The sequence below is a fragment of the Billgrantia endophytica genome, assembly GCF_002879615.1.
GTDB lineage: Bacteria > Pseudomonadota > Gammaproteobacteria > Pseudomonadales > Halomonadaceae > Halomonas > Halomonas endophytica.
The window spans coordinates 157,246-271,174 of sequence record NZ_PNRF01000028.1; the positions used below are offsets into that span (position 1 = coordinate 157,246).

General features: G+C 63.9%; 102 protein-coding genes, 1 tRNA gene and 1 pseudogene (1 of these 104 cut by a window edge). 53 read left to right on the plus strand and 51 right to left on the minus strand.

Going from position 1 to position 113,929, the window contains the following annotated elements:
- Positions 1-218: 218 nt before the first annotated feature.
- The 4 genes and pseudogenes from C1H69_RS24605 to C1H69_RS14005 all read left to right on the plus strand — a co-directional run.
- A pseudogene (locus C1H69_RS24605) lies at positions 219-341 on the plus strand (hypothetical protein); the annotation flags it as partial.
- Positions 342-431: 90 nt separating this feature from the next.
- The gene (locus C1H69_RS14000) at positions 432-7,856 is read left to right on the plus strand and encodes a hemagglutinin repeat-containing protein (protein ID WP_240609950.1); all 7,425 of its coding nucleotides are present in this window, start codon (positions 432-434) and stop codon (positions 7,854-7,856) included.
- The gene (locus C1H69_RS23280; protein WP_133154977.1) at positions 7,831-8,463 is read left to right on the plus strand and encodes a hypothetical protein; all 633 of its coding nucleotides are present in this window, start codon (positions 7,831-7,833) and stop codon (positions 8,461-8,463) included. The genes C1H69_RS14000 and C1H69_RS23280 overlap by 26 nt, the downstream gene beginning before the upstream one ends.
- A 377-nt stretch (positions 8,464-8,840) precedes the next feature.
- Positions 8,841-9,518, plus strand: a complete 678-nt coding sequence (locus C1H69_RS14005; RefSeq protein WP_133154978.1) for a hypothetical protein — start codon at positions 8,841-8,843, stop codon at positions 9,516-9,518.
- A gap of 281 nt (positions 9,519-9,799) precedes the next feature.
- Here the strand turns inward: C1H69_RS14005 and C1H69_RS24425 are convergent, their stop codons facing one another.
- Positions 9,800-10,750 carry a phytochrome family protein gene (locus tag C1H69_RS24425; protein ID WP_165789484.1) on the minus strand — a complete coding sequence of 317 codons (951 nt, stop codon included), beginning with the start codon at positions 10,748-10,750 and terminating at the stop codon, positions 9,800-9,802.
- 207 nt (positions 10,751-10,957) lie between these two features.
- Between C1H69_RS24425 and C1H69_RS14015 the strand changes: the two genes are divergently transcribed.
- On the plus strand, positions 10,958-11,386 hold the full coding sequence (locus tag C1H69_RS14015; protein WP_102654001.1) for a transcriptional regulator: 429 nt from the start codon (positions 10,958-10,960) through the stop codon (positions 11,384-11,386).
- A gap of 34 nt (positions 11,387-11,420) precedes the next feature.
- On the opposite strand, the gene C1H69_RS14020 is transcribed toward C1H69_RS14015, so the two are convergent.
- The 7 genes from C1H69_RS14020 to def all read right to left on the minus strand — a co-directional run bounded on the left by C1H69_RS14020 (position 11,421) and on the right by def (position 19,033).
- On the minus strand, positions 11,421-12,662 hold the full coding sequence (locus tag C1H69_RS14020; RefSeq protein ID WP_102654002.1) for a TraB/GumN family protein: 1,242 nt from the start codon (positions 12,660-12,662) through the stop codon (positions 11,421-11,423).
- Positions 12,663-12,801: 139 nt separating this feature from the next.
- On the minus strand, positions 12,802-14,250 hold the full coding sequence (locus tag C1H69_RS14025; protein WP_102654003.1) for a TrkH family potassium uptake protein: 1,449 nt from the start codon (positions 14,248-14,250) through the stop codon (positions 12,802-12,804).
- A 73-nt stretch (positions 14,251-14,323) separates the two neighbouring features.
- Positions 14,324-15,697, minus strand: coding sequence for a Trk system potassium transporter TrkA (trkA, locus tag C1H69_RS14030; RefSeq protein ID WP_102654004.1), 1,374 nt, complete (start codon positions 15,695-15,697; stop codon positions 14,324-14,326).
- A gap of 118 nt (positions 15,698-15,815) precedes the next feature.
- Positions 15,816-16,022 carry a dodecin gene (locus C1H69_RS14035; protein ID WP_102654005.1) on the minus strand — a complete coding sequence of 69 codons (207 nt, stop codon included), beginning with the start codon at positions 16,020-16,022 and terminating at the stop codon, positions 15,816-15,818.
- A gap of 47 nt (positions 16,023-16,069) precedes the next feature.
- Positions 16,070-17,419 carry a 16S rRNA (cytosine(967)-C(5))-methyltransferase RsmB gene (rsmB, locus tag C1H69_RS14040; RefSeq protein ID WP_102654006.1) on the minus strand — a complete coding sequence of 450 codons (1,350 nt, stop codon included), beginning with the start codon at positions 17,417-17,419 and terminating at the stop codon, positions 16,070-16,072.
- Positions 17,419-18,405 carry a methionyl-tRNA formyltransferase gene (gene fmt, locus C1H69_RS14045; RefSeq protein ID WP_102654007.1) on the minus strand — a complete coding sequence of 329 codons (987 nt, stop codon included), beginning with the start codon at positions 18,403-18,405 and terminating at the stop codon, positions 17,419-17,421. The genes rsmB and fmt overlap by 1 nt, the downstream gene beginning before the upstream one ends.
- Positions 18,406-18,520: 115 nt before the next feature.
- Positions 18,521-19,033, minus strand: a complete 513-nt coding sequence (def, locus tag C1H69_RS14050; protein ID WP_102654008.1) for a peptide deformylase — start codon at positions 19,031-19,033, stop codon at positions 18,521-18,523.
- A 185-nt stretch (positions 19,034-19,218) separates the two neighbouring features.
- Here def and C1H69_RS14055 point away from each other — a divergent pair, with 185 nt between their 5' ends.
- The 9 genes from C1H69_RS14055 to C1H69_RS14095 all read left to right on the plus strand — a co-directional run bounded on the left by C1H69_RS14055 (position 19,219) and on the right by C1H69_RS14095 (position 30,532).
- Positions 19,219-20,109, plus strand: coding sequence for a peptidoglycan-binding protein (locus C1H69_RS14055; RefSeq protein ID WP_240609951.1), 891 nt, complete (start codon positions 19,219-19,221; stop codon positions 20,107-20,109).
- 5 nt (positions 20,110-20,114) lie between these two features.
- Positions 20,115-21,236: a DNA-processing protein DprA gene (gene dprA, locus C1H69_RS14060; protein ID WP_102654009.1), complete on the plus strand. Its 1,122-nt coding sequence runs from the start codon at positions 20,115-20,117 to the stop codon at positions 21,234-21,236.
- A 110-nt stretch (positions 21,237-21,346) separates the two neighbouring features.
- Positions 21,347-21,904 (plus strand): L-threonylcarbamoyladenylate synthase type 1 TsaC, encoded by a 558-nt coding sequence (gene tsaC / locus C1H69_RS14065; RefSeq protein ID WP_102654010.1) that lies wholly within the window; start codon positions 21,347-21,349, stop codon positions 21,902-21,904.
- A 24-nt stretch (positions 21,905-21,928) separates the two neighbouring features.
- Positions 21,929-22,855, plus strand: a complete 927-nt coding sequence (gene hemF / locus C1H69_RS14070; RefSeq protein ID WP_102654011.1) for an oxygen-dependent coproporphyrinogen oxidase — start codon at positions 21,929-21,931, stop codon at positions 22,853-22,855.
- A complete protein-coding gene (gene aroE, locus C1H69_RS14075) occupies positions 22,852-23,664 on the plus strand; it encodes a shikimate dehydrogenase (RefSeq protein WP_102654012.1) in 813 nt (270 codons plus the stop codon). The genes hemF and aroE overlap by 4 nt, the downstream gene beginning before the upstream one ends.
- Before the next feature lie 123 nt (positions 23,665-23,787).
- The gene (locus C1H69_RS14080; protein ID WP_240609952.1) at positions 23,788-25,407 is read left to right on the plus strand and encodes an ABC transporter substrate-binding protein; all 1,620 of its coding nucleotides are present in this window, start codon (positions 23,788-23,790) and stop codon (positions 25,405-25,407) included.
- Positions 25,408-25,494: 87 nt separating this feature from the next.
- Complete coding sequence (locus C1H69_RS14085) at positions 25,495-26,475, plus strand: ABC transporter permease (protein WP_102654013.1); 981 nt, start codon at positions 25,495-25,497, stop codon at positions 26,473-26,475.
- A complete protein-coding gene (locus tag C1H69_RS14090) occupies positions 26,472-28,214 on the plus strand; it encodes an ABC transporter permease subunit (protein WP_102654014.1) in 1,743 nt (580 codons plus the stop codon). Before C1H69_RS14085 ends, C1H69_RS14090 begins: the two co-directional genes overlap by 4 nt.
- On the plus strand, positions 28,211-30,532 hold the full coding sequence (locus C1H69_RS14095) for a dipeptide ABC transporter ATP-binding protein (protein ID WP_102654015.1): 2,322 nt from the start codon (positions 28,211-28,213) through the stop codon (positions 30,530-30,532). The genes C1H69_RS14090 and C1H69_RS14095 overlap by 4 nt, the downstream gene beginning before the upstream one ends.
- Before the next feature lie 8 nt (positions 30,533-30,540).
- On the opposite strand, the gene C1H69_RS14100 is transcribed toward C1H69_RS14095, so the two are convergent.
- The 6 genes from C1H69_RS14100 to C1H69_RS14125 all read right to left on the minus strand — a co-directional run bounded on the left by C1H69_RS14100 (position 30,541) and on the right by C1H69_RS14125 (position 36,947).
- Positions 30,541-31,875 (minus strand): four-carbon acid sugar kinase family protein, encoded by a 1,335-nt coding sequence (locus tag C1H69_RS14100; protein ID WP_102654016.1) that lies wholly within the window; start codon positions 31,873-31,875, stop codon positions 30,541-30,543.
- Positions 31,875-33,140: a ribulose-bisphosphate carboxylase large subunit family protein gene (locus tag C1H69_RS14105; RefSeq protein ID WP_102654017.1), complete on the minus strand. Its 1,266-nt coding sequence runs from the start codon at positions 33,138-33,140 to the stop codon at positions 31,875-31,877. The genes C1H69_RS14100 and C1H69_RS14105 overlap by 1 nt, the downstream gene beginning before the upstream one ends.
- Before the next feature lie 32 nt (positions 33,141-33,172).
- On the minus strand, positions 33,173-34,447 hold the full coding sequence (locus C1H69_RS14110) for a TRAP transporter large permease (protein ID WP_102654018.1): 1,275 nt from the start codon (positions 34,445-34,447) through the stop codon (positions 33,173-33,175).
- Complete coding sequence (locus C1H69_RS14115; protein WP_102654019.1) at positions 34,444-34,974, minus strand: TRAP transporter small permease; 531 nt, start codon at positions 34,972-34,974, stop codon at positions 34,444-34,446. Before C1H69_RS14115 ends, C1H69_RS14110 begins: the two co-directional genes overlap by 4 nt.
- Before the next feature lie 107 nt (positions 34,975-35,081).
- Positions 35,082-36,068, minus strand: coding sequence for a TRAP transporter substrate-binding protein (locus C1H69_RS14120; RefSeq protein WP_102654020.1), 987 nt, complete (start codon positions 36,066-36,068; stop codon positions 35,082-35,084).
- Between the two features lie 51 nt (positions 36,069-36,119).
- The gene (locus C1H69_RS14125; protein WP_102654021.1) at positions 36,120-36,947 is read right to left on the minus strand and encodes a phosphogluconate dehydrogenase C-terminal domain-containing protein; all 828 of its coding nucleotides are present in this window, start codon (positions 36,945-36,947) and stop codon (positions 36,120-36,122) included.
- A 242-nt stretch (positions 36,948-37,189) separates the two neighbouring features.
- Between C1H69_RS14125 and nanR the strand changes: the two genes are divergently transcribed.
- On the plus strand, positions 37,190-37,906 hold the full coding sequence (nanR, locus tag C1H69_RS14130) for a transcriptional regulator NanR (RefSeq protein WP_102654022.1): 717 nt from the start codon (positions 37,190-37,192) through the stop codon (positions 37,904-37,906).
- A 42-nt stretch (positions 37,907-37,948) separates the two neighbouring features.
- On the opposite strand, the gene C1H69_RS14135 is transcribed toward nanR, so the two are convergent.
- Complete coding sequence (locus tag C1H69_RS14135) at positions 37,949-38,209, minus strand: hypothetical protein (protein ID WP_102654023.1); 261 nt, start codon at positions 38,207-38,209, stop codon at positions 37,949-37,951.
- A 39-nt stretch (positions 38,210-38,248) separates the two neighbouring features.
- Positions 38,249-39,046: a M48 family metallopeptidase gene (locus C1H69_RS14140; protein ID WP_102654024.1), complete on the minus strand. Its 798-nt coding sequence runs from the start codon at positions 39,044-39,046 to the stop codon at positions 38,249-38,251.
- Positions 39,047-39,173: 127 nt separating this feature from the next.
- On the opposite strand from C1H69_RS14140, the gene C1H69_RS14145 reads away from it, so the two are divergent.
- The 4 genes from C1H69_RS14145 to C1H69_RS14160 are packed head-to-tail and all read left to right on the plus strand — an operon-like array spanning position 39,174 to position 41,996.
- Positions 39,174-40,058 carry an ATP-binding protein gene (locus C1H69_RS14145; RefSeq protein ID WP_102654025.1) on the plus strand — a complete coding sequence of 295 codons (885 nt, stop codon included), beginning with the start codon at positions 39,174-39,176 and terminating at the stop codon, positions 40,056-40,058.
- Positions 40,059-40,061: 3 nt separating this feature from the next.
- A complete protein-coding gene (locus C1H69_RS14150; RefSeq protein ID WP_102654026.1) occupies positions 40,062-40,910 on the plus strand; it encodes an AraC family transcriptional regulator in 849 nt (282 codons plus the stop codon).
- Positions 40,911-40,941: 31 nt separating this feature from the next.
- Positions 40,942-41,673, plus strand: a complete 732-nt coding sequence (locus C1H69_RS14155; protein ID WP_102654027.1) for an AzlC family ABC transporter permease — start codon at positions 40,942-40,944, stop codon at positions 41,671-41,673.
- Complete coding sequence (locus C1H69_RS14160; protein WP_102654028.1) at positions 41,670-41,996, plus strand: AzlD domain-containing protein; 327 nt, start codon at positions 41,670-41,672, stop codon at positions 41,994-41,996. The genes C1H69_RS14155 and C1H69_RS14160 overlap by 4 nt, the downstream gene beginning before the upstream one ends.
- Before the next feature lie 6 nt (positions 41,997-42,002).
- On the opposite strand, the gene C1H69_RS14165 is transcribed toward C1H69_RS14160, so the two are convergent.
- From C1H69_RS14165 to trmJ, 15 genes are all read right to left on the minus strand, one after another.
- Complete coding sequence (locus C1H69_RS14165; protein WP_240609953.1) at positions 42,003-42,644, minus strand: hypothetical protein; 642 nt, start codon at positions 42,642-42,644, stop codon at positions 42,003-42,005.
- Positions 42,645-42,803: 159 nt separating this feature from the next.
- Positions 42,804-44,207, minus strand: coding sequence for a ribosome biogenesis GTPase Der (der, locus tag C1H69_RS14170; protein ID WP_102654029.1), 1,404 nt, complete (start codon positions 44,205-44,207; stop codon positions 42,804-42,806).
- A complete protein-coding gene (gene bamB / locus C1H69_RS14175; RefSeq protein WP_240609954.1) occupies positions 44,204-45,358 on the minus strand; it encodes an outer membrane protein assembly factor BamB in 1,155 nt (384 codons plus the stop codon). The genes der and bamB overlap by 4 nt, the downstream gene beginning before the upstream one ends.
- Before the next feature lie 8 nt (positions 45,359-45,366).
- The gene (locus C1H69_RS14180) at positions 45,367-46,026 is read right to left on the minus strand and encodes a YfgM family protein (RefSeq protein ID WP_102654031.1); all 660 of its coding nucleotides are present in this window, start codon (positions 46,024-46,026) and stop codon (positions 45,367-45,369) included.
- A 48-nt stretch (positions 46,027-46,074) separates the two neighbouring features.
- A complete protein-coding gene (gene hisS / locus C1H69_RS14185; protein ID WP_102654032.1) occupies positions 46,075-47,388 on the minus strand; it encodes a histidine--tRNA ligase in 1,314 nt (437 codons plus the stop codon).
- Positions 47,389-47,412: 24 nt separating this feature from the next.
- Positions 47,413-48,528 (minus strand): flavodoxin-dependent (E)-4-hydroxy-3-methylbut-2-enyl-diphosphate synthase, encoded by a 1,116-nt coding sequence (gene ispG, locus C1H69_RS14190; RefSeq protein ID WP_102654033.1) that lies wholly within the window; start codon positions 48,526-48,528, stop codon positions 47,413-47,415.
- Positions 48,529-48,538: 10 nt separating this feature from the next.
- The gene (locus tag C1H69_RS14195; RefSeq protein ID WP_102654034.1) at positions 48,539-49,510 is read right to left on the minus strand and encodes a RodZ domain-containing protein; all 972 of its coding nucleotides are present in this window, start codon (positions 49,508-49,510) and stop codon (positions 48,539-48,541) included.
- 30 nt (positions 49,511-49,540) lie between these two features.
- A complete protein-coding gene (gene pilW, locus C1H69_RS14200; RefSeq protein ID WP_102654035.1) occupies positions 49,541-50,281 on the minus strand; it encodes a type IV pilus biogenesis/stability protein PilW in 741 nt (246 codons plus the stop codon).
- 136 nt (positions 50,282-50,417) lie between these two features.
- Entirely contained in the window at positions 50,418-51,542 is a 1,125-nt protein-coding gene (gene rlmN / locus C1H69_RS14205) for a dual-specificity RNA methyltransferase RlmN (protein ID WP_102654036.1), read from the minus strand.
- 71 nt (positions 51,543-51,613) lie between these two features.
- Positions 51,614-52,039, minus strand: coding sequence for a nucleoside-diphosphate kinase (ndk, locus tag C1H69_RS14210; protein ID WP_102654037.1), 426 nt, complete (start codon positions 52,037-52,039; stop codon positions 51,614-51,616).
- A 208-nt stretch (positions 52,040-52,247) separates the two neighbouring features.
- Positions 52,248-52,574, minus strand: a complete 327-nt coding sequence (locus C1H69_RS14215; RefSeq protein WP_102654038.1) for a HesB/IscA family protein — start codon at positions 52,572-52,574, stop codon at positions 52,248-52,250.
- A gap of 39 nt (positions 52,575-52,613) precedes the next feature.
- Positions 52,614-53,762, minus strand: a complete 1,149-nt coding sequence (locus C1H69_RS14220; protein ID WP_102654039.1) for an aminotransferase class V-fold PLP-dependent enzyme — start codon at positions 53,760-53,762, stop codon at positions 52,614-52,616.
- Between the two features lie 87 nt (positions 53,763-53,849).
- Positions 53,850-54,320 carry a Fe-S cluster assembly transcription factor gene (locus tag C1H69_RS14225; RefSeq protein ID WP_102654040.1) on the minus strand — a complete coding sequence of 157 codons (471 nt, stop codon included), beginning with the start codon at positions 54,318-54,320 and terminating at the stop codon, positions 53,850-53,852.
- A gap of 131 nt (positions 54,321-54,451) precedes the next feature.
- Positions 54,452-55,351, minus strand: coding sequence for a serine O-acetyltransferase (gene cysE, locus C1H69_RS14230; RefSeq protein ID WP_102654041.1), 900 nt, complete (start codon positions 55,349-55,351; stop codon positions 54,452-54,454).
- Between the two features lie 87 nt (positions 55,352-55,438).
- Positions 55,439-56,197, minus strand: coding sequence for a tRNA (cytosine(32)/uridine(32)-2'-O)-methyltransferase TrmJ (trmJ, locus tag C1H69_RS14235; RefSeq protein ID WP_102654042.1), 759 nt, complete (start codon positions 56,195-56,197; stop codon positions 55,439-55,441).
- A gap of 172 nt (positions 56,198-56,369) precedes the next feature.
- On the opposite strand from trmJ, the gene C1H69_RS14240 reads away from it, so the two are divergent.
- The 7 genes from C1H69_RS14240 (at position 56,370) to mnhG (ending at position 63,537) form a co-directional block, all read left to right on the plus strand.
- On the plus strand, positions 56,370-57,164 hold the full coding sequence (locus C1H69_RS14240; protein ID WP_102654043.1) for an inositol monophosphatase family protein: 795 nt from the start codon (positions 56,370-56,372) through the stop codon (positions 57,162-57,164).
- A 351-nt stretch (positions 57,165-57,515) separates the two neighbouring features.
- The gene (locus tag C1H69_RS14245; RefSeq protein ID WP_102654044.1) at positions 57,516-60,422 is read left to right on the plus strand and encodes a monovalent cation/H+ antiporter subunit A; all 2,907 of its coding nucleotides are present in this window, start codon (positions 57,516-57,518) and stop codon (positions 60,420-60,422) included.
- A complete protein-coding gene (locus tag C1H69_RS14250) occupies positions 60,422-60,766 on the plus strand; it encodes a Na+/H+ antiporter subunit C (protein ID WP_102654045.1) in 345 nt (114 codons plus the stop codon). The genes C1H69_RS14245 and C1H69_RS14250 overlap by 1 nt, the downstream gene beginning before the upstream one ends.
- Positions 60,763-62,382, plus strand: a complete 1,620-nt coding sequence (locus C1H69_RS14255) for a monovalent cation/H+ antiporter subunit D (RefSeq protein WP_102654046.1) — start codon at positions 60,763-60,765, stop codon at positions 62,380-62,382. Before C1H69_RS14250 ends, C1H69_RS14255 begins: the two co-directional genes overlap by 4 nt.
- Positions 62,379-62,873 carry a Na+/H+ antiporter subunit E gene (locus C1H69_RS14260; RefSeq protein WP_102654047.1) on the plus strand — a complete coding sequence of 165 codons (495 nt, stop codon included), beginning with the start codon at positions 62,379-62,381 and terminating at the stop codon, positions 62,871-62,873. Before C1H69_RS14255 ends, C1H69_RS14260 begins: the two co-directional genes overlap by 4 nt.
- Positions 62,874-62,884: 11 nt before the next feature.
- Complete coding sequence (locus C1H69_RS14265; RefSeq protein WP_102654048.1) at positions 62,885-63,163, plus strand: K+/H+ antiporter subunit F; 279 nt, start codon at positions 62,885-62,887, stop codon at positions 63,161-63,163.
- Positions 63,160-63,537 carry a monovalent cation/H(+) antiporter subunit G gene (gene mnhG / locus C1H69_RS14270; RefSeq protein WP_102654049.1) on the plus strand — a complete coding sequence of 126 codons (378 nt, stop codon included), beginning with the start codon at positions 63,160-63,162 and terminating at the stop codon, positions 63,535-63,537. Before C1H69_RS14265 ends, mnhG begins: the two co-directional genes overlap by 4 nt.
- Positions 63,538-63,621: 84 nt before the next feature.
- Here the strand turns inward: mnhG and secF are convergent, their stop codons facing one another.
- The 5 genes from secF to queA form a co-directional block, all read right to left on the minus strand.
- On the minus strand, positions 63,622-64,554 hold the full coding sequence (gene secF, locus C1H69_RS14275; RefSeq protein WP_102654050.1) for a protein translocase subunit SecF: 933 nt from the start codon (positions 64,552-64,554) through the stop codon (positions 63,622-63,624).
- 22 nt (positions 64,555-64,576) lie between these two features.
- Positions 64,577-66,427, minus strand: a complete 1,851-nt coding sequence (gene secD / locus C1H69_RS14280) for a protein translocase subunit SecD (protein ID WP_102654051.1) — start codon at positions 66,425-66,427, stop codon at positions 64,577-64,579.
- 185 nt (positions 66,428-66,612) lie between these two features.
- Positions 66,613-66,942, minus strand: coding sequence for a preprotein translocase subunit YajC (gene yajC / locus C1H69_RS14285; protein ID WP_102654052.1), 330 nt, complete (start codon positions 66,940-66,942; stop codon positions 66,613-66,615).
- Between the two features lie 97 nt (positions 66,943-67,039).
- Positions 67,040-68,158: a tRNA guanosine(34) transglycosylase Tgt gene (gene tgt / locus C1H69_RS14290; protein ID WP_205738497.1), complete on the minus strand. Its 1,119-nt coding sequence runs from the start codon at positions 68,156-68,158 to the stop codon at positions 67,040-67,042.
- 61 nt (positions 68,159-68,219) lie between these two features.
- Positions 68,220-69,257, minus strand: coding sequence for a tRNA preQ1(34) S-adenosylmethionine ribosyltransferase-isomerase QueA (gene queA / locus C1H69_RS14295; protein WP_102654054.1), 1,038 nt, complete (start codon positions 69,255-69,257; stop codon positions 68,220-68,222).
- Between the two features lie 138 nt (positions 69,258-69,395).
- On the opposite strand from queA, the gene C1H69_RS14300 reads away from it, so the two are divergent.
- The 5 genes from C1H69_RS14300 to C1H69_RS14315 all read left to right on the plus strand — a co-directional run bounded on the left by C1H69_RS14300 (position 69,396) and on the right by C1H69_RS14315 (position 72,635).
- Positions 69,396-69,482 (plus strand) — tRNA-Leu (locus C1H69_RS14300).
- A 475-nt stretch (positions 69,483-69,957) separates the two neighbouring features.
- Positions 69,958-70,113 (plus strand): hypothetical protein, encoded by a 156-nt coding sequence (locus C1H69_RS23610; RefSeq protein ID WP_165789485.1) that lies wholly within the window; start codon positions 69,958-69,960, stop codon positions 70,111-70,113.
- 135 nt (positions 70,114-70,248) lie between these two features.
- Positions 70,249-70,662 carry a nucleoside diphosphate kinase regulator gene (gene rnk / locus C1H69_RS14305; protein ID WP_102654055.1) on the plus strand — a complete coding sequence of 138 codons (414 nt, stop codon included), beginning with the start codon at positions 70,249-70,251 and terminating at the stop codon, positions 70,660-70,662.
- 46 nt (positions 70,663-70,708) lie between these two features.
- The gene (locus C1H69_RS14310) at positions 70,709-71,326 is read left to right on the plus strand and encodes a LysE family translocator (protein WP_102654056.1); all 618 of its coding nucleotides are present in this window, start codon (positions 70,709-70,711) and stop codon (positions 71,324-71,326) included.
- 76 nt (positions 71,327-71,402) lie between these two features.
- The gene (locus C1H69_RS14315) at positions 71,403-72,635 is read left to right on the plus strand and encodes an EAL domain-containing response regulator (protein ID WP_165789486.1); all 1,233 of its coding nucleotides are present in this window, start codon (positions 71,403-71,405) and stop codon (positions 72,633-72,635) included.
- On the opposite strand, the gene C1H69_RS14320 is transcribed toward C1H69_RS14315, so the two are convergent.
- Positions 72,575-74,227, minus strand: a complete 1,653-nt coding sequence (locus C1H69_RS14320) for an isovaleryl-CoA dehydrogenase (protein WP_102654058.1) — start codon at positions 74,225-74,227, stop codon at positions 72,575-72,577. The genes C1H69_RS14315 and C1H69_RS14320 overlap by 61 nt on opposite strands.
- 154 nt (positions 74,228-74,381) lie before the next feature.
- Here C1H69_RS14320 and C1H69_RS14325 point away from each other — a divergent pair, with 154 nt between their 5' ends.
- Together C1H69_RS14325 and C1H69_RS14330 are read left to right on the plus strand one after the other, a co-directional pair.
- The gene (locus C1H69_RS14325) at positions 74,382-74,930 is read left to right on the plus strand and encodes an NUDIX hydrolase (protein WP_240609955.1); all 549 of its coding nucleotides are present in this window, start codon (positions 74,382-74,384) and stop codon (positions 74,928-74,930) included.
- 139 nt (positions 74,931-75,069) lie between these two features.
- On the plus strand, positions 75,070-75,555 hold the full coding sequence (locus C1H69_RS14330; RefSeq protein ID WP_102654059.1) for a glutathione peroxidase: 486 nt from the start codon (positions 75,070-75,072) through the stop codon (positions 75,553-75,555).
- A 30-nt stretch (positions 75,556-75,585) separates the two neighbouring features.
- Here C1H69_RS14330 and C1H69_RS14335 read toward each other — a convergent pair whose 3' ends face one another.
- Positions 75,586-75,978 (minus strand): DUF7079 family protein, encoded by a 393-nt coding sequence (locus tag C1H69_RS14335; protein ID WP_102654060.1) that lies wholly within the window; start codon positions 75,976-75,978, stop codon positions 75,586-75,588.
- Between the two features lie 169 nt (positions 75,979-76,147).
- On the opposite strand from C1H69_RS14335, the gene fabV reads away from it, so the two are divergent.
- The 9 genes from fabV to zapE all read left to right on the plus strand — a co-directional run bounded on the left by fabV (position 76,148) and on the right by zapE (position 86,249).
- The gene (gene fabV / locus C1H69_RS14340; RefSeq protein WP_102654061.1) at positions 76,148-77,344 is read left to right on the plus strand and encodes an enoyl-ACP reductase FabV; all 1,197 of its coding nucleotides are present in this window, start codon (positions 76,148-76,150) and stop codon (positions 77,342-77,344) included.
- A gap of 67 nt (positions 77,345-77,411) precedes the next feature.
- Positions 77,412-77,621 (plus strand): hypothetical protein, encoded by a 210-nt coding sequence (locus tag C1H69_RS14345; RefSeq protein ID WP_102654062.1) that lies wholly within the window; start codon positions 77,412-77,414, stop codon positions 77,619-77,621.
- A 149-nt stretch (positions 77,622-77,770) separates the two neighbouring features.
- Positions 77,771-78,748: a GlxA family transcriptional regulator gene (locus C1H69_RS14350; RefSeq protein WP_205738489.1), complete on the plus strand. Its 978-nt coding sequence runs from the start codon at positions 77,771-77,773 to the stop codon at positions 78,746-78,748.
- Positions 78,749-78,876: 128 nt separating this feature from the next.
- Entirely contained in the window at positions 78,877-80,091 is a 1,215-nt protein-coding gene (locus C1H69_RS14355; RefSeq protein ID WP_102654063.1) for an aspartate aminotransferase family protein, read from the plus strand.
- Between the two features lie 53 nt (positions 80,092-80,144).
- Positions 80,145-81,218 (plus strand): arginine N-succinyltransferase, encoded by a 1,074-nt coding sequence (locus C1H69_RS14360; RefSeq protein WP_102654064.1) that lies wholly within the window; start codon positions 80,145-80,147, stop codon positions 81,216-81,218.
- Complete coding sequence (gene astA, locus C1H69_RS14365; protein WP_102654065.1) at positions 81,219-82,265, plus strand: arginine N-succinyltransferase; 1,047 nt, start codon at positions 81,219-81,221, stop codon at positions 82,263-82,265.
- Positions 82,262-83,731: a succinylglutamate-semialdehyde dehydrogenase gene (astD, locus tag C1H69_RS14370; protein ID WP_102654066.1), complete on the plus strand. Its 1,470-nt coding sequence runs from the start codon at positions 82,262-82,264 to the stop codon at positions 83,729-83,731. The genes astA and astD overlap by 4 nt, the downstream gene beginning before the upstream one ends.
- A gap of 8 nt (positions 83,732-83,739) precedes the next feature.
- Positions 83,740-85,092: an N-succinylarginine dihydrolase gene (gene astB, locus C1H69_RS14375; RefSeq protein ID WP_240609956.1), complete on the plus strand. Its 1,353-nt coding sequence runs from the start codon at positions 83,740-83,742 to the stop codon at positions 85,090-85,092.
- A gap of 2 nt (positions 85,093-85,094) precedes the next feature.
- Positions 85,095-86,249, plus strand: coding sequence for a cell division protein ZapE (gene zapE, locus C1H69_RS14380; RefSeq protein ID WP_102654068.1), 1,155 nt, complete (start codon positions 85,095-85,097; stop codon positions 86,247-86,249).
- Between the two features lie 63 nt (positions 86,250-86,312).
- Here the strand turns inward: zapE and C1H69_RS14385 are convergent, their stop codons facing one another.
- The gene (locus tag C1H69_RS14385; RefSeq protein WP_102654069.1) at positions 86,313-87,362 is read right to left on the minus strand and encodes an SPFH domain-containing protein; all 1,050 of its coding nucleotides are present in this window, start codon (positions 87,360-87,362) and stop codon (positions 86,313-86,315) included.
- A 58-nt stretch (positions 87,363-87,420) separates the two neighbouring features.
- Positions 87,421-87,873, minus strand: coding sequence for an NfeD family protein (locus C1H69_RS14390; RefSeq protein ID WP_102654070.1), 453 nt, complete (start codon positions 87,871-87,873; stop codon positions 87,421-87,423).
- Positions 87,874-87,979: 106 nt separating this feature from the next.
- On the opposite strand from C1H69_RS14390, the gene copM reads away from it, so the two are divergent.
- Entirely contained in the window at positions 87,980-88,402 is a 423-nt protein-coding gene (gene copM, locus C1H69_RS14395; protein WP_102654071.1) for a CopM family metallochaperone, read from the plus strand.
- Between the two features lie 160 nt (positions 88,403-88,562).
- Here copM and kbl read toward each other — a convergent pair whose 3' ends face one another.
- Both kbl and tdh read right to left on the minus strand, forming a co-directional pair.
- Positions 88,563-89,753, minus strand: a complete 1,191-nt coding sequence (gene kbl / locus C1H69_RS14400) for a glycine C-acetyltransferase (protein ID WP_102654072.1) — start codon at positions 89,751-89,753, stop codon at positions 88,563-88,565.
- 1 nt (position 89,754) lies between these two features.
- The gene (tdh, locus tag C1H69_RS14405) at positions 89,755-90,783 is read right to left on the minus strand and encodes an L-threonine 3-dehydrogenase (protein ID WP_102654073.1); all 1,029 of its coding nucleotides are present in this window, start codon (positions 90,781-90,783) and stop codon (positions 89,755-89,757) included.
- A gap of 260 nt (positions 90,784-91,043) precedes the next feature.
- On the opposite strand from tdh, the gene C1H69_RS14410 reads away from it, so the two are divergent.
- From C1H69_RS14410 to C1H69_RS14420, 3 genes are all read left to right on the plus strand, one after another.
- Positions 91,044-91,634 (plus strand): helix-turn-helix domain-containing protein, encoded by a 591-nt coding sequence (locus C1H69_RS14410; RefSeq protein ID WP_240609957.1) that lies wholly within the window; start codon positions 91,044-91,046, stop codon positions 91,632-91,634.
- Positions 91,635-91,730: 96 nt separating this feature from the next.
- Positions 91,731-92,477 (plus strand): trimeric intracellular cation channel family protein, encoded by a 747-nt coding sequence (locus C1H69_RS14415; RefSeq protein ID WP_102654074.1) that lies wholly within the window; start codon positions 91,731-91,733, stop codon positions 92,475-92,477.
- A complete protein-coding gene (locus tag C1H69_RS14420) occupies positions 92,470-93,549 on the plus strand; it encodes a DUF3541 domain-containing protein (RefSeq protein WP_240609958.1) in 1,080 nt (359 codons plus the stop codon). The genes C1H69_RS14415 and C1H69_RS14420 overlap by 8 nt, the downstream gene beginning before the upstream one ends.
- On the opposite strand, the gene C1H69_RS14425 is transcribed toward C1H69_RS14420, so the two are convergent.
- From C1H69_RS14425 to C1H69_RS14440, 4 genes are read right to left on the minus strand one after another with little or no spacing between them, the layout of a single operon-like run.
- Entirely contained in the window at positions 93,513-94,412 is a 900-nt protein-coding gene (locus C1H69_RS14425) for a PEP-CTERM/exosortase system-associated acyltransferase (RefSeq protein WP_102654076.1), read from the minus strand. The genes C1H69_RS14420 and C1H69_RS14425 overlap by 37 nt on opposite strands.
- 44 nt (positions 94,413-94,456) lie before the next feature.
- A complete protein-coding gene (locus C1H69_RS14430) occupies positions 94,457-97,282 on the minus strand; it encodes a bifunctional diguanylate cyclase/phosphodiesterase (protein ID WP_102654077.1) in 2,826 nt (941 codons plus the stop codon).
- Positions 97,283-97,327: 45 nt separating this feature from the next.
- Positions 97,328-98,527: a hypothetical protein gene (locus C1H69_RS14435; protein ID WP_205738490.1), complete on the minus strand. Its 1,200-nt coding sequence runs from the start codon at positions 98,525-98,527 to the stop codon at positions 97,328-97,330.
- On the minus strand, positions 98,496-98,918 hold the full coding sequence (locus tag C1H69_RS14440) for a hypothetical protein (RefSeq protein ID WP_102654079.1): 423 nt from the start codon (positions 98,916-98,918) through the stop codon (positions 98,496-98,498). The genes C1H69_RS14435 and C1H69_RS14440 overlap by 32 nt, the downstream gene beginning before the upstream one ends.
- Before the next feature lie 533 nt (positions 98,919-99,451).
- Between C1H69_RS14440 and C1H69_RS14445 the strand changes: the two genes are divergently transcribed.
- Positions 99,452-100,168, plus strand: coding sequence for a DUF3581 domain-containing protein (locus tag C1H69_RS14445; RefSeq protein WP_102654080.1), 717 nt, complete (start codon positions 99,452-99,454; stop codon positions 100,166-100,168).
- A 12-nt stretch (positions 100,169-100,180) separates the two neighbouring features.
- On the opposite strand, the gene C1H69_RS14450 is transcribed toward C1H69_RS14445, so the two are convergent.
- The gene (locus C1H69_RS14450; protein ID WP_102654081.1) at positions 100,181-101,074 is read right to left on the minus strand and encodes a universal stress protein; all 894 of its coding nucleotides are present in this window, start codon (positions 101,072-101,074) and stop codon (positions 100,181-100,183) included.
- 45 nt (positions 101,075-101,119) lie between these two features.
- On the minus strand, positions 101,120-102,181 hold the full coding sequence (locus C1H69_RS14455; protein WP_102654153.1) for an acyltransferase family protein: 1,062 nt from the start codon (positions 102,179-102,181) through the stop codon (positions 101,120-101,122).
- Positions 102,182-102,304: 123 nt separating this feature from the next.
- On the opposite strand from C1H69_RS14455, the gene C1H69_RS14460 reads away from it, so the two are divergent.
- Both C1H69_RS14460 and C1H69_RS14465 read left to right on the plus strand, forming a co-directional pair.
- Entirely contained in the window at positions 102,305-103,240 is a 936-nt protein-coding gene (locus tag C1H69_RS14460; protein ID WP_102654082.1) for an alpha/beta hydrolase, read from the plus strand.
- Positions 103,241-103,304: 64 nt separating this feature from the next.
- A complete protein-coding gene (locus C1H69_RS14465; RefSeq protein WP_102654083.1) occupies positions 103,305-104,051 on the plus strand; it encodes an SDR family oxidoreductase in 747 nt (248 codons plus the stop codon).
- Positions 104,052-104,102: 51 nt separating this feature from the next.
- Here the strand turns inward: C1H69_RS14465 and C1H69_RS24430 are convergent, their stop codons facing one another.
- Entirely contained in the window at positions 104,103-107,690 is a 3,588-nt protein-coding gene (locus C1H69_RS24430) for a S41 family peptidase (protein WP_276308766.1), read from the minus strand.
- A 214-nt stretch (positions 107,691-107,904) separates the two neighbouring features.
- Here C1H69_RS24430 and C1H69_RS14475 point away from each other — a divergent pair, with 214 nt between their 5' ends.
- Positions 107,905-109,182 carry an acyltransferase family protein gene (locus C1H69_RS14475; RefSeq protein WP_165789487.1) on the plus strand — a complete coding sequence of 426 codons (1,278 nt, stop codon included), beginning with the start codon at positions 107,905-107,907 and terminating at the stop codon, positions 109,180-109,182.
- Between the two features lie 68 nt (positions 109,183-109,250).
- Here C1H69_RS14475 and C1H69_RS14480 read toward each other — a convergent pair whose 3' ends face one another.
- Positions 109,251-110,123 carry a diacylglycerol/lipid kinase family protein gene (locus C1H69_RS14480; RefSeq protein ID WP_165789488.1) on the minus strand — a complete coding sequence of 291 codons (873 nt, stop codon included), beginning with the start codon at positions 110,121-110,123 and terminating at the stop codon, positions 109,251-109,253.
- Between the two features lie 449 nt (positions 110,124-110,572).
- On the opposite strand from C1H69_RS14480, the gene C1H69_RS14485 reads away from it, so the two are divergent.
- Both C1H69_RS14485 and C1H69_RS14490 read left to right on the plus strand, forming a co-directional pair.
- A complete protein-coding gene (locus C1H69_RS14485) occupies positions 110,573-111,709 on the plus strand; it encodes an alcohol dehydrogenase catalytic domain-containing protein (protein ID WP_102654154.1) in 1,137 nt (378 codons plus the stop codon).
- On the plus strand, positions 111,706-112,746 hold the full coding sequence (locus tag C1H69_RS14490) for a proline racemase family protein (RefSeq protein ID WP_102654087.1): 1,041 nt from the start codon (positions 111,706-111,708) through the stop codon (positions 112,744-112,746). Before C1H69_RS14485 ends, C1H69_RS14490 begins: the two co-directional genes overlap by 4 nt.
- Before the next feature lie 95 nt (positions 112,747-112,841).
- On the opposite strand, the gene C1H69_RS14495 is transcribed toward C1H69_RS14490, so the two are convergent.
- Positions 112,842-113,606, minus strand: coding sequence for a DUF1499 domain-containing protein (locus C1H69_RS14495; protein ID WP_102654088.1), 765 nt, complete (start codon positions 113,604-113,606; stop codon positions 112,842-112,844).
- Positions 113,607-113,852: 246 nt separating this feature from the next.
- Here C1H69_RS14495 and C1H69_RS14500 point away from each other — a divergent pair, with 246 nt between their 5' ends.
- Positions 113,853-113,929, plus strand: the 5' end (the start) of a protein-coding gene (locus C1H69_RS14500; RefSeq protein ID WP_102654089.1) for a PRC-barrel domain-containing protein. 607 nt of this gene lie beyond the right edge of the window; 77 of the gene's 684 nt are visible here — the first part of the coding sequence; the start codon lies at positions 113,853-113,855; the stop codon falls past the right edge of the window.

Below are 113,929 nucleotides of genomic sequence, written 5' to 3' on the forward strand. Positions count from 1 at the left end.
GCGCCCGCCAACTGCAAGGCGACGAAGGCTTGATCGTCAGCCAGGGCGAGCTGGCGATACGTGGCGAGGAACTCGTACTGAGCCAGGCCCTGACTCAGGCCGAGCGCATCGCAATACAGGCCGGCCAGCTTGACCACCGGGGCGGCGAGCTGCGCCAATTGCACGACGCTAGTCCGCTGACGCTCGCTATCGACAGCAAGCTGGACAACCGCGAAGGCATGATCCTCAGTGCCGCCGATCTTTCCCTTGATGCCGGCGAGTTGAACAACGCGGATGGACTGCTGCACGCCGAGGGCGATTTGGCCGTTGGGGCGGATAGCGTAACCAACCAGCGCGGCGAGCTTGCCGCCGCCGGTGCCCTGCACCTCGACGTCGTGGATGGACTCGACAACACCCAAGGCCGCATTCTCGCCGAGCAAGATGTCGAGATCATGGCAGACAACCTGGACAACACCGCCGGGCTGATCGGCGCGGTGCACGGCGAACTCACGATTGCCGCCGACACCCTCGACAACACCCAGGGCCGCCTGGAGGCGGAGCGTGATTTGACGCTCGACGTTGCCGGTACCCTGCGCAACGCCGGCGGCGAGATCGTCCAGTTGGGCGAGGGCGATATGCAACTGAGCGCCCGCCAACTGCAAGGCGACGAAGGCTTGATCGTCAGCCAGGGCGAGCTGGCAATACAGGGGGAGGTCATTCACCTTGCGGGCGCCTTGACCCAAGCTGGTCATATCGATATCCAGGCCGGTCATCTCGATCACCGGGGTGGAGAGATGCGCCACCTGGGCGAAGCCAGTCCGCTGGCGCTTGATATCAATGGCGAGCTGGACAACCGCGAAGGCGTGATCCTCAGTGCCGCCGATCTCTCCCTCAATGCCGGTGAGCTGAACAACGCGGACGGTCTGCTGCACGCCGAGGGCGGCCTGACCGTTGAGGCAGGCAGCATCGGCAACCGCCAGGGCGAGCTGTTCGCCGCTGGCGATGTGGGGTTGCGGGTACGCGAGCGGCTCGACAACACACTTGGCCACTTGATCGCGAGAGAGGCTCTGCATATCGAAGCGGGCGGCGTCGACAACCGGGCCGGGCTGATGGGTGCCCTGCGTGGCGGGCTCATCCTTGACGCCGATGAAATCGACAACACCCAGGGCCGTCTGGAGGCGGAACGCGACCTGACACTCGACGTTGCCGGCACGCTCATCAATCGTGTGGGCGAGCTGCTGCAATTCGATGACGGGGAGATCCGCCTCATCGCCCAACACCTGGCCGGTAGCGACGGGGTTATTCTCGGCCAGGGTGAACTGACCCTCACCGTCGAAGAGGCCCAGCTCGATGGCGCCACTACCCAGGCCGAGCGCATCACCCTGGTGGCTGACCGTCTCGACCATCGCGGCGGCGAAATGCTGCACTTCGGTCACTCGCCCCTGGCCCTGCGGGTGCGTGACGAGTTCGACAACAGTGCCGGCCTGATCGTCAGCCAGAGCGCACTCGAATTGGATGCCGGCATGCTGCACAACGCCGGGGGTATTCTGCATGGCGAAGGTGATGTCACCCTCCATGCCGATGAACTCGACAACCGCCAGGGCGAACTCTTCGCCGGGCGCGACCTGAGGCTGAACCTCACCGGCACGCTGGATAACCGCCAAGGCCAGATGATCGCGGTGAACGACCTCGCCATCGAGGCCGACCAGGTGCGCAGCCACGCCGGCCTGATCGCCGCCCTGGATGGGGCCTTGCAAGCCGGTGCCCATACGCTTGACAACACCCAGGGGCGGTTGGAAGCGCAAGGCGACCTGACGCTCGCTGTCACCGGCGCTTTGATCAACGACACCGGCGACATCCTGCAACTGGGCCAGGGCGATCTTCACATCGACGCCCGGGAACTGGCGGGCCAGGCAGGCATCATCGCCAGCCAGGGCGGTCTCCGGCTGTGGGGCGAAACGCTGGACCTGAGCCACGCCCTGACCCAGGCCGAGCATATCGACCTGAGCGCGGATGCGCTTGACCACCGGGGCGGCGACGTGCGCCACCTGAGCGCGGCCACGCCGCTGCGCCTCGTGGTCGAAGGCGATCTCAACAACCAGGGCGGCCTGATCTCCAGCGAAGCGGGGCTCGATCTGCGTGCCGGGGCATTGAACAACGCCTCCGGGCTGATCCACGCCCGTCAGACCCTCGCCCTTGATGCCGACAGCCTCGACAACCAGAGTGGCGAACTGTTCAGTGGGGATGCGCTGCGCCTCGATGTGGTCAACAACATCGACAATACCCAAGGCCAACTGCTGGCCCAGCACGACGCCGAGGTCCGGGCAGGCGCGCTGAACAACGCCGATGGCACCCTCGCTGCGGTGGCAGGCGACTTGAACCTCACCAGTCAGGCGGCCATCGACAACCAGGGTGGCACCCTCGATGCCGGCGGGCAACTCGACCTCGACACTCAAGGCCTCGACAACCGCGACGGCCAGATCATCGCCGAGCGCATCACGTTGAATACCCATGGCCAGGCCCTGGACAACAGCACCGGCCTGATCGCCGCCTTCGGCGGACTGGAGCTGGCCAGCGGTGCGCTGAACAACCACCGGGGCACCCTGCAAGCCGGCGGCGATCTCCATCTCGACACCCAGGGCCAGGTGCTGATCAACACCGACAGCGGCAGCCAGGGCGGCATTCTTGCCGGAGGCGAACTGCGTATCGACAGCGGCACACTGAACAACGCCGCCGGTGTGATCGGTGGCGCCTCCCTGCGGCTCCTGGCCAGGGCCATCGACAACACCCTTGGTACCCTGCTCAGTGAGGGCGATCTGAGCCTCGACGCCGACAGCCTCGACAACCGCGAGGGTCAGCTTCAAGCCCTGAACGATGCCCAGCTCAGGGTGGTGCAGTTCCTGGACAACACCCGGGGCCTGCTGCGCGCCGGCGACGAACTCGACATCGCTGCCGAGCGGCTGCGCAACACCGACACCTCGGGCAACGGCCAGGGGGTGGAGGGCCCGCAGGTGCGCATCGCCGCCGCCCAGGTGGAGAACGACCAGGGCGCCATCCGCGCCAACGAGTACCTGGCCATCGATACCCAAGCTCTGACCAACCAGGCCGGGCTGCTCTCTTCGCTGCACACGCTCGTGCTGGAGAGCGAGCGCCTCGATAACCGCAAAGGCACCCTGATCGCCAACCAGGCGCTGAACGTGACGAGCGGCGACCTGCAGGGTAACGGACGCATGCTCTCGCTGGGCGACATGGCGCTGCGGCTAAGCGGCGACATCACCCTGGACGCGGCGGACCAATGGCAGGCCCAGGGAGATTTCTCCCTCACCACCGATGGCGTTATCGCCAACCATGGCCTGCTCGCCGCGGGCGGCCAGCTCGATCTTGAGGCCCAGGCGCTCACCAACGCTCGGGAGGCCGAGCTGACCGCCACCCGGTTGCGGGTCGACACCGACCGACTGACCAACCACGGGCTGATAGACGGCATCGACGTGCGCCTTGATGCCGACATCCTCGACAACCTCGGCGGCGGGCGCATCTACGGTGACCAGTTGAGCCTGCAAGCAGGCATCCTCACCAACGCCGCCAAGGACGGTCAGGCCCCGGTCATCGCCGCTCGGGATCGCCTGGATATCGGCGCTCAGCGCCTCGCCAATCGCGACGACGCGCTGATCTTCAGTATCGGCGACATGGCCATCGCCGGCCGGCTCGACGCTAATGGCCATGCCACCGGCCAGGCACAGCGTATCGACAACAACAGCGCCACCATCGAGGCGCTGGGGAATCTGCATCTGGCGACGGGAGAGCTCTATAACACCAATGAATATTTTGAAACCACGGAAGTGGAAGCCGCTATAGAGGAAAAGACGTATTTCAAGCCTCTAAGGAGGGATGGAACATATCACATGTACTCTGGAGTGCCATATGTTCATGTTATATGGGGCGATAAAAAAATTCCTGAAAGTGAGTTTGCATGGCGACTTTACGATTATCCTTCTTATGGTCATCCGATTGAGGCCTTGGTGCATTGGCCGACACAGCAGGCAATAGAACTCTGGGAAGTTTACGATATTGAGCGTACCGAGTTAAGAAATGAAGTCGTCAAATCGCTGCCAGGAAAAATTTTAGCGGGCAGCAGCATGGAGTTGATAGGTAATGAGCTCATCAATGACAAAAGTCAAATTCTGGCTGGTGGGCATCTCGCAGGGGATTTGGATAATCTGGAGAACCGCAGAGCGGAAGGGGGGATTCATGTCATAGAACGAGGGGTGAAATGGATCAACTATAACTGGGAGTATACAATACCTAATGTGACAGCGGAGTTCCTCGCAAGCATTGAGCCGTACGAGGCATATTATACATTGGATGATACCGAAACCCTTCCCATCGGCGAAGTCCGCGGCAATAGCGGCCACACCGGCACCTCGCTCGACCTGAGCGCGCCCAGCAATATTACGGTGGCAGGCAGCGCCCAGGGCGCGGGCAATGCCCAGGCCGAGTTCCGCTTCAACCAGACCAGCGGCATCATCGAAGTGCCGGTGATGGCCTCTTCCGGCGAAGCCTTCAGCGGCAACGCCCATCGCAGCGAACGGCAAGTCGACGGCACCACGGCACAGCGCCAGGCCTCGTCCAGCGAGCGCAATCTGCAAGGCGAGGCGGTCGATGGCGGCGCCAGCCTTGGCGAGCAGACGCTTGGCGGTATCACGGCGGAGCGCCAGGCATTCTCCAGCGGTCGCCACCCGCAAGGCGAGGCGGTACATGCAGGCGCCGCCGAGGTCATCCGCACCGTGATGCCCAGCGTCAATCCGCCCAACAACAGCCTGTTCCAGATACGCCCCGAAGCCACGGCCCCCGTACTGATCGAGACCGACCCACGCTTCACCGATCGCCAGCAGTGGGTCGGTTCCGACTACATGCTTCAGGCACTGCAACAAGATCCCACCCAGGTCCACAAGCGCCTCGGCGACGGCTTCTACGAGCAGCGCCTGGTGCGGGAGCAAATCGCCCAGCTCACCGGCCAGCGATTCCTCGAAGGTCACAACGACGATCAGGCGCAATTCACCGCCCTGATGAACGCCGGCATCACCTTCGCTGAGGAGCACGACCTGCGCCCCGGAGTGGCCTTGACCGCCGAACAGATGGCGCAACTCACCAGCGATATCGTCTGGCTGGTGGAGCAGGAAGTCGAACTCGACGATGGTTCCACCGTCACCGTCCTGGTGCCCCAGGTCTACGTGCGGGTGCGCGAAGGCGACCTCACCGGCGACGGCACCCTGATCGCCGGCAACTCGCTACAACTGGATATCGCCGGCGACCTGCTCAACTCCGGCACCCTGGCCGGGCGTGAGGTGATGGACATCTCGGCGAAGAATATTGCCAACCTCGGTGGGCGCATCAGCGGTAATCGGGTCAACCTCGAAGCCAACCGCGACATCACCAACATCGAGGGCCGCATCGACGGTGCCCAGGTTCACCTCGATGCCGGGCGGGACATCGCTAACCTGGGAGGTGACATGTCCGCCCGCGAGCGGCTCGACCTGCAGGCCGGGCGGGACATCGCCAACCTGGGCGGTGACATGTCCGCTCGCGAGCGGCTCGAACTGCAAGCCGGGCGGGATATCACCATCGCCAGCACCGAACGCCTGGCGGGGCTCTACGTCTCGGACGGCGCCGGCCAACTGCTCGCCAGCGCCGGGCGCGATATCGCCATTCTCGGCGCCGAGGTGAATTCCGCCGGCGACCTGCAACTCACCGCCGGTCGCGATCTTGAGATTGCCAGCACGTTGAACCATGAGCAGCGCTGGGGCGGTATCAGCGAACGCAGCGAGATCGAGCACGGCGCCACCTTGCATGCCGGCGGTGACCTGATACTCGGCGCCGGTCGCGATCTGAGCCTGACGGCGGCAGAAGTGAGTGCCCAGGGCAGCGGCCTGCTCAGCGCCGGGCGCGACCTGTCGCTGAATGCCCTGGAAGTGGGTTCGAGCGTAAATTTGGGCCGCTCTCTCACCTCGGTCAACAGCAGTGAGACCGGCACCCGGCTCGACGTCGGCGGCAGCGCCGCCCTGGTGGCCGGGCAGGACATCACCGCCCGCGCCGCCGAGATCACCAGCGGTGACGACCTCGCCCTGGCCGCTGGGGGCGATATCACCCTCGAATCGGGCCTCTCCCAGCAATACCAGGAGAGCCGCCGTGGGCGCACCCACACCATCGAGCGCCACAGTCAGGTACAGCGCACCGCGCTCGATGCCGGTGGCAACCTTGCCCTGGAAGCGGGCAACGACCTCACCCTCTCTGCCGCCCAGCTACGCGCCGGCAGCGACGCCTCGCTGTTTGCCGGCAACCGGATCGAACTGCTCACCGCCCAGGAGGAAGACTACGCCTTCTATGAGTCGAGCCGCTCTGGTGGCCTGTTCCGCAGCCGCCGCCACCAACGCGATGAAACGCATGACGTGCGGGAGATCGGCAGCGAGATGATGGCGGAAGGCGATATCGCCCTCGTCAGCGGCGGCGACCAGACCTATCGCGGCGCGCGCCTGGAAAGCGGCCAGGATCTCAGCCTGATCGGCGGCGGGGAGATCACCTTCGACACCGCCAGCGATATCCGCACCGAGTCCCACGAACGCAGCCGCAGCAATGCCCTCAGCCAATCGGCGCGGGGCCATGGCAGTACCCGCGAGACACTGCGCCAGAACGAACTGATGGCACAGGGCGATATTCGGATTCATGCGGAGCAAGGCATTCATGCCCTCTACGAAGCCCGGGACGGTGAAAGCCTGGATGCCGCCATCGAGCGAGTCGTGGCGAACGACCCCGACCTCGCTTGGCTGCAAACCCTGCAAGGTCGCGATGACGTCACCTGGGAAAGCATCGAAGCCTTCCGCGACGAATGGCGTTACAGCCAAAGCGGGCTGAGCCCTATCGCCACCACCATCTTGACTGCCGTGGTCAGCTACTACACCGCCGGGGCCGTCAGCGGCATGGTCGGTAACCTCTCCGGGGCCGCCGCCGGGTCGCAAGCGACCTTTGCCGCAGGCGCCACCACGGCAAGTGGAACGACGATTGCCGCAGGCTCGGGCAACGCCATCCTCTCCGGCATGGCGGGAGGTGCTGCTGGTGGTGGTATTGGCGCGTTCAGCCAGGGGGGGGATTGGCGAGAAGCCGCTTGGCGAGGTGGCATGACTGGGGGCTTTACCGGCTATCTGAGCGGGGGAACCTTCTACGATAACCCTATCACGCTGACACAAGATGCAGGTAAATTCCTGGCGGAAGCCAACTTCATGGACTTCGCCAAAACAGCCATGTATGTCGGTATGCAGCCTGTGATCTCGGATGCCCAGAAAAAGATGGCGGAAGAACTGGGGATGAATCCTGATGAATTGAATTGGTTGTTGATGGCGAGTTCTATTGCAGGGGACTCTATTCTTGATGAAAATAAAGTTAGATATAAACGGGAGGATGATCAGTTTTCACAAAGCGACTCTATAGGAGGGAGAGGGTGGCTGCACCGTGGGTTTAGGCATACTGTTTTTGATGCGGTTGATACAGCTTTGACATATCAAGGCCTACCGACTAATACCGTCAGAAACTATCTTTACGATACAGCACGTCCCGCAGAGTATAACAGTTTTACTGGCCATAGTCTGGGAACAGGCGATGCTGCTTACCTTGCACGTTATGGCCATGTGGAGCAGGCATACTTGCACTCCTTGCCGCTTGGCATCGTAGCGCCTCCAAATGCGGAAGTAACTCTAGGAAGCTGGGATGTGATCAATGGGGGACGACTGGGCTTATTATTGAATTGGGATGCTAATGTAGTGCCTGCGTGGCCTTGGCAACATCCATTTGGACATTATTATGAATTTATTGAAACTAGTGATTAGTCTGTCTATAGCTATGGGGCTGGCGGCGTGCGTACCATTCTCTGTCTATCAAGCCGCTCAGTTTGGACAAGGAACATTTTCTGCTCGACCGGATAGATTTTTAGTCGATCCGGAAAACTACCCAAAGTTTAAACTAGTGGGTGAGAGTAGAGAAGGCCCCGTAATGGGGGCTTATAATTCTCTTGGACGTTCTTCTCCTGCGCTTGAGGAAGATGATGCTTGGTTTGTTAGATATCGTATCGGGAATAGGTTTCTAATGGACTCGGTTGATTTTTCAGAAAGGCACAAGCAAATGAGGTGCGATACCTATATTGGAAGAACATCGCAGCGAACGATTGATCGGTGCCGACAAAGAGATGAAAGTGATTTTTTGTTGATGATGTATGTAAAAAGTTCTGGAGAGGCCTATGGCTGGCAGCATATTCAAAACTACGAAAGATCGGTAGATAAGACCTCATTTTTTCATATTGATGATACTGGCGACTGGTCTGGCCAGCCTTGGTTCGAGTGTATCGCCCGCTGCGAGAAGCTGGAACGAATGCGGCGTGAGGAACAGGAATACCCTGACCCGTTTGGTGGGCCGGGACAAGGGCGGATTCGCTTTTGAAGACTTACTGCTCTTCGCATTGCAACGAGTCGCAGCGGTGGCCTGTTCCGCAGCCGCCGCCACCAACGCGATGAAACGCATGAAGTGCGGGAGATCGGCAGCGAGATGATGGCGGAAGGCGATATCGCCACCGTCAGCGGCGTAAGTGGAATCCTACAACCGGCAGTTGCATACCCGGAAACGGGAACCGGCCCGTGACCTCATGGCTGGATACGAGCGGAGAGTGCTCAGGCACTTAGAGACTCCGGTAAGGCTGTTTCTGCTGCAATGATTCACCCAGCTGGGTTATTGGGAAGCGGTCAAGCAGTAGTGAAGTCCGAATGGTGAAAGAAAGTGGATTGATGAAGGGAAGGGTGATGAAACGGGTTAGTGAGTCCATGAAAAAAGTAATCGTTGGGGTTTTGGTGTTATCCATGACTGGGTGCTTTTCTTATCAGGTGACACCGCCCAAAAACTATAATGAAAGCGATAGATTGCTTCTTTCCAATCAGTGGATTAGAGAGAATAAGGATTCCTTGGCGGAACAGCTGGTTGACTCTATCAAGGAGAATCATCCCAGAACGGCGGATTGGTTTCCGAACGTCAATATCCTCTCTATTGATGTAGAGGAAGAGCCTCGGCATTGGAGCAGGGCGGATGAGTTAAAGGAACACCTGAATGATATTTTCGAGATGGTGATAAGCGATCTATATGGCGATATCCACGAGGCGCAGGAAGTCGACGTGGCTCTCAGGATTCGCGAGGCTTCTCCTGATATCAATCCAGCTTTATATGCGGTGCTTATTCCTTACGGGGTCGCCTGCATGGGTACGTTAATGATGATCTGTCCACTCACGGGAAGGCAGGTCATGGTGGCGGAGGGTACCTTTAGCCAGGATGGAGAGGAGATTATCACCCTTTCCGGTGCAGGGGCATCCCGAAGATTTATGCTCAGCCCCTATGCGGATGATTCCCCGCAGTGGCATAGCGAGGCGGAAACGAAAGCCTTGATCGCCGCGCTGGTGCAACTGACGGATAATTTCGTCGAGCATATCGAGCGGCAGCATGACCTATGAGGCTCAAAGGTGACTTTCAGATTAATTTACACGGTTTAAATGGCGGGGAGAGAAGTATTAATAATTTTAGCAGAGCCTGTGCTTTGGTTAAATTTTACGAGAATGGAGGGTGTTATCTGAGAGTCAGTGAAAAAACTATATAGCCTCGTTCAGGTGTCGCCGGCCATGACGCGAACGCAGGCGCGGCCTGTCTGCTTGGCCTGGTACATGGCGCGATCCGCACGGCGCACCAGGCGCCTGGGCGTGTCCCCACCAGTTCCCGGCACAGCCGTGCGGCGAGCTCATGGGCCTGGGGCAGCCCGCAACCATTGGCGACGATCACGAACTCCTCCCGTGCCTAGAAAGTGTCTGTGATGCCTTGCTTCGCGCCGCTCATGGAGCAGGGCGTGGCGCTGGGCGGCCGTCTGTGCGAGCTGCTGCAGGAGATGGCGCAGGGGTGGGGCGAGATGACGGGGCCGACGGTCCTGGCAAAGGATCACCCCCCAGTGGCGATCCGCCTCGGACAGGCCCAGTGCGAGGGCGGTGCGCGCCTGACGCTGACCGAGCCAAGCCCGTATCGTCAAGGGGGCGAGGCGCAAGGCACAGCACGACAGGTCGGGCGCCGCGCCTTGCGTGCCTATCAGGCCTGCCGGTTCTGCCAGGCTGTCGATCATCAGCAGGGGAACTGCCGCGGTGTTGTCGATGGGAAATCCATCGGCTGGGGCGATGGGGTCTTCGGCCTCGTCCCGGGTCTGTCGTTCGATCCGGCCATCGCGGCCGGGCCCGTACATGGCCACCGATTCGAATCCTGTCAATACTCGAAATGCCCGTAACAGCCGGGCAAGGACCGCCTGCTCGCTGTTGGCCTGAGCGATGCGGGCGCTCCATATGGCGCCGAGTCCCGGCAGGTCGTCGAAATGACCCTCCAACGGTTCCACTTCAAGGATGACGTACTGGGCAGTCGTATGGGCGGTGGCGTAGAGGCGCGACGGGGCGGAGTCGGGTCGCCCGCTGACGATGGCGACCCCCGGTGCCCCGAGGGTCAGTGCCTTGGCCAGCGCGGCAACGGTAGCCGAGCCCAGCACTCGCTCGGGAGGCTGGCCGAGAGCCTCGGCGGGCGACAGGCTGAAGAAGTGGGACAGGTTGGCGCTGGCCAGCCGCACGCTGTGCCAGTTCGTGTCGATGGCGATCAGGCAGCCATGCGGCTGTATCGCACCGATGGTGTCTGCTGGCCCCGGCGGGCATATGCTCACATCGGGTTCCCCTTTGCGGCGAGCGGGCATGGGAGGTCCTGTGATGTCATAGCGGCTACGAGTTGCCACAAGGCGCCAGGCCATGCCGCTGCGATGGTGGACATGGCACGAACGGACACTCCGATATGAGGGAAGTAAACCATTGGTTGCCATTATATATCAACCGAAGTTTAACTTTGAGCTCGACAGGTGCGGCACATTCGCCGCATGAATGAAAAGTCCGCCTTTGCCGAGCGGCTGGCTCGCGCCATGCGCGAAGCCGGCTACGAACCGCGTCCTGCCGTACTGGAGCGGGAATTCAATCTGCGCTACTGGGGCAAGGCGGTGACGCTGCAAGGCGTGCGCCGCTGGCTCTGTGGCGAAACGCTTCCCAAGCAGGAAAAGGTCCAGGTGCTGGCCGAGTGGCTGGGTATCGAGCCCCAGACGCTGCGCTATGGGGAAGACGCCGGACTGCGTATCCGCGAGGCCCGGGGCAGGTGGGAAATGTCAATCAGCGGGGAGGAACGCCAGGTGCTGCAACGCTACCTTGCGCTGCCGGTTGCGCAGCGCAAGGTGGTGGCTCAGGTCATCGAGGCGTTTTCACAGGCCTACGGCACGGCCCCGGATGAGACCGGGGACACGTCGGAAGACGAGTGATACCACGCGGCGGCGATGCCGGTGATGCCCATCGTCACGAGCTTCCGAACAGGGCGCCGGCAATGCGAAAGCCGGCGACCCAGGTGCCGATAGCGGAGCCCAGGGTGGCCAGCAGGAAGACAAGCAAGGTGCGCGAGACCCGGTTGCGCCACCAACCCTTCAGTTCGGTGACGTCATGACGCAGGGTCGAGAAGTCCTGCACCTTGGGCTTGCGCATGAACAGTTCCACCCCGGCGGCGACGAAGCCGGCCCCGATGGTGGGGTTGAGCGAGGTGATCGGGGAGGCCAAGGCAGCGGAGGCCACCGTGACAGGGTGTGCCAGGGCGGCGATCGTGGCCAGCCCCGTGAACACGGCATTGATCAGGAACCATTCGCCGACCAGTTGCCAGCCCAGTTCGGTGTTGCGCGAGAAGCCGATCACGAAGCCGGTGAGCACCAGGGCGGTAATCAGCCAGGGCAGCATGCGCCATATCTTCGACGGTGGCGGGGTGATTTCCAGTTTCTCCCGTTCTTCACGAGGCGAGGCGGGCAGGGGGTCATGGAGCCGTTCGGCCATGCCCTTCATGTGGCCGGCGCCGATCACCACCAGCACGTGGCGGTAGCGTCCGGGAGGCGCCTCTTCCGCCAGGCGCATCACCATGTAACGGTCGCGTTCGGTAATCAGAGGAATAAACAGCGACTCGGATTCGGCGGCGAACTCACTGAAGGTGGATTCCAGTACGTCACCTTCCTTGAGGCGCTCGATATCCTCGGGCTTGACCTCCTGGCGTGACAGCACGCTGCCGAGCAGGCCGGAGAACAGTGACATGCGCTGCCACCAGGGCACATTGTGATAAATGCGCTTGAGCGTGATACCGACATCCCGGTCGATCAGCAGCAGGGGCAGCTCATGTCGGCGGGTTTCTTCCAGTGCGGCACGCATCTCGGCACCTGGCTCGATGCCGGACTGTTCGGCGACCCGCTGCTGGAAGGCGCCCAGGGCAAGGCTGGCAGCCACCATGCCGGCCTTGCCCTGGCGGAAGATCTGGAACAGATCCTGCTTGCCCAGGGCATCCGGGTCATTGAGGTTCTGGTGTCGGGAGTCGCACAGCTCGATGGCCACGGCATCGAAGTCGCCGGAGCCGATCAAGCGTCTCACGTCATCGGCACTCTGGGCCGACACGTGGGCAGTACCCAGCAGGGTATAGCGAGTCCCGCCCACTTCGACGACTTGACGTGGACCGCTGAAGTCGCCTTCCTGGCGAGGGTCGATTACGGGTTCCTGAGAATCGGTCATGAACGCTCGGACTTAGAAGGGGTGGAGGAACGATTATCCACGAAGCCGGCCGGCGGGCCAAACGTGGAAAAGCACCGATTCACGTTGCGAGCACCGCCGACGGCCAGGGTATCGGGCGCAGCAGCGAATCCGTGTTTTTCTAGCGCCGCCAGAAAGCCGGGGTGAACAGCACCAGTACGGTAAAGATTTCCAGGCGGCCCAGCAGCATGGCCATCACCAGAATCCACTTGGAAAGTTCCGGCATGTCACCGTAGTGGTTGCTGGCCTCGCCCAGTGCCGGACCCAGATTGTTGAGCGCCGACGCCACCGCGGACCAGGCGGTGACCTGATCGACGCCGGTCGCCATCACGCCCACCAGCATCAGGAAGAACAGCATCACGTAGACCGAGAAGAAGCCCCAAACCGCCTGGGCGATGTCGTCGGGTACGCTCACCTTGCCGACCTTGACGGAAATGATGGCGTTGGGATGGATCAGTCGCATGATCTCGCGCATGCCCTGCTTGAGGATCAGGATGATACGGATCACCTTCATGCCGCCGCCGGTGGAGCCGGAACAGCCGCCGACGAAAGCCGCCATGAACAGCAGGAAGGGCAGTGCTCCCGGCCAGGCAGAGAAATCCGTTACCCCCAGGCCGGAGGTCGTAGCGACCGACACCGCCTGGAACAGGCCGTGACGCAGGCCGCGTTCCGCTCCGTAGGTACCGGTGAGCCACAGCGAGGCTACCGTGATCACCGCCAGGCCGCCCAGAAACAGCAGCAGGAAACGGGCCTCCGGGTCCTGAAAATAGTGCCGGAGCTGTCGGCCGCGCCAGGCCAGGAAATGCAGGCTGAAGCTCATCGCCGAGATGATCAGAAACACCACGCAGATCAGCTCGATGGTGGCGCTGTCGAAGTGCCCGATGCTGGCGTCGTAGGTGGAGAAGCCGCCGATGGCCACCGTGGAGAAGCTGTGTCCCAGGGCATCGAACCAGTTCATGCCGGCGGCCATGTAGGCAAGGAAGCAGGTGGCGGTCAGGGCGGCATAGATGTACCACAGGGCCTTGGCCGTCTCGGTGATACGTGGGGTGAGCTTGGAATCCTTGAGCGGGCCCGGGATCTCGGTGCGATACAGTGCCATGCCGCCGACGCCCAGGGTCGGCAGAATCGCCACCGCCAGTACCACGATCCCCATGCCGCCCAGCCACTGGAGCTGCTGGCGATAGTAGAGGATCGACTCCGGCAGGAACTCGATGCCTGTGATCACCGAGGCCCCCGTGGTGGTCAGCCCTGAAAATGATTCGAATACCGCGTCGGTGACCGACAGGGCGGCGTCTCCGGTCAACATGAGTGGCAGGGAGCCGAATAGTCCCAGGACGCTCCAGAACAGCGCGGCGATCAGGAAGCCGTCGCGGGTGCGCAATTCCTTGCGGGCGCGCCGATTGGGCAGGTACATCAGCAGCCCCGTCGCCACGGTAATGATGATCGCGATGGCGAAGGCGTCCCACTGGGCGTCGCCGAACAGCAGGGAAATCAGGATCGGCGGCACCATGGTCAGGCTGAACATCATCAGTAGCATGCCCAGGATGCGCAGGATGATGCGCAGGCTCATGCGGCTTCCCCCGTATCGGGCCGGACGGGGGTCACGCGGAAGCGTCTTGACATCGCAAGGTGCCCTGGTTGCATCAGAAGAAGGTCAGGCCGACCTGGAACAGGCGTTCCACGTCGCGGATGCGTCGCTTGTCGATCACGAACAGGATCAGGTGATCGCCGGACTCCACCACCACGTCGTCATGGGCGATCAGTACCTCCTTGCCGCGCACCAGAGCGCCGATGGTGGTGCCCTTGGGCAGGTTGATCTCGACGATGGCGCGCCCCACCACCTTGGAGGACTGCATGTCGCCGTGGGCAATGGCCTCGATCGCCTCGGCGGCGCCGCGGCGCAGCGAGTGCACGTTGACGATGTCGCCGCGCCGCACATGGGTCAGCAGGCTGCCGATGGTGGCCTGCTGGGGCGAAATGGCGATGTCGATCTCGCCGCCCTGGACCAGGTCCACGTAGGCGGCGTTGTTGATCAGCGTCAGCACCTTCTTGGCCCCCATGCGCTTGGCCAGCATAGACGACATGATATTGACCTCGTCATCGTTGGTCAGCGCGCAGAAAATATCGCAGTCCTCGATGTTCTCCTCTTCCAGCAGCCGTTTGTTGGTGGCGCTACCGTGCAGCACCACGGTGCGGTCGAGGCGCTCGGAGAGCACCGTGCAGCGCTCGATGCCGTGCTCGATGATCTTCACCTGGTGGCTATGCTCCAACTGCTCGGCCAGGCGCTCGCCGATGTTGCCGCCACCGGCGATCATCACCCGACGGAAGTCGCGGTCGACCCGGCGCAGCTCACTCATCACCGCGCGGATGTCGCGGCGGGCGGCGATGAAGAACACTTCGTCATCGGCTTCGATCACGGTGTCGCCACGGGGAATGATCGGCCGGTTGCGGCGGTAAATGGCCGCCACCCGGGTATCCACGCTGGGCATGTGGCGACGCAGGAAGCCCAGGTCCTGGCCCACCAGGGGGCCGCCGTAGAAGGCCTTGACCGCCACCAGTTGCACGAGCCCGCCGGCGAACTCCAGTACCTGCAGGGCGCCGGGATGCTCGATCAGGCGGCGGATATGGTCGGTGACCACCTGCTCGGGGCTGATCAGCACGTCGATGGGTACCGCTTCGTGGGCGAAGAGCCCCTTGCGGGTGAGATAGGCCATGGCACGAACACGGGCGATCTTGGTGGGGGTGCGAAACAGGGTATGGGCGACCTGACAGGCGATCATATTGACCTCGTCGGCGCTGGTCACCGCGATCAGCATGTCGGCATCCTCGCAGCCGGCCTGACGCAGCACGACGGGATAGGAGCCCGGGCCCACCACGGTACGAATGTCGAGACGTGTATGCAGCTCGCGCAGCCGTTCACCGTCGGTATCCACCACCGTGATGTCGTTCTCTTCGCGGGCCAGGTGCTCGGCCAGGGTACCGCCGACCTGGCCGGCGCCAAGAATGATGATCTTCATTGCTGTCGGGCCCGTGAAACGAGTCTGCGACGCCGTTGTGGCGCCGCAGCATAGTGGCTAGCATAAACCAGCCGCTGGATGGGTAACAGGTTCGGTTCCTGAACGGCTGTCGCAGCGCTCAGTCCAGGGTGAAGCCGACCTTGATCGTAACCTGCCAGTGGCCGACGCGGCCATTCTCGATGTGCCCGCGGGTGTCGGTCACTTCGAACCAGCGCATCCCGTGGAGGGAGTTCGAGGCCTTGGCGAGCGCGCGGTCGATAGCGTCCTCGATCCCCTTTTCCGAAGAGCCGGTCAGCTCGATGTGCTTGTAGACGTGATCGCTCATGAGTGCTCCTTACTCGTTGATATGGCTTGGGATCGTAGGGCCTTTCGTCAGCCCTGCCGCTTCAGTCTGGCATAAAAGAAGCCGTCGTGACTGTCCGGTTCCGGCAGCAGCTGGCGGCCGGCCCCCGTCGCCCGGCCCCAGCTCACCTCCTTTGGCGTCGTGACCACGGCATCCTCCGTGCGGGCCAGAAACGCCTGGATCTGCTCCTCGTTCTCTTCCGGCAGCACCGAACAGGTGGCATACACCAGGGAACCGCCCGGGCGCAGCAGTGGCCAGAGGTTATCCAGCAGGCGTGCCTGCAGCTCGGCCAGCTTGGCAATATCGGATGGTCGGCGCAGGCGCTTGATGTCGGGGTGGCGGCGGATCACCCCGGTACCCGAACAGGGGGCATCGAGCAGGATGGCGTCGAAGGGCGTACCGTTCCACCAGTCGCGTCGTGTCGCGTCGGCATGGACCAGGGTGGCCGACAGGCCCAGACGGGCCAAGGTATCCTCGACCCGGGCCAGGCGCGTGGCATCGCTATCCAGTGCCATCAGCTCGATACTGAACAGTTCCAGCAGGTGAGCGGCCTTGCCGCCGGGCGCGCAGCAGGCGTCGAGCACCCGGCCGCCAGGGCGGGGCGCCAGAACGGGGCCGAGCAGTTCGGCCGTCAACTGGGGGGCTTCGTCCTGCACGCTGACGTCGCCCTCGGCAAATCCGGGCAGTGCCTGGACATCGCAAGGGGTTTCCAGTAACAGGCCATCCGGAGAGTGCGTACAGAGCCGCGCCTCGAAGCCGGACTCGATCAGCCGTGCCAGATACGCTTCACGATCGCCGTGACGGCGATTGATGCGCAGCGTCATCGGCCCCGGTTCGTTGTTGGCATCGGCAATGGCCCGCCAGTCATCGGGCCACGCCTGACGCAGAGCCTTGAGCAACCAGCGTGGATGCAGCAGCGCCACGCCGGGGTCCTTGTCGACTTCGGCCTGCAGCGCCGTGGACTCCCGCTGTAACCGGCGCAGGCAGCCGTTGAGCACCCGTGTGGCCCACTCCTTGTTCAGCAGGCGAGCCGCGCCGGCGGTTTCGCCCACGGCGGCGTGCGCCGGAATGCGAAGGTAGAGCAGCTGGTGGATGCCCAGCAGCAGCAGGGCTTGTACATCGGCATCGCGGGCCTTGAAGGGGGTCTTGAGCAGTTGCCCGGCCAGGGCTTCCAGCCGGGGCAGCGTGCGGCAGACCCCATAGCACATCGCCTTGAACAGGGCGCGGTCACGGGTGACGACCTGATGGTCGTCAAGGTCGGCCAGTGATCCCTTGCCGGTGATGACGGGTACCAGGGCTCGGGCGGCGCTGGCGCGCACCGCCTGCCCACCGTCCTGCACGGTCTTTCCGGAACGGGATGCGGGAGTGGAACGATGCATCAGGACGTCTCCTCGGCGGAGTTTCCAAGGCGTGAGCCGGGAGCCAGGCGCTCGCCCCGGGCATTGAGCAGGTCGCGAACCGGCAACGGCTTGCCACCGGGCAGTTGGGCGCGGGTCACGTGTAGTACCTCGTCACCTTGTGGGCCGCAGGCGATGCGCAGGGCCTCCGGGTCGTGTTCGAGCAGGGTGCCGGGCGGCTGGGGGGAGTCGCCAACGCGGCGGGTCGACGCCGTTGCCATCAGCAGACGCAGACGCTCTTTGCCCAGTGCGCACCAGGTGACAGGCCAGGGATTGAAGGCGCGCACCTTGGCGGCAAGCGATTCGGCCGGCTGATGGAAATCCAGCTCGGCTTCGGCCTTGGAAAGCTTGGCGGCGTAGGTAACGCCCTCTTCGGGCTGGGGGGTGGCGGTCAGCCTGTCCTCGGACAGGGCGTCCAGCGCCTCGACCATGGCGTCGCCACCGAGCGCAGCCAGGGTGTCGTGTAGTTCCCCGCCCGTGGTGGTGGCGCTGATCGGAGTGCGTCTCACCAGCAGCATGTCACCGGTATCCAGGCCGGCGTCCATCCGCATGATGGTCACGCCGCTTTCCCTGTCGCCGGCCTCGATGGCCCGCTGGATGGGCGCCGCGCCGCGCCAGCGGGGCAACAGCGAGGCGTGTACGTTGAGGCAGCCCCGCGGCGGGATGTCCAATACCGCCTGGGGCAGGATCAAGCCATAGGCGACGACGACCATGATGTCCGCCTCGAACCCGGCCAATTCGGCCTGAACATCGGAAGGCTTGAGTGTTTCCGGCTGAAGGACCGGCAGGCCGTGTTCGAGGGCGAGTGCCTTGACCGGGCTGGCGGTGAGCCTGCGGCCGCGGCCGGCGGGTCGGTCGGGCTGGGTATACACGGCCACGACGGAGTGGCGGCTTTCCAGCAGCGCCGCCAGGCTGGACGCGGCGAAGTCGGGGGTGCCGGCGAAAACGACACGCAGGGGTCGGGACATGATGTTCGGGGCCTTGCCAGTGGGCGATAGCCTCATGATAACGGAGCTGGCCCGAAACAACGAAGGCCGGCACTGCATAAGGAGCAGGGCCGGCCTTCAGGGCAAGCAGGCAGCATCAGGCGGGCTGGGAGAGCCGGTGACGCTTCTGCATCTTCTTGAGCACTCGTTCGCGCTTCAGCGGCGAGAGATAGTCGACGAACAGTATGCCTTCCAGGTGATCGTATTCGTGCTGGATGCAGTGTGCCAACAGCCCCTCGGCATCAAGCTCGTAGGGGGTGCCGTCCCGGTCCAGCGCCTTGAGGTGTACCTTCAACGCGCGCGGCACTTCGGCGTAGTATTCGGGAATCGACAGGCAGCCTTCGGACATGAGGTCGCGCTCGTCGCCGATGGGCGTGTACTCGGGGTTGATCAGCACCAGCGGCTTTGAGCGATCGTCACTGACGTCCATGACGATGACGCGGCGATGGACATCCACCTGGGTGGCGGCAAGCCCGATACCGGCAGCGTGATACATGGTCTCGAGCATGTCGTCGATCAGCTGGCGCACCTCGTCGTCGACCGTCTCGACCGGCGCCGCCTTGTTGCGCAGCCGCTCGTCTGGAAATTCGAGGATAGGTAATTTGGCCATGGCGTTGGAACCACCGTTATGCTGTCGTCAGGAGATACCCTTATTCTAAGGGGCTGCGACTCATGGCGAAACCGTTCGAGCGCATATCTTCACGATAGAATCCGACTATATCACGACGCTTTGGTTCCCCTGGGGGTGGCGCCAAAAGGGTTTGAGCCGGGATATGGCGAGCAAGGGATGGTGGGATGACCGGTAGAGCGAACAGCGGCGGGCTGGGCAGGTGGCTCCGGCATGCCTTGATAAGCGGCGCATGTGTCGCGTTGCTGGCGGGTGTCTCCCAGGCCCAGGCCCAGGGCCTTTCCTGGCAGCGCGAGGTTCGCCTGTCGCCGGAAGTCAGGCGTATTCCTGCTCGCGAAACCATCGGGCCGATCCCGCTTGAGGCGGTGCGGCACTTCCTTCGTGACTACCGGGTGGTCGATGACCCGGAAGCGCTGGACGAGTTGGCCTATGTGGTGGCCGGTGACGACCGGCGCATCATCAGTGGGGCGGGCGACCGGCTCTATGCCCGTGGAGAGCTGGAACGTGGAATGCGTTACGGGATCTATCGCCTCGGTGAGCGGTACACCGGCGCGGCTTCCGGCGAGCTGCTGGGGCTGGAGCTGGAGGGTATCGGCCGGGCGCGGGTCGAGCGTCTGGAAGGAGACATTGCCGTGCTCCAGGTGCTGTCTTCGGTCCAGGAAGTGCGAAGCGACGACATTGTGCTGCCATTGGAGAGCCGAGGCCTGGACAGCGAATTCATTCCTCGGGCCCCCGGCGGGGATGTCGATGGAAGGATCCTGGCGGTGCCGGGCGGTGTTCGCTTTGCCGGCCGGCTGCAGGTGGTGGCGCTGGACCGGGGACGGCGTGACGGCCTGGAAACCGGTCATGTGCTGCAGGTCGAACAGCAGGGCGAACTGGCCAACGACCCGCGCACGGGAGAGGCGTTGCGCCTGCCTGGTACGGCAGCTGGCCTGGTCATGGTTTTCCGGCCCTACGAGAAGATGAGCTATGGACTGGTCATGCGGGCCACTCGAATCTTGGAAGTTGGCGATCGGGTGCATAGCCCCCGGCAGGCACTGGGAACGGCATTGCGATGAGTGGGATGGCATTATCATCATCGGTACCGGGAGCGCGGGAATGGCTGGCGCTGATGCGGCTGCCCGGCATGGGACCCGCACGGCTGGCCGAGATGATGGCGTCGTCGCCGGCCTGGCCCGATGGCTGGCTGGCACGGCTGCCCCGGGGGACTGCGACGTCACTGCGGCTATGGCTCGACCATCCGGCGCGCAGCCCCCTGAATGAGACGGTCGAGGCGGACCTGGCCTGGCTGGCGGCCGCACCCGATCGACACCTCCTGTATCCCGGGCATGCCGCCTGGCCGGCGCTGCTGGGGCAGATAGCCGACCCGCCACCGGTGCTCTGGGCTCGGGGAGACCTCGATGCCCTCCTGCCGCTTTCACTGGCAATCGTCGGTTCACGCCGGCCTACCCGTGAGGGGCTGACGAATGCGGCGGCTTTCGGCCGTGAACTGGCGTCGCGGGACTGGTGTGTCGTCAGCGGCCTGGCGCTGGGCGTCGACGGTGCCGCCCAGCATGCCGCCCTCGAGGCGGGAGGACGCAGTGTGGCGGTGCTGGGCTGTGGTGTGGACATCATCTATCCACCACGCCATGCAGGGCTTTACCATCAGCTCCTCGAGCGCGGTGGCCTGGTGCTTTCCGAACATCCCCCCGGCACCCGTGCGCGGCCAGGTTTCTTTCCCCGGCGAAACCGCATCGTCACCGGCCTCTCCCTGGGCGTGCTGGTCGTGGAAGCGGCCGAGAAGAGCGGCTCCCTGGTCAGTGCACGACTGGCCATGGAGCAGAACCGGGAGGTCTTTGCCTTGCCCGGATCGATTCACAATCCCCAGGCCCGGGGCTGCCTGGACCTGATCCGTCAAGGCGCGGTGCTGGTACGCCGGGTCGACGACATCCTCGAGGAATTGACCCAATGGACAGCGGCGGTGCCGCGTTCCCTTGCGCCGCCCCCGCATGCGCTACCCACGGGCAGGGCGTTCAGTGAAGACCCCTTGCTGCGCTGGCTCAGCGACACGCCGTCTCCCCTCGACTCCCTGGTTTCCCTGACCGGCCTGGCGGTGCCCGATTGCCAGCGGCGCCTGTTGGAACTCGAACTGGAGGGGCTCGCGGCACAGGCTCCCGGTGGCTGGGTTCGCCTGCCGCGGTCGTGAATGGGCGTGTTAGCATGGTCCCCCTCTTTTGCTGGATGCATCGACAGTCGCTTCCAGTGGTATTGCTGCGCCTTGCCCTGCGAGGTGCGCCCCGCTCAGTGAGGAGAGTCATGACCGAGGCCCGTTCACTGGATGCTGCCGTGGCCGCGCTGCGTGCTGGTGGCGCCATTGCCTATCCCACCGAGGCCGTGTGGGGGATCGGCTGTGATCCCGATAACGATGAGGCCGTGGTGCGCCTGCTGCGGCTCAAGCAACGCGACCCGGCCAAGGGGCTGATCCTGGTAGCCGCCAGCATCACCCAGTTCGAGCCCTGGCTCGAGGGCCTGCCCCTGGCGCTGCATGCGCCGTTGGCTGCGACCTGGCCGGGGCCCAATACCTGGCTGGTGCCGGATAACGGCCGCACCCATGCGCTGGTGCGCGGAGCCCATGACTGCGTGGCCCTTCGGGTCAGCGACCACCCCGGCGTCGTGGCGCTGTGCGAGGCCTTCGGTGGGCCGGTGGTGTCCACCTCCGCCAATCGGGCGGGCGAGCCGGCGGCGCTGAGCGCCGAGGCAGTCCGCACTGCTTTCGGCGACGCACTGGATGCCATCCTCGAAGGCGACCTGGGGGGGCTGGGGCGACCCAGCACCATTCGCGACCTGATCAGCGGCCGAGTGCTACGCGCCTGAACCGAACCTGCCCAAGGAGGCACCATGGCACGCGCCAATCTCGATGACGTCAAGACCTATCTGCTCGATCTCCAGGAGAGGCTCTGTGCGGCGCTTGCCGCCGAGGATGGCGGGGCTGCCTTTCGCGAGGATGCCTGGCAGCGCGAAGCGGGCGGCGGTGGCCGTTCGCGGGTCATCGAGCATGGCCGGGTCTTCGAGAAGGGTGGGGTGAACTTCTCCCACGTCTACGGTGACCTGCTGCCGCCATCGGCGACCGCTGCACGCCCCGAACTGGCCGGGCGCGGCTTTCAGGCCGTTGGTGTCTCCTGGGTGTTGCATCCCGAGAACCCGCATGTGCCGACCAGCCATGGCAACGTGCGCTTCTTTATCGCCGAGAAGGAGGGGGAGGCCCCGGTGTGGTGGTTCGGCGGCGGCTTCGACCTCACGCCCTTCTACCCGGTACAGGCGGACGTGCTGCACTGGCACGGGGTCGCCCGCGATGCCTGCGCCCCCTTCGGTGATGGCGTCTATCCGCGTTTCAAGGCCTGGTGTGACGACTATTTCACTCTCAAGCATCGCGGCGAGACCCGTGGCGTGGGCGGGCTCTTCTTCGATGACTTCAACGAGTGGGGCTTCGACCGCAGCTTTGCCTTTCAGCGTGCCGTCGGCGATGCTTTTCTCGATGCCTACCTGCCTATCGTCAGGCGCCGCCGCGAGACGCCCTGGAGCGAGCGGGAACGGGATTTCCAGCTCTATCGGCGCGGTCGCTACGTGGAGTTCAATCTGGTGTGGGACCGCGGTACCCTGTTCGGTCTGCAGAGCGGCGGGCGCACCGAGTCGATCCTGATGTCGATGCCGCCCCTGGCCCGCTGGGAATACGACTGGCGGCCTGAACCTGGCAGCGCCGAGGAAATTCTCTACCGAGACTACCTGCACCCCCGCGACTGGCTGGGGGAAGAAGAGACCCCATGACCGACCGCTACTGTGTCTTCGGCAACCCCGTTGCCCATTCGAAATCCCCGATGATTCACGCAGCCTTTGCCGAGCAGACCGGAGAGGACATCGACTACACCGCCATCGAGGCGCCGCTGGACGACTTTGCCAACACCTGGCGTGCCTTCGCGGCCCAGGGCGGCCGGGGGGCGAACGTTACCGTGCCGTTCAAGGAGGAGGCGTTCCGCCTTTGTGACGAGCTGAGTCCACGTGCCCGGCGGGCCGGGGCGGTGAATACCCTGGTTCTCGGCGACGATGGCCGCACCCGTGGCGACACGACCGACGGGGTGGGCCTGGTAAGGGACCTGGCGCATCATGGGGTGCGCCTCGGGGGGGCAAGGGTGCTGGTGCTGGGAGCCGGCGGTGCGGTGCGTGGGGTGCTGGAGCCGCTGCTGGTGGCAGGGCCGTCCAGTGTACTGGTGGCCAATCGCACCGCGGCCAAGGCCGAGGCCCTGGCGGCCGACTTCCGGGACCTGGGGGAGATCCGGGGCGGCGGATTCGATGCGGTGGAGGGGCCTTTCGATCTCGTGATCAACGGTACCAGCGCGAGCCTGGCTGGCGAGCTGCCACCGCTTCCGGACGACCTGTTCGCCGAAGATGCCTTTGCCTACGACATGATGTATGGCGCCGAGCCGACGGTATTTCTGCGCTGGGCGACCGAATCTGGGGCAATGGCGGTGGATGGGCTGGGCATGCTGGTGGAACAGGCCGCCGAGTCCTTCCTGTTGTGGCGCGGCAAATCTCCGGCCACAGGGCCGGTCAGGGAGACGTTGAGGCGCTCGCTGTAAGGGCCCGTCAACCGTTTAATTTGCCGTTTGACACCTTCAACGCTGCTTCATAGGGTAGGTGCGTGATATTCATGCAATGCACGAATTTGGCATGAAAAACCATTACAACCCGAGGTGGAAGCAGTGAAAACCATCAACAACAATCTTTTCGCGAGAAAGCTCCTCGCCGGTGCGGTGGGTCTGGGGCTGAGCACCCTGGCCGTTTCAGCCACGGCTCAGGAGCCGGTTGCCCCGATCAATCTGATGACCACCACCGAGTCCTATGACCCGATCCGCTATGAGGCCGCGTTCATCATTGCCGAACGCTGGCGTGAACTGGGCTTCGAGGTCAACGTTCAGCCCACCGAGTTCAGCACCGCGCTTGAGCGCTTCTACGATCAGCAGGATTTCGATGCCACCATTCTGGGCTGGACCGGACGCACCGACCGCCTCGATCCGCAATTCTTCCTGAGCACCCTGGACTCGCGCCAATCCAATCTGGGGGGCAACAATCCCGGCGGTTATGACAATCCCGAGTTCGATGCGCTGTTCGACGAGCAGTCCCGCGAGTTCGACCCCGACGCGCGCCAGCAACTGGTGCAGGAGATGCAGGAACTCTACAAGTCCGACGTGCCGCTGCTGATCCTGTTCTATCGCGACGAAGTGGTGGCCTACAACAACGAGGCCTTCGAGGGCTTCAATCCCATGGCGGGCGAAGGGCTCTACAGCGAATGGGGCCCGATGGAGGCGGTGCCGCTGGGCGAGCGCAGCGTGCTGCGCATCGGTGGGCCGCAGGAACCGGACAACCTCAATCCGCTGGCGTCCACCTCGGTGTGGGGCTGGAAGTGGATGCGCCTCTACTACGATCGCCTGGTGCGCCTCTCCGCCGACGTGGAGCCGCTACCCTGGGCCGCCGAGTCGGTGGATCAGGTCGACGACACCACCATTGCCGTGACCCTGCGCGAGGGCATGACCTTCCATGATGGCGAGCCGGTCACGGCCGAGGACGTGGCCTTCACCTTCAACTACTATCTCGACCAGGACTACAGCTACTTCAACTCTTATCTGGCCGCCCTGGACAGCATCGAGCAGATCGACGATCTCACCGTGCACTTCCATCTCGGCGAGCCCTCGGCGTCGTTCGCCAGCATCACGCTGTCGCAGATTCCGATCCTGCCCAAGCACATCTGGGAAGAGATCGAGGATGCCTCGACCCTGTCGCCCTCCGACACGCCCACCGTCGGCTCCGGCCCGTTCGTGCATGAGCGCTTCGATCGCGGCGAGTTCATGGCCCTGAGCAAGTTCGAGGACCACTTCCATGCCGACGAGATCGCCGTGGACGGCGTCGAGTTCATCATCTATGCGGACATGGAAGGCGTCTACACCGGCCTGCAGACCGGCCAGATCGACGTCACCGCCTGGCGCATGGAGCCCGGCCAGATCGGCCTGGCCGAGGCCGAGGAGCATCTCAACGTGGTCAACGTGCCGGATTTCGGCTACTACCACCTGACCTTCAACCTGCGCCGCGAACCCTTCGACGACCGCGCCGTGCGCCGCGCGCTGGCCATGGCCAGCGATCGCGAGCGCATGGTCAACGTGCTGCTCGATGGCCGTGGCGAGGTTGGCGCCAGCGTGATCGCACCGGTCAACACCTTCTGGAACGATCCGTTCGTCGAGCGTTTCCCGTTCGACATGGATGCCGCCCGCGCGGAGCTGGAAGAGGCGGGTTACTCGTGGGATAGCGACGGCCGCCTGGTCAAGTAACTCTCTTCGTTCCGATACGCGTACGTCACCACTCCCCACCGCTCACAAGGCGGTGGGGAGTGCACAGTCGTCAACAGCGAGCAAGCCATGTCGTCACGCAGAAGCTACCTGATACGCCGTGTCCTTCACGGCTTCATGGCGTTGTTCATCATCGCCACGTTGCTGTTCTTCCTGTTCCGCCTGGGATTGCCGGACCCCACCGCGGCGCTGATCACGGAAGGCTTGAGCCCCGAGGAGCGCGAGCGGGTGCGCGCCAGCTTCGGCCTCGACCGGCCGATCTGGGAGCAGTATTTCCTCTACCTGGTCAACATCCTCCAGGGCGATTTCGGTTATTCCTTCCACTATCGCGCCCCGGTGGCCGACATCATCTGGGAGCGGCTGGGCAACACCATGATCCTGATGTTGCCCGCCATCGTGCTGGCCTATGCCGTCGGTGCCCCGCTGGGCGCATGGCTCTCCTGGCGCCGCGGGAGCCGCACGGACACCACCGGCATCTTCGTGGGGCTGATGTTCCGCTCGGCGCCGATGTTCTGGACCGGCATGATCGCCATCCTGGTATTCGGGATCGGGCTTGGCTGGCTGCCCACGAGTGGCATGCGAACCCTGCCCTACGAGGCCTCGGGTTTCTTCGACAAGATCTTCACGCTGGATTTCCTGCATCACCTGATCCTGCCGGCACTGGTGGTGGCGCTCTACTACCTGGGCTCGCCGCTGCTGATCATGCGCAACACCATGCTCGAGGTGTACGGCGAGGATTTCATCGAGATGGCCCGCGCCAAGGGGCTGCCGGAGCGGCGTATTCTTTACGCCCACGCGGCTCGCAATGCGCTGCTGCCGGTGGTGACGCAACTGGCGGTGACCATCGGGCTTGCCGCCGGTGGTCAGGTGGTCGTCGAAGTGGTGTTCTCCTGGCCCGGGCTGGGGCGCGAGATACTCAACTCGGTGCGCACCTCGGACTTCCCCCTCGCCCAGGCCAGTTTCCTGGTGATGGCGGCCTTCGTGATCACCCTCAACCTGCTGGTGGACATTCTCTACACCTTGCTTGATCCGAGGGTGAGTTTCAAATGATGCGATCCGGATTCCTCAAGAGCGCGCAGGAACCGCTGCGCGCCATCGTCGGCGACCGCCTGGCCATGGTCGGCCTGGTGGTCCTGCTGTCGATCATCGCCATGGCGCTGTTCGCGCCTTTCCTTTCCACCCATGAGCCGCTGTCGGTGAACGAGCGGGAAGAAGGCTCGCTGTTGGCACGCACGGTGGAGAATGGCCAGGTACGCTGGGTTCAGGAGCCAGCCCTGGGTGATCGAACCCTCAACGCGGCGGATTACCGTGACGGTATCGGCATGGCGGTGGGTCGCGACGGCGCGGTATGGCGTTTCGCCGACGGCGAGTGGCAGGCGCTCGAGACACCGCTGGACGCCACCCTCCACGACGTCTCCATCAGCCCGGCCGGCTCGGCGCTGGCCGTGGGGCAGGGTGGTGCCGTGGCGCTGTTGGCCGATGCCGGCCGGGGCAGCGACTGGCAGCGCTTCGAGGCGCCCGAAACGATCAACCTGAGCGGCGTGGCCTGGCGCGACGAGACCACGGCCCTGATGGTTGGCGCCAGCGAGACCATCTGGCGGCTCGACATTACCTCGGGCACCTTCGAGGCGCTGGAGAGCCCGCTGGGACGGGGCATGGCGCTCAGTTCCGTGGCGACCGACGTCGACGGCAGCGCCTGGATCGTGGGTGAGCGCGGCCTGACCCTGCGGCTGGAACCGGAGGATGACAGCCTCACCCTCGAACGCATGCCCACCAACCGCAACCTGAACCATATCCACCTGGCCGAGAACGGCGAGGGGCTGATCGTCGGTGAACGGGGCACCCTGCTGTCGCGCAGTTCTCTCGGCGAGCAGTGGCAAAGCCAGGACGCTCCCGATTCCCGCGCCATGCGGGCCGGCTGGGTCACCGAGGAGGGGCACGCCTTCGCCGTGGGCCGCAGCAGCATCATCTTCGAGCGCGACGGCGACACCTGGCGGTTGATGCCCAGTGATGAGGAGCGCCACCTTCGCGCCCTGATGGTGACGGAAGACGCCTTCTATGCCCTGGGCTCCGACCGTTTCGTCAACCGCCTGGCGCCCCCTTCCGGAGAGCACTGGTTCGGTACCGACCACCTGGGTCGCGACCTCTACAGCCAGAACGTGCACGGTTCGCGGATCGCCCTGCTGGTGGGTTTCATTGGCGCCGCCCTGGTGGTACTGATCGGCGCCAACGTGGGCCTGGTCGCCGGCTATTTCCGCGGGCGTACCGAGACGGTGCTGATGCGTACCGTGGATGTGATGTACGGCATCCCCTTCGAGCCCTTCGCGCTGATCCTGGTGCTGCTGTTCGAGCCCAGCCTGTTCATCGTGATACTGGCGGTATCGCTGCTCACCTGGCGTACCGTGGCGCGCCTGATCCGCTCCCAGGTGCTGTCGCTGCGCGAGCGGCCCTTCGTCAAGGCCGCCCGTGTCGCCGGTGCCTCGGACCTGCGCATCATGTACCTGCATATCTTCCCCAACGTGATGCCGCTGGTCTTCCTCGAGCTGGCCATCATCGTCGGAGTGTCGATCATCGCCGAGGCAACGCTCTCGTTCCTGGGCCTGGGGCCACCCCAGTCGATCTCCTGGGGGGGCATCCTGCACAACGCCCGGCTCTCCGGCGCCTGGCGCGACGCCTGGTGGTGGAACTTGCCCCCGGGGCTGTTCATCATGATCACGGTGCTCTCCGTGTTCTTCATCTCCCGCTCGCTGGAGCTGGTTGCCAATCCGCGACTGAGGGCACGCCGATGACCGAACAACGACTGCTGACCGTCAGCGACCTGGCCATTCACTACCGCACCGGTGCCGGCCCTGTGCAGGCCGTGGATGGCATCGACTTCGACCTGCGGCCCGGCGAGGCGCTGGGCCTGGTGGGCGAGTCCGGCTGTGGCAAGACCACCGCCGCCAAGGCCATGCTGCGCTTGCTGCCGCCCAACGGCGAGGTACCCCGCGGGCGCATCGACTTCGACGGGCGCAATCTGGTTGAGCTGGACCCGGAGGCGATGCGCAAGGTGCGCTGGAAGGAGATAGCCTGGATCTCCCAGGCGGCGATGAACGCCCTGGACCCGGTTTATACCGTTGGCGACCAGATCCTCGAGGCGATGAACGCCCACGTGAAGATCAAGCGGAGCGAGGCCTGGGCCCATGCCGAAGACCTGTTCCGCGCCGTGGGCATCGATCCGGGCCGGCTGTCCGCCTATCCCCATGAAATGAGTGGTGGCATGAAACAGCGCGCGGTGATCGCCATGGCCCTGGCGCTCGACCCCAAGCTGATCATTGCCGACGAGCCGACCACGGCGCTGGACGTGGTGACCCAGGCGCAGATCCTGGCCCGGCTCTCCAAGCTGCGCCGTGAGCGCGGCATGGGGCTGTTGTTCATTACGCATGACATTTCGGTGGTGGTGCAGACCTGTGATCGCGTCGCGGTGATGTACGGCGGTCAGATCATGGAGACCGGGCCGGTGCGTGACGTGTTCGGCACGCCGTTCCATCCCTACACCATGGGGCTGACCAACGCCTTTCCGACCCTGGAGGGAGCCCAGCGCGAGCTGATCTCGATACCGGGCAGTCCGCCGGACCTGCTCGACCCGCCGGCCGGCTGTCGCTTCGCCGAGCGCTGCCCCTTCGCCACCGAGCGTTGCACCGGCGAGACGCCGCCGCTGCTCAGCGTGGGCGAGGACCGCCGTTCGGCCTGTCACTACCCGGAGCAGGCCGAAGCCTTCCGCGTGAAGGCCGCCAGGAACGACACCTGGGCGGTGGTGGGTGAGCGCCTGAACGAGCCGGTGCAGGGTGCGGGCTCCATCGAGCATGTCGATGCCGAGACGCCGCTGCTGCTGGAAGTGGAGGCGCTCAGGAAGCACTTCCCGGTCGAGCAGGGTTTCCTTGACGGCCTGCGCGGCAGGCACAAGGATCGCAAGGTGCATGCGGTCGACGATATCTCCTTCGACCTGCGCGAGGGCGAGATCCTGGGGCTGGCCGGTGAATCCGGCTCGGGAAAGACCACTACCGGCGAGATGCTGGTGCGCCTGCAGGACATCACCGCCGGTGAGATCCGTTTCGACGGTGTCGATATCGCCAAGCTTGCCGGGCGCGATCTCAAGGCATTCCGCCGCAGCGCCCAGATGATCTTCCAGGACCCTTACCAGACCCTGAATCCGCGTTTCACCATCTTCGATATCGTCGGTGAACCGCTGGTCATCCATCGCCTGGCCGAGGGCGAGGCGCTGGAGCGCAAGGTGGTCGAATCGCTGGAGCGTGCCGGACTCAAGCCGGCCGAGATCTACCGTGACCGCTTCCCCCACGAACTGTCCGGTGGACAGCGACAGCGGGTGGCCATTGCCCGGGCCATCGTACTGGAGCCGCGCCTCATCGTCGCCGACGAGCCGGTGTCGATGCTCGACGTCTCGATCCGTGCCGGTGTGCTCAACCTGATGCACCGCTTCCGCAACGAACTGGGTATCTCGTTCGTCTACGTCAGCCATGACCTGCCGACGATTCGCTACGTGGCCGACCGGGTGGCGATCATGTACCTGGGCGAGATCGTCGAGGTGGGGCCCACCGAGAAGGTGATCCACGAGCGCAAGCATCCCTATACCCAGCTACTGCTCGATGCCAGCCCGGAGCCCGACCCGACGGTGGTCAAGCCGCCGCTGGAGAGTGCCGGGGAGATACCCAGCGCCGTGGACCCGCCCAATGGATGCCACTTCCATACCCGCTGCCCCAGGGCCATGTCGCACTGCGGCTGGGAAGGGCGGGATGTGGTCACGGCCATGAGCGAATGGCGCATCGCCGGCAAGGAGGTTCGGCACCTGGGGGCGCCGGAGGTGGCGGGGCTGGACGTCTACCTGCCGGTACGTGGCGGAGACCTCGATGCCGCCAGGCAGGAGCTCACGGCGATTCTCACCGCCAAGCACCCCTCACTGGCCGAGGCCGCGGAGGTGTCGTCCGATGGTTCCGTGGCCCTGGCGGTGCATTTCACCTCCCAGGTGTCTCCCCAACGCCGGCTGATCGCCCGGGAGCACTCGGTGGCGTGTTATCTCTATGAAAGGGAGGGCAGCCTTGGGTCCTGATAGGGCGGTCATCCTCGTCCATCCCGTATGGTCCCGAAATAGCCCTCGGAGCCGATCTGCCCCCCCTTGAGGGCCACTTCGAGCCCGTCGAAGGTCGGATCGTCGCTGTAGGCACGACACAGCGGTGAGCCGGGTGTCTCCGGCAGTGGCAGGCGGGTGGTCAGGGCGTGGACTCGCAGCTCACGTAGGGCGTGGCTCGAGGTATCCCCGCCGGCGATGGCGACCCGGCGCAGCCGGTGGATCTCGACCAGGCGGCGCAGCAGTTGCCCCAGCGAGCGGCCAATACGGTGGCGTGCCTGCGGCCCCCCTTGTTCCACCGCCGAGGCATTCGTCTCGGGCCCCATGGCCGTATGCAGGATCACGCTCATGCCAGCGGCCAGGGCGTCATTGGCCGCTGACAGTGCGGCCTGCATGACGCCTTCGCCGCGTTCGTCACTGATCAGCCCGGCCACCTCCAGGTCGATGGCGCGAAAGCCGTTGGCTTCGGCCCAGCGGATCTGGCGTGCGGTAACCTCCGAACAGCTTCCCGACACCACGGCGAGCCGCTCCACTGCACCCGGCGGGGTGAAGGAGGGGGGCGTCTCTGGAATCCGCTGCTGCCGGCGCCAGACCTCGAGCAGCGCGTATTCGACACCGGATGAGCCCACCACGTAGCTGCCCCGAGGCTGGCGGGTGCGCCACAGCTGGTGTCCGACCTCGGCCTGATGTCGCGTGTCGAGTACATCGTAGAGCAGCGCCTGATGGCCAGCGCTCAGTCGGTCGATGCGCTCGTCGACATCCGGCAGGGTGAGACACAGCACGTCTGCCAGGCCGATGGAGAGTGAGGTCTGATTGGCCAGGTGGCGACGCAGGTCGGCCTCGGCCATGGGGGTGACCGGATGACAACTCATCACCGGGTGACGGTCGAGGCGATGCACGTCTCCCAGGAGCATGGCGAAGTGCTGACCGAAGACGGTGTAGCGCTTCAGTTGCGGTGCCCCCGCCACCAGCGGCACGCACGTCTGGCCGAACAGCGCCCGGCCGATCTCCAGGGCGCGGCCGATGTTTCCCACGTCTGGTGCGCTGTCGAAGGTCGAGCAGACCTTGTAGTGACAGAAATCGGCCCCGAGCGAGCGCAGCCAAGCGAGGGCGTGATGCAGGTGGGCGTCCATCCACTCGGACGTCTCGCTGCGGCTGGTGCCGGCCAGCCCGATGACTTGGCAATCGTCGAAGCGTGCCAACTGCTCGTCGCTGGGCGGGTCGAGGAACAGCACGGTGGTAATGCCACCGAGGCTCAAGGCCTCCATGACGTCGGTGGAGCCGGTCAGGTCATCGCCGTAGTACGACAGCAGCAGGGACGACATCAGCGGAAGGTCTCCATGGCCTGGGCAAGTTCGATGTGATCGCGTGAATAGACCTCCGGGGCGATGCCGGCCGCGGCCGCTTCCCAGGCCTGGCGCAGGCTGGCCACGCCGTCGGCGATGCCGCCGGGGTGGGCCATGATGCCGCCGCCGCAGCAATAGATCAGGTCGCTGTTGCCCAGGGCGGCATGGGTATCCGCCACCTGGGTGGCGCTCTGCCCCGACGAGAAGACCGGCATCACCGTGTAGTCTGGTGCGGACGCTCCGAACAGCGGAACCTGGCACGCTCGGGCACTGGCGATGACGCTGTCATCCGCTTCGCTGAACTTGTTGCGCAGGCCGTTGACGTGGATGTGGTCGACGCCGGCCAGGCGCCACAACTTGTGATAGGCAGCGAAACCGATGCCGATATGCGGTGAGCGGCTGTAGAGCCCCCAGCCGGCCCGGTGGCCATGCAAGGCGACCTGGCAGTGGCGGCGCAGGTGGGTGACGCCGGCCAGGCCGATGCTGTTGATCGCCACCATGACGCAGGTGCCGCCGGCGGCGACCACGTAGTCGTGATGCTCGCGCATCTCGTCGATGTCGCCGCTGATGTTGAAGGCGTACATCACTTTTTTCCCGGTGCGTTCGGCGTGGGCGTTGACCAGCGGCATGATCGCATCGACGCGTGCCTTGAGCGGGCTGTGGGGGCCGTTGGCCTGGAGCTCGTCGTCCTTGATGAAGTCGATGCCTCCGTCGAGCAACTGGCAAACCATCTCGGCGGTTTGGGCGGGAGTCAGGCCGACGCTTGGCTTGACGATGGTGCCGATCAGCGGCCCCTGGCCTACGCCACTGAGCCGCCGGGTCCCCGCAGTGCCGAACCGGGGGCCCGGATAGGCGTCGGCGAAGGCCGGGGGAAGCTCGAGATCGAGCAGCCTCAGCCCCGAGAACTCCTTCAGCTCGAAGAGATTGCCGGCCACCGTCGACACCAAGTTGGGCAGCGAAGGGCCGAAGTTTACGAGGGACCAGGAGAGTTCGACGAGGGCGCGCTGGTAACCGTGTCGGGCTGTTGGCGCCAGGTCGGCACGCAGGGGTAGCGAGGGGTGATCGACGACTTCCAGGTGTTGGATGGACTCGACCCTGGCACCGTGCGCTTCGCGCAGGGCATCGGTCTCGCTGGCCAGGCGGGTAAAGGTGCCCGAAGACTGTTCACCGGCCATTACCTGGGTGGCATGCTCGAGGTCATAGGGGGTTTCGACGAAATAGTGGGCGTGGATTCTGTCACTCATCCTGGCGGCTCCGGGGGCATTTGGGGCGCGGCTCAATAGAGCAGGTCGCGCAGCAGCAGGGAAATAGATGGCACGTAGGTGATCAGCATCAGGCAGGTAATGATGGTCAGTACCGGTGGCAGCAGGTAGCGGAAGAGTTGTTCCACTGGCAGTTTGGCGACCTGGGCGGCGGCGAACAGATTGACGCCTAGCGGTGGAGTGAACATACCCAGGGCCAGGTTGACCACGATGATGATGCCGAAGTGCACCGGGTCAATGCCGAAGCCGATGGCGATGGGTGCCAGGATCGGCGCCAGAATCAGGATGGCGGCTGAGGTCTCGATGAACATCCCCACCACCAGCAGCAGCATGTTGATCGCCAGCAGGAAGGTATAGCGGTTATCGAAGGCACTCTGGGCCCAGGCGCCGATGTCCGAGGCCAGTCCCGAGCGCCCGATGACGAAGCTCAGGGCCGAGGCCGCGGCAATGATCAGCATCACGGCACCGGCTGACATGGCGCTCTCGCGGAAGATCCTCGGCAGGTCCTGCAGGGAGATGGTGCGGTAAACCGCCATGCCCAGGAACAGCCCATAGGCCACTGCCACGGCGGAGGCTTCGGTGGGCGTGAAGACACCGCCATAGATCCCCCCGATAATGATCACCGGCATCAACAGGGCAAGAAAGGCGCGGCGGAAGGCGGGCCAGATCGGGCTGCGCAACTCGCCGTCCCGAGTGCCGTAACCCTTGACGCGGCACCAGATCGCGATCATCAGGATCAGCGCAGCGCCGATCAGCAGCCCAGGGCCGAAGCCGGCCATGAACAGCTGAGTAATCGAGGTCTCGGTACTGACGCCATACAGAATCAGTGGTACCGAGGGGGGAATGATGATGCCGAGCTCCGCCGAGGAGGCCTGGACCGAGGCGGCCATGGGAGGCGGGTAGCCGCGCTGCACCATGGCGGGAATCAGGATGGCGCCGATGGCGAACGTCGTGGCCACGCTGGAACCGGATATCGCCGCGAAGAGCATGCAGGTGACCACACAGGTGCAGGCCAGCCCACCCTGGATGCCTCCGACCAGGGAGCGGGCGAACTCTACCATGCGTGCGGCGATGCCACCGTTGCTCATGATGTTACCGGCGAGAATGAAGAAGGGCACGGCCATCAATGGAAAGCTGTCTAGCCCGACGAACATCCTCTGTGGTACCACCTGAAGCGGGACGCTGGTGAAGAAGTAGAGGCCCGCGGCGGCCGCCAGGGCGATGGCGACGGCGATGGGAATCGACAGGGCGAAGAGCCCGACCAGCACGGAGCCGATGGCGAAGTTCATGGGTGTTCTCCTGCCTGCCGGTCATTGATAGCCGGGGCGTGACGGGCGCGACGGTGTTCCTGCTCCCGCGTGAGCTGGCGTGCGATGACGGCAATGGCGGCGGCGGCACAGCCCACGGGGATGGCGGCGTAGAACCACGACATGGAAACCTCGAGCATGGCGATCTGCTGGCGGGAGACCCTCGCCGTGATCAGATAGCCCTGCCAGACCAGCAGGCTCAGTAGGGTAAGTACCGCGGTACATACCAGGCGGTGGCCATGGATGCGCAGAGGCTTGGGAAGGCGCGAGATGAACAGGCCGATGGCGATCATGGCGCCGTGCCAGAAGGCCGCGGCACTGACCAGGAATACGCTCCAGATGATCAGGCCGCGGGCGAGGATTTCCGACCAGGACGCGGGGCTGCCGAGAATGAAGCGAGTGAAGACCTGGTAGAAGACCAGGGCTACGGCAATGGCCAGCAGGAGAGCGGCAAGATTATGGGTGAGCTTGACCAATCCCTGTGTCAGGGCGCTGAAGAGAGAGATCATGAGGGGCGCTCCTTGTCATCCAGAAGAAGGCGCCTCCTGGGAGCCTGTCGGACTTAACGCTGACTGTCGAATCCGGCAGGCTCCAGGAGGAGGCGCGTGGTCGGGCGTCACTGGGTATTGCGGATGCGCTCCAGCAGGTCACCGTTGAACTCGCTGGCGAAACGGTCGTAGACGGGTTGCACGGCATTGCGGAATTGCTCGTAGTCGATCTCGTCGACCACCTGCATGCCGTTCCCGCGTAGCAGCTCGACGCCCTCGGCCTCGATGCGCGCGACCGACTCGCGGGAGGCCTGTGCCGCCGCCTGGGCAGCCTCGCGGAACCAGCCCTGCTGCTCCTCGGTGAGACCATCCCAATAGATCTGCGACATCACCACGGCGGTCGGCGAGTAGACATGGCCGGTCAGGGTCAGGTGGTCCTGGATCTCCCAGATGCTGTTGACGGTCAGAATCGGAGTCGGATTCTCCTGTCCGTCGATGGTGCCCTGCTGCAGGGCGGTGATCACCTCCGTCCAGGAGAGCGGGGCCGGCGCGGCACCCAGCTCGCGGAAGGTCTCCAGGTGCACCCGGTTCTCCATGGTGCGGATCTTCATGCCGCGCAAGTCGTCCGGCGTCTCGACAGGACGCAGGCTGTTGGTCAGGTGCCGGAAGCCGTTCTCGGCCCAGGCGAGGCCGATCAGCCCCTCGCTCTCGAACTCGGCCAGCAACTCCTGACCGATCTCGCCATCGAGCACGGCATGGGCGTGCTCGTAGTCGCGGAACAGGAAGGGAAAATCCAGGGCATAGATCGAGGGAATGAAGTTGCCGATGGGGCCAGTCGAGGTCAGCGTCAGTTCCACCGAACCGATCTGCAATCCTTCCAGCACGTCGCGCTCGCCCCCCATGGCACTGGCAGGCTGCAGGGTGATCTTGAATTCGCCATCGCTGAGACGTTCGATCTCCTCGGCGAAGGCGCGACCGGCATCGCCATAGTGGGAGTTCAGTGGCGGGGTGAAGGCCAGGTTCATCTCCTGGGCGGCGAGGGCCATGCCGCCGGGTAGCAGTGGTAGCGCAAACGCCATGGAGATGGCGGTCTTCTTGAGGCTGTGAGTCATCATGGTCGGCTCCTGATTGTTGTCATTGTGTGGGTGGTGTCCCGAGGGATGGCCTCAGGTGATGCGGCGGATGCTCTCGGCGATCTCATCGGGCTCGAAGACCCGTTTCCAGTCGTCGCGCATCAGCTGTGGCTTGGCATTCTCGATGGCCTTGTTGCAGGCATCCGAGAACACGCCGGGCTGCTCCTCGAAGGTCACGGCAGCGAGGATGTTCAGGTGGCCGAGCAGGAAGTCCCGTGCACACTGCTTGTCCACGCCGCGCGCCACGACTTCGTCCATGGCCTCGCGCATCACCGCCAGCAACGTGGCGCAGACGGTTTCCGACAGGCCCGGTTCGAGCAGTGCCATCTGCTCCACGGAGACCTTGTGCGAACGCACCACGGGGGCGTAGATGGCCTTCGCGATGTCCTCGCCGAGGGTGAACATTTCCTCTGGCCCCTGCATCAGGGCGCTGACGATATGCTGCTTGGCCAGGTGGCCGCCAAAGAAGTCGCGCTTGGCTTCTGGGTCAGTCTCGTCATTGAAGATCGGCGGGTGGCAGGGGTGGGTCACGAAGTAGACCAGGTCGTCGCGCTCCGGCAGGTGGCCAGCGAAGGGCGCGGCAGCATCGAGGGTGACCACCATGGTGCCCTTGGCCATCAGCGGCGAGAGATTCTCGGCGATGCGGCCGACCAGGTTGTCGGGTACTGCCAGGATCACCACGTCGGCGCCGGGCACGGCTTGATTGACGTCCACGCAGTGAATGCCCAGGCCTTGGGCGAGGCGTTCCTTCCCGGCGCTACTGACTTCTACGTGACTGACGTCATAGTCGGATCGTTGCAGGTTGCTGGAGAGGCGATAGCCCATCTTTCCGCCAGCACCGATCAGCGCAATTTTGGTCATGAGAGACTCCTGATCGAAGAGGTTCACCGCAAACCAGGCGGTGGTGTCGACGGGCCCGCAAATGAGGGGGAGGCGTTGCCCGATAACTGGTATGATGACATAATATCCATACCTGTTAGTCAAACGCTGCTTTAGTCGTATTTGAGCGCCAAGGGTAGAAGTCGATAGACTGCCAGCGCGTCTGGCACAGCTGGATTTCCTCTGGATTGGCCGTCGTCCAGAGACTTGCGAGGAGAAGAAGCATGCACCCGATACCCAAGATCACCCGGCGCAAGCTGTCCGACGAGGTCTTCGACCGGCTCTATGAGATGATCGAGTCTGGACAATACCATCCAGGCGACAGCCTGCCTTCGGAGCGGGAGTTGATGGATACCTATGGGGTGGGACGGCCGGCAATCCGCGAGGCGATGCAGTCACTAGAGAGGATCGGCCTGGTGGGGATCAACCATGGCCAACGACCAACGGTGCTGCAGCCCACGGCGATGGGGCTGATTTCCCAGATAGACCTGACCGCACGTCATATGCTGGCCAGTTCCTCACAGGCGCTGGAGCAGTTGAAAGAGGCGAGAGTCTTCTTCGAGCTGGGGATGGTCGAGAAGGCGGCCAGCCAGGCGACGGTCGAGGATGTGGCGCAATTGAAGGCGTTACTGGCGGAGCAGCGTAGCCATCTTAACGAGGATGCCGAAGCCTTCATCCGGGCAGACATGGCTTTTCACACGGCGATTGCCGCCATGACCCGTAACCCGATCTTTACCGCTACCAGCCAGGCGATGCTGGGCTGGCTGGCCCGCTTCCATGCCAGCATCCTGCACTGGGAGGGAAACGAAGAGATCACGCTCATGGAGCATGAGCGCATCATCGGTTGTATCGAAGCAGCAGAGCCAGAGCAGGCAGTCAGTGAAATGAGGAAGCACCTGGAACGGGCCCGGGCATTGTATGCCTTGGGCAAACCGACCTAGCCGAATGGTGGCCAGGTACGGCCAGCCAGGCAGATGCTGCCCTCACCGCCGCTTGACGTACAGCCCCACCATGCACAGCCCCACACCCAGCACCGAGAGCAGCATGCCTCCGTTGACCAACAGGGGATGTCGTTCCACCCAGGGCACGAAGGCCTGGGGTGTCTCACGGCAGACCCCCTCCAGATAGTTCCAATAGCCGCCCTCGACCAGGGTGCACTCGCGCACGTCGCCCAGCTCCCAGAAATAGACCCCCATCAGGGCCAGGGGCGGAACGATCAATAACAGCAGTCCAAGTTTCAGCATGCGTCACCAGGTAGCGGGTGAATCGACGTCGTTTCCGGCTCAGGGGCGCGGGCAGTTGGGTTGACGTCCCGCCTGGCGCGCCTGCTCATAGCGCGACATGGCGTCGTCCATCTGCGCCTGCAGGCCGGCGGTGCGCTGGCCATGGCTGGGGTGGGTCGACATCCATGCCGGCGGCTGGCCACCGTTGGCGCTCATGTTTTCCCACAGGGCCAGGCTGGCGCGCGGATCGAAGCCGGCATCGGCCATGAGCTGCAGGCCGATCACGTCGGCCTCGCTCTCGTGACGGCGTGAGAAGGGCAGCAGGATGCCGTACTGGGCGCCGAGGCCGAGCGCGCCCATCAGCTGCTCCCCGCCCGGGCCCCGCATGCCCGCGGCAGACGACAGTACCGACAGGGCCAACTGGGTGGAGGTTTGGGTCGAGACACGCTCATTGGCATGATTGGCCAGCACGTGGCCGATCTCATGGCCCACGACCGCGGCCAGCTGGTCCTGGTTCTCGGCGACCTGGAGCAGGCCGGTATTCACACCCATGTAGCCGCCGGGCAAGGCGAAGGCATTGGCCTGCTCGGATTCGAAGACGCGGATCTGCCAGTTCTTGTCCCGCTCGCGCTCCGGCAGGACGGCCACCAGAGCGTCGGCCACGCATTGGGCATAGCGCTGGGAAGCCGCGCCAGCGGCAGGAAGATCCCGCTCATACTGCTCGAAGGCCTCACGCCCCATCTCGTCGAGCTGTGCGTCGGAAACCAGCGTGAGTTGCTGGCGCCCGGTGGGAGAGGTGGTACAGGCAGTGAGCGTCAGGACCAGGGTGGTCACGGCAAGAGTGCGAATCCAGCGCATGTTCGAGTTCCTCGTATGTCCGGGACTGGTAAGACCCTGGACGGGGGATGACAGTTCGCCACAAGATACCCCTAACCGCGGGAAGGTCAACCATGACCGTGAATGCATTGTCGAGGAGAGGCTACCGATGGACGCCGAGTTGACGAGACGTCTGATGAGATTATTGGATCATGTGGAGCACTGGCTGCCGCCGGTGCCCGAGGAAATCGACTGGGAGCGCGACATTGCCGCCCTGTGGCAGCGTCACGCCCTGGGCGGTCGACTGCTGCCGGTGCCGCCCCGGGACGCCCTGTCGCTGGATGACTTGCTGGGTATCGAGCGCCAGAAGCTGGCACTGGTCGACAACACCCGCGCCTTTCTCCAGGAACTGCCGGCCAACCACGCGCTGCTGTGGGGCTCCCGTGGCAGCGGCAAGTCATCCCTGATCCGCGCCCTGCTCAACAGCCTGGCGCCGGAGGGGCTGCGGCTGGTGCAGGTCGATCGCCATGACCTGTCTGGCCTGCCAATGCTGGTGGAGCAGTTGCGCCACCAGCCGCACCGCTTCGTCGTCTACTGCGACGACCTCTCCTTCGAGGGTCACGATGATGCCTACAAGGCGCTCAAGAGCGTGCTCGACGGCGCCCTGACCGGGCCGCCACCCAACGTGCTGCTCTACGCCACTTCGAACCGTCGGCATCTGCTGCCCGAATCGCTGTCCGACAACGAGGCGTCGCAGCTGGTCGGAGACGAACTCCACCACGGTGATGCCGTGGAAGAGAAGATATCGCTCTCCGATCGTTTTGGCCTGTGGCTGGGCTTCTATCCCTTCAACCAGGACATCTACCTGGAAGCCTGCTGCCATTGGGTCACGCAATTGGGCAGTGCCCATGACTGGGGAGCCGACGCCCGCGCCGAGGCCATTCGCTTCGCGACGCTGCGCGGTGGGCGCAGCGGCCGAGGGGCCTGGCAGTTTGCCTGCCACTGGGTCGGTCAGCGGCGCCTGGAAGACGGCTCCCGCGCCGGGGGCCGGTGAGCCATGGCTTCCGGCCATGAACGGGTGCACTTCTGGCAGGCCCCCCAATTGGGGGGCGTGGAGCTGCTGCACGCGCGTTACGTGGAGCAGCGCTTCGCTCCCCACGTGCATTCCGGCTATGTCATCAACGTTATCGAAGAGGGCGGACAGCGCTTTCGTCACCGTGGCAGCGATCACCTTGCCACGGTGGGGAGCATGATACTGATCAACCCGGATGAGGTGCATACCGGTTCCAAGGCCTGTGAGACGGGCTGGCGTTATCGCGCCTGTTATCCTGAGGTCGAGCAGATCGGCGATGTGCTGAACGAGCTGGATTTGGCACGGGGAGGAACGCCGGCTTTTTCCATCAGCGTGCTGCACGATGCGGAGGTGGCGCGTGCCTTCCTGCGCCTGCATCGTTCGTTCGATGCCAGCGGCAGCGCGCTGGAGCAACAAACGCTGTGGCGCGAGGCGCTGTTGCTGCTGTTCCAGCGCCACGCTCGCCTGCCGGAGGCGTCCGTCGCAGGCCGCGCGCCAAAGGCTGTGGCGTTGGCCAAGGAATGCCTGGCCGAGCATCTGGTGGACCCTCCTTCGCTGGAAGAGCTGGCCGCCATGGTGACGTTGTCTCCCTTTCACTTCGCGCGTCTCTTCCGGCGCACCACTGGCTTACCGCCACATGCCTGGCTCAAGCAGCAACGCCTGGAGCGGGCCCGTGAGCTGCTCAAGCAGGGATGGCCGCCGGCCTGGGTCGCCGGCGAAGCGGGATTTGCCGACCAGAGCCATCTCTCCCGGCAGTTCAAGCAGGCCTATGGGATCGGCCCGGGCACCTACCGCAAGGCTTGCGCAAGAACGTTCAAGACCCTGCCTCACTGATCCGGCACGCTGGCGAGCAGGAGGTACTGTCATGTCCTGTTTGCCGGCTTCTCGCCTTCGGGAATTGTTCGACGGTGTTCGTCTGATCTTTCCCCTGCTGCTGGGAACCATCCCCTTCGCCATCCTGTATGGCAGCCTGGCAATCGATGCCGGGCTCACACCTGCACAGGCGCAGGGAATGTCGCTGCTGGTGTTTGCCGGTGCGGCTCAGTTCGTAGCCGTCACGCTGCTGACGGGTGGCGCCAGTGCGGCGGTTTTGCTATCGACGACGCTGGTGATCAATCTACGCCATCTCCTGTACAGTGCGGCGCTGCAGCCACACGTGCGGCACCTGAGGTCCCGCTGGCGCATGCTGCTGGCATTCTGGCTGACCGATGAAGCGTTTGCGGTGGCGCAGCAGCGCTATGCTCGTGTTGACGCCTCACCCTACAAGCACTGGTTTTTTATGGGCGCGGCCATGGCCATGTATCTTAACTGGCAGGCCTTCACGCTGGCCGGCATCCTGTTCGGCCAGCGCGTACCGAACCTGGCTGACTGGGGGCTGGACTTCGCCATGCTGGCGACTTTCATCGGCATCGTCGTGCCGATGTTGCGTAACCGGCCGAGCCTCGCCGCTGCGTTGGTAGCCGGCAGCGTGTCCCTGGCCTGCCAGGAACTCCCTTATCAACTGGGGTTGCTGGTAGCGGCCCTGGCGGGCATCGCCAGCGCCGTTCTGCTGGAGCGACATGGGGGGCAAAGGCTGAGCGGGGAGGGGGCTCAATGAACGCCTGGTGGCTGATCATCGGGATGTTGGCGATCACCTTCTCGATCCGCTATGGCCTGTTCGCCTGGCCGAATCTACGCTTTCCCCCATGGCTGGGGCGAGCGCTTCACTACGTGCCGGTGGCTGTGTTGACCGCCATCGTGGTTCCCGGCTTGCTGATGCCGGAAGATAGGCTGGCAATGGGCTGGGACAACGCCTATCTGTTGGCCGGCCTGGCCACCATCGCCATTGCCGCCATCAGCCGCCACTTGCTGGCCACCATCCTTGGCGGCCTCGTCACGTTCATGCTGCTGCGCGGGTTGCTGGGCCAACTCCCGCTTTGAGGCCGGTCAACGCTGCGGGGTCAGCTCACCGTCCTGATCCACGGCAAAGCGCAGGGTGGGCGTCCAGAGCCCGGCCGGCAGCGTCATACCCAGCCCGCGCAGGTCGCCAGGCGTGATCACCAGTTCGCTGCCGGCAGGCAGCTCGCCACGGCTGGCAAGCTGGGTGGCCAGTTCCACCATCGGCTCCATGCGGGCACGGTCGGTGGCCAGCACGTCGAAGGCCACCGGCAGGCGCAGCTTGGCATCGGCGGAGGAGGTCAGGGTGACGTCTTCCCGATACTGCCCGCTGATCGGTTCGGCGCCGGGCATGTCCAGGGACCAGCGGAAACCGGACATCTCCACCGCCGGCATGCCGACTGGCAGCGACAGCCCCATGGCCAGCGTGGCCTGGATGGGCAGGCTGCCCATGCCGAGACTGGAAGCAACCAGCGAGGCGATGTCGCTGGTATCCAGGCCCGCCTGAATGCTGTAGGGACCGATGCGTACGTCTTCCACTCCCAGCGAGGTCACTGCCAGGCGGAAGGCGAACAGGCCGGTTTGGGGGATGGCCAGGCAGCCGGTCAACAGCCCGGCCAGGCACAGTGACGCGAGCAGACGCCAGCGCCGACGATGCTGGGAGAGGTTCGGCAGTAAGCGGATCGGGAACATGCGGGGGTCTCCCTGCCGGGTAGGGCAGCAGCGGTTGGCAAACGAGCGTATTTCAGGTTCGGCAGGCCTTGCTGTCAAGCGGATTTACGCAACGGGACGCGCCGGACGCGATACCGCCGGGCCTGACAGCCGGGCGGCACCTACCGCGGGAGGAAGAATTCAACGGCGACTCTTGCGAGCCTCCTTGGTACGGCCCAGTTCACGCTTCTTGGCCTTTTCCCGGTCACTGGCACCGGCCATCGGGTCGAAGGGATTGTCGCCGGAACGGAACTCGAAGCGAATCGGCGTTCCGCGAACCTTGAGCACCTTGCGGAAAATGTTGATCAGGTAGCGCTTGTACGCCTCGGGAAGCGCTTCTGTCTGGTTGCCATGAACCACGATGATGGGCGGATTGCTGCCGCCCTGGTGGGCCATGCGCAGCTTGATGCGGCGTCCATGGACCAGCGGCGGTGGATGCTGGCTGACCGCATCCTGCAGCAGGGTGGTGAGCCGGTTGGTCGACCAGTGGCTGTTGGCCGAGGCGAAGGCCCGCTCGATGGAGGGGTAGAGATCGCCCACCGCGGTGCCATGCAGCGCCGAAATGAAGTGCAGCTCGGCGTAGTCGGCGAAGCCGAGCCGACGCTTGATCTCGGCACGCATCTTCTCCTTCGCCTCGCTCTCCAGGCCGTCCCACTTGTTCACCGCCAGCACCAGGGCGCGGCCGCTGGTCAGCACGTAGTCGAGCAGATGCATGTCCTGTTCCACCAGCCCGCTGCGTGCGTCCAGCACCATCACCGCCACGTGACACGCCTTGATGGCTTCCAGCGTCTTGATGATGGAAAACTTCTCGGCGATCTCGCGCACGTTCTTGCGCCGACGGACACCGGCGGTATCCACCAGCACGTAGGGCTTGCCGCGACGCTCGAAGGGAATCTCGATGGCGTCCCGGGTGGTGCCGGCCTCATCGAACACCACCACCCGTTCCTCGCCCAGCAGACGGTTGACCAGCGTCGACTTGCCCACGTTGGGTCGGCCGATCACGCCGATGCGAATACCCTTGGTGCCGGTATCGGCGGGAATGCTCTCGTCGCGCTCGGGGAAGGGTTCGAGAACCGCTTCGATCAGGGTGGTGACGTTGCGCCCATGGGCGGCGGCGATGGGGTGTGGGTCGCCAAGCCCCAACGACCAGAAGTCCGCCATGGCGGCGTGCTCTTCCAGCCCATCGGTCTTGTTGACCACCAGCCAGGTCTTCTTCTGATTGACCCGCAGGTGATTGGCGATGGCCTCGTCGGCGACGTTGAGGCCGGCTCGGGCATCGACCATGAACAGCACGATGTCGGCTTCGTCGATCGCCTGCAGCGACTGCTCGGCCATGGCCGCATCGATGCCTTCCTCGTCACCGCTGATGCCGCCGGTATCGATCACCGTATAGCTCTTGCCGCCGAGCAGACCGTTGCCGTACTTGCGGTCGCGGGTCAGGCCCGGAAAGTCAGCCACCAGGGCGTCCCGCGAACGGGTCAGGCGGTTGAACAGGGTCGACTTCCCCACGTTGGGGCGGCCGACCAGGGCAATTACAGGGGTCATCGGCGGATTTCCAGGGCTTCCAGACGGCCGTTGTTGGGTAGCACGTAGATGCGGCGGTAGTCGGTGATCGGCCGCACGCTGATGCCGGAACTGTCGATCCGGGTACGGGCAACGAAGTTGCCTTGCCGTGTATCGATCAGATGCAGATAGCCTTCGAAGTCACCCACCACCAGGTTGCCGTCGGCAAAGGCGGGGGCGGTGAGCCAACGTCCTTCGAGATCGCGGTTGCGCCATACTTCCTCGCCGCTGCGGGCGTTCAGCGCCATGACATGGCTGGCTTCGGTGACGACGAACAGCAGGTCGCCCACCAGTACCGGCGTCTGGTGGCTGGAGAGGTCGCGTTCCCAGAGGGTGTTGCCACTGGTGGCGTCCAGTGATACCAGGCGTCCGTTGTAGCTGGTCACGAACAGACGGCCGTCCGGGGTCAGTACCGGCTGGCCGCTCAGGTCGACCAGGCGGTCGATCTCGCTGCGGCCCTGGGGCACGGCGATGCGGCGTTCCCACAGTGGCTGGCCGCTGCGATTGTCCAGGGTCACCAGGCGGCCATTGGCAAAGCCGGCGAAGGTGACGGGATCGATCACCGATGGTGTGCCGGTACCGCGCAGGGTAAGGGCTGGTTCGGTCGCGGCATGGGCCCAGCGCTCCTGGCCGGTACGACGGTCCAGTGCGGTGATGACGCCGTCGACGCTCTGTACCACCAGCAGTTCGCGATTGGGTTGCGGAGCGGCCAGCACTTCGCTGGAAACGCGAGAGCTCCATAGCACGTCGCCATCGTCCTGGCTCAGTGCCAGCACATCGCCGTTGCGTGTGCCGAGATAGATCTGGCCCGCCACGGCGGTAAGCCCGCTGGAAACCCCAACCTCCAGGTCCTTCTGCCACAGGCGGTTGCCGCTGTCGGCATCGATCGCCATTACCCGGCCGCGTTCGTCGGCGGCATAGAGCACGCCGCTGTCCAGATACGGCGAGATGGGGTACTGGGCACGGCCGAGGCCTTGACCGACACGTTGGCGCCAGTCGGTGTTCAACTCGGCGGAGGCCTCGAAGCGCTGGAGTTCCTTGGGCGTATAGCGAGGCTCGACCTTGTTGGCACACCCGGCCAGAATGCCGAGAGTGAGCGTGGCAACAACGGCGAAGGACGCTTTGCGTAACATGGCAGGGTTCATAGTGTGGCCTCTTCGACGCCCAGGTCTTCGAGCTTGAGCTGAACGCCATAGATCGGTTGATCGCGTCGCTCGGCAATTTCCATGGCGGAACGCCAGGCATCCCGGGCTTCGTCATCCCGACCCAGGACCCGGTGGGCGTCACCGCGGATATCGGCCTGCTGAGCGGCGAGCGAATCGGGAACGCCGCTTGACAGGATTTCCAGGGCCGCTTCGGCATCGCCCTGGGCAATCTGAAGTCGGGCCAGGCGCAGTCGTGCCAGGCCCTGCAGGTAGTCGCGGCCACTGGCATCGATCACGGCGCGCAGGGCGGCCTGGGCCGCATCGTGTTCGTTCTGCTGCACGGCCAGGCGAGCGTCGATCAGTCGCGCCAGATCGGCATAGAGCGTACGCCCATGGTTGTCGGCGATCTCTCCGGCAAGCTGGCGCGCTTCAATGACAACGGCGTCATCGAGCGCATCGTCGGCGGTCATGTTCAGCAGTTGCTGGTAACGCTGCGAGGCGGCGTGGGCCTGATTCTCCTGGTAGTTCTGCCAGGCGTTCCAGCCCAACACACCGGCAGCGGCCAGGGCCACGCCGGCGATCAGCGAGGTGCCGTTCTCCTTCCACCATCGCTTGAGGGCATCCAGCTGCTCTTCTTCGTTTCTCAGCTCCGCCACGGGCGGTCTCCTTTACGGCAATTCGATTCGTACGGCGTGCGGCCCGCGTCAGGTGAGGGGGCCATTCGCAAGTCGCAGGGCCAGGCTGTTGGCCAACCCGTCACGGGCCAGGCTCTGCTGGTCGCGCTCCTCGCGCAGGAATTTCACGGTGACGCTGTTCCCGGCCAGCTCATCCTCGCCTAGCAGCAGCGCCAGCTGGGCACCACTCCTGTCGGCCTTCTTGATCCGGCTCTTGAAACTGCCACCCCCACAGTGAAGCTGCAGGCTTAGCCCGGGCAGCTCGGTGCGCAACTGTTCGGCCAGCAACATGGCATCGGCGGTGGCGCTATCATCCATGGGCAGCAGGTAGACGTCCAGTTCGGGCAGGGCGCCGTCGGGAATGAGCCCAAGCGTCTGTAGCAGCAGCACCAGCCGTTCGATACCCATGGCGAAGCCTACGGCAGGCGTGGGCTTGCCGCCGAGCTGTTCCACCAGGCCATCATAGCGGCCGCCGGCGCAGACGGTGCCTTGGCTGCCCAATGCCGTGGTCGTCCATTCGAAGACGGTGCGGCAGTAATAATCCAGCCCACGCACCAGGCGTGGGTTGATCGTGTAGTCGATGCCGGCCGCCTCGAGGGTGGCGGTGAGCCGCTCGAAGTGATGCCGTGACGCATCGTCGAGGTGATCCATGAGCCGCGGTGCATCGGCCAGCATGTCGGCCATGGCGGGGTTCTTGGAATCCAGGATACGCAGCGGATTGCTGGTCAGCCGGCGCAGCGAGTCCTCGTCGAGCTGGTCGCGGTGCTGCTCGAAATAGGTGACCAGAGTGTCACGATAGGCGGCGCGCGCCTCGTTGGAGCCCAGCGAATTGAGCTCCAGGGTGACGTGGTCGAGCAGGCCCAGGTCCTTCCACAGGCGCGCCGAGAGCAGGATCACCTCGGCATCGATGTCGGGGCCGTCCAGGCCGAAGGCTTCCACCCCTACCTGATGGAACTGCCGATAGCGGCCTTTCTGGGGGCGCTCGTGGCGGAACATCGGGCCCTGGTACCACAGCCGCTGGGTCTGGTTGTGCAGCAGGCCGTGCTCCATGGCGGCGCGCACGCAGCTCGCCGTGTTCTCGGGGCGCAGGGTCAGGCTGTCGCCGTTGCGATCCTCGAAGGTATACATCTCCTTCTCGACGATGTCGGTGACCTCGCCGATGGAACGGGCGAACAGGGCGGTCTGCTCGACGATGGGCGTGCGAATCTCGGCATAGCCGTAGCGTTGCATCAACGCCCTCACCTTGCCCTCGAAGTACTGCCACAGCGGTGACTGGTCCGGCAGCAGGTCGTTCATGCCACGAATGGCCTGGATTCTTTTCTTGCTTGCTTCGGGCTTGCTCAATGCGTGCTCCTTGTCGTCGCCGGCTCACTGGCTGCGGGCGATCACGTCCTGTTCGGCCTGTTGCTTCTCACGAACCTTGTCGCGGATCAGCCGCTCCAGGTCGTCGACCAGATGATCGTTGCGCAGCTTGGAAGCGGGTTTGCCGTCGATGTAGACGAGGTTGGCGGGGCTGCCGCCGGTCAGGCCGATATCGACCTCCTTCGCCTCGCCCGGGCCGTTGACCACGCAGCCAATGACGGAAACGTCCAGCGGCGTCATGATGTCTTCCAGGCGCTCTTCCAGGGCGTTCATGGTGCCGATGACATCGAAGTTCTGCCGCGAACAGCTGGGACAGGCGATGAAGTTGATACCCTTGCTGCGCAGGCGCAGGCTCTTGAGCATGTCGAAGCCGACCTTGATCTCCTCGACCGGGTCGGCGGCCAGCGACACGCGGATGGTGTCGCCGATGCCGTCCATCAGCAGCATGCCCAGGCCGATCGACGACTTGACGGTGCCCGAACGCAGCCCGCCCGCCTCGGTGATGCCCAGGTGCAGGGGCTGCTCGATGAGCGTGGCCAGTTGACGATAGGCCGCCACGGCCATGAAGACGTCGCTGGCCTTGACGCTGACCTTGTACGCCTGGAAGTCGAGGCGATCCAGATGGTCGATATGGCGCATGGCCGATTCCACCAGGGCTTGCGGGGTGGGCTCGCCATATTTCTTCTGCAGGTCCTTCTCCAGCGAGCCGGCGTTGACGCCGATGCGGATCGGGATGCCGTTGTCACGGGCGGCGCTGACCACGGCTCGGACCCGGTCCTCGCGTCCGATGTTGCCGGGATTGATGCGCAGGCAGTCGACGCCGAGCTCGGCGACGCGCAGGGCGATCTTGTAATCGAAGTGGATGTCGGCGACGAGCGGCACGCCCACTTCGCGCTTGATCTTGCCGAAGGCTTCGGCGGCGTCCATGTCGGGCACGGAGACGCGTACGATATCGGCCCCGGCGGTTTCCAGCTGGCGAATCTGGGCCACGGTGGCGGCCACGTCCAGGGTATCGGTGTTGGTCATGCTCTGTACGGCAATGGGGGCATCGCCCCCTACCGGTACCTGGCCAACGTGGATCTGGCGTGACTTGCGCCGAATGATGGGGGATTGGGCATGCATGATGACGAAATCATTCTCCCAGAGTGAAGCGGGCGACGTTGTTGGCGCCGGCACGGGCGCCGAGGTCGACGCTCTCGCCGCGCCAGATCAGCTCGACGCCGGTGGCGTTGCCCACGGTCAGGCGGAAGGGCGGATCACCTTCGACGCTTGCCGTGGTACCGGGTTCCTGGAGTCCGACGAAGACACGCTGGTTGTTGGCGTCGAAGATCTCGGTCCAGGACTGCTCGTTGAAGGTCAGCTCCATCATGCGCACGTCGGCAGCGGAAACGGCCTCGGCCGGCTCGGGCTCCTCTTCGACCACGATGTCGGTGGTTTCGGTCGGTGTCTCGGTCGTGCTCTCGCCGATCGCGGCGACAACCTGTTCGGCGGCGGTGGCATCGACCGTGACGGACAGGGACGGGGCCGCCGGCGCTTCGGTGCCGATCGGGTCGATGCCCTCTTCGGGCAGGGGCGGCAAGCCCTCGTCGACCTGGGGTCGGGGTTCTTCCTCCACGATGGTCGTGGTGCCGTCCAGCGTGTCTACCGAGACGGGGCTGCTGTCATCCACGTTGAGCGGCTCGTTGCCGTCGCGGCTTTGCCACCACAGCAGGGTCAGGCCGATCAGGCCCGCAATCACCAGCAGGGTGACGAGCTTGAACAGCCAGGCACCGATGCGTGAAGGGGGGCGGGTGACATGTACCGGTGTGACCCGCTGCTCCACTTCCTGGCTACCGAAGCGGCTGGCATAGGCTTCCAGCACGGGGCGGTCTTCCATGCCCAGCAGGCGGGCATAGGCACGCAGGTAGCCGCGGCGATAGGCCGCAATCGGCACCTGTTCGTAATTGTCTTCTTCCAGCCCAACCACGACGGCAGGCCGCAGGTTGAGCGCCGTGGCCACTTCTTCCCGGGCCAGGCCCTGTGATTCACGCTCGCGGCGCAGCAGCTCCCCTGGAGACTCCTGAGGCCCGAAGTCGACGACATCGGTGTTGTGGGTGTCGCTCATGGCTGAGCATCCTTCGTCAATAATTGTTGATCAAGGGGCATCACGCATGATGTCCGAGTCAGAAATGACGGCTGAGTTCTCGCCGCGGGCAACGGCAATGTCCTGAGCCAGCTCTTGGGCGTCCAGAGTCATGCCGGCCAGGCGTATAAAGACCTCGAGCTGCTGCTGGGCCTGATCGGGGTTGCCCTGTGACAGCTCCAGCTCAGCCAGAGTGAAATAGCTGCTCGGATTGCGCGGGTCGAGGCTCCGGGCGCGCGCGAGACTTTGACGCGCCGATGCCATATCGCCCAGTTCCCAGCGGCATCGGCCCAGGTTGGTGAACAACTGGGCACGGCTCGCGTATTGGATATCCCGGGAGGCCAGCTCGAGCTGCTCGCAGGCCTCGCGTATGCGGCCACGATCATAGAGAAACGCTGCATAGTTGTTGCGTGCTCGGGTAAAGCCAGGGTTCGTGTTCAGGGCCTGTCGAAAGGTGTCGTCGGCCAGTTCGTGCTCCCCCTGGCGTTGATAGACGATGGCCATGGCCTGCAGGGCCTCGGGGTCACGGGGCGCCATCTCCAGGGCGCGGTTCAGGGCCGCCATGGCCCGCGGCAGGTTGTCCCGTTCCAGATAGGCCATTCCTAGCCGGGTGTAGGCCTCGGCCGGTTCCGGAGGGCTGCCGTCATCCGGCTCGGGCTGAGTGGCGCAACCAGTGAGCCACACCGATCCCGCCAGCATCGCCACCAGCGGAAGTGGCTTGAATCGGAGTGGCAGGCGGCGGCAGCGCGTCATGGCATTCTCTTGAAAAGGGGCCCGATCGGCAGTGTTTCCCGACTCGTCATCCGGCAACTGTCACGCGACGTGGCCGGTAAAAAAAGCCTGTCCATCAAAGCGCCGTGACGTGTTGAAGTCAAGACGGGTGCCCGCTTCAGTCGGCATCGATCTGTATCGAGCGGATATAGCGCTCATGCCGTTTGGTTCGATCCTTCACCCGGCCCACCAGCTGACCGCAGGCAGCGTCGATATCGTCGCCCCGCGTGCTGCGGATCGGCGCCGTGTAGCCCAGCTCGTACAACCACTGCTGGAAGCGCATCGTCTGGTTGCGCGACGGCTTCTCGTAGCCCGAGTGGGGGAACGGGTTGAACGGAATCAGGTTGATCTTGCAGGGCAGCTCTCGCAGCAATTCAGCGAGTTGCTCGGCGTGCTCCTGTTGATCATTGACGTCCTTGATCAGAGTGTATTCGATCGTGACCATCCGCGTATCGTCGCACTTGGCGAGATAGCGCTGGCAGGCGTCCAGCAGGGCGCGGATGTTGTACTTGCGATTCAGTGGCACCAGCTTGGTGCGCAGCTCGTCGGTGGCGGCATGCAGTGAAATCGCCAGGCTCACGTCGAGCTCGTCGCCGAGCCTGTCGAGCATCGGGACCACGCCCGACGTGGAGAGCGTGACTCGGCGCTTCGACAATCCATAGCCGTTATCGTCCAGCATCAGCTTCATGGCTGGCACGACGTTGTCATAATTCAGCAGCGGCTCGCCCATGCCCATCATCACCACGTTGGTGACCGGACGATTGGCGGTATCCCGGCGCGGACCGAAGCTGTTGCTTGCCACCCATACCTGGCCGATGATCTCGGCGCTGGAAAGGTTGCGCTGAAAACCCTGCTTACCGGTGGAGCAGAAGCTGCAGTCCAGCGAGCAGCCCACCTGCGATGAGACGCACAGGGTGCGACGCTTGCCGCTCTCGGCGGGTATCAGCACGGTTTCCACGTAGCTGCCGTCCTCCACTTCCAGCACCCACTTGCGAGTGCCGTCACTGGACGTGCCTTCGTAGACCACGCCGGGCCCGCGAATTTCCGCCACCTCGGCCAGCCGTGTGCGCAGTGCCTTGGAGAGATTTGTCATGGCCGCGAAGTCGTCACAACCTTCGTGGTGAATCCATTTCATCATCTGGGCGGCACGGAATTTCTTCTCGCCGATGGAGAGGAAGAAGGCTTCCAGCTCCTCGCGGGTCATGCCGAGCAGGTTGGTGCGTTGGGCGATGGTGTCGGTCATGGTATCAGGCACATCGGAGGGGCAGGGGCGGGGGCGTCGAGGCCCCCGCGAGGCAAGTGGCGAGCCGGGCCTCAGCGCGGGCAGAGTTCGTCGGCGCTGAAGAAATAGGCCACTTCACGCTCGGCGGAAGCCGGGGAGTCGGAGCCGTGGACGGCATTGGCGTCGATGGTTTCGGCGAAGTCGGCGCGGATGGTGCCCGGTGCGGCATCCTTGGGGTTGGTGGCACCCATCAGGTCACGGTTCCTGGCGATGGCATCTTCACCTTCCAGCACCTGCACGACGACCGGGCCGGAGGTCATGAAGCCGACCAGATCCTTGAAGAAGGGACGCTCCTTGTGTTCGGCGTAGAAACCACCGGCCTTCTCCTCGGAGAGGTGCAGCATCTTGGCGGCCACGACCTTGAGGCCGGCCTTCTCGAAGCGGGCGATGATCTCGCCGATGGCATTCTTGGCGACGGCGTCGGGCTTGATGATGGACAGAGTGCGTTCAATTGCCATGGGGCCTGTCTCCGTTGGCAGTTCTTATGGGGATAGCGCCACGCAGCGCCGGTTCTCGGAAGGAGCCGGCGCAACGCGGCGCTACGAATATAAAAGGTACGTTCAGCGTCGTTCGCTGGATCAGCGCGACGCGTCGGCGCAAAGGCAGTGGGCGCAGAGTATAACGCCCCCGGTGGACGTTGAACAATCGTATGTCGTGCGGGCCTCGCTATACCGTGAAGCTCTCGCCGCAGCCACACTGATCCTTGACGTTGGGGTTGTTGAAACGGAAGAAGCGGTTGAGTCCCTCCGAGACGTAATCGACTTCACTGCCGTCGAGCATCTCGAGCGCGTCGGGGGCGACGAAGACCGTCACGCCGTGGTCCTCGAAGGCGATGTCGTCGTTGGCCGCCTCGTCGGCGAAGTCGAGCACGTAGCTATAGCCCGAGCAGCCGCTGGGCTTGACGGAAACCCTCAGGCCCAGCCCCTGGCCGCGCTCCTCGAGCACCCGTTGGATCTGCTCGGCGGCGGTGGTGGTGATCGAAAGATGCGCCATGATCGTTCTCCTGCTTGAGTGAGCGGGGCCGGCGTTCGTCTAGCGACGCAGCCCCGGGAGGGCATGGTGCAGGGCATCCAGCGCGCTGTCGATATCGGCCTCGGTGGTGAAGCGGCCGAAACTGAAACGCAACGAGGCCAATGCCAGGCGGCGAGGTACGCCAATACCCTTCAATACATAGGATGGCTCGACACTCGCCGAATTGCAGGCCGAGCCGGTCGAAAGCGCAATATTTCGTAGCGCCATCAACAGGGATTCTCCATCGACACCCTCGAAGGCCAGATTGAGAATGTTGGGAACTGCCACTTCGAGGGCGGTATTGCAGTGAATGCCATCAAGGTCCGACAGGCCATCGAGCAGACGGTTCCGTAGCGTCAGGACATGGGCCTGGTCGGACTCGCCCTCCTGGGCAACCAGGGCGAAGGCCTCTCCCATGCCGGCGATCTGGTGAGTCGCCAGGGTGCCGGAGCGCATGCCGCGTTCGTGTCCGCCGCCGTGAATCAGCGCTTCCAGGCGGATATCCGGGCTACGCTTGACGTACAGCACCCCGACGCCCTTGGGACCATAGGTCTTGTGGCCGGAGAGTGACATCAGGTCGATGCCGAGGCGTTTCACATCGAGCGGGATCCGTCCCACCGCCTGGGCGGCATCCACATGGAAGAGCGCGCCGCCGGCATGGGCGACCTCGGACAGGGCGGGCAGGTCATGGATGCAGCCCAGTTCGTTGTTGACCGCCATCAGCGACACCAGAACGGTATCGGCGCGCATGGCGTCACGCAACTGGCCGGGGGTGATTCGCCCATCGGCGCCAGGCGTCAGCCAGGTCACCTCGAAGCCCTCGGTTTCCAGGGCATGGGCGGTATCCACCACCGCCTTGTGTTCGATGATCGAGGTGATCAGATGACCGCCCTTGTTGCGGTTCGCACGCATGTAGCCGATCAGCGCCAGGTTGTCGGCTTCTGTGGCGCCACTGGTCCAGACGATCTCGCGCGGGTCGGCACCGATCAGGTCCGCCACCTGACGGCGCGCGCTCTCCACGGCCTGCTCCGCCTGCCAGCCGGGCATGTGGCTGCGCGAGGCGGGATTGGCGAAGATGCCGTCCATGGTGAGATAGCGCTGCATCACCTCGGCAACGCGTGGGTCGACCGGGGTGGTGGCGGCATAATCGAGATAGGCGAGGGCGCTCATGGGCTCTCCATCTGTGATCGGGGTCTGGCTTCGGCTCTCGATCCGGCCACGGGCCCGGCTATGGGGCCTGGCTCCAGGTATCGGCTATCAGGGCGATGAGGTCAGGATGGTATTTTCATCCTTTCGGCTGCGCTGACGCTCGGCGATACGACGCACATCGCTGTTCTCGACCAGCTGGCTGAGGGTGATGCCATCGAGAAAGCCGCGAATCTGTTCGGAAAGATCGCACCACAGGTGATGGGTCAGGCAGGTGTCCCCCCGCTGGCAATCCGAGAGCCCCTGGCAACGGGTGGCATCCACGGACTCGTCTACCGCGTCGATGACCCGGGAAATCGAGATATCATCGGGTGCCATTGCCAGCAGGTAGCCGCCACCGGGGCCGCGCACGCTCTTGACCAGGGCCGCGCGGCGCAGACGCGCGAACAACTGCTCCAGGTAGGGCAGCGAAATTTCCTGGCGGCGTGAAATGTCGGCCAGGCACGTCGGGCCTTTCTCGGTATTCAAGGCCAGGTCGAGCATGGCGGTGACGGCATAGCGTCCCTTCGTGGTCAAACGCATGGCGGGCTCGTCAAACGCATGGGGAGCGTACCTCGGCGCCGCGTGTCGAACCGGCGCTCAGTGTGCGGCGTGGCCGGTGCGGCGGGCCACGGGTATCAGGCTGACATTATGGTAAAGCCCTAGTGTTGCGGTCAACCATTGCCTTGGTCGTCAGTTCGCTCGCCGCTTCTCTTTTCGGAGCGCTGGTTTTCCGCGGGCTTGGCGGCGGCGTGGTCTGTCCCGGTGGCCGACTCCGCCGGGGCGCACTCCTCCACGTCAGAGAGCATATCAGCAAAGTCTTCATCGCGTAGCGCCGGCAGGCGTCCGTCCCGATAGCCGGCGTCGAGTTTGCGCAGTGTGCCGCACATCCTCTCGATGCGCTCGTCCACGGCATGCATATGGTCCAGCATGGCCTGGATGGAGCGTGCCACCGGGTCGGGCATGTCCTCGCTGACGCCATAGGCATCGAAGCCGAACTTCTGGCAGATCGCCTCCCGCCGCGCCGGATCCACGTCGAGTGTCGCGGCCTCGTCGGGCTCCTCGCGCTTGACGATCTTGCCGGGAATACCCACCACCGTGGCCCCGGCGGGCACTTCCTTGGTCACCACGGCATTGGAGCCCACCTTGGCGCCGGCACCCACGGTGAAGGGGCCGAGAATCTTGGCGCCGGCACCGACGATCACGCCCTGCTCCAGGGTCGGGTGGCGCTTGCCCTTGTGCCAACTGGTGCCGCCCAGGGTCACGCCCTGGTAGAGGGTGACGTCGTCACCGACATTGGCGGTTTCGCCGATTACCACGCCCATGCCGTGGTCGATGAAGAAGCGCCGGCCGATCGTGGCCCCGGGGTGGATCTCGATACCGGTCAGCCAGCGAGAGAAGGTGGACAGGGTGCGACCCAGCCACTTGAGGTTCTTCTTCCAGAGCCAGTGCGCTAGCCGGTGGAGCAGCAGGGCATGGAGGCCCGGATAGTTGGTCAGCACTTCCAGGAAGTTGCGTGCCGCCGGGTCGCGGGCGAATACGCTGTTGATGTCTTCGCGCAGACGTTGAAACATGCGGCGGTCCTTGGGTGGCTGTTGGACGGTGCTCGTGGCGGTAACGGTCGAGCTGGTCTTTCATATTGGGGGTGAGGGGAGACGGCTTCAAGGCGTTGCGTCATTGCCTCCGCCGGCCTGCTTCTCCGTGGCGGTGAGTATCCCACGCAGGATGTTGAGCTCCATGCGTTCGGGGCGGGCACGCAGGGTGAAGCGCCGTAGCCGTGCCATCAACTGCCGTGGCAGGGCCGGGTCGTGGAAGCCGATGGCGACCAGTGTCCGCTCGAGATGGGCAAAGTAGTGCTCGAGCTCCTCATGGGTGGCCAGCGGCTGGGGCGGCTCCGGATCGGCGCCAGGGGCGGATTCCTGCTGCGCCAGCCAGGCCAGCCGGCACTCGTAGGCCAGTACCTGTACCGCGGTGGCCAGGTTCAGCGAACTGAAGTCGGGATTGGCCGGGATATGCACGTGGGCATGACAGCGCTGCAGCTCGGCATTGGAGAGGCCGCTGTCCTCGCGGCCGAAGACCAGTGCGATTCGCGCATCCTCGCCGGCCAGCTCCCCGGGCAGGCGCTCGCCCAACGCCCGGGGGGTGATCATCGGCCAGGGCAGGGTGCGTGAGCGGGCGCTGGCGCCCACCACCAGGGTGCAGTTCGACACCGCCTGTTCCAGGGTCTCGACCGTTCGGGCACCCCGAACGAGATGATCGGCACCCGATGCCCGGGAAACGGTATCGCTGGTCAGCGGCTCGCAGCGAGGTGCCACCAGGGCCAGATCGGAAAGTCCCATATTGTGCATGGCGCGAGCCGTCCCACCGATGTTGCCGGGGTGGCTGGTGCCGATCAGTACGATACGGATGCGGTCTAGCATGGTGATCCTGCCTGTCGCGTCACGGAAAAGAGGGCGCAGAGTCTACCATGTTCATCCGCGACGATGGCGCAAGCGGGCCGACTCTGCTAGGATTCGCGCCGACACGTTCGACCCGCGTGACGCGTTCGAACTAGCCTGTTCTTTAACACCACCGACGCTCCAAGGCCCGATCATGCATCCGATGGTCCAATTTGCGTTGCGCGCCACGCGCAGCGCCGCCGAACAGTTCCTGCGCATTCGTGAGCGCATCGAGAACTCTCACGAGGAACACAGCCTCGAGCGCCTGCTCGAGGACACCGCCCGCAATGCCGAGACGCTGATCGTTCGTCAGCTCAGCCGCGGTTATCCGCAGCACGGCATTTCCGGCCGCTTCACGCCCCATGGCTCCGGCGAGGGTGAGGGGCTGGACATCGAATGGCGGATCGAGCCTTTCCACGGGTATTCCAGCCTGGGCGTGGCCGGCAAGGGGTTCGCCCTGTCGCTGGTCTGCCTGGTGAAGGGGCGTCCGGAGCACGCGGTGGTGATCTGCCCCTTCAGTGACGACGAATACCTGGCCAGCCGTGGCCGTGGTGCCCAGCACAATGGCAAGCGCATGCGGGTACCCAAGATCACCACCCTTGCCGGCTCCCGCATGGCCATGAGCCTGCCCGACATCGATCGGCGTGCCCGTCATCTGCCTGCCTATCTGACCCTGATCCAGCAGCTTGCCCCTCAGGTCGAGTCCCAGTTGGCGACCGGCAGCGGCCTGCTGGACATGGCCGAACTGGCGGCGGGTCGGGTCGATGCCGCCTTTGTGCTGGGCCTCGAGGAACAGGATCGCCTGGTCGGTACCCTGCTGCTGAAGGAAGCCGGAGCGTTGATGGGGTCCCCCGACGGCAAGCCTGTCGTGGAGACCGAGGGTCAGTTGATGGCTGCCGGCCCGCGTTTGTACAAGGCGCTGGTGCAGCAGCTCAAGCCCCATTTCTGAAATGGCGTCCCCTCCTGGCTGGTCGAGTGTGGTGCCCCCTGCTGTCTTGGGCAGGGGGTCGCATCCTCCAGATGCAGAGCGTGCCGGACAAGCCGTTGCAACTGGTGTGTGGTTCCGAGTTGTTGCGTATAATCAGCGGGTTGCACTTTCATGTCTGGCGGTGATGGTGTACGTTGACTGGCTGCTTCGATGTGGCTCGCCCGAGCCTTGGGGCGGTCTGGGCTGATATTCTACCTGGGGCCTCGGCATGGGGCCTGAGCGGGATAGGCCTTTCCAGCAGCGTCTGGCTCGCCTCAATCTGCTGCTTATATAACAAGATACCTTGACTCGAAACGCTTGCCCGAGAGCCTCATGCTGCTATTGTCCCTGATTCTCGTCCCGTTTATCGGTAGTGCGATTGCCGCCCTGATGCCCGCCAACGCCCGCAACAGCGAGGCGTGGCTGGCCGGGGGGGTAACGTTGTTCGGCCTGCTTGTGACGGCCTATCTGTTCGCTCAGGTCGGTGACGGCGGAGTGGTGCGTTTCCACGCCGACTGGTTGCCCAGCCATGGTTTGAACTTCATCCTGCGCATGGATGGATTGGCCTGGCTGTTTTGCATGCTGATCCTGGGCATCGGCCTGCTGGTGGTAATCTATGCGCGCTATTACATGTCGCCGGCGGACCCGGTGCCACGCTTCTTCTCTTTCCTGTTGGCGTTCATGGGTTCGATGCTGGGCATCGTGCTGTCCGGCAATCTGATCCAACTGGTCGTTTTCTGGGAACTGACCAGCCTGACGTCGTTTCTGCTGATCGGCTACTGGCACCATCGTGCGGACGCCAGGCGCGGCGCGCGCATGGCCTTTACGGTCACCGCATCTGGGGGGCTGTGCCTGCTGGCCGGCGTGTTGATGCTCGGTCATATCGTCGGCAGCTATTCGCTGGATGTGGTGCTGGCCTCGGGTGACGCGGTGCGCGAGCACCCCTGGTATCTGCCCACGCTGGTACTGATTGCCCTCGGGGCGTTGACCAAGAGCGCGCAGTTCCCGTTCCACTTCTGGCTGCCGCATGCCATGGCGGCTCCCACGCCGGTATCGGCTTTCCTGCACTCCGCGACCATGGTCAAGGCGGGTATCTTCCTGTTGATGCGCCTTTGGCCCACCTTGTCGGGGACGCCGGAGTGGACCTGGATCATTGCTGGCGCGGGCCTCTGCACACTGTTGATCGGTGCGTTCTGCGCCATTTTTCAGCACGACCTCAAGGGACTGCTGGCTTACTCGACGATCAGCCACCTGGGGCTGATCACCGTGCTGTTGGGTATCGGTTCGCCGCTGGCGATGGTCGCGGCGATCTTTCACACCCTCAACCATGCCACTTTCAAGGCGTCGCTCTTCATGGCCGCCGGGATCATCGACCATGAGAGTGGCACGCGGGACATGCGCCACCTGCGCGGCCTTTACCGTGTGTTGCCCTATACGGCGACGTTGGCCATCGTCGCGAGTGCGGCCATGGCGGGCGTACCGTTGCTCAACGGCTTCCTGTCCAAGGAGATGTTCTTCGCCGAGGCGCTGGCGGTGGGGTCGGCGAGAAACTGGGGCATGTCGCTGGCGGCGATATTGATGGGCATCTTCAGCGTGGCCTATTCGCTGCGCTTCATTTATGTCTTCTTCGGCCCCCTGGCGACCGACTTGCCCAGGCAACCGCACGAGCCGCCGCGCTGGATGCGTTTTCCGGTGGAGTTTCTGGTGCTCTGCTGCCTGGTGGTCGGCGTGGCTCCGGGCTGGAGCGTTGGTCCTTTCCTGAACACCGCGGTGGTGTCGGTGCTGGGAGAGCGCACGCCGTATTACAGCCTCGCCGTCTGGCACGGCTTCAATCTGCCCTTGTTGATGAGCATTCTGGCGCTGGTCGGGGGTGTGGCGTTCTATACGCTGCTACGCCGACGCTACAACCTGATCCACTCCGACCGGGGGGTGCCACTGCTGTACCGCTTCAATGGCAAGCAAGCCTACGAAAGCACCATGCTGCGCCTGACCGCAAGCGCTGCATTGCTGGAGAGGTTGCTGAGCACCCGGCGCCTGCAGCCGCAGTTGCTGCTGCTCATGATCGCGCTTCTGGTGGTGCCGATGCTGTTGGTCAATCCCTTGTCGAACCTGGATTTTCCTGGCATCGGTGAGTTTCATCCGATGTTTGCCATGCTGTGGCTGATTGGCTGTGCCTGTGCCATCGCTGCCGCCTGGCAGGCCAAATACCACCGGCTTGCCGCCCTGAGCCTGGTCGGGGGCGCCGGCATCGTCACCAGTATGACCTTCCTGTGGCTGTCGGCGCCTGACCTGGCGCTGACGCAGTTGATGGTGGAGACCGTCACCACGGTATTGATCCTGCTGGGGCTGCGCTGGCTGCCGCCCCGGATTGTGCCGCGTGAGCTGAATTTCCAGGCACCTCGGAGTGCTTGGCTGCGCCGCGGGCGGGACCTGGTGATCGCCGTGGTGGCAGGGCTCGGCATGTGTCTGGTCAGCTATGCGGTATTGATGCGCCCGGCAGCGCCCGACGGGATTTCCGACTTCTTTCTGACACGTGCCATGTCGGAAGGCGGCGGTAGCAATGTCGTCAATGTACTGCTGGTGGATTTCCGCAGTTTCGACACCCTGGGAGAAATCGCCGTTCTGGCGATCGTGGCGTTGACGGTGTATGCCCTGTTGCGGCGCTTCCGCCCGGCACCTGAAAGTGTGCCGATACCCGCCCAGCAGGCCAACAGCGTCGATCCGGCAGCCGGACAGACCCCATCCCAGCAGGTAACCAGTGGCTACCTGATGGTACCGAGCGTCTACCTGCGGTTGCTGTTTCCCATCATGGGCGTCATCGCGGCCTATTTCTTCATCCGTGGGCATAACCTGCCCGGTGGCGGCTTTGTCGCCGGCCTGACCTTCGCCGTGGCGATCATCGTGCAGTACATGCTGGCGGGTACGGTTTGGGTCGAAACCCACCTGCGTCTGCAACCGCATCGCTGGATCGCGCTGGGCCTTGTCACGGCCTGCCTGACAGGGCTTGGCGCCTGGTGGTTTGGCTATCCCTTCCTGACCAGCCATACCGCACATGTCACCTTACCGTTATTGGGAGAGATCCACTTGCCCAGTGCCTTCATCTTCGACCTGGGAGTCTTCGGCGTCGTGGTCGGAGCGACCATTCTGATCCTGGTGGCCCTGGCCCATCAGTCGGTTCGTAGTCACCGCCTGCCAGCCGGTGGCACGGCGCCTCGCTCGCCAGGCAGGGAGGTCCGGTAATGGAAGCCATCCTTTCCATCTCCATCGGCGTCATGTTCGGCTCGGGCGTGTGGCTGGTCTTGCGCCCTCGAACCTTCCAGGTGATCACCGGGCTGCTGCTCATTTCCTATGCGGTCAACCTGTTCATTTTCATCATGGGGCGGCTGTCGGTGAATCTCCCCCCGCTGACGCTGGGTGAGGGGGTGATCGATCCTGCGTTGTATGCCGACCCGTTGCCCCAGGCGCTGGTGCTCACTGCCATCGTGATCGGTTTCGCGACCACGGCGCTTTTTCTCGTCGTGATGATCGGTGCCAGAGGGCTGACGGGAACCGATCATGTCGATGGCAAGGAGTCGGATAAATGAGCCTTGCCTGGGTGCAGCACCTGATGTTGGCGCCAGTGTTGCTGCCGTTGCTGTGCGGTGCCTTGCTGATCCTGGTCAACGAACGACACCACCAGCGTAAGTTCGTCATCAATCTGATAAGCACCGTGAGCCTGCTGGTGGTGTCGTTGGTGTTGCTCCAGCTGTCGGACGGCGAGTTCTGGACCGACGGGATCGGGGTCTACCTTTCCGCCAACTGGGCCGCTCCTTTTGGTGTGGTGCTGCTGATAGACCGCTTGAGCGCGGTCATGCTGCTGCTGACGTCGGCACTGGCATTGGCATCCCTGGTTTTTTCGATGACGCGCTGGAGCCGGATCGGCGTTCACTTCCATTCGCTATTCCAGTTCCTGTTGATGGGCATCAACGGGGCCTTTCTCACCAACGACCTGTTCAACCTGTTCGTGTTCTTCGAGGTGATGCTGGCGGCCTCCTACGGCCTGGTGCTGCACGGCTACAACGGTGTGCGCATTCGCGCCGGCATGCAGTACATCGTGATCAATCTGATAGCGTCGTTTTTCTTCCTGATCGGTGTGGCGCTCATCTATGCCACTGCCGGCACGCTGAACATGACGGACCTGGCGGTACGCGTCTCTACTCTGGAAGCCGACGAGCTGGTGTTGCTGAAGGTTGGCGTGACCATCCTGGCACTGGCTTTTCTGACCAAGAGCGCGATGTGGCCGTTGGGCTTCTGGCTGCCCACCACCTACGCGGCCGCCTCGCCCCCTGTCGCGGCCATGATGGTATTGATGACCAAGATTGGGGTCTATGTCGTACTGCGACTCTGGCTGCTGGTGTTCTCCGAGGGGGCGGCGGCGGGGTTCGGCTTTGGCGCCTTGCTGTGGGGTGGGCTGGCGACGCTGGCCTTTGGCACCATCGGCTTGCTGGCTAGCCAGGAGCCGGGGCGCATGGCGGGATATGCCGCGGTCGTTTCTTCCGGCACGTTGCTGGCGGCAGTCGGCTATGGTCAGCCCTCGTTGATCGGAGCGGCGCTCTTCTACCTGATCAGCTCGACCCTGGCGGTATCGGCGTTCTTGCTGCTGATCGAATTGATCGAGCGTATCAGAACGCCCAGTGCCGCCATGCTGGCATTGACCATGGAGGCCTTCGCGGTGGAGGACTCGCCCGAGGAACCCGTCGGCGTGGCGATCCCGGGGGCGCTGGCCTTCCTGGGGCTGTCGCTCGCTGGCTGTGCGCTGGTCATTACCGGGCTGCCACCACTATCGGGCTTCATCGCCAAGTTTGGGTTGCTGCATGCCCTGCTCAACCCTGGGCCGGGAGGCGGGAGTGGAATGGTCACCTGGGTGTTGCTGGTACTTGTCGTGCTTTCCGGACTGGCGGGCATCATCTCGTTGATGCGCTTCGGGGTGCGTACCTTCTGGGCCGCCAAGAACGTGACGCCGCCGCGCCTGCAGCTTGCCGAAGTGATGCCGGTCAGCCTGTTGCTACTGCTTTGTGTCATGCTGACCGTGAAAGCTGGCCCGGCCATGGATTACCTTGAGCGCAGTGCGGCGTCTCTTCACCAGCCCGAGACTTATGTCCAGCGCGTGCTGTTTGAGCCTGTCGTGTTGCGAGAGGCAATCGAGGGAGAACGTCCATGAACCGCTGGTTTCCATCACCCCCGCTTTCCATCGCGCTGCTGACCGTATGGTTGCTGTTGAACCAGAGCCTGGCACCGGCTCATCTGCTGCTTGGCACCTTTCTTGCCGTTGTCGTCCCCCTGCTGTCCAGACCGCTGCGGCCGCTGGCGCCCGTACCGTTCAGGAAGCCGGTGGTGATGGCGCGTCTGCTGGCCTCGTCGCTGGTGGAGATAGTGCGCTCCTGCTTCAACGTCAGCCGTATCATCCTGTTCACAAAACCGAAAGGCCTGAATTCCCAGTTCATCCGGGTGCCGCTGGATCTCAAGAACCCCCATGGGCTGGCACTGTTGTCATGCCTCATCAATTCGACGCCGGGTACCGTATGGGTGGAGATACTGCCGGGTACCCACGACCTGGCGCTGCATGTCTTCGACCTGCACGACGAGCAGTGGTGGATTGATACCATCAAGACACGTTACGAGCAGCCATTGATCGAGATTTTTGATTATTAGAGGGAGGTCCCATGGCGACACTCTTGTCCCTGGCCATCGGTTTTACGCTGCTGTGCATCATCCTGGCCATGTTGCTCTGCACCATCCGGCTGCTGCTCGGGCCGGCGGCTCAGGATCGGGTGCTGGCGCTGGATACGCTGTGGATGTGTGCGATGCTGCTGTCATTGGCCCTTGGCCTGCGCTATGGCAGCTTGATCTATTTCGAGGCAGCCATGCTGATAGCGTTGACGGGCTTCGTGTCGACGATAGCACTGGCCAAATTCCTGATGCGAGGGGAGGTGGTCGAATGAATCTTGGCATCGATACGGTGACGCCGTGGGTGGGCCTGCCGGTGGTCATGTTGCTGCTGCTGGGTAGCATCATCGTGCTGATAGGAGCCTTGGGGCTGGTGCGCTTGCCCAACTTCTATCAGCGGATCCATGGTCCGGCGATCACCATTACGCTGGGTGCCGGCTGTATCTTGATCGCCTCGATGATCTTCTTCACCGCGCTGCAGTCGCGCTTGGTGATTCATGAGCTGTTGATCACGGCATTCGTACTGTTGACGGCGCCGGTAGTGGCCATGCTGATCATGCGGGCCGCCGTGTATCGCGACCTTCGCGCTGCCAGTAGAAATCACTCCCCGGGATCGGATGAGGTGTACCAATTTCCTCGTGAGAAGTGATCCGGCTTTTTTCGAGGCCCGCCTTCCTCCGTCTGCGTCACGGGCCAATGCCCGTGACGCATGCCCGGGAGAGGGCGGGTCACGTCAGGGCAGCTCTTCCTCGCCCTCTTCCAGCCCTGTTTCCTTCTTCGGCGGAATCAGGTCCTTGCGCTCCAGCTTGACGGCGAGCAGCAGGGCGGACGCCACGTAGATGGAGGAGAAGGTACCCACCACCACCCCGATGATCAGTGCGATCGAAAAGTAGTGGATCATGTCGCCGCCCAGCAGCAGCAGCGCCAGCAGCACCAGCAAGGTGGTGCCAGACGTCGCCAGCGTACGGGACAGGGTGAGGTTGATCGCTTCGTTGAAGATCGACGGCATGTCGTCGATGCGCGAGGTGCGGATCATCTCGCGGATTCGGTCGTAGATCACGATCGTGTCGTTGAGCGAGTAGCCGATCACCGCCAGCAGGGCCGCCAGTACGGTGAGGTCGAATTCGAGCTGGAGCAGCGAGAAGATACCGACCACGATGATCACGTCGTGCAACAGTGCCAGCACGGCACCGATGGCGAACTTGTACTGGAAGCGGAAGGCCACATAGACCATCACCATGCCCATCGCCACCAGCAGGCCCAGCCCGCTCTGGTCGCGCAGCTGTTCGCCGACCTGGGCGCCGACGAATTCGGCGCGTACCAGCTCGACCGCGTCGCCTTCGGCGCGCAGCAGTTCGACCACGCGGTTGCCGACTTCCGCATCGAAGGCTTGCTGCAGGCGGATCAGTACCTCGGTGGAGGCACCGAAGGTCTGCACCGAGACGTCGCGGAACTCGGCGGCTTCCAGGGCTTGGCGCACGGCATCCAGCGAGGGAGCCACGGCGTAGCGCACCTCTATCAGCGTGCCGCCGGTGAAGTCCAGCCCCAGGTTGAGCTGCTGGAACAGCAGCGAGGCGATCGACACCAGGAGCAGCAGGCAGGAGATCGCCAGGGCGATCCTGCGCTTGCCCATGAAGTCGAACTGTTTGTTGACGAGGGTTTTCATAACCACCTCATGTTGGAATGCCTTAGATCCATAGCTTCTTGACCGGTCTGCCGCCGTAGGTGAGGTTCACCAGTGCACGAGTCACCATCAAGGCGGTGAACATCGAGGTGATGATCCCCAGCGACAGGGTCACGGCGAAGCCCTTGACGGGGCCGGTGCCGATCGAGAACAGGATGATTGCCACCAGCAGGGTGGTGATGTTGGCATCGACGATGGAGGTGAAGGCGCGCTCGTAGCCAGCATGGATCGCCTGCTGGATCGACATCCCGCCACGCAGTTCTTCGCGTATTCGCTCGTAGATCAACACGTTGGCATCGACCGCCATGCCTATGGTCAGTACGATGCCGGCGATGCCCGGCAGCGTGAGGGTGGCGCCGAGCAGCGACATGCCGGCCACCACCATCATCAGGTTCAGGGCGAGCGCCACGTTGGCGAAGATGCCGAACACCTTGTAGCGGACCAGCATGAACAGCAACACCAGCAGCATGCCGATCTGCACCGACAATACGCCGCGCTGGATGTTCTCGGCGCCGAGGCTCGGGCCGATGGTGCGCTCTTGCACGAAGTAGATCGGTGCGGCCAGCGAGCCGGAGCGCAGCAGCAGGGCGAGCTCGGCCGCTTCGGTGGGCGAGTCGAGCCCGGTGATGCGGAAGCTGTTGCCCAGTGCACTCTGAATGGTGGCCAGGCTGATCAGGCCGCGTTCTGTATAGGGCTCGCGAACGGTGACTTCCTCACCGTCCTCCATCACGGTGCGTTCGCGGGTCTTGTGCTCGATGAACAGCACCGCCATGTTGCGACCGATATTGGTTCGCGTGGCGCGGTTCATCAGGGTGCCGCCGGTGCCGTCCAGGTTGATATTGACCTGGGGGCGGCCGTTCTCGTCGAAGCTGCGGCTGGCACTGGAGACGCTGTCGCCGCTAATGATCACGTCACGCATCAGGTCGGCGGTGCGCGACTCATCATTGCGGAAGCTGAAGGTCTCGGTTTCCATGTCCGGGGTGTCCGGACGTGCCTCGAGGCGGAATTCCAGGTTGGCGGTGGCGCCGACCACCCGCTTGGCGGCAACGGTATCCTGCACACCGGGCAGTTCCACCACGATGCGGTCCGGCCCCTGGCGCTGCACCATGGGCTCGGCCACCCCCAACTCGTCGACCCGGTTGCGCAGGGTCGTGAGGTTCTGGTTGATGGCGTAGTCCTGGAGTTCGCTGACGGCCTGGTCGGTCATGGTCATGACCAGCCGCGCACCGCGCCCGTCACCGGCGCTTTGATAGTCGAAGTCTCGGAACTCGCGGCTGATCAGGCGGCGGGCGTTGTCGCGGTCTTCTTCACTGGTGAAGGCGATGGAAATCGTGCGGTCTTCGATATCGGTACTGCGATAGCGGATACGCTCGCTGCGCAGCTGTTCACGTACGGCGCTGGCGTTGACCTCGAGACGCTGGGTCAGGGCGGCATCCATGTCCACTTCCAGCAGGAAGTGCACACCGCCACGCAGGTCCAGGCCCAGGGTCATGGGGGAGGCGGCAAATGACTGCAGCCAGGCCGGGGTCGATTCGGCGAGGTTCAGGGCGACCACGTAGTCGCCGCCAAGAATGTCGGCGATCCTGTCGCGGGAACGCAACTGGTCGTCGGAATCTTCCAGACGAATCAGGACCCGTGTGTCATCGCTTTCCACGGCCTTGATGTCGATACCGGCGTCAAGCAGCGACTCCTGGATACGTTCGAGCTGACTGTCGTCGATGGTGGCATCGCCGCTGGCGCTGCTGATCTGTACCGACGGGTCTTCCGGATAGAGGTTGGGCAGCGAGTAGACCAGGCCTACGAGCAGCACAATGACTATCAGCAGATACTTCCACAGGGGGTAACGGTTGAGCATGCGAGCCCTGCCCTTGGTTGCTGCAAACTGGTTGCTGAAACAGAGTGTGGGAAGAGAGGCTAACAGGACGACGACACGGCCGAATGCCCTGGAGCCCTGCAGGCGCCCGGAGCATCGGCCGGTGTGCGGCCCCCGCCGTTACCCGACCCGGTAGGGTCAGGCGGCAAGGGCGGGAGGCGTCAACGTCAGATGGACTTGATGGTGCCCTTGGGCAACACCGCCGCCACGGCGCTCTTCTGTACATTGACCTCGGTACCCTCGGCGATTTCCAGACTGATGAAATCATCGCCCACCTTGGTGATACGTCCCAGCAGGCCACCTCCGATCACGATCTCGTCGCCCTTGGAAAGGCCGCCGACCAGCTCACGATGCTGCTTGGCCCGCTTGGCCTGGGGGCGCCACAGCAGGAAATAGAAGATCAGTACGAAGCCGACCAGCATGATGATCTGTGCCATGCCGCCACCGGCGCCGCCGGCGTTCTGGGCCATGGCCGGAGAGATGAAGAATTCCAGCATGAGAAGCGTATCTCCTGAGGTGTAAGTTAAGGTCGCGTGAGAAACGGTTGTCGGTCGGCGTCAATGGTCGCTGGAACCATTGGGTACCGGCCGGATATCAATTGGGTACGGGAGGAACCGGCAGCCCGCGCTGCGCATAATAGCCTTCCACGAAGTCCGCCAATGTACCCGCTTCGATGGCACCGCGCAAACCTGCCATCAGCCGTTGATAGTGGCGCAGGTTATGGATGGTGTTGAGCATCGAGCCGAGCATTTCGCCGCAGCGGTCCAGGTGGTGCAGGTAACCGCGGGAAAAGTGCTGGCAGGTATAGCAGTCACAATCGTCTTCCAGGGGCCGCGTGTCATGGCGGTGCCTGGCATTGCGGATCTTCACCGTGCCCTCGAAGGTGAAGAGGTGGCCATTGCGGGCGTTGCGGGTGGGCATCACGCAGTCGAACATGTCGACGCCGCGGCGCACACCTTCCACCAGGTCCTCCGGTTTGCCCACGCCCATCAGGTAGCGTGGGTACTCCTCAGGCATCCATTCGGGCAGATAGTTCAGTACCTTGAGCATCTCCTCCTTGGGCTCGCCCACGGAGAGTCCGCCGATGGCCAGGCCGTCGAAACCGATCTCCAGCAGCCCGTCGAGGGAGCGCTTGCGCAACTCGGGGTACATGCCGCCCTGGATGATGCCGAACAGTGCCGAAGGGGAATCGCCATGGGCGTCCCGGGAACGCTGGGCCCAGCGCAGCGAGCGCTCCATGGAGAGTTCCGCTTCCTTCTCGGTGGCCGGGTAGGGGGTGCACTCGTCGAAGATCATCACCACATCGGAGCCAAGAGAGCGCTGCACCGCCATGGACTCCTCGGGGCCCATGAATACCTTGGCGCCATCCACCGGCGAGCGGAAGTGCACGCCGGCTTCGGTGATCTTGCGCATCTCGCCCAGGGAGAAGACCTGGAAGCCGCCGGAATCGGTGAGGATCGGCTTCTGCCACTGGGAGAAGTCGTGCAGGTCGCCGTGGCCTTCGATCACCTCGGTACCCGGGCGCAGCCACAGGTGGAAGGTGTTGCCGAGAATGATCTCGGCGCCGATCTCTTCCACCGAGGCCGGGGTCATGCCCTTGACCGTACCGTAGGTGCCCACCGGCATGAAGGCGGGGGTTTCCACCGTGCCGCGGGGGAAGGTCAGCCGGCCGCGGCGTGCCCGGCCGTCGCTGGCCAGCCGCTCGAAGGTCATGAAGCTCTCTTTACGCATGTCGTCTCTCGAAATCGAAGCAGGGTGACGGCGACGCTTGTGGTCAGGCCGCCCTGGTCAAATACATGGCATCGCCGTAGCTGAAAAACGCATAGCGCTCGGCAACGGCCTCGCGATAGGCGGCCAGGGTGGTCTCGAACCCGGCAAAGGACGACACCAGCATCAGCAGGGTCGACTCGGGCAGGTGGAAGTTGGTGACCAGTACATCCACGCAGCGCCACTCATATCCCGGGTAGATGAAGATGGTCGTCTCGCCGCTGTGGGGAACGATCTCGCCGTCGGCACTCTTGAGGCAGGCGCTTTCCAGACAGCGCACGCTGGTGGTGCCCACGGCCACCACTCGGTTGCCCCGGGCACGTGCGGCGCGTACCTGGTCGCAGACCTCTTCGCTGACCTCGATCCACTCGCTGTGCATCCGATGCTCGCGGATATCGTCGGCGCGTACCGGCTGGAAGGTGCCGGCGCCCACGTGCAGGGTGACGAAGGCACTTTCAATGCCCTTTTCCGCCAGGCGTTCCAGCAGCGGCTCGTCGAAATGCAGCCCCGCGGTGGGTGCGGCCACGGCGCCGTCGCGTCGCGCATAGACGGTCTGGTAGCGCTCGCGGTCGGCCAGCTCGTCCTCACGGGTGATATAGGGCGGCAGGGGCATGTGGCCGTGGCGTTCGAGCAGCGTGATCAACGGTGTCTCGCCCAGGAAACGCAGTTCGAACAGCGCGTCGCGGCGGCCTTCCACCACGGCATGGATATCGCCTTCGAAGATCAGTTCGGTACCGGGCTTGGGCGACTTGCTGCTGCGCAGGTGCGCCAGGCCCCGGTGGGCGTCCAGAGGTCGCTCCAGCAGCATTTCCACCTTGCCGCCACTGGCCTTGTGGCCGTGCAGCCGCGCCGGGATCACCCGGGTGTCGTTGAACACCAGCAGGTCACCGGGCTCGAGCAGGCCGGGCAGGTCGGTGAAGCGGCGGTGGGCCAGCTCGCCGGTGGCGCCCTTCACGCACAGCAGGCGGCAATCGCTGCGCTGCTCGGAGGGGTAGCGAGCGATCAGCTCCTCGGGAAGCTCGTAATGGAAATCGGCGCGCTGCATACAGGTCGGGGTCCGCAGGAGAAATCGGCAGAAGCGGCTGGCGGGCAGCCGGACAAGCCCGCAAGGATACCGAAACTTGCCCTTCTCGTCAGGTATCTCGATTGACCTGCCGCGTGGGCCACGTATAATGCACGCGCTGCCGGCGTGGCGGAATTGGTAGACGCAGCGGATTCAAAATCCGCCGCACGCAAGTGCTTGTCGGTTCGAGTCCGACCGCCGGTACCACTATGAAAACAGTCGCTTACGGGCGGCTGTTCGCGTTTCTGCCCTCCTGTTTTCAGTGTTTGTCTTTCAGTCAGTGCTTGGCCGCAGCGGGCCGCTTCGTGCTGCCTGCTATTCGCCCAGCTTCCTGTTCCTGCCCCAAGCCCCCTGGCCGGCTGTGATAATGTTGGGCGATAAGCCAATTGTCGGCGAGTTGGGGGCACGCATGGGGATGGAAGACAGGGAGAGGCACTGGAAAGAGGGGGATCGGCGGGAAGGCCGGCCACCTCCGCCGGGGTGGCTGCGGCGCGGCCGGGGAACAACCCTGGCGTGCTCTATGTGCCGTTCGAGATGACCCGCAAGGCGCTCGAGACGCTCGGTGTCATGTAGGGCGTGCGAGCACCTGGGCCAGCTACCGTTTTCCCTGCCTTGGCATTTCCTTGATGTGCCTCATTATTGGCGGCATGCTGGTGGTTATACTGAACGCGAGGAGCGAGTCATGGGAGTGAAGTGGTTTGCTTCGGCTCTGATCGTACTGGGGCTGGGCCTGACCCTGTATGGCTACCAGATCCAGAACCCGGCAACGTTTGTCGGCGTGTCTCTTGTCGTGGTGGGTGTGGTGGTGCTGTTGACCGGACGCCGTACCCGGCATTAGGGCCTGACAAGGCTCGTCACTGGGCTTATGATGGTGAAATGTCACAGTCCTTCTCCCCAGTTGCGGGCGAAGGGCTGTTTTTGTTGTGTGGCCGGCGGCGCATTCACAGAGCGTTGGCCGTGCGAAGGAGGTCGTATGTCATCCCGTCCCACCATTACCATCAACCGCCTCGATGCCGAGCGGTTGCAGCGTTTGATCGACCAGGCGAGCGACAAGGATCGCTTCGTCGCCGATGCTCTGGAAGAGGAACTGGAGCGGGGTGAAGTGATCGACCCGGAGGATATCCCCGAGGACGTGGTCAGCATGAACAGCCAGGTGCAGTTCACCGACATGACCCGTGACCGACAGATGATTCGCACCCTGGTCTATCCCCATGCCCTGGCCAATACCGAGGACGGCATCTCGGTGATGGCGCCGATCGGCGCCGGACTTATCGGCTTGCGCATCGGTGACGTCATCGACTGGCCGCTGCCCACGGGCGGAGCGGCGAAGCTCCGTGTCGATGCCATTCTGTGGCAGCCGGAACGGGAAGGTCAGTTCCACCGCTGAGTTGGGGGCTGACTCCGCCGCACTGATGACGGATCGAGGAGACGAGATGCCGCTTTCGCTATGGATGTCCCTGGTGGCGGTCTGCGCCATGGGAGCCATGTCACCGGGGCCCAGCCTGGCGCTGGTGCTGCGCCACACCCTGGGTGGTGGCCGCTCTCCCGGGGTGATGGCGGCGCTCTCCCACGCCTTGGGCGTGGGCTTCTATGCCCTGTTGACCGTCTGGGGGCTGGGAGCGTTGATCGTGCGCTTTCCCGGGTTGTTCCAGGCAATTACCTGGGCCGGTGCGGCCTACCTGGCCTGGCTGGGGATCAAGGCCCTGCGTGCCGGACGGGCGGGTGCACTGGAGGCGACCGGCATGGCGACGACACGCGGCCAGGCGGCTCGCGAAGGCATGCTGGTGGCGCTGGGCAACCCCAAGCTGATCCTGTTCTTCATCGCGTTGCTCAGCCAGTTCGTCACCCCGGACATGAGCCTGGCGGCCAAGGCGATCATCGTGCTGACGGCAATGATCATCGATGGCGGCTGGTACGTGCTGGTGGCAGTGTCGCTGTCCCATTCCCGGGTTCTACCCTGGCTGCAGAGCCGTGCCCACTGGATTCATCGCATCACCGGTGTGATGTTGTTGGCATTGGCACTGCGCGTGCTGCTCGGCCCCATCGGCTGACAGCGTTGATAGTCAGCACGGTTGCCTATCAGGGATGATGGGAGCCTCTACGCTATTCGAGAGCGGAATCCCCCTGATGGACATTTTGTCGCACGAAGACACCCGGGCACTGGCGGTGATTCTGGACGAAGACCCCGATGTGGTCGCGATCCTGTCGCTTCAGCTTCACGTGCTGGGCATGCAGAGCCGCTGCTACCGCCACGCCGACGCCCTGCTGGAAGAGATCATCGAATGCCAGCCCCAATTGGTGGTCATGGGGCTGGAGTTCGGCGACCCCGACGGCATAGCCTTGCTGCGGCTGCTGGCCAAGCAGGGCTATGGCGGCTGGGTGCTGCTGCTCGGCGGTGTCGAGCGCAAGATATCCCGCATTGCCGAACAGGTGGGTCACACCCTGGGGTTGCAGATGCTCGGTTCGCTGGACAAGCCGATGCGCATGGCCGAACTGCGCCAGCGGCTGGAGGGGTTGCACCTGGGCCGCAAGCCGGCTGTCTCTCCCGAGGACGACCCCTTCTTTTCCGCCGACGAGCTCGACCAGGCGCTTGAGCTGCGAGAGCTCACCGTTCACTACCAGCCCCAGTTCGAACTGACTACCGGTCGGCTCAGCGGTGTCGAGGCCCTGGTGCGCTGGGCGCACCCCCAGATCGGACTGATCGGCCCGGCAAGCTTCCTGCCGATGCTGACCGCCGCCCAGGGCCGGCGCCTCACCTGTCATGTCCTCCAGCAGGCCCTGGCCGATGCCGAGGCCTGGGCCCGAACGGGGCTGTCGCTATCACTGTCGGTCAACGTCACCGCCGATGACCTGATGGAATCCCAACTGTTGGCCCTGACTCGCCACCGTGGGCCGGGCGAGCCGCCGCTGGTCGTCCTCGAGATTACCGAGACGGCAGCCATGGATGACGAGCTGCTGGGCTCGGAAATCGCCGCCCGGCTGCATCTCAACGGCATGGAGGTTTCGGTGGATGACTTCGGGGTGGGTTTCTCGTCGCTTTCGCGCCTGCAGATGCTGCCGATCAGCGAGCTCAAGATCGACCGGAGCTTCGTGCGTCACGTGCAGCAGGACAGCCAGGACGCCGCCATCGTCGAGGCGGTCGCGCTGCTCGGCCGGCGCCTGGGTATCCGGGTGGTGGCAGAAGGGGTCGAGGAACTGGACTGTCTGCCTACGCTGGCCCGCTTCGGCTGCACCCATGTACAGGGGTTCGGCCTGTCACGCCCCGTGCCGGCCGAGTCGATCCCGGCCTTGGCTGCGAATCAGTCGTCGATACGCGCCAGGATCGCGGCGATCGGCACATCGGATGGCATCACGCCATAGGCCGGGCTGGTTTCCACCCCTAGCCGCGTGCGGCAGAAGGCCTCGGCCAACTCGGTCGGGGCATGGCGCAGCAACAGCGAGGCCTGAAACGCCTGGGCCAGGCGCTGCACCAGCCAGCGCGCCCGGGGCTCCCGCTCGTCGGCCGACAGCAGCATCTCCCGCTCCAGACCGGCCAGCGCCAGATCGACGTCGCGTTGCTGGCCCCGGACGGCGCCCAGCTCGGCCCGAAGCGCGTCGACAGACTCCGGATGACGCGCCAGGACCCGCAGCACATCGAGGCAGATCACATTGCCCGACCCTTCCCAGATCGAGTTCACCGGTGCTTCCCGGTAGAGCCGTGCCAGCGGTGTCTCCTCCACGTAGCCGATGCCGCCCAGGCACTCCATGGCTTCCGCCATGAAACCCGGGCCGCGCTTGTTGTGCCAGTACTTGGCCAGTGCCGGCAGTAGCCGGGCCAGGGCTCGTTCATGCTCGTCGCCACGGGTTGCGCCATCGAAGGTTCGGGCGGTACGCATCACCAGCGCGGTTCCGGCTTCCACCTCCAGGGCCAGGTCGGCGAGCACGTTGCGCATCAGCGGCTGCTCGGCCAGTGTCTTGCCGAAGGCCAGACGTTCGCGGGTATGGCGCCAGGCCTCCCTCAGGGCCTGGCGCATCATGCCGACCGGCGCGGTGGCGGCGTCCAGTCGGGTCTGCTGCACCATGTCGATGATGGTGGCCACGCCACGGCCGGGTTCGCCGATGGCACTGGCCCAGGCACCACGGTACTCGATCTCGGCGGAAGCATTGGCCCGGTTGCCGCACTTCTCCTTGAGGCGCTGGATCTCGATGGCGTTGCGTTCCCCGTCGGGAGAGAAGCGGGGTACCAGGAAGCAACCCAGGCCGTCGTCGGTCTGGGCCAGGGTCAGGAAGGCGTCGGACATGGGGGCGCTGCAGAACCACTTGTGCCCGGTCAGCCTCCAGCCTTCACCTTCCTGTTCGGCCCCTGTGGTATTGCGGCGTACGTCGCTGCCGCCCTGCTTTTCGGTCATGGCCATGCCGAAGGTGAGCCCGCGCTTTTCCGGTGCCGGCAGTGGGCGAGGGTCATAAACGTTGGCCAGCAGCCCGGGGCCCCAGGCTGCCTCGAGGCCAGGCGAGCGGCGCAGTACCGGCATGGCGGCATGGGTCATGGTCACCGGGCAGCAGAAGCCGGGTTCGGCCTGGGTCAGCAGGTACAGGGCCGCTGCATGGGCCTGGTGGCCGCCGCGCCCTTCTTCCTGCCAGGCCACCGAATGCCAGCCGCCCGCCATGGCCAGGTGCATCAGTTCGTGATAGGCGGGGTGGTAGCGGACCTCGTCCAGGCGTCGGCCGTGGCGGTCGAACAGACGCAGCTCCGGGGGATGACGATTGGCTTCCTCACCCAGTGTCGCCACCCGGGTGCTGCCCACCTCGCGGCCCAGCGGGGCCAGGCGTTCGGCCACCCAGTCCGGTGCTTCTCTCGCCAGTGCCTCGCGCAGCGGTAGATCCGAGGCGAGCAGGTCCTGATCGCCCGCTGGCTCGGGCTGGTTGATCACCTCATGGGTGGCCAGGCGGGTACGGGGTGCCTCGTCTTTCATTGGCGGCGCTCCTGTGCTGGCCGGTCGAGACAATGGGGTTGCATCGAAGCATGGCCAGTGTGGTGCATGGGGTCAATCTCGCGCCAGCTCACACCAGGCGTGACGAAGGGGACCTCACTGGGTAGGCTGAAGGATTGACCCTGTGGAGATGACTGTGACGGCACCGACTTACCGTGACGAGGCGCTACCCGCGCCCCGCGTCGCCGAAGAACGCATCCAGTTGGTGGACTCCCGTAACCGCCCGTGTGGCAGCGCATCCCGAGCGCTGATGCGGCGCTACCAGTTCTGGCATCGTGCGACCTATGTGGTGGTGCGCAACGGCCGGAGCGAGTTGTGCGTGCAGCGCCGCACCCTGACCAAGGAGGTCTTCCCCGGCGGGCTCGACTTGGCGGCCGGGGGCGTGGTCGGTGCCGGCGAGGCGGTGCATGTGGCGGCACGACGCGAGCTGGCCGAGGAGCTGGGTATCGATGGGGTGGCGCTTCGCCCTGCCATGGAATTTCGTCACGCCCGCGGCGGCAACCATATTTACGGCAGCATCTTTCTGGTCGACTACGATGGGGCGCTGACGCTGCAGGCCGAGGAGGTCGCCGACGCCTTCTGGTGCCCCCTCGACGAGGCGCTGGCCCTGCTCGACGTGACACCGGACACCCGCCAGGCCGTCGAGGCGCTGGTCCAGGCCGGCTGGCTGGGGCGCGAACGGTGACCAGGGTGGCGGCGGTGTGGGCAGCCTGGGCGACGACGTCCGTGCCTGGATCGAGGTGCCGGGGAGAGGCGTGCCCTCCGGGGTGGTGCTGCACGTCATGACGTGGCATCGTGACAGGTGTCATCAAGGCAGGCGACCCATGGCCATTCACGAACACGAGTGTCGGACTTTTCGCGGTGAACCTTTCAATCTGCTTGCCCTGCAGGGGCAGGTGCTGCTGATCGTCAACGTGGCCAGCCGTTGCGGTTTCACCCCCCAGCTTCGCGAACTCGAGCGGCTCTATCGCCACCACCGCGACCGGGGCTTGACCATCCTGGCCTTCCCCTGCAACCAGTTTGCCCGCCAGGCACCGGAATCGGCGCTGGATTTCTGTGCGTTCTGTTCGACCCAGTACGGGGTGACCTTCCCGGTCATGCAGAAGGTCAAGGTCAACGGGTCCGGTGCCCATCCGCTGTTCGTGGAGTTGAGACGCAAGGCACCGGGAGTGCTTGGCACCACGCTGATCAAGTGGAATTTCACCAAGTTCCTGGTGGGGCGCGACGGGCGGGTGATCAAGCGCTTCTCGCCAAGGGACCATGGAGAAGCGCTGGAGCTCGCCCTGGAGCGTGCTCTGGACGAGAGCTGACCAGAAGCTGACCGGACGGCGGGTGATGGCTCAAGTGATGGGGGCTTCGCCGCGTTCGATCATGACTCGAAGCATCAGCTCGTTCCAGCGCTGACGCGTCATCATGGTGGTCAGGCCGGAGAAGAGCGCCCAGCTCCTGCGACGCCAGCCCGTGAGGCGCATGTTATGCGCCACCAGTCGTTTCATGAGCTGATGATCGTCGAAGGCCCGCCACTCACTGGCCACCGACATTTGCGTGCGTGACAGTACCGGTGCCAGTTCCAGTCGGAAGATCCACTCCAGCTCATGCAGCGTCAGGTCATGATGCTGGATGACCGTCACCATGCGGGCATAGTCGCGTTCGCCGGGCTCGCGGTCCAGCCACAGCGGGGCCAGGGCCAGCCACAGCTCGCCGCGTTCATCCACCAGCGTCTGTGCATCCATCGTTCTCTCCTGCCTCTGCGTTTACCCGGGAAATGCATCCTGCCCCACCCGGGAGTCTGGCTCAAGGGCGGACAGGAGGGGTAGTGGCCGCTAGAATGTCGCCACTGCCCACTCAATCTGCCAGGGTGCCCCGCCAGGGGCGGCCTGGTCATCAATAATGAGGTATGACGTGATCATCAAACCCAAGGTTCGCGGTTTCATCTGCACCACCACCCATCCTATCGGCTGCGAGAAGAACGTTCTCGAGCAGATTGAGGCGACCCGCGCCCGTGGCCTGGACAAGGCCGCCGGGCCGAAGAAGGTGCTGGTGATCGGCGCCTCCAGCGGCTATGGACTGGCGGCACGCATCACCGCCGCCTTCGGCTATGGTGCCGATACCCTGGGGGTGTTCTTCGAGAGACCGGGCAGCGAGAAGAAGCCCGGTACCGCCGGCTGGTACAACTCCGCCGCCTTCGACAAGTTCGCCAAGTCGGATGGGCGCTACAGCAAGTCGATCAACGGCGACGCCTTTTCCCATGAAGCCAGGGACATGGCCATCGCGCTGATCAAGCAGGACATGGGCCAGGTGGATCTGGTGGTCTATTCGCTGGCGTCGCCGGTGCGCAAGCTGCCCGACAGCGGCGAACTCAAGCGCTCCAGCCTCAAGCCGATCGGCGAGACCTACCGTGCCACCGCCATCGATACCAACAAGGACGTGATCATCGAGGCCGAGGTCGAGCCTGCCACCGAGCAGGAGATCGAGGACACCAGGATCGTCATGGGTGGCGAGGACTGGGAGCTGTGGATGGATGCCCTGGATCGTGCCGGCGTGCTGGCCCCCGGGGCGCGCAGCGTGGCCTTCAGCTACATCGGCACCGAGATCACCTGGCCCATCTACTGGCATGGTGCACTGGGCAAGGCCAAGGAGGACCTGGATCGTGCGGCGGGTGAGATCGACGGCAAGCTCAAGGCCAGCGGCGGGGGCGCCAACGTGGCGGTGCTCAAGTCGGTGGTGACCCAGGCCAGCGCGGCCATACCGGTCATGCCGCTTTATATCGCCATGGTCTACAGGGTGATGAAGGAGAAGGGGTTGCACGAGGGCACCATCGACCAGCTCAACCGCCTGTTCGGCGAGAGGCTGTATGGCGGTGATTTCGTCACCGACGAGGCTGGCCGCCTGCGTCTGGACGACTGGGAGCTGCGCGACGACGTGCAGCAGGCCTGCAAGGATCTGTGGCCCAAGGTAACCAGTGAGAACCTGTTCGAGATCACCGACTATGCTGGTTACAAGCGCGACTTCCTGAAGCTGTTCGGGTTCGAGCGGGACGACGTGGATTACGGTGCCGATGTGAACCCGGACGTGACCTTCGATGTCGTGAGTCTATAGGCCCGACGAATCGCGGCATTCCGCCCGGTTCGCAACGGGTGAATTCCGGAGCCAATGGAGGTGTGCGATGGATACCAAGGAGAGCAAGACGGCGCAGGAAGAATTCGAGCATCTCAAGGAAGTGAGGATGCCGGAGGACTACGAGCATCCCGAGCCCGACGCACTGCAGCCGGAGGCCAGAAGGCCGGCCAAGGGCTGGCATTGGCTGCTGCTGGCCACGGCGGTGCTCGCGGGTGCCTTCCTGATCTACCGGTTGCTGTCGGCGGCCTGGGTCTGATTCGCCGCTCTCGTCACTGTAATCCTGCATGAGAATGGCCTGTGCCGCGGTCCCCGGATCGCGGCACAGCCGTCATTGGGCTGGATTCGGCGCCAACGCCGGCAATCGAGTAAGATCACAGACCCGTTCGGCTCACGGCGTTGCGTTCCATGCCCGACACCTCCATCGCCAGTCCCTTCACGTCGTCGCCCCGCTGGGTCGGGGTGCTGACCCTGCCGGGGTTTTCGCTGCTCGCCCAGGCCTGTGCCCTGGAACCCCTGATGGTAGCCAACCAGTTGTCCGGGCAACGGCTCTATCGGGTGCAGGCCTTCAGCCCTGACGGAGGCGAGGTGCCCAGCCTGGCCGAGCTCAGCCTGGCGGCGGGCAGGTCGTTCGAATCCCTTCCCATGGAGCTGGACATGTTGATCGTCTGCGCGCCGAGCCCTTTGCCGACGACACTCGATGGCGGAACGGTGGGGCGTATGCGATCGCTGGGGCGCAGCAACACGATGCTGATCGGTATCGGGGGCGGCACCGAACTGCTGGCCCGTGCCGGCGTGCTGGACGGGTACCGGGCGACACTGCCCTGGCAGCGCTTTGCCGCCTTTACCCGTGACTTTCCCCGGGTACGGCTCTCCCAGCAGCTGTTCGAGATCGACCGTGACCGCCTGACCTGCGGCGGTGGCACGGCAGCCATGGATATGATGATGACGCTGGTTGCTTCCCACCATGGCAGCGAACTGGCCGAGCGGGTCTCCGAGCATTTCGTGCTGGAGCGGATTCGCATGGCAGACGAGCCCCAGCAGGTGCCGCTGCGTGCCCGCTTGGGTCATGCCCCGGCACCGCTGGTGGATGCGGTCATGCTGATGGAGGCCAATATCGAGGAGCCGCTGACCACCCACGAGCTGGCCGAGCACCTGGGTATCTCCCGGCGTCAGCTGGAGCGGTTGTTCAAGAAGTATCTCCAGGCCGTACCCGGCCGCTACTATCTCGACCTGCGCCTGCAGGAAGCCCGACGGCTCCTGCGTGAGAGTGACCTGCCCGTCGGCGAGATCGCCATGAAGACGGGCTTCTCTTCCCCGGCCCACTTCTCCACGGCCTATCGCAACCACTTCGGTGTCACGCCGCGCGAGGAGCGGTTGCATTGAGGCAAGGGCACAGCCTTTTATACAAGTCGGAGTCCCATAGCTGAAAGCCTTCGGCGGTACGGCTCCCTATACTCGAATGACCGCAGTGCCTAGCCTTCTCTTTTTTTCTCGCTGGAATGGAGACCGACATGAGCCAGACCCCGACCCGCGCCGATTTCGATCAGTACATGGTGCCCAATTACTCACCCCAGAAAGCCATTCCGGTGCGCGGGGAGGGCAGTCGCCTGTGGGATCAGGAGGGGCGCGAGTACATCGATTTTGCCGGCGGTATCGCGGTGAACTCCCTCGGTCATTGTCATCCGGTGCTGGTCAATGCCCTCACCAAGCAGGCCAACACGCTCTGGCATCTCTCCAACGTCTACACCAACGAGCCGGCTCTGGCCCTGGCCCGGACCCTGGTGGAGCGCACCTTCGCCGACAAGGTCTACCTCTGCAGCTCCGGCGGCGAAGCCAACGAGGCGGCGCTGAAGCTGGCACGGCGCTGGGCCCACGACAATGTCGGCGAGCACAAGAACCGCATCGTCTCGTTCTCGCAGTCGTTCCACGGCCGTACCTTCTTCACCGTCAGCGTCGGCGGCCAGCCCAAGTACTCCCAGGGCTTCGGCCCGGTGCCGGGCGGCATCGTCCACGGTGAGTTCAATGATCTCGCTAGCGTCCGTGACCTGATCGACGACGACACCTGTGCGGTGATGGTCGAGCCGATGCAGGGCGAGGGCGGTATCGTGCCGGCCACCCAGGAATTCCTGCAGGGGCTGCGAGACCTGTGTGACGCCCACGATGCGCTGCTGATCTTCGACGAAGTGCAGACCGGGGTTGGCCGCACCGGCTCCCTCTACGCCTACATGGAGTATGGGGTGACGCCGGACATCCTGACCAGCGCCAAGGGATTGGGCGGCGGCTTCCCGGTGGGAGCCATGCTGACCACGGATCGTGTCGCGCCGGCCATGGCCATCGGCACCCACGGTTCCACCTATGGCGGCAATGCGCTGGCCTCGGCCGTGGCACTGGCGGCGATCGAGCATATCGGCCAGCCGGACGTGCTCGAAGGCGTCAAGCGGCGCCACGACCTGTTCCGCGAGCACCTGGAAACCATCAATCGCAAGCATGGGGTCTTCAAGGAAATCCGCGGCAAGGGCCTGTTGGTCGGTGCCGAGATGGCGTCCGAGTACGAAGGCCGGGCCAAGGATATCCTGCCGCTGGCGATAGAGGAGGGCGTGATGGCGCTGATCGCCGGCCCCAATGTTCTGCGCATGGCGCCGTCGCTGGTCATTCCCGAAGCCGACATTGCCGAAGGCATGATGCGGCTGGAGCGGGCCATCGCGCGTCTGGTGGCTGGCCAGTGAGGCCAGCTCGCACCATGCGGGACACTGCCTCATCCCGACCCGGAGACCCTGCCATGATGGTCGTACGCCCCGTTCGGCCTGCCGATCTGCCGGCGCTGGAGCGCCTGGCGGGCAGTGCCACGCCACGCCTGACCAATCTGCCGGCTCATCGCGATCGACTCGAGGAGCGCATTGCCCGCTCGCGGCAGGCCTTTGCCCGCGAGGTGGATTTTCCCGGCGACGAGAATTACACCTTCGTGCTCGAGGACCTGGAACGAAACGAGGTGGTGGGCACCGCCACCATTCGTGCCGAGGCCGGGGCCCGCGAGGCCTACTATACCTATCGCCAGGAAACACTGATCCACGCCTCGCAGCAGCTCAACGTGCGTCGTGAGGTGCAGACCCTGGCGCTGTCCCATGAGGTGTCCGAGACCACCCAGCTGTGCGCCCTGTCGCTGGAGGCACGCTACCGCGGCACCACGGCCGAGAGCCTGTTGCGCCGGGCCCGGCTGATGTTCATTGCCCAGTATCCCGAACGTTTCGCCGAGGTGTTGGCGATGGCCTTTCCCGGCTACCTGGACGAGCAGGGCGAATCGCCCTTCTGGAACAGCGTGGGGCGGCACTTCTTCGTGCGCGATTACCACGACATCAACTATCTGGCCGGCGTGCGCTCGAAGAGCTTCATCGCCGAGGTGATGCCGCAGTTTCCGCTCTACCTGGCGCTGTTGACGCCCCAGGCCCGGGCGGCCATCGGCCGCGAACACCCCGTCCACGAGACCGCGATGACCGAGATGCTGGCCGAGGGCTTCCTGCGCTCGCGCCATGTGGATATCTTCGATGGCGGTCCGGTGATCAAGGGTGAGCGAGACCGCCTGGCCAGTTTTCGCCGTGCCGCCTGGCACCCGGTACGGATTCGGCCGGCCCATGCGCTGCCGGATGCCGAGCCGGCCATGATCGCCAATCAGCGGCTGGCCGACTTCCGCTGTGTGGTCGCCCGCTATGCGCTCTCGCCCACCGGTCAACTGATGCTGTCGCCGGAACATGCCGAGCTGCTGGGAGTGGAGGAAGGCCGCGCCGTACTGGTGGCGCCCATCGCCCTTCCGGCGAATGGCGAGGATGAGCTGGGCTACGACGAAGGGGAGCTGTAGATGCGCATTCGACCAATCGCCGAAAGCGACCTGGACAGCCTGCAGGCGCTGGCCCGGGAGACCGGCGTGGGGTTCACGTCGCTGCCCGACACCCGAGAATTCCTTGCCTCCAAGATCGCGACGGCCATCAGTGCCTTCGCAGAGCGTACGCCGGTGGATCGGCGGCTCTACCTGTTCGTGCTGGAGGACGAGGCCAGCGGCGAGCTGGCCGGCTGCTGCGCCATCGAGGGGCAGGTGGGGCGCGAAGTGCCTTTCTATCACTATCGGCTGGGCACCCTGGCCCACTCCTCGGTGCAGCTCGACCTGCATCGCACCATCGATACCCTGTTTCTCAGCTCCGACCATACCGGCGATGCCGAAGTGGCCTCGCTGTTCCTGCGCCCGCCATACCGGGGTGCGGACCGCCGCCATCAACGCAATGGCGCGCTGCTGTCGATGATGCGCTGGCTGTTCATGGCGGAATTCCGCGACCAGTTTCCCGACAAGGTGCTGGCCGAGATGCGCGGTGTCTTCGATGAACGGGGCAAGAGCCCCTTCTGGGAATGCCTGGGCAGTCACTTCTTCCCGGTGGACTTCGACGAGGCGGACCGCCTGACCGGGCTGGGCCAGAAGAGTTTCATCGGTGAACTGATGCCCAAGTTCCCGATCTACACGCCGTTTCTCTCCGAGGCGGCGCGTGCCTGTATCGGCCAGGTGCACACCGACACTCGCCCTGCACTGGCCATGCTCAAGAAGGAGGGACTGCGCTGGGAGGGGTTCATCGACATCTTCGACGGCGGCCCCACCGTGGAAGCCTATATCGATGACGTGCGTGGCGTACGCAAGTCACGCCGCTGCCGAGTGGAGATCCAGGCGGGCCGCGAGCTCCCGGCAGGCCGTCCACGCTGGCTGGCGGCCAACGCGAACATGGCCGGCTTCCGTGCCGCCTGGGTGGCCCGAGGCCCCGACGAGGACGACACCATCACCCTGAGCGAACAGGAGGCACAGCGGCTCGAGGTCGTCGCTGGCGATTCCCTGCGCGTACTGGATACCGAGGAGACACCATGAAAGCCAAGCAGCAGCTGTTGATAAACGGCACCTGGCAGCCAGGCGATGCATCGCGCTTCATCAAGCGTGACCCGGTTTCCGGCGAGACCCTGTGGCAAGGCGCCGGCGCCAGCGACACCCAGGTGGCAGCGGCAGTCGAGGCGGCACGGGTTGCCTTTCCGGCCTGGGCACGCACCACTTTCAGCGAACGACTGGCACTGGTGGAGCGCTTTCGCGAAGTGCTGGAATCCCATCGCGAAGACCTGGCCTGGTCCATTGCCGCCGAAACCGGCAAGCCGCTATGGGAGGCTCGTACCGAAGTGGGGGCCATGATCGGCAAGGTGGCGATCTCGGCCCGCGCCTATCAGGAACGCACCGGTGAGCGCAGCCGGGACGTAGGGGACACCAGAGCAGTGCTGCGGCATCGCCCCCATGGGGTGATGGCTGTCTTCGGCCCCTACAACTTCCCGGGGCACCTGCCCAACGGGCACATGGTACCGGCGCTGCTGGCCGGCAACACCGTCGTGTTCAAGCCCAGCGAACAGACCCCCCTGACCGCCGACCTGACCCTGTCCTGCTGGCTGGAAGCGGGGCTGCCGGCCGGGGTGATCAACCTGGTGCAGGGCGGCGCACCGGTGGGGCAGGCGCTCTCGGCACACCCGGGCATCGACGGCCTGCTGTTCACCGGCAGCGCGAAGGTGGGCGGGCTGCTCAACCGTCAGTTCGCCGATCGGTTCGACAAGATCCTGGCCCTGGAACTGGGGGGAAACAACCCGCTGGTCATCAAGGAGGTGCACGACCAGGACGCCGTGGTGTTGACCATCCTGCAGTCGGCCTTCCTCTCGGGCGGGCAGCGCTGTACCTGCGCCCGCCGACTGATCGTTCCCGAAGGCCAGATCGGCGACCACCTGCTCGATGCCTTGACCGATGCCATGGCCCGCCTGCACGTATCGGGCCAGTTCGAAGAGCCGGCGCCGTTCTATGGTGGCCTGGTCAGCCCGGAAGCCGCGGATGGCCTGCTCAAGGCCCAGGACGATCTGGAAAATCTGGGGGGTGTGGTGCTGTCGCGCATGGAGCGATTGAAGGAAGGTACCAGCCTGCTCAGCCCCGCGCTGATCGACGTGACCGGCCTCGACGTACCCGACGAGGAGTACTTCGGACCGCTGCTGAAGGTATACCGTTATAGCGACTGGAGAGAAGCGATCACTATCGCCAATGACACTCGCTACGGCCTCGCCGCCGGACTGATCGGCGGCGAGCGCGCCGATTGGGACGACTTCCTGCTGCGTATCCGCGCCGGTATCGTCAACTGGAATCGTCAGACCACCGGCGCTTCGGGTGACGCGCCCTTCGGTGGGATCGGCGACAGCGGCAACCATCGCCCCAGCGCCTATTATGCCGCCGATTACTGCGCCTATCCGGTGGCGTCCATGGAAGCCGAAACGCTGGCCCTGCCCGACAGCCTGCCGCCCGGGGTAGCGCTATGAGCGATGCCATGCGTGAACACGGAATCGACTACCGCGAAGTGAACTTCGACGGCCTGGTGGGGCCGACCCACAACTACTCCGGGCTGGCCCACGGCAACGTGGCATCGATGTCTCATGGAGGGCTGATTTCCAACCCGCGTGAGGCGGCGCTACAGGGGCTGGGCAAGATGAAGGCGCTGATGGACGCCGGCTACGCCCAGGGCGTGTTGCCGCCCCAGCAGCGGCCGGACCTCGGTGCCCTGCGCGCGCTGGGCTTTCGCGGCAGCAACTCCGAGGTGCTGGATCGTGCCGCCCGGGAGGCGCCCCAGGTGCTGCGCGCGGTGTGCTCGGCATCGAGCATGTGGACCGCCAACGCCGGCACCGTGACCCCGAGCCCCGATGCGAAGGATGACCGGGTACACTTCACCCCGGCCAACCTGCAGTCGAGCTTTCACCGCTACCTGGAACCGGAGACCACCGGGCGGGTGCTGTCGGCGATCTTCCATGACGAAACGCACTTCGCCCATCATTCGGTATTGCCGGCCACGCCAGCCTTTTCCGACGAGGGGGCGGCCAACCATACCCGGCTGGGCGGCGGGCACGGCGAACCCGGCGTGCACCTCTTCGTCTATGGCCGACAGGCCTTTGGCGGTCAGGTGGAGCCCCGGTGCTTCCCGGCCCGCCAGACCCTGGAGGCCAGCCAGGCCGTGGCGCGTCAGCACGGGCTGACCGCAGGCCAGACGGTATTCGCCCAGCAGCATCCCGATGCCATCGATGCCGGGGTGTTCCACAACGACGTCATTGCGGTGGGTAACGGCCCGGTGCTGCTCTATCACGAGATGGCCTTCCTCGACGAGCAGGCGACGCTGGACGAACTGCGGAACAAGATGGCCACGCCGTTGATTCCGGTGCGGGTGCCGCTGGAGGCCGTGAGCCTCGAGGACGCCGTGGCGTCGTACCTGTTCAATTCCCAGTTGCTGACCAACCCCGATGGCAGCATGACCCTGGTGGTACCCGGCGAGTGTCAGGAGCGCGAGGCGGTATGGCGCACCGTCCAGGATCACCTGCTGGCCGGCAACAACCCCATCGGCGAGGTCATCGTTCAGGACGTGAAGCAGAGCATGCGCAATGGTGGCGGACCTGCCTGTCTGCGCCTGCGGGTGGCCCTGTCCCGGGCCGAACGATCGGCCCTGACCGGTCGCGTGCTGCTCGACGCTGGACTTCACGGCGAGCTGTCCGCCTGGGTCGAGCGCCACTACCGTGACCGCCTGGCGCCGGACGACCTCGCCGACCCGCAGCTTGCCGACGAGACCCTCACCGCCCTGGACGAACTGACGCGTATCCTGGCGATCGGTTCGGTCTATCCCTTCCAACTGGGGTGAGTATGACGGCAGCGTTGTCTCCACTGGCCGCATATCGGCATGCCGTCGAACAGGCAGGCTTCGCGCACGACGAGTCGCAGTGGCGGGCTGTCGAGTACCTGGATGCGTGCTTTCATGCTCTTCATGGACCCGCGGTGGGCGGCGATCGCCGGATGCCGGGCGTCTATCTGTGGGGCCCTGTCGGGCGCGGCAAGACCTGGCTGATGGACGGCTTCCATCGACATCTCCAGGTTCCCGCCCGACGCCTGCATTTCCACCATTTCATGCGTTGGGTCCACCAGCGCCAGTTCCAGTTGGCCGGCACCGCCGATCTCTTGCCGGCACTGGCTCGTGAGCTGAGCGAAGAGGTCCGGGTGCTGTGCCTGGACGAGCTGTTCGTCAATGATATCGCCGATGCGATGCTGCTTGGCCGCCTGCTGAGCGCCATGTTCGATCATGGCGTGGTACTGGTCTGTACCTCCAACCAGGCGCCGGGCCAGCTCTATGCCGACGGTTTCAATCGTGATCGTTTCATGCCCGCCATCGCCGCAATCGAGCGGCACATGCAGGTGGTCGAGCTGGATGGTGGCCAGGACCACCGGCTGCATCCGGGCAAGGCTCATCGGCGTTACTGGATCGGCCGGCCAGGAAGACCGAGTGCCCTCGCGGCGGTATTCGATCGCCTGAGCCAGGGAGAGCCGACGAGTCGGGCCCCCATCGAGCTTGGGCATCGCTCGATATCCGTGGAGCAGCGCAGTGAGCGGGTGCTCTGGTGTCGCTATGACGACCTGTGCGAACAGCCGTTGGCCGCACTGGACTTCATTGCCCTGGCCGACCGCTTTTCCCATGTGCTGCTGAGCGGGGTGCCTCGGCTCAGCGGGCGGCAGCCGGCATCGGCCATCGTCCGCGGCACCGAGGATGGTGCGCAGCGAATCGATGCCGGCGACCGGACTTTCCCCAGGCTGACCCGACATGACGATGGCGTTCGCCGTTTCATCGCCCTGGTCGATGAATGCTACGACCGGCGCATTCCGCTCTACCTGGAAGCCGAGGTGGCGATGGACGAACTCTACACCGACGGCTATCTCGCCTTCCCGTTCCGTCGCGCCCTGAGCCGCCTGCAGGAGATGCAGCTGGAGCGTTTCGGTGTCCCGATTGGCGTCAGTGCCCGCGAGTGAGGCCTTCCAAGCAAACGAAGGCCGGGCACTGGGCCCGGCCTCCTGTCGTGCTTGTCGACCCGATCAGGAAGCGCTGCCACCTCCGCCCACGATGCCGCCACGCAGGCCGCCCTGGTTGTCGTTCGACCGGAGGTGCCGGGAGACGGTGTCTTCCGGTGAACCTGCCATTTCGCGGAACATGCCCATGGAGCCGAGCAGGGCGGAGGATTCGTAGGGCACGAAGACCCGCTCGCCGTTCTTGGCCATGTTGGGCAGGCCCTTGATGTAGCTCTGGCCGAGCAGATAACCCACGACGGTGCGCTTGTGTTCGTCGCTGTCGCCGATGGCGCTCAGTACCAGCTTGATCGACTCCTGCTCGCCCTGTGCGCGCAGGATGGCGGACTCCTTGTCGCCCTGGGCGTTGAGGATCGCTGACTCACGCTGGCCCTGGGCCATGGCGATGGCGGCGGATTTTTCACCCTCGGCTTCGGTGACGGTGGCGCGCCGCTTGCGCTCGGCGGCCATCTGCAACCGCATGGCGGATTCCACCTCTTCGGGCATGGCGATGTCCTGCACCTCGACCCGGGAGATCTTCACGCCCCACTTGGAAGCGGCTTCCTCCATGGCGGCCTGGATCTCGTTGTTGACCTCGGCGCGGGATTCGAACAGCTTGTCGAGCTCCATCTTGCCGACCACCGAGCGCAGCGTGGTCTTGGCCAGCACCTCCACGGCCTGGCTCATGTTCTCCACCTCGTAGACGGCGCGCTTCGGGTCGATGATCTGATAGTAGAGCGCGCCGTTGATGTTCACCGTGACGTTGTCGGTGGTCACCACCGGCTGGCCCGGGAAATCCATTACGGTTTCACGGCGATCGATACGGACCTCGCTGCTGGTCACCGGATGGTAGTCCTCGCCCATCTTCCGATAGCGAATCATGGTGATGGCACGGGGCTGCTCGATGAAGGGGATGATGATGTTGATGCCACTTTCCAGCAGCCGATTGAACGACCCCAGGCGCTCGATGACCATCACCTCTGACTGGCGCACGATGACCAGTCCCTTGGCAATGATGAAGATGCCGATAATGACGATGATCAGTGTGAGTAATAGCCCGGGGCTGATGGGAAGATCCATATTCACGATTTACTGCTCCTTGTCTTGGAAAAAATGGTTGGACTGGGTGAACCAGGTCTTAGTCTTGTTGGCAGTAGCTGACAATGGCGGTCGTGCCATCGAAGTGTTGGAAGGTCACCAGGGTGCCCTCCGGCAGTTCGGTCTCCCCGGTTTCGGCAACGCGCAGACGATAGAAGTCGCCATTGACCTTGACGCCGCTGGCACCATCGAAGTCACGCTTTAGTGTCGTATAGGTAAGGCCTTTTTCCACGCCTGTCCCGGTGGTGCCATAGGCAACGCCGCGCGGTGAAAACCAGGGCCGGATCACCATGATGGCGAGTGGTACCAGCAGGCCCGCAAAGACGCCCATGCCCAGCAATTGCCAAGGCAGGCCCAGGCCCATGGCCGCCAGTATCGATGTCAACGCGGCGGCCACCCCCAGTGCCAACAGCACGAGGCCACCGGAAGAGAGCTCCGCCAGGCCCAGCAGCAGGGCGATGGCAATCCAGATCAGGGCAGGATTCCAGTCCATGATAGTCTCTGTGTCGAGGATGATTTGGCCATGCGTGGCCTACATTGACCTGTGTGCGACCCCAGGTTTTACGATATCCAGGTCGCCCATGTTATAGGAGAGCATCATGACGTACACCCCGGCAGTTCGTTCTCGCACCGTATTGACCGCCACCCTGACCGGTGCCGCCCTGGCTGCTGCCTTGCTGGCGGGCTCTGTGGTGGCCGACAGTCATGAAGAGAAGTCCCATGGCGATCATGGCATGGAGGAGGACGGGCATGCGGATAACCCCGCGGTACAGGCCTACCGCGAAGCCAATGAACGCATGCATGAAGACATGATGATCGAGTACACCGGTGATGCCGATGCCGACTTCGCGCGTGGCATGATCCCGCATCACCAGGGGGCGATCGACATGGCCAACGTCGTGCTGTTGCATGGCGAGGACGATGCGATCCGTGATCTGGCACGCGAGGTCATCGAGGCCCAGGAGGACGAGATCGCCTTCCTGCGCGACTGGCTCGTGCAGCACGGCTACGAGGTCGACTGAGGTTGGCGTGACAAACGCTGCGACGCCACCGTTCGGCAAGCGAACCATGGCGTCGAAACGGAGACACCCTGGCCCCGTGCGAGCGGCGGTCAGGGCCACCCCGGGAGTGCCATGAGCGTGGCGGTGCATCACACCCTGCGCTTTGGTGCCCAGCAGGTGGCTACAGTTCCAGGCGCTCCTTCACCCGGCCGAAGGCGGCCAGGGCGAACGTCAGGTCGTCGCGGGTCAGAGCCGCTGACATCTGTGTGCGGATGCGTGCCTTGCCCTTGGGCACCACGGGGAAGGAGAAGGCGACCACATAGACACCCTCCTTGAGCATCTCCTCGGCGAAGCGCGCTGCAACGGTGGCATCGTGCAGCATCACCGGCACGATGGGGTGCTCGCCGGGCAGTAGCTCGAAGCCCAGGGACTCCAGGCCGGTGCGGAAGAAGGCAGTATTCTCCCTTAGCCTTTCGCGCAGTTCGCTGGACTCGCCGGCCAGTTCCAGTGCCTTCAAGGCACCGGCCACTATCGGTGGGGCCACGGTATTGGAGAATAGATAGGGGCGCGAGCGCTGGCGCAGCAGCTCGATCACCTCGCGCTTGCCGCTGGTATAGCCGCCGCTGGCGCCGCCCAGTGCCTTGCCGAGGGTGCCGGTGGTGATATCCACTCGATCCATGCAGCCTTTGTGCTCATGGGTGCCGCGGCCGCTGGCGCCGATGAAGCCGGTGGCGTGGCAGTCGTCGAAGTGCACCAGGGCGCCGTATCGCTCGGCCAGGTCGCAGATCTCGTCGAGCCTGGCAATGTAGCCATCCATCGAGAAGACCCCGTCGCTGGTGACCAGCTTGAAGCGGGCGCCGTCGCGGTCGGCGGCCTGCAACTGGGCCTCCAGGTCGGCCATGTCGCTGTTGCGGTAGCGATAGCGTTTTGCCTTGCTGAGCCGCACGCCGTCGATGATGCTGGCATGGTTGAGCTCGTCGGAGATCACCGCGTCTTCGGCGCCAAGCAGGGTTTCGAACAGGCCACCGTTGGCATCGAAGCAGGAAGGGTAGAGGATCGTATCCTCGGTTCCCAGGAATTCGGTGAGCGTCTCTTCCAACTGCTTGTGCAGGCTCTGGGTGCCGCAAATGAAGCGTACCGAGGCCAGTCCGTAGCCCCATTCGTCCAGGCCGGCCCTGGCGGCCGCATTGACCTCGGGGTGCTGGGCCAGGCCCAGATAGTTGTTGGCGCAAAGGTTGAGTACTGCGCGACCATGGTTGATGCCGACATGGGCCCCCTGGGGGGTGGTCAACTGCCGCTCGTGCTTGGTGAGGCCCGCTTCCTCGATGGCATCGAGCTCGTGCCGCAGATGCTGTTGAAAGGCTCCGTACATGTCATGACTCCCAGTTCAGGACGACCTTGCTGGCTTCTCCGGACAGCATGGCATCGAAGCCGCGCTGAAACTCGGTGTAGGGCAGGCGATGGGTGATCACCGGTGAGATATCGAGTCCGGATTCGATCATGACCGACATCTTGTACCAGGTCTCGTACATCTCGCGACCGTAGATCCCTTTCAGCGTCAGCATGTTGAAGATCACGGTGTTCCAGTCGATGGCCATCTCTTCGCTGGGAATACCAAGCATCGCCACCTTTCCACCGTGGCACATGTTGGCCAGCATGTCGCGGAAGGCGGCGGGGCTGCCGGACATCTCCAGGCCGACGTCGAAGCCTTCGCTCAACCCCAGGTCGCGTTGCACGTCGGCCAGGCTCTCGTGGCGTACGTCCACCGTACGGGTGGCGCCCAGGCGAGCGGCCAGTGCCAGGCGATCGGGGTTCAGGTCGGTGATCACCACATGGCGCGCGCCGGCATGGCGGCACACCGCCGCTGCCATGGCACCGATGGGGCCGGCACCGGTAATCAACACGTCCTCGCCAAGCAGGTCGTACTGAAGGGCCGTGTGGACCGCGTTGCCCAGTGGGTCGAACAGCGAGGCCACGTCCAGGTCGATGCCCGGCGCGTGCTCCCAGACATTGGACATCGGCAGAGCCATATACTCGGCAAAGGCGCCAGGGCGGTTGACGCCAACCCCGCTGGTATGGGCGCAGAGGTGGCGACGCCCCGCCAGGCAATTGCGACAGCGCCCACAGACCACGTGCCCCTCGCCGGAAACGAGCTGGCCCGTCTTGAAGTCATTGACGTTGGAACCGACCTCGACGATTTCACCGACGAACTCGTGCCCTACGACCATGGGCGTCGGGATGGTCTTCCGGGCCCAGCTGTCCCAGTTGTAGATATGGATGTCGGTCCCGCAAATGGCGGTACGCTTCACCTTGATCAGGACATCGTTGATACCGAGCTCGGGGTCCGGTACGTCTTCCAGCCAGAGTCCCGGTGCGGCCTCTTTCTTGACCAGTGCTTTCATGTCTCTACCTTTTGTTCGTTGGCGGTGGCTTGTCGAAATGCTGCGTCTGGGTTTGGTTGTAGGATGCTTGAGAAAACGAAGGTTGAAAGGCTGGGGACGAGTGGACTGGCAATTCATGCCAGGGCGTTTACTATAAGAGAGTAAATTCCAGTATCGCAGAATATTTCCACTATGCAAGAATAAATTCCTTCATGGTGGAGGTCGGCGTTGCGGCGCGCCCGTTCATGCGGCCATGGGTATCGGTATAGAGGAGTGCAGGGTTGAACGACAGGACGACGGAAGTCGAACAGCACGGCGAAGCAGGTAGCCAGGTGCTTTCCAGCCGCGTGATCGAGCTGCGCAAGAAGCGCAATCTCACCCTTGAGCAGTTGGCGGCCGCTTCGGGGGTCAGTCGTTCGATGCTCAGCCAGATCGAACGTGGCCGCGCCAACCCCACCCTGGCGGTAACCCTGCGTATTGCCCAGGCGTTCGGGTTGAACATCGGCGAGCTCGTCGATCAACCCTGGGCGGCTTCCCGCATCGAGCTGGTGCGTAGCGACGACACCAGCCAGCTGTTCCGTGACGACCAGGAGTGCCGGATTCGCACCCTGTCCCCCCTGCACCTGGAAAAGAACGTGGAATTCTACGAAATCCGTATCGCCCCCCGGGCACGCCTGCATAGCGCGCCGCACTTCGAGGGCACCCGCGAGCTGCTGACCATTACCCAGGGCAGTGCCCGTATCCAGGCCGGAGACAATCACTGCGTACTGAACCCGGGCGATACCGCTCACTACCATGCGGACCTGGAACACACCATCGAGAACAGCGGTGACGAGGAACTGGTGGGTTTTCTGGTCGTGACCTACCAATGAGTGACCGGCACGAAGCCCGGCCTGGCAGGTCTGGGTCAACCGGGGTATTCGGTCGCGGTGTCACGCGGACTTTCTTCACCCTTCGGGAGCTGACGCATGACGGGCCTGGTTTACTGGCTGGACATGGCAGGCGTGATCGTCTTCGCCCTATCCGGCGTCATACTCGCCTGCCGTTCACGGATGGACCCCTTCGGCATGCTGGTGCTGGCGGCGGTGACCGGTATTGGCGGCGGCACCCTGCGCGACCTGGTGTTGGGTGTGAGGCCGGTCTTCTGGGTGGCGGACCCGACCTATCTCTGGGTGATTCTGGCCACGGTGGGGGTATCCATCGTCGGCTTTCACTACATTCACCGCCTCTCCCGGATATTCCTGCCGGTGGCAGATGCCTTCGGCCTGGCCCTGTTCACGGTCATCGGCGCCCACAAGGCACTACAGCTCGGAACGCCCGGGGTGGTGGCGGTTCTGATGGGGCTGTTGACAGGCGTCGCCGGCGGCATGGTGCGCGACGTGCTGGCGCGCCGAGTGCCGATGGTGCTGCGCCAGGAGGTCTACGCCACGGCATCCATTGCCGGCGGGGTGACCTACGTCATGCTGGTAGCGCTGGGCGCGCCGGGAGCGGTGGCCATCGGCCTGGCACTATCGATGACGCTTGGCCTGCGGCTGGCTGCCATTCACTGGCGATTGTCGCTGCCGGTCTTTGCCTGGGTCGTCATTCATCCTCCGGCGTCGACCATTCCCGCCGACCCGGTAAACGATACGCCGAAAGCGGCGAAAACCAAGGCGCGGGTAAAGCTGATTCGCCAGCAACGGGGCCGCACCGGCTCGGGTGGAAGGCGTGAATGATCCACGCCCGCGGCAGCGCTGGCCCCACGCTTGGTTGGGGATGCTGCTGCTGTTCTCGCTGCTGGTGGGCTGTGCTGCCCTGCAGCCGGAGCTGGAGCGTGAGCGCCACCGCGAGGCGGGGCTCGCCATTCAGGCGGTTTACGATGCCGCGCTGCCGGACCTGCCACCAGCCAAGCAGCGGCACTATGCCCAGCGGCTCTATCGGATCAGTGCGGAGCCCGACTACCTGCCGTTCAGCCACGATCACGGTCAGCGGCTGCTGAGCAAGCTCGCGGCGGATATCGAGGGGCTGGCGGAGCCGGGTCATGCGGCCGCGCGCAGCCGGGACATCATCGACGACTACCCGCTGCGGACCAGGAAGCAGCGTGCCCGGCATGCGATGCTGGAGGAGTGGGGGGAGATCGCCTTCGCTCGCCAGTTGCTCTTTCGCCTGGTCCAGGCCAACTATTATGGCCTGCTGGACTCCCCGGCACTGCATGGGCGGGAGCGTGCCTTCCGCTACCTGGCAGGCGTGGAATGGGAGCGCTTCCTGACCGACCCGCACGTGATGCGGATCTATGCCGCCCAGGTGGCCAATCAGGCGTATTTCCTGCACGACCTCGATATCATGGACCTGCGTGACGAAGTGACGACGGCCTTCCGACGGCAATATCCCGCCGAAAGCGTAGCCAGCTTGGGCCGGGACGAGTACCACAACATGCTCTACGGCATGACCCATTTCGTGATCGCCGCAAGCCGATACTATCAGCAGTGGGTAGACCCCCGGGCCTATGCCTGGATACTCGATCGCTTCGAGCAGGATATCGAGCGGATCCTGGTGGATGCCACCGAGGATATTCAGGCCGAAGTGGCGCTGAGCTTCCTGTTGGCCGGGCAGGATGACCATGACGTCGTGATCCGGGTGCGCGATGTGCTGGTCGAGGCCATCGACCCCCGGGCGGGTATCATTCCCTCGCCGACAGGCAGTGTCGACCTGGACGGTGGCGAGCATCGCAACGTGCTGGCGATCCTGGTCCTTCGCTGGCCGGGCAGGCTCTATTCCGGCCCCGACCTGTCGACGCTGGGGTTATGACCATGCTCAGAGCCTGGGCCGGAGCCATGGCTTGCGTCATGACCGGGCGGCGGTATCGCATCGCTGAGAGAAAGGCGAGAGAGGGGCTTGCCAAGCTGGAGTGCCAGCTCGTCTTTGATATGCTGGTATAACGGCCTCAAGGCATCATGCAGGTCCCTCTCGGCCTGGTGCTGGTCGATATAGTAGGCCGCCCTGGGCCCACAGTAGTCGATCACCCTCCCGACTTGCCTGAAACCCAAACCCGACATTTTCAGCAATCGCGAAAACCGTGGCTCCATCATGGCAAAGACATTCTGCCTGTCGGCAAGACCGACGATGGCGGTGGCGGCGAGAAACAGGCTCAGGCCCACCAGCGGCGCATAGGGTTTGATTTCGTGGCCTGACAACTGCTGGCTATCCTGTTCATTCAAGCCGATGACGCTGTCATGGCTTCTCCTGAAAGCGGGGTGGACGGCGAGCCTCGACACTTCGCAGATGGACGAGCGATTGAACTTCGAAGGGTGGAGCTCAGGATGGTCAAGGCTATGACCGCAGCTCCGTTCCAGGGGCAACTGGTCGAGGGGAGCGGCGGCGTTGCCGGGTATGACGACGACCCTCAGGCAGCCGGCATCGACACCGCTTGGCGTGTGATTCAGCAGGCAGAGAATGGCATGCCGGTCATGAATGTCGTTCTCGAAGGGCACCTCGCGATTGTCGCCGAGCGCATAATTCAGCTCCTGCCTGAATACCTTGTGCCTCAGGGAGTAGGCCCTGTAACGGCTGGCCTTGTCACTGGCGATCTTGAACGTGAACTGCTCCGCAAATTCCCGGAGCCGGATGTCTGCCTGTAACGTCTGTTCCTTCTGCGCCGTGTTTTTTTTCATGTCCTCACCGGCTTCCTTACCGTCTGGATGGATCGGGTGGCTTGTCAGTTGCTATTGAAGGTTTCGGGTATCACGTCCGTCAGTAGCTCCGGGAGGCCGAGGTGGAAGCCTTGGCCGTAGGTAATGCCGTAGGTTTCCAGGAGCGGTATCAGGTCCTCCTGGTCGACGAATTCGGCGATGGCCTGCTTGCCGAAACCGGCGGCGATATCGGCGATGGCCCTGACGATGACCCGGCTATCGGGGTTGGTCAGCAGGCTCCGAATGAAGGCGCCATCGATCTTGATGTAATCGACCGGAAGTTCACCCAGGTAGTGGAAGCTGCTGAACCCGATGCCGAAGTCATCGAGGGCCGTGCGGCACCCCAGGTCGCGGATCGCCTGCAGCACGCCACGTGCAGTGGAAAAGTCCGTTACCGCCGCCGTTTCGGTAATCTCGAGAATGAGGTAGTTCGGATCGGCCCCGGAAGCGGCCAGTTCATCGATCAGGAACTGCTTGAGCCCGTCGTCATGCAGGGATTGTCCCGACAGGTTGACCGCCAGGCTGATTCCCTTGTCCTGGACGTGCTTGAGTGCCCGGAGACTGTGCCGTAGCACCCAGCGGTCGAGCTGTAGAATCTGACCGCTGCGCTCCGCGATGGGAATGAAGTGCATGGGGGCGATCAAGGCTCCCCTGGGCCCACGCATGCGCAGCAGTATCTCGTAGTGCCGAACGTCCCTGTCGTTCAGCCTGACGATCGGCTGTGCCATCAGCTCGAAGCCATCCTCCTCGATCGCCTGGCGTATCCGCTCCACCCAGTAGACCCGCTCCTGAAGCTCATCCTTGGCGCTTTCGACAGTCGAAAGCAGATGCCAGCGCTGTGCACCGCTCTCCTTCGCCTTGTACATGGCGAGATCGGCACTGGCCATCAGGTCTGCGGCGTTATTGCCATGGTCCGGGAAGAGAGCGATCCCCAGGCTGGCGGCGGCCCGATGCCGCTGGCCGCCGGCATCCAGGCCGGTGCTCTCCAGGAGCGGGGTTATCTGCTTGGCGACGCAGATGGCCTGCCTGGCGTCGGCGCCATCCAGCAGCAGCGCGAACTCGTCGCCACCAAGCCGGGCAATCACGCCACGGTGGCCAAACTCCTGGAACAGCGTGTCGGCAACCATGCGGAGCAGGCGATCCCCGGTATGGTGACCGCTGAGTTCGTTGACGTCCTTGAACTGATCGAGATCCAGCAACAATACCGCCCCACTTCGACCGCGCTGCATCACGCTGCCCAGCGCTTCGTGGAAGTAGCGCCGATTGTAGAGTTCGGTAAGCGGATCGCGCTCTGCCAGCCAGGTCAGGCGCGCTTCGGCTATCTTTCGTTCGGTGATGTCGAGCCCTACCGAAATCCGGCTGGTATTGCCATCGGAGTGTGGTGGCAGGGGCGCGTGATACCAGGCAATGGTCCGCTGCCGGCCATCCGCCGTGAGCAGGTTGCGCTCTTCCTGCAGCGAACTGTCGGCAAGGCCGGTAACAAGGCGCGTGGCAAAGACGTCATCGAAGAGACGGCCAAGCAGTTTCTCTTCCTGGGTGGCCATTACCGAGAGGGCATAATCGTTGACCAGGCCGATTCGGCCATGCTCGTCCTGGGTCACGATGAAGACCCGCGCCGTATCCAGCAGGCTACCGACGAAATCCCGTTCCCGTGCCAGTTCCTGCAGGCGCTCGGCAAGTTGGTCGGCCTGGGTGTTGACCTCCTGTTCCAGGGCTTCCAGCTGTTGGGAGAGTTCCAGTGTGGTGCCTTCCAGGACATCGATCTCGTCAGGGAGGCGTCGCTTGGGTCTGGGTATGGTGCTGCGGACGTTGGCGAAGCCGCCATGGGCGAGGATCGGGAGCACCCCTGCCAGCCGCTGAAGCCGGGCCATGGGCCTCAACAGGATGGCCAGCAAGAGCAGTTCGGCAGCCAGCCAGCCGACGATCCCGGCAATGAGCAGGGTGCGGGTGTCGTGGTTGATGGCCTTGATCTGAGGCGTGATGTCGGAAGCCAGAAGGAAATAACCCGCGCTACGCCTCTCCTCGTCTGTTTCGACATGCACCGCCGAGAGCTCGATGTCCCGGCCATCATGATGAAGCCGCAAGGGGGAGCGCAGCAGGTCGTTGAGGGTGATTCTTTCGGAGCCTGCCTGAAGAAGAGAGAAATAGGCCTCCTGATGGGTCATGGCGGCCAGATGGCCGTTCCAGCTTTCCACATGGCGCTCTGGTAGAGCCTCCGGCACCGTGCCGGTGATCATCAGGGCGACATCGCTGCCAGACACCTGGTGGATCTGGCGTGTCACGTCGGCCAGGGAACGAGAGAGCATGACCATGCCGACACTCTCGCCGGCGACCAGTATGGGCACCACCGCGTATTGGCGACAGTCGGTGGAGCAACGCAGTGCGGACAAGGGAAACTCGGTTTCCATCACCTGGTGGGCCCATTTCTGGATCGGCCACTCATTGTCGCTCTGCCCCTGCCCCCATTCGGCCAACTGCTGCCCTTGGGCGTTGAACACGAGGATTTCGTCAATCCCGGCGTCGAGCTGTAGCGTAGGCCATTGTGAGGAAAGTGAGTGGATCAATTCCTCCCCTGTTCCCGTTTCCAGCGCCGGGCCGAGTTCGGGCGAGGCTGCCGCCAGGGCCGCCAACTGTTGCAGGCTGTTTTCGGAACGTTGCAGGGCGAGCTGGATTTCCCGGAACTGGCGGTCGTTATATTCCGCTCGGCTTTCTTCGAACTGACGTGTCAGGTTGGCGTGACCGAGCCAGGTGAACAGCACTACCAGCGCCAGCAGCAGCAGGCTGCTGAGCGCGAGAACTCGCCAGGTGAGGCTGAGGCGATGGCGGGTACCATGGGCTTTCGAAGCGCTCATTCAAGCTTTCCCGGGCCGGTGGATGGGAGACTGGACGATGGCTTGTCAGAAGCGAAGCGATAGCTGGAACAGCAGCATGTTCCAGTGGCGACGGGTTTCCGTCACGTCGGGATTATCCTGTAGCGGCAGCCAGCCGGTGCCGTCGATATGGTGGTATTCGGCAGCCAACAGCAGCCTGGGGTTCACATGCCACTGCAGGCCGAGGGTGATGTCCTCGGCGTAGCGTGAGTGTGCCGGGCCGAGGCCGCTGGCTTCGTAGGCGCTGCCCGAGCGGTCGCTGCGGTCACTGATCAGGCTGTCGTAGCGTATCAGCCACTGCCAGTTGTCGTGGAAGCGGCGGGTGTACTGCAGGTACCAGCTCTCGCCGGTGGTGTCGGCATCGCGAATCAGGCCGGAACCCGACGTCGACAGTTTGCGCAGGGCGAATTCACCGGTCAGAGCCCAGTTCTCCATATCGTACTGGAGAGAAAGAATCCACGGCTGGAAGTTGAGCTCACCCTCGCTGGGGCCGAGTTCCAGGTCCAGATTGACGTCGGCTACGCTGACGGCTGCGGTAAAACGCCCGTTGCCATGTTCATAGAGGAGTTGACCGATCGACGAGGTGCTGCCGCTGGCGCTCGAGCTCGAGCCCGGTGGGAAAAGCTGGTTGCCCAGGTCACGGGTTGTCGGCGTCCCGACACCGGCTTTCAGGCGCAGTGTGCCACTATCCAGGCGCTCTTCGGCATAGACGCTGGCGCCGTCGGCCGATAGCCCGAGCGATCGGGTACGGTCGAAGTAAATGGACTGGGGAAGCAGTATGCTGGGGCGCGTGAACGCTACGTCGCGGGTCTGGTTATAGAAGCCGAAGGGGTTCTTGAACCGACCGGCCTGTATGCCAAGGGTGCGCTGCTGGTTGGAGAGCAACTGGTAGTCGATGATACCGTAATCCAGTACCGGTCTGGCATCGTCGCCATCCCCGCCGGCGCGGCGACCGAGAACCTGGGCTGCGATCAAGACATCCTGATGGGGGCGAAGGGAGGCGTTTGCCCCGATCTCGGTGAACTTGAGGCTGCCAGCGCCACTACTGCTAGGGCCGAAGAAATCATTGTGATCGGTGATGACCAGAGCCTGGCTGAGAAAGCCATGGATCTGCAGGGTATCCAGGATGCTCTCCGCCATCGCGGGTGTTGCCACCCCGAAAAGCAGGGCGGCCAGCAGCGGCCGGGGGCTCCAGCTACTCCATCGTAATGACTTGGATTCGCTCATCCAGATACTCCCTTTCCAGATACCCAAGGGCGCCGGGCGTGGTCGCGATGCGTTCCAGCATTTCGGACTGACTGTTGACGCGATTGGGTGCCTGGCCGGTGCCCGAAAAAACCATGCGATCCCAGGCCAGCTGAAGCTGGTGGGGGTAGACGACGAGTTGTTCCTTCGTGAAGCGCGCATGAACAGGATGATCATTGGGTAGCACGTAGACACGCACGGCTTGTCCGTCCGGCCAGGTGCGTTGGCGCATGGCGAAGATGGCTCGCGTGGTATCGCGGGTCAACGTGTGTGTGTCGACGCCGGAGTGTGCGATCAGCGCCAGTTTCTGCTCGTTGGCACTGATCGTCACCGATGACGACAGCAACACCAGTGTCAGGAGCAAGACGCGCATCAATCCGGCCACACGACACCTTCCCGAATGCCGAGATTACATGGCGTAGCGGCAGGCAGACGAGTTGCCGGCCTCTTCCGGGCAGGCAGTGTCACGGCTTCGGTGCCTGGCCATCGACATCCGATGGTTGGCCAGGACGTCAAAAGCGTCTCGATAGCGAATTCCCCCGATCCCCATAAACCTTGGCATGGAGAGGTCACGACAAGGTCAAGCTTCCTGCATTGTTATCGATAGTGCTGAAATAGCGCTTTGTCTGCACAATATACGCTGAGAGCGGACCTGACGAGAAGGTACCCGCATCAAGGCCCATCAACGTAGGCAGAGCCAATGCGTCATAATAGCGTTTCTTCAATACGTTACTATTGCCGGGCCGGCTCGGTGGCGCTGCTTTCCACCATCGACCCGGTCAGGTCCATTTTCCCGCCCTTGCTGTCCTTTCTCCCATCGTCATGACCTTTGTGGCTTCGTCTCGGTAGAAAATATGGCATCATCGGCATTTTGTGGCACATCACCCAGGGCAGGCCAGACCACGCATGTTTCTCGACTCCTACCATACGCAGATGGGCTCGCGCATTTCCATTACATCGCAGCAGGCCAGTGACTTTGCCAAGTGTGTCGCCGGCGACTTCAACCCGATTCACGATGCGGGAGCTCGACGCTTCTGCGTACCGGGGGACCTGCTGTTTGCACTGGTACTGAGTCGCTTCGGGCTTTCCCGACACATGGATTTCCACTTCCGCAGCATGGTCGGTGACAGTACGGCGCTCTGCTTGCAGGAGCACCATAACGGCCAGCTCGCTGTCAGTGACGAAGGGGGGAAACGGTACCTGGACGTGACTCGACGCGGGGAAGTGACCACCGACGAGGCGGCGGTCGAGGCGTTTACCCGTTGTTACGTCGCTTTCTCGGGCAGGAACTTTCCGCATGTGCTCAAGCCGCTGTTGGAAGAGCAGGGGGTCATGTTCAACCCGCGCCGTCCGCTGGTGATCTACGACAGCATGGGATTCACGCTCGAGCGCCTGGACCTGAGCCGGCCTTCGCTGGAGCTGGTGGACTCGAGCCTGGAGGTCAACGGCAAGCGCGGCGATGTGCGACTCAAGTTCCGTATTACCGATAACGGCAACGAGGTCGGCAGTGGCGCGAAGAAACTGGTCGTCAGTGGACTGTGCGATTATGACGCCGAGGCCATGAGTGAGATCGTCGCCGAATTCTACCGTCTCAAGGCGGCCTACGAAGCCGGCGGCCGATAGCCGCCAGCGGACCTAGACCACGACGGTAACGGGACAGCTGGCCAGGTCGATGACCCGGTGGCTGACGCTTCCCATCAGTTTTTCCTGCCATGTGCCGAGCCCTCGCCGCCCCATGATGATCACCGGGTAATCCTGGTGGCGGTTGGCCTGCTGGACAATGGCCTCCGCATAGCGATCCCCCGCCAGAACCAGTTCGACGATACCCGCCGGCACCATGCCCACGACGTGACGGGCACGTGAAAAGATGCGCTCCGCCTCGTCCATCTCTTCGTCGCCCTGCCTGGGCGGCTTGCCGGCCGGCCGGCAGAACAGCAGCTCCACCATGGCGTCCGCGCTTCGTGCCAGGTCGCCGGCTACGGCGGCGGCCTGGTCGCTGTGGCGTGAGCCGTCCACCGGCAGCAGTATGCGACGGATTCGTTGAACATCTTCCGGCGCGGCTTCGTCATGTACCACGGTCACCGGGCAGGGCGCCCTGTGCACGACCTCGTTGCTCACACTTCCCTCGACGAACTTCCCCATGTCGCTGAGATGCCGGGCTCCGACCACCACAAGGCAACCCTCATGGCGTCGCACGTGCTCGACGATGGTTCGTGCCGGGTGGCGCACGAAATTCTCGTCCTCGAGGATCACCTCTTCGGGAGTCGGGTCCAGCGGAGGCTCGATGACCTGCCTGGCGCTTTCGAAAGCACTGGCGGCGGCCTTGAGTCGCAACGAACGGTCCCTGTCGGCGTCGGCCCGACGATTGGCCGGCAGATCGCTGAGTTCGGGAGGGTTGAGGGGCATGACATGCAACAGCTGTAGAGGCGCCTGTAGCAGGCGAGCCAGCATGGCGGCATGGCGTGTCGCGGCAGCAGCGGTGGATGAGCCGTCTACTGGCACGATCACGAGCGAAATGCGCTCACTCATGTGAAGCTCCCTTGGCAGACAACGGTATCGGATCAGGTCTTCAGACTAGCGTATTTGGGCTGCTCTCGTCTGCTGGTCGCCCGGCACATGCAGGCGCTTGCCGAACATCATGCCGCCCAACGGGACCCGATTGGCAACCTGATTCAACCAGATGGAGCCGGTGAACCCCACCACGATCAACAGTAGGGTATAGACCGGTAGCGAGAAGTTCATCGCGTCGTTTGTGACGTCCACCATGGCAAAGAACATGGGATGCGCCAGGTAGATGCCGAACGAATATTCGTTGACGCGTCTGACCATGGAGGGAGCCGGGCGATTCCGCAGCCGGGTCATGACGCAAAAGGTGAAGAGGATGAACAGGGGGATGACCCATGTCTCCTTGGAAGAATACTCCAGCCAGCCAGGCAGCGTCAGCAGGACGATCAGCGCAATGAAGGCAACCAGGTAGACCGGCCGGGCAAGTTGTCGCATCAGCGGAACCTCATGCAGCCGTTGCGAGGTCAGTTGCGCATAATGGCGAACCAGAAGCATGGCCAGAAAGAACAGGTAGATCCAGCCAAGCGGGGCAATCCACAGCAGGTACCCGGGCGGCGCGATGCCGTACCAGCGGGTCAGCCCCCAATAGGCGATCCCGACCAGGCTGCCGATGGCCAGCCAGGGGCTGGGCTTCATCCAGCGCACCAGGCCATAATGGGAATAGACCCAATAGAAGGCATAGAATTGCATGGCAATGATCAGGAAATAGCCATGCCAGCCGGCATAGACCAGGTATTCGATCATGTTCTCGATGAAGCCGACATCACCGTTGGCGCGGTGGTTGCTGACATAGTTCGTCGTGGAGTAGATCAACCCGTAGACTAGGTAGGGCACCATGATGTATTTCATCCGCCTGGCCAGAAAGCCTTCGGGGAGGCGGCTGCCATAGCGAACCGAAAACAGAAAGATCGAGATGAAGATGAAGATCGGTGTACCGAGAACGGTAGGAATGCGCGCCAGGTCGACGTACACGTTATCGATATGCTGATTCAGGCGGTCCAGGAGATGGAAGCTGAAGACGGCAAGGCAACCATAGAAGCGTAGCCAGTAAATTTCTTCGATCTGCTTCATGGGCTCCTCGAACCTTCCATGGGTTAGCTGGAACATCATTAGCCGTCTCATTGTCGGACCACAAGGTAACGCAGGAATTCCGCGAGGGGAACTGTCACCAACCAGGCACAGGGAGCCGTGCGCATGAGAGTCAGACAAGGTTTCGTCATTCTGCCCATCCTGCTTGGTGTCGGTCTGCTGCTGAGTACACCGGCACTGGCTGGAGAGGTTACCCACCATCGCTTCCACTCGGAAACCCTGGGGCGCGATTATCCTTATACGCTTTATCTGCCCGAGGGCTACCGGGAGTCGAATCTGGCGTATCCCATTCTCTACCTGCTGCATGGCTCGAACGGCAGTGAACGTGACTGGGTCGAGCGCGGTTCGCTCCGGGAAACGGCGGACAGGCTGATACGTGACGGCATCATACCTCCGGCAGTGATCGTGATGCCCGGAAGCGAGAGCTGGTGGATCGATGGCCATAACGAGGCTGCCCGCACCGCGTTCCTCGAGGATCTTCTACCCCATGTCGAAGAGACGTGGCAGGTCGTGCCCCTGCGCGAGTGGCGGGGTGTGGCGGGCCTCTCCGCCGGGGGGTACGGAAGCATCAATTTTGCACTTGAACGGCCCGAACTGTTCGGTGCCGCCGCGGCGTTGAGCCCCGCCAGCTACTATCCCTTTCCGCCGGCCAATTCCTCGGCGCGTCGTCACCCCGCCTTTCTCGATAACGAAGGCGGCTTCGATACCGAGCTATGGGAGCGGCATCACTACAGGGCACACCTGGACCGCTACCTGGAGAGCGACCTCGTCGTTCCGCTCTACCTGAGCGCCGGCAACCGGGATGTCTACAACGCCGAACATCATGCACGCCTGGTTCATCAGGCGCTGAAACACCACCAGCCCGGCCTGGTGCCTCTGGAGGTCCTGGGCGGCGGCCACACCTGGCGAGTCTGGCGTGCCAGCCTGCCTCGAGCCCTCGACTGGATGTTCCTTTTCCTGCAAGGCCCGGTGCCGCTGGAAACGCTCACCGAGAAGGTTGCCATCGATGCGCGGGAGGAAATGGAAGAGCGGGAGGAGTGATGCGACGCGTGATCGGGTATGAAACAGTTGGCTCAGCGGAATCATGTCCTGACAGGAGAACCTCATGAACCGGGTCATTATCGTGACGGGTGGAAGTCGAGGGATCGGTGCCGCGACAGCGCGGCTGGCAGCAGCGGAGGGTTATCGAGTCTGCCTGACGTATTGCCATCATCGCCATGCGGCCGACGAGGTCGTGGCCGCCATCGTCGATAGCGGTGGCCAGGCCATGGCAGTGGCCGCCGATGTCGGCGTCGAGAAAGATGTCGTGCGGCTTTTTGCAGAGGTCGATCGACATCTTGGTCCTGTCCAGGTGCTGGTCAATAACGCCGGGATACTGGAAGTCCAGAAGCGGGTGGAAGACATGGACGCCGAACGCCTGGCACGTGTATTGGCGGTGAATGTCACGGGCAGCTTCCTGTGTGCTCGAGAGGCGATCCGGCGCATGTCGAGCCGACACGGTGGAAGCGGTGGCGCCATCGTCAATCTCTCGTCGCGGGCCGCCTGCCTGGGTGCTCCCGACGAGTATGTGGACTACGCTGCGGCCAAGGGCGCCATCGATACCTTCACGATCGGGTTGGCCAAGGAAGTCGCCGAGGAAGGGATTCGCGTCAATGCGGTGCGCCCGGGACTGATCGACACCGAGATCCATGCCAGCGGTGGCGAGCCTGGACGCATCGAACGCTTGAGGCAAGGCGTGCCCATGCAGCGGGGTGGTCATGCCGAAGAGGTTGCCAGGGCGATCCTGTGGCTGGCTTCCGACCAGGCTTCCTATACCACCGGTTCGTTCATCGACGTGTCCGGCGGTCGTTGACCGTGCTGGCGAATCCGCATCCCCGGCATGTTGCAAGTTAGGCTGTCGTTTTTACCTCTCCTCCGAGTCGATCTGGTCGAGCAGATCCGTGACGGCGCGCTCCAGCTGGCGGTCGCGGTTCGCCACCTCGTCCTCCGGTGTCTGCTCGACCACGATATCGGGCATGGCACCGTTATGCTCCATGTCGGTGCCATCGGGCAGGTACCAGCCGCGGAACGGTCGTCTCACCGTGGCACCGTCGATCAGCGTATGGCTATTGGTGGAAATCACGCCCCCATAGGTCTGCTGTCCTACCAGGTTGCCTCGGCCGAGGGTAGAGAAGGCATGGGCCAGGATCTCGGCATTCGAGTAGCTCTTCTCGTTGGCCAGCATGTTGATGGGGAGCGTATAGCGTGGCGCGTCCAGCCTGTCCTGCGGGTAGTGGCCGGCATCGTTCAGGTCGGCCCCGGCCGGGATCGTATAGGCATGCTCGCCGGCCATGATCGAGGTCAGTATGCGGTCCGTGGTATGGCCGCCACCGTTGTTGCGCACATCGATGATCAGGCCGTCCTTGTCCATGGCGGCGGCGTACAGGTCGCCCTGGAAACCCTCCAGCGAGGTCTGGTTCATGGCCTGGATATGCAGGTAGCCCAGCCTGCCATCGGAGAGTTCCTCGACCTTGCGACGGCTCCGTTCACGGAAGTCGTCGTATCGCAGTCGCGCCAGTTCGCTGATGCCGACCGCGGTCAGGATGGTGCGATACTCGGTATGGCCCGCGTCGCCGGGGCGCTCGAAGGTGACCACCACCTCTTCGTCGACTCGCCCGCGCAGACGTTGCAGCAGGGTATCGTTCTCCTCGAAAGGCCGCAGGTCGATCTCGGTGACCACGTCCCCGGAGGCGAGCGGCATGGGGCCACGATCCGCCGGCCCTTCGGGCAGAACCCGCCTCACGCGATAACCGATCCTGCCATCCACCTGGGAAATGAGGCGCTCCTCTTCGATGCCGAACCGGCCGGAGGGCTCGCGCAGCGCCGAGACAGGGCCGGGGTTGGAGACGCCCATATGCGAGGCAGCCAGCTCCCCCATCAGACGGTTGGCGATATCACTGAACTCACTGGGAGTGCGCGCTCGGCGTACGAGCGTCTCGTAGTCGTCTACCACCTCATCCCAGGCCAGGCCCTTCAGGTCCTGGCGGTAGAAGTTTTCTCCAATCACCCGGGCCGCTTCATTGAACTTCTGCAGCGCCTGCCGGCGCAGGTCGATACGTATGCGATCGGAGATGTCAGGGTGGCGTGGCGACCCCCCCGAGAGCCTGGCGACACCAACGCGGCCGTTGGCGATATACACGACCTGGTCGCCGGTGGTGCTGAGATGCTGGACATTGGCGGTAGGTCCAAGGCGCTGCCTGTCGCTGCCGTCCCAGCTCATGGTCACCAGCCCTTCGCTGCCGTCATTGACTATGTAGCGATCCCCGCCGGGCGTCATTTCGTTGGAGGACTGATGGGTGGGTGAGGCGGTGATGCGTTGGACGCGGCGCCAGGCGTTCTCGAGATCCAGCACGGGCTCGTTGTCTGCCAACGGCTCGGAACCCGCTTCCTCCGGCATGATGGGCAAGGGGGTGAGTTCAGCCGCGGCAGAGCGCGCATCCCGGTAATAGGCGGTGCGCTCACGGGGCGTATAGGTGGCGAGGCTGCGGTCCAGATAGACGCTATAGAGGTCGTAGCTGTTGCCCGATCGATTCGAGATGAAGCTCAGCTTGCGCCCATCGGCTGACCAGCGCGGGTTGAGGTCGTTGCGGGGATGCCGTGTGATATTGACCGGCTCCTGGGAGCCATCCGCCGGCACGACGAAAATATTGGCGCTGTAGTTGAGGTCGTTCTGGGAATAGGCAATGTAGCGGCTATCCGGCGACCAGCGCCAGTGGATGAAGCTGTCCCAGCCTTCGACCAGCGTTCTCTCCTCGCCGCTCTCCTGGTCCAGCACCATGAGGTCGCCTCTGCCACGGCGAAAAGCAAGGTACCGGCCATCGGGAGAGGGAGAGACGTCGCGATCATTGGTGTCGTTTGCCACCAGCGGCCGCACGTCGAACTGCACGGCATCGTGCCAGCGAGTCGGGTCCTGTTCGGGAGGAACATCGTCCGGGACCTCGGGCTCGAGGTCTTCCTCGGGGATGCTCTCCGGCTCGATGGGCGGCTCTTGCGTGGGCGTGGGCACGTCCACCGGGTCGGCCGGGGTCGGCAGGAATGGCGGTTCGAAGATCAGCCCCGGGTCCTGGGGGGCAAAGGGATCCTCGGGCTCGCTGGCGTGGGCGACGGCATCCGGTTCGTCGACCACGTCGGGGTCCACCTGGGTGGCTGGCGAGTCGGGCAGGGTCTCGTCGGAGAGCGCCGGGGAGGTGGCGGGCTCCCAGCCCGCGTCCGGTTCCTGGCCGGCAGGGAGCCGCTCATGGGTCTGGCGAATCTCGTCGCGTGTCAGCGAGACGCGGGCTTCATGGATCGAGTCCGTACCATCGGCATCGTTGACGAAAAGGAGGCGCAGGCCATCCGGCGACCAGGCGATATCGCGATGCCGCGCATGGGTATTGGGCGTCACCGCCAACGTCGGGCTTTGTTCGTCCATATGGCGCACGTAGACCCGGCCATAGGCGATGTAGGCCATGGTCTTGCCATCCGGGCTGAGGGCCGCCTCGCTGACGTCGCGGTTGATGCGCCGCAGTTCATGGACGTCGCGGCCATCGTCGGGTGCCCTCAGCGTGATGGGTTCGGGCTCGGCGCCGGGGTTCTCCAGGTCCAGGGTGTAAAGCGTGTCCCAGACCTGCAATATCGCGGTGCTGCCGTCGCGGGAAACATCGAAGTGCTGAAGGTCGCGCTCGTCGAAATGGGTTAGCCGCTCGAATTGACGCGACTCATCCTGCAGGTCGACCCGATAGAGATTGACCGTCTCGTCCTCCCGGTTGGACATGAAAAGCAGGGACTCATCGTCGACCCAGCGTGCGCGGCCGTCATCTCCGTCCCGCTCGGTGAGGGGCTCGAACTCCTTCGTTTCGCGATCGTGGATCCACACGTTCATGGCGTCCGGGCCACGATAATGGCGGCGGTTCCAGCCATGGTAAGCCCCGCCGCGGGTGAAGACGACGCGCTGCCCATCGGGCGAAAGCTGTGGATCGGAGCCGAAGGCATCATGCAGCCGGCTGTATTCACCCCCCTCCGGCGAGAGCCGGTAGGGCCTCTGGTCACGATAGACATCGGCTTCGAGCATGCCCGAGAAGGTGATGACGGGTTCGCCATCGGCGTCGGTGCCGAACAGGGGGTTGCGCAGGTGCTGGTCACCATGGGTGAGCTGGGTCAGTTGACTGCCATCCCGGCGCATCCGCCAGAGATTCAGATAGCCATCCCGCATCGAGGCGAATACGATCCACTCCCCATCGGGGCTCCAACTTGAGTAGAGATCGTCGAGATCGTGCCGGGTCAGGCGTATCGCCGTGCCGCCATCGGCCGCGGCGCGCCACAGGTCGCCTCGCCAGCTGAAGATGAGTTCCGAACCATCGGGGCTGATGGAGGGGAAGCGGGGCAGCCCGACCTGATTGGTCTCCGCTGCTGCGCCAGGTGGCACGCTTGCCAGGACCCCTCCCACTACCGTCAGGAATGACAGCCGCCTCACGGCGGCTCGGAGCGACGAGCGTTTGCGGCTTGGCACTTCCATTCGACGAGCCTTGATTTCAAGGGATGCATGCATCCCCAACGTAGCAGCAATCCCGCATCCCTTCGAACACCTGCCAGACATCGGCTTGGTTGAACGTGTCTCCTTCGTCTAGGCTGTCTGACGACAGCGGAGTTTCCGGCGGTTCGGCATCCGTCCATGGAAGGAGGGAAGAGTGAGCGAAGCGCGAGATCCCTATCCCGATGCGCTACGTGCCGCAGCCCTGCTTATCGTGGTGCTCGGGCACTGGGTGGCCACCCTGCCGCGAGTCGAGGACGGCGTCCTGGTGGACACCGGCCATATCCTGGAGGCCTGGGCCCCCGCAGGGTTGTTCACCTGGCTGGTACAGGTCGTGCCGCTGTTCGTGTTCGTCTCGGCGGCGGTCAGTTCCGAAGGCGTCCAGCAGCGCCTCGATGAAGGCAAGCCACACCTGCACTGGTGGGCCGAGCGGGCGCTGAGCCTGGCCCGGCCCACCGTCACCTACCTGGCCGTGTTGACGGTATTCGTCGCCGTTGCGTTCTTTACCCGAGAGGGGATTCTTGGGCCGCTCAATCACTCATTGACGGTTCACCTGTGGTTCCTGCTGACCCTGCTGGGGGTGCAACTGCTGCTGCCCCTCAGTGTCTGGGCCGACCGCCGCTGGGGGCTGGGGGCCGTCGTCGGGCTGATCGTACTGGTCGCTGCGATCGATCTCCTGCGTGCCCGCCCTACGTCGCCCGGCGCCCTGCTCGAGCTGGGCGCCCTGGTGACCGACACTCACGACCTTTTTGCCTGGGTCAACACCGCCCTCGTCTGGGTCGTGCCCCAGCAGCTCGGCATCGCCTGGTGGCATGGGCGCTTTGCCGGCCGGCGCACCGGCATCGGGCTGCTGCTGTTCGGGTTGTCCTGGCTGGGGTTGGCCGTGGCGTCCGGCTATCCGGTGTCGATGGTGAACGGCAATGTCGGCGGCCACACCAACCTGCTGCCGCCAACCCTGGCACTGCTGGGCGTGATGTGGCTTCAGGTCGGCGTGGTGGTGATCTTCGAGACCCCGGTGAGGCGGTTCTTGCAGCGTCGTCACATGGGGCGCTGGGTGGCCATGCTGGGCGCATTGGGCCTGCAGCTTTATCTGTGGCACAAGTTTGCCGAACTCCCTGCGGCCTGGCTGGGAACGCGCCTGGGCTTTCCCATCGATGCCGGCGTGCCCGGAGAAACGGGGTTCTGGATAGGGCGCCTGGAATGGATAGGGCTCTGCATCGTCATGGTCGCCCCCATCATGATTGCCGTAGTGAGCTTCGAACGCATGCGCAGGCGGGACGTGGCCTCGACGACCAGTATGCCGGCCATTCTGGCGGGGGGGATCGCGTTGATCGCCGGCCTCGGGATCAGCCTGGGGCTTGGGGCCAAGCCCGGCGCCGTCATCGGCCTGGTGGGCGTCGCAGCGGCCTCCTACCTGCTGCGTGCCCGTCGTTAGTACCGCTGTGTCACAAGCATTGCGGTTTTCTGCATAAGACCGCCTTGATCCCTTGCGCGGTGCGATACTCAGGCCGTCACGATGCGCCGACAGGCCACGTTGAGAATGCCGTGGCACGTCGTCGCCGTGGTATCCGAAAACTCACCCAATATTTCGCCATCCGCCGTTAGTGTCTTGGCATGACGCAGCTGGAGGCGGCACTGCGATGAAGTGACATGTACCACGGTGGAGCCGTTTTCAGTCTCGCGGCCCAACAGGCGGGTCGCCAGGAACACCATCAGCAGGCGAAGCCGCGACCTGGGTCGTACGGCGACGATATCGAGCTTGCCGTCGTCTATCCGGGCTTCGGCAACGCGTTGCCCGCCGCCGAAGAACGCCCCCGAGGCGATGGCGATCGTCAGCCAGCGCCCTTCGGCAGTGCCATCGTCATGAGTGATCTTCCCATGGAAGCCTTGCTGTATGCCGACCTTCTTCGCCAGAATGGCCAGATAGCTGAAGCGCCCGAATAGCGACTTGTGCTTTGCGGAGGCTTCCCTGGCAGGAACCGTTCCCAGTCCGATATGGGCGACATTGAGGAACATCCGGCCATTGATCCACGCGACATCCACATCCGCCGTCTGGCCTGAAGCGATCAATTGGCACAGTTCCCGAGGATCGTCCGGCAGGTCCAGATTACGTGCGAAATCATTTGCCGTACCCGAGGGCAACACACCCAGCGAGGCGTTGCGCTCGACACACACCACGGCTACTCGATTGACCGAGCCGTCGCCACCGGCGACCAGCACTCGGTCACCTTCCATGACATCCTGCTCCCATGCCGTATCGGCAATGTCACGAACCGACAGGTCATCAAGGCCGACGGCACCCAGGTGGCTCCGCCAGTAGGATTCGCCATGCTCGCCGTCGCCGGCATCGGTATTGACAATCAACCAGTAGCGCATCCTGGTGTCTCCTTCACCCGCCACTAACCTTTTCAATACGGCTGTTTCGTCCCTGGTCTTGCCTGTTCGGTCTTTCGCTTTGTAGAGCATAGCGAGTTGCCGGGGTTCGTTCCTCTTCGACTATGGTATCTGCACGATATTCTGCCCGTGTTTTCTTCTTTGCGACTGGATGTCACCTTGCGCCTCGCCAGGAAAGAGAAGAAAGAAATGCACAGAAACAGGGTGAATACAGAAAAAAACAGTGCGGTTAACTATGTTCAGGCTGTCGGCCAGCATGGTTCAATCTGGCGTCGTATTTTCCGTAAGTCCCATGGTTTATTCAGCCATAACGGCTGCTTAGGGTTGTCGGAAATATCCCGTAGGGAGAATTCCTTGCTTGAAACGCCCCTTGTCGATGCAGGAGGTAGAACGTGGCACCCGATACCCATCAAGACGACATTCCGGCCACCATGGCCGCCATGCTGCTGACCGACCATGGCGGCGTGGAGAAGCTGGTTTACCGTGAGGACGTTGCCACCCCCAGGCCGGCACGGGGTGAAGTGCTGGTGAAGGTGACGGCCACCGCCAAGAACAATACCGACCGCAAGGCCCGCGAAGGGCTTTATCCGACCAAGGAGAAGGGCGAGGTCACCTCCTTCTCCATGGGTGGTTCGCCGACACTGACCTTCCCGCGTATCCAGGGCGCGGACGTGGCGGGGCGGGTGATGGCCGTTGGTGAAGGCGTGGATGCCAGCCGCATCGGCGAGCGGGGCCTGCTCGATTTCAACCTCTACCCCGATGATCGCCGCGACATCAACCTGACGCCGGACTACTACGGCCACGGGGCCGATGGCGGCTTTGCCGAATACATCGCCGTGCCGTCGGACCAGTTCCACCACGTACCCAACCCGGCACTCTCCGACGCCGAGCTCGCCTCCATGGGCATGTGCTCCTATCAGACCGCCTATCACATGATGACCTCGGCCAACGTGAGCGCCGGCGAGCGGGTATTGGTCAGTGGTGCCAGCGGCGGTGTGGGCACCGCGCTGATCCAGCTCTGTCGCATCGTGGGGGCGATTCCTTACGCCGTGAGCCAGCTCGACAAGGCGGGACCCCTGCTGGCGTTGGGCGCCGAGGCGGTGATCGACCGAGGCGACCTGCCGACCTTCGTCGAGCGGGTACTGGAGACGACCGGTGGTGCGCCGATCGACGCGGTGATGGATCTGGTCGGCGGCGAGATGACCGACCGGTTCATCGACACCATGATCGTCGACATGAAACACCGCGCCACCTACCCACGGCTCTCCATCGCCGGGGCCAGCGGCGGCAACGTCAGCGAGATCATGTGGACCCGAATCTATCTCTACCAGGTGCAGATCTTCGGCGTCTCCCATGGCACCCGCGAGGAAGCCGAACAACTGGTGGAATGGATTCGCTCCGGCGAGCTCAAGCCGGTGCTGCACGCGGCGTTCAAGCTCTCCGACCTGCACGAGGCCGAGCGCTACTTCGTCAATCGCGGCAGCAGCTACTTGGGCAAGATCGTCGTCGTGCCCGATTCCGAATGGGCCGAGCACGGCGCACCCCATACCCTCAAGGGGATCGCATGAGCCACGAACTCACCCTGCAATTGATCGATACTCATGCCGGTGGTGATGTCAGCCGCATCGTGTTCGGTGGCGTCGACCCGCTGCCCGGAGCCACGGTAAGGCAGCAGATGGAATACCTGGAGAACGATGCCGACGGGCTGCGTAAACTGCTGCTGAACGAACCCTACGGCATTCCCGAGATGTCGGTGGACCTGATCGTGCCGGCTTGCGACCCCCGGGCCAAGATGGGCTACATCATCATGGAGGTGATGGGCTACCCGATCTATTCCGGCTCCAACACCATCTGTACTGCCACCGCACTGCTGGAAGCCGGGCTGATACCCAAGCAGGAGGGCAAGCAGCGCTTCATGCTGGAATCACCGGCAGGACTGGTGCAGATCGAGGCGCGGGTGGAGAACGGCGTGGTGGAAGCCATTACCTGTGGCGGCCTGCCCAGCTACATCGACACCCACCGGGCAAGCATTCATGTGCCCTCGGTCGGCGACGTGACCTATAGTATCGCCTATAGCGGCGGCTTCTATGCCCTGGTGGATGCCACCGAACTGGGCTTCGCGTTGACGCGTGCAGAGGAGTCGCAACTGGCCAAATGTGCCCATGCCATCGTGGAAGCCATCCAGACCCGTACCGGTTTCTCCCACTACACCCTGGGTGACGTTGGGCCGCTGCCGTTCCTGCACTTCATGGGGCCGGTCGACCAGATCGCCGATGATTTCTACCGCTCCCGGTCGGCAACCTATGTTCACCCGGGCGTGATCTGCCGGAGCACCACCGGTACCGGTACTTCGGCACGGCTGGCCCTGATGCACCATGAAGGGCTCATCAAGCCGGGTGACAGGTTGGAAACCGTCTCCCTGCGCAACACCGGTTTCATCGGTGAGTTCGTCAGTTCCCGGGAGGCCGGCAGGTACCAGGTGGTGGAGAACAACATAACGGGCAAGGGCTTTGTGCTGGCCCGTTCAGAGATCGTCGTCAACTGCTCGGACATGCTGGTGGACTGCGACAGCGTACACCATATCCTCAGCACTCGGCACGGTTGAGACGCGTGCGGCCGGGGTTCCACAGGAAGCCTCACGGCGGGCAGCCAGGTAGCTGCCCGCCGTTCAGTGCAGCGCCTGTTCCATTCGGTTCCTGCTCAGTTCAGCTTCTTTTCCATGCGTTTTTCCAGCGCGTCCAGATACGCTCGTATCCGTTCGGCGTTGGTTCCGGTGTCGCTGCGACCGACACGGGAGGCGGAGCGAACGTCCACCCGCACCCCCTCTTCCGTCTCGCTCAGCCGGATGACCACATCATCCTTGAAGCCGAACCAGGTGGTGGTGTCGGTGGCTTCGATGGTGCCATTGTCCATGCCGGCCAGCTTCCACTGGAAGGCACGCACTTCGGCCAGCGCGGCATCGAAGACCGTGGATGGGGAAGCCTGGAACAGTAGCGGCCCGATATCCGGATAGGCATCGTGCTGCTGCCGGGCGGTGCGCTCGCCGGGGTAGTCCACCGCATTGGGTGCAGCCTCCCTGGCTTCCACCAAAACCGTGAAGGCGGGCGGGTTGGCGGTGTCCGTTGTGATGTCATGGATAGGTGGCACCGCCTGGGCACGCTGCCAGTGCTGCCAGGGAATGGCCAGCAACCCCACCACACCAGCGATCACCAGGCCACTGATCAGGACCGGACGCACGCGTCGGCAGAAGGCGGCAATCAGCAGGGCGAGCAGGCTGAGCCCGGCCGCAGCCATGGCCGCATAGACGCCGTAGCGCAACATGTTGAACGCCTGGTGCAACGAAAGCCATTCAAAACGATGGGCCGGTCCGGCTGCCGCCATCAGCAGGGCGGCCAGCATCAGCATCAGTAGCGCGAGCCCGACCGTTGCCCCTGCCAGTCGGCCCCTACGTCGTCTCTTCATCATGTCGCTGTCTATCCAGGTCCTATTATTCTTGAAGCCGATGCGTCCTGCCTCTCGCGGCCACCCTCCACCAGCGTAAACCAATCTCGGGCCCGGGTCGCTGAGCGCCTCACCTTGCTGGTGGTCGACGTGCGGCGTTTAACAGGATGGTTGCGTTTCCTGACGTTTCATTTCGCTGTGTCCCTGAGGGCCAACTACTTTTAAGAGGTACTACCTTCAAGACGTCGGTTTACTCAAGGAGGGAGCGAGATGAAAAGGACATTATTGGCTATTGCGATTGGGGCAATCTCCGCCGGTATCGCCGGGGGCGCCCTGGCTCAGGAAAC

Bases quoted from the DNA above. Each gene is read 5' to 3' on its own strand.
- C1H69_RS14000 (WP_240609950.1), top strand. From the start codon at position 432: ATGGCAGACAACCTGGACAACACCGCCGGGCTGATCGGCGCGGTGCAC.
- C1H69_RS23280 (WP_133154977.1), top strand. From the start codon at position 7,831: ATGAATTTATTGAAACTAGTGATTAGTCTGTCTATAGCTATGGGGCTG.
- C1H69_RS14005 (WP_133154978.1), top strand. From the start codon at position 8,841: ATGAAAAAAGTAATCGTTGGGGTTTTGGTGTTATCCATGACTGGGTGC.
- C1H69_RS14015 (WP_102654001.1), top strand. From the start codon at position 10,958: ATGAATGAAAAGTCCGCCTTTGCCGAGCGGCTGGCTCGCGCCATGCGC.
- C1H69_RS14020 (WP_102654002.1), bottom strand. From the start codon at position 12,662: ATGACCGATTCTCAGGAACCCGTAATCGACCCTCGCCAGGAAGGCGAC.
- C1H69_RS14025 (WP_102654003.1), bottom strand. From the start codon at position 14,250: ATGAGCCTGCGCATCATCCTGCGCATCCTGGGCATGCTACTGATGATG.
- trkA (WP_102654004.1), bottom strand. From the start codon at position 15,697: ATGAAGATCATCATTCTTGGCGCCGGCCAGGTCGGCGGTACCCTGGCC.
- C1H69_RS14035 (WP_102654005.1), bottom strand. From the start codon at position 16,022: ATGAGCGATCACGTCTACAAGCACATCGAGCTGACCGGCTCTTCGGAA.
- rsmB (WP_102654006.1), bottom strand. From the start codon at position 17,419: ATGCATCGTTCCACTCCCGCATCCCGTTCCGGAAAGACCGTGCAGGAC.
- fmt (WP_102654007.1), bottom strand. From the start codon at position 18,405: ATGTCCCGACCCCTGCGTGTCGTTTTCGCCGGCACCCCCGACTTCGCC.
- def (WP_102654008.1), bottom strand. From the start codon at position 19,033: ATGGCCAAATTACCTATCCTCGAATTTCCAGACGAGCGGCTGCGCAAC.
- C1H69_RS14055 (WP_240609951.1), top strand. From the start codon at position 19,219: ATGACCGGTAGAGCGAACAGCGGCGGGCTGGGCAGGTGGCTCCGGCAT.
- dprA (WP_102654009.1), top strand. From the start codon at position 20,115: ATGGCATTATCATCATCGGTACCGGGAGCGCGGGAATGGCTGGCGCTG.
- tsaC (WP_102654010.1), top strand. From the start codon at position 21,347: ATGACCGAGGCCCGTTCACTGGATGCTGCCGTGGCCGCGCTGCGTGCT.
- hemF (WP_102654011.1), top strand. From the start codon at position 21,929: ATGGCACGCGCCAATCTCGATGACGTCAAGACCTATCTGCTCGATCTC.
- aroE (WP_102654012.1), top strand. From the start codon at position 22,852: ATGACCGACCGCTACTGTGTCTTCGGCAACCCCGTTGCCCATTCGAAA.
- C1H69_RS14085 (WP_102654013.1), top strand. From the start codon at position 25,495: ATGTCGTCACGCAGAAGCTACCTGATACGCCGTGTCCTTCACGGCTTC.
- C1H69_RS14090 (WP_102654014.1), top strand. From the start codon at position 26,472: ATGATGCGATCCGGATTCCTCAAGAGCGCGCAGGAACCGCTGCGCGCC.
- C1H69_RS14095 (WP_102654015.1), top strand. From the start codon at position 28,211: ATGACCGAACAACGACTGCTGACCGTCAGCGACCTGGCCATTCACTAC.
- C1H69_RS14100 (WP_102654016.1), bottom strand. From the start codon at position 31,875: ATGTCGTCCCTGCTGCTGTCGTACTACGGCGATGACCTGACCGGCTCC.
- C1H69_RS14105 (WP_102654017.1), bottom strand. From the start codon at position 33,140: ATGAGTGACAGAATCCACGCCCACTATTTCGTCGAAACCCCCTATGAC.
- C1H69_RS14110 (WP_102654018.1), bottom strand. From the start codon at position 34,447: ATGAACTTCGCCATCGGCTCCGTGCTGGTCGGGCTCTTCGCCCTGTCG.
- C1H69_RS14115 (WP_102654019.1), bottom strand. From the start codon at position 34,974: ATGATCTCTCTCTTCAGCGCCCTGACACAGGGATTGGTCAAGCTCACC.
- C1H69_RS14120 (WP_102654020.1), bottom strand. From the start codon at position 36,068: ATGATGACTCACAGCCTCAAGAAGACCGCCATCTCCATGGCGTTTGCG.
- C1H69_RS14125 (WP_102654021.1), bottom strand. From the start codon at position 36,947: ATGACCAAAATTGCGCTGATCGGTGCTGGCGGAAAGATGGGCTATCGC.
- nanR (WP_102654022.1), top strand. From the start codon at position 37,190: ATGCACCCGATACCCAAGATCACCCGGCGCAAGCTGTCCGACGAGGTC.
- C1H69_RS14135 (WP_102654023.1), bottom strand. From the start codon at position 38,209: ATGCTGAAACTTGGACTGCTGTTATTGATCGTTCCGCCCCTGGCCCTG.
- C1H69_RS14140 (WP_102654024.1), bottom strand. From the start codon at position 39,046: ATGCGCTGGATTCGCACTCTTGCCGTGACCACCCTGGTCCTGACGCTC.
- C1H69_RS14145 (WP_102654025.1), top strand. From the start codon at position 39,174: ATGGACGCCGAGTTGACGAGACGTCTGATGAGATTATTGGATCATGTG.
- C1H69_RS14150 (WP_102654026.1), top strand. From the start codon at position 40,062: ATGGCTTCCGGCCATGAACGGGTGCACTTCTGGCAGGCCCCCCAATTG.
- C1H69_RS14155 (WP_102654027.1), top strand. From the start codon at position 40,942: ATGTCCTGTTTGCCGGCTTCTCGCCTTCGGGAATTGTTCGACGGTGTT.
- C1H69_RS14160 (WP_102654028.1), top strand. From the start codon at position 41,670: ATGAACGCCTGGTGGCTGATCATCGGGATGTTGGCGATCACCTTCTCG.
- C1H69_RS14165 (WP_240609953.1), bottom strand. From the start codon at position 42,644: ATGTTCCCGATCCGCTTACTGCCGAACCTCTCCCAGCATCGTCGGCGC.
- der (WP_102654029.1), bottom strand. From the start codon at position 44,207: ATGACCCCTGTAATTGCCCTGGTCGGCCGCCCCAACGTGGGGAAGTCG.
- bamB (WP_240609954.1), bottom strand. From the start codon at position 45,358: ATGTTACGCAAAGCGTCCTTCGCCGTTGTTGCCACGCTCACTCTCGGC.
- ispG (WP_102654033.1), bottom strand. From the start codon at position 48,528: ATGCATGCCCAATCCCCCATCATTCGGCGCAAGTCACGCCAGATCCAC.
- C1H69_RS14195 (WP_102654034.1), bottom strand. From the start codon at position 49,510: ATGAGCGACACCCACAACACCGATGTCGTCGACTTCGGGCCTCAGGAG.
- pilW (WP_102654035.1), bottom strand. From the start codon at position 50,281: ATGACGCGCTGCCGCCGCCTGCCACTCCGATTCAAGCCACTTCCGCTG.
- rlmN (WP_102654036.1), bottom strand. From the start codon at position 51,542: ATGACCGACACCATCGCCCAACGCACCAACCTGCTCGGCATGACCCGC.
- ndk (WP_102654037.1), bottom strand. From the start codon at position 52,039: ATGGCAATTGAACGCACTCTGTCCATCATCAAGCCCGACGCCGTCGCC.
- C1H69_RS14215 (WP_102654038.1), bottom strand. From the start codon at position 52,574: ATGGCGCATCTTTCGATCACCACCACCGCCGCCGAGCAGATCCAACGG.
- C1H69_RS14220 (WP_102654039.1), bottom strand. From the start codon at position 53,762: ATGAGCGCCCTCGCCTATCTCGATTATGCCGCCACCACCCCGGTCGAC.
- C1H69_RS14225 (WP_102654040.1), bottom strand. From the start codon at position 54,320: ATGCGTTTGACCACGAAGGGACGCTATGCCGTCACCGCCATGCTCGAC.
- cysE (WP_102654041.1), bottom strand. From the start codon at position 55,351: ATGTTTCAACGTCTGCGCGAAGACATCAACAGCGTATTCGCCCGCGAC.
- trmJ (WP_102654042.1), bottom strand. From the start codon at position 56,197: ATGCTAGACCGCATCCGTATCGTACTGATCGGCACCAGCCACCCCGGC.
- C1H69_RS14240 (WP_102654043.1), top strand. From the start codon at position 56,370: ATGCATCCGATGGTCCAATTTGCGTTGCGCGCCACGCGCAGCGCCGCC.
- C1H69_RS14245 (WP_102654044.1), top strand. From the start codon at position 57,516: ATGCTGCTATTGTCCCTGATTCTCGTCCCGTTTATCGGTAGTGCGATT.
- C1H69_RS14250 (WP_102654045.1), top strand. From the start codon at position 60,422: ATGGAAGCCATCCTTTCCATCTCCATCGGCGTCATGTTCGGCTCGGGC.
- C1H69_RS14255 (WP_102654046.1), top strand. From the start codon at position 60,763: ATGAGCCTTGCCTGGGTGCAGCACCTGATGTTGGCGCCAGTGTTGCTG.
- C1H69_RS14260 (WP_102654047.1), top strand. From the start codon at position 62,379: ATGAACCGCTGGTTTCCATCACCCCCGCTTTCCATCGCGCTGCTGACC.
- C1H69_RS14265 (WP_102654048.1), top strand. From the start codon at position 62,885: ATGGCGACACTCTTGTCCCTGGCCATCGGTTTTACGCTGCTGTGCATC.
- mnhG (WP_102654049.1), top strand. From the start codon at position 63,160: ATGAATCTTGGCATCGATACGGTGACGCCGTGGGTGGGCCTGCCGGTG.
- secF (WP_102654050.1), bottom strand. From the start codon at position 64,554: ATGAAAACCCTCGTCAACAAACAGTTCGACTTCATGGGCAAGCGCAGG.
- secD (WP_102654051.1), bottom strand. From the start codon at position 66,427: ATGCTCAACCGTTACCCCCTGTGGAAGTATCTGCTGATAGTCATTGTG.
- yajC (WP_102654052.1), bottom strand. From the start codon at position 66,942: ATGCTGGAATTCTTCATCTCTCCGGCCATGGCCCAGAACGCCGGCGGC.
- tgt (WP_205738497.1), bottom strand. From the start codon at position 68,158: ATGACCTTCGAGCGGCTGGCCAGCGACGGCCGGGCACGCCGCGGCCGG.
- queA (WP_102654054.1), bottom strand. From the start codon at position 69,257: ATGCAGCGCGCCGATTTCCATTACGAGCTTCCCGAGGAGCTGATCGCT.
- C1H69_RS23610 (WP_165789485.1), top strand. From the start codon at position 69,958: ATGGGAGTGAAGTGGTTTGCTTCGGCTCTGATCGTACTGGGGCTGGGC.
- rnk (WP_102654055.1), top strand. From the start codon at position 70,249: ATGTCATCCCGTCCCACCATTACCATCAACCGCCTCGATGCCGAGCGG.
- C1H69_RS14310 (WP_102654056.1), top strand. From the start codon at position 70,709: ATGCCGCTTTCGCTATGGATGTCCCTGGTGGCGGTCTGCGCCATGGGA.
- C1H69_RS14315 (WP_165789486.1), top strand. From the start codon at position 71,403: ATGGACATTTTGTCGCACGAAGACACCCGGGCACTGGCGGTGATTCTG.
- C1H69_RS14320 (WP_102654058.1), bottom strand. From the start codon at position 74,227: ATGAAAGACGAGGCACCCCGTACCCGCCTGGCCACCCATGAGGTGATC.
- C1H69_RS14330 (WP_102654059.1), top strand. From the start codon at position 75,070: ATGGCCATTCACGAACACGAGTGTCGGACTTTTCGCGGTGAACCTTTC.
- C1H69_RS14335 (WP_102654060.1), bottom strand. From the start codon at position 75,978: ATGGATGCACAGACGCTGGTGGATGAACGCGGCGAGCTGTGGCTGGCC.
- C1H69_RS14345 (WP_102654062.1), top strand. From the start codon at position 77,412: ATGGATACCAAGGAGAGCAAGACGGCGCAGGAAGAATTCGAGCATCTC.
- C1H69_RS14350 (WP_205738489.1), top strand. From the start codon at position 77,771: ATGCCCGACACCTCCATCGCCAGTCCCTTCACGTCGTCGCCCCGCTGG.
- C1H69_RS14355 (WP_102654063.1), top strand. From the start codon at position 78,877: ATGAGCCAGACCCCGACCCGCGCCGATTTCGATCAGTACATGGTGCCC.
- C1H69_RS14360 (WP_102654064.1), top strand. From the start codon at position 80,145: ATGATGGTCGTACGCCCCGTTCGGCCTGCCGATCTGCCGGCGCTGGAG.
- astA (WP_102654065.1), top strand. From the start codon at position 81,219: ATGCGCATTCGACCAATCGCCGAAAGCGACCTGGACAGCCTGCAGGCG.
- astD (WP_102654066.1), top strand. From the start codon at position 82,262: ATGAAAGCCAAGCAGCAGCTGTTGATAAACGGCACCTGGCAGCCAGGC.
- astB (WP_240609956.1), top strand. From the start codon at position 83,740: ATGCGTGAACACGGAATCGACTACCGCGAAGTGAACTTCGACGGCCTG.
- zapE (WP_102654068.1), top strand. From the start codon at position 85,095: ATGACGGCAGCGTTGTCTCCACTGGCCGCATATCGGCATGCCGTCGAA.
- C1H69_RS14385 (WP_102654069.1), bottom strand. From the start codon at position 87,362: ATGGATCTTCCCATCAGCCCCGGGCTATTACTCACACTGATCATCGTC.
- C1H69_RS14390 (WP_102654070.1), bottom strand. From the start codon at position 87,873: ATGGACTGGAATCCTGCCCTGATCTGGATTGCCATCGCCCTGCTGCTG.
- copM (WP_102654071.1), top strand. From the start codon at position 87,980: ATGACGTACACCCCGGCAGTTCGTTCTCGCACCGTATTGACCGCCACC.
- kbl (WP_102654072.1), bottom strand. From the start codon at position 89,753: ATGTACGGAGCCTTTCAACAGCATCTGCGGCACGAGCTCGATGCCATC.
- tdh (WP_102654073.1), bottom strand. From the start codon at position 90,783: ATGAAAGCACTGGTCAAGAAAGAGGCCGCACCGGGACTCTGGCTGGAA.
- C1H69_RS14415 (WP_102654074.1), top strand. From the start codon at position 91,731: ATGACGGGCCTGGTTTACTGGCTGGACATGGCAGGCGTGATCGTCTTC.
- C1H69_RS14425 (WP_102654076.1), bottom strand. From the start codon at position 94,412: ATGAAAAAAAACACGGCGCAGAAGGAACAGACGTTACAGGCAGACATC.
- C1H69_RS14430 (WP_102654077.1), bottom strand. From the start codon at position 97,282: ATGAGCGCTTCGAAAGCCCATGGTACCCGCCATCGCCTCAGCCTCACC.
- C1H69_RS14435 (WP_205738490.1), bottom strand. From the start codon at position 98,527: ATGAGCGAATCCAAGTCATTACGATGGAGTAGCTGGAGCCCCCGGCCG.
- C1H69_RS14440 (WP_102654079.1), bottom strand. From the start codon at position 98,918: ATGCGCGTCTTGCTCCTGACACTGGTGTTGCTGTCGTCATCGGTGACG.
- C1H69_RS14445 (WP_102654080.1), top strand. From the start codon at position 99,452: ATGTTTCTCGACTCCTACCATACGCAGATGGGCTCGCGCATTTCCATT.
- C1H69_RS14450 (WP_102654081.1), bottom strand. From the start codon at position 101,074: ATGAGTGAGCGCATTTCGCTCGTGATCGTGCCAGTAGACGGCTCATCC.
- C1H69_RS14455 (WP_102654153.1), bottom strand. From the start codon at position 102,181: ATGAAGCAGATCGAAGAAATTTACTGGCTACGCTTCTATGGTTGCCTT.
- C1H69_RS14460 (WP_102654082.1), top strand. From the start codon at position 102,305: ATGAGAGTCAGACAAGGTTTCGTCATTCTGCCCATCCTGCTTGGTGTC.
- C1H69_RS14465 (WP_102654083.1), top strand. From the start codon at position 103,305: ATGAACCGGGTCATTATCGTGACGGGTGGAAGTCGAGGGATCGGTGCC.
- C1H69_RS14480 (WP_165789488.1), bottom strand. From the start codon at position 110,123: ATGCGCTACTGGTTGATTGTCAATACCGATGCCGGCGACGGCGAGCAT.
- C1H69_RS14485 (WP_102654154.1), top strand. From the start codon at position 110,573: ATGGCCGCCATGCTGCTGACCGACCATGGCGGCGTGGAGAAGCTGGTT.
- C1H69_RS14490 (WP_102654087.1), top strand. From the start codon at position 111,706: ATGAGCCACGAACTCACCCTGCAATTGATCGATACTCATGCCGGTGGT.
- C1H69_RS14495 (WP_102654088.1), bottom strand. From the start codon at position 113,606: ATGATGAAGAGACGACGTAGGGGCCGACTGGCAGGGGCAACGGTCGGG.